At 75.2% G+C, this 113837-nt stretch carries 97 protein-coding genes, 3 tRNA genes, 1 other RNA gene, 1 pseudogene and 4 riboswitches (2 of these 106 cut by a window edge); of the genes and pseudogenes, 64 read left to right on the plus strand and 38 right to left on the minus strand.

All coding sequences use genetic code 11. The annotated features are described in order from the left end of the window. On the minus strand, window positions 1-360 hold the 5' portion of the coding sequence (locus AS188_RS00260; protein WP_058857151.1) for a DUF302 domain-containing protein. It extends 66 nt beyond the left edge of the window; only the first 360 of its 426 coding nucleotides appear in the window; it begins with the start codon at window positions 358-360; its stop codon lies beyond the left edge, outside the window. A gap of 282 nt (window positions 361-642) precedes the next feature. On the opposite strand from AS188_RS00260, the gene AS188_RS00265 reads away from it, so the two are divergent. From AS188_RS00265 to AS188_RS00280, 4 genes are all read left to right on the plus strand, one after another. Beyond that, on the plus strand, window positions 643-1506 hold the full coding sequence (locus AS188_RS00265) for a sulfite exporter TauE/SafE family protein (protein ID WP_058857152.1): 864 nt from the start codon (window positions 643-645) through the stop codon (window positions 1504-1506). Window positions 1507-1633: 127 nt separating this feature from the next. Further along, the gene (locus tag AS188_RS00270; RefSeq protein ID WP_058857153.1) at window positions 1634-2986 is read left to right on the plus strand and encodes an MBL fold metallo-hydrolase; all 1353 of its coding nucleotides are present in this window, start codon (window positions 1634-1636) and stop codon (window positions 2984-2986) included. Window positions 2987-3061: 75 nt separating this feature from the next. After that, window positions 3062-4126, plus strand: a complete 1065-nt coding sequence (locus tag AS188_RS00275; protein WP_058857154.1) for a HoxN/HupN/NixA family nickel/cobalt transporter — start codon at window positions 3062-3064, stop codon at window positions 4124-4126. A gap of 5 nt (window positions 4127-4131) precedes the next feature. Beyond that, window positions 4132-4638 (plus strand): metallophosphoesterase family protein, encoded by a 507-nt coding sequence (locus AS188_RS00280; protein ID WP_058857155.1) that lies wholly within the window; start codon window positions 4132-4134, stop codon window positions 4636-4638. 27 nt (window positions 4639-4665) lie between these two features. Here AS188_RS00280 and AS188_RS00285 read toward each other — a convergent pair whose 3' ends face one another. Next, on the minus strand, window positions 4666-5238 hold the full coding sequence (locus AS188_RS00285) for a hypothetical protein (RefSeq protein WP_058857156.1): 573 nt from the start codon (window positions 5236-5238) through the stop codon (window positions 4666-4668). A gap of 325 nt (window positions 5239-5563) precedes the next feature. Between AS188_RS00285 and AS188_RS00290 the strand changes: the two genes are divergently transcribed. From AS188_RS00290 to AS188_RS00300, 3 genes are all read left to right on the plus strand, one after another. Further along, window positions 5564-6544 carry a hypothetical protein gene (locus AS188_RS00290; RefSeq protein WP_147050843.1) on the plus strand — a complete coding sequence of 327 codons (981 nt, stop codon included), beginning with the start codon at window positions 5564-5566 and terminating at the stop codon, window positions 6542-6544. Window positions 6545-6692: 148 nt separating this feature from the next. Then, on the plus strand, window positions 6693-7487 hold the full coding sequence (locus AS188_RS00295) for a cyclase family protein (RefSeq protein ID WP_058857158.1): 795 nt from the start codon (window positions 6693-6695) through the stop codon (window positions 7485-7487). Further along, window positions 7484-9154 (plus strand): thiamine pyrophosphate-binding protein, encoded by a 1671-nt coding sequence (locus AS188_RS00300; RefSeq protein ID WP_058857159.1) that lies wholly within the window; start codon window positions 7484-7486, stop codon window positions 9152-9154. The genes AS188_RS00295 and AS188_RS00300 overlap by 4 nt, the downstream gene beginning before the upstream one ends. A gap of 171 nt (window positions 9155-9325) precedes the next feature. On the opposite strand, the gene AS188_RS00305 is transcribed toward AS188_RS00300, so the two are convergent. Continuing rightward, window positions 9326-10666 (minus strand): hemolysin family protein, encoded by a 1341-nt coding sequence (locus AS188_RS00305; RefSeq protein WP_058857160.1) that lies wholly within the window; start codon window positions 10664-10666, stop codon window positions 9326-9328. 130 nt (window positions 10667-10796) lie between these two features. On the opposite strand from AS188_RS00305, the gene AS188_RS00310 reads away from it, so the two are divergent. Further along, on the plus strand, window positions 10797-12017 hold the full coding sequence (locus AS188_RS00310) for a glycerophosphodiester phosphodiesterase family protein (protein ID WP_236945015.1): 1221 nt from the start codon (window positions 10797-10799) through the stop codon (window positions 12015-12017). 60 nt (window positions 12018-12077) lie between these two features. Here AS188_RS00310 and AS188_RS00315 read toward each other — a convergent pair whose 3' ends face one another. After that, window positions 12078-12290, minus strand: coding sequence for a hypothetical protein (locus AS188_RS00315; protein ID WP_058857161.1), 213 nt, complete (start codon window positions 12288-12290; stop codon window positions 12078-12080). A gap of 65 nt (window positions 12291-12355) precedes the next feature. After that, on the minus strand, window positions 12356-13510 hold the full coding sequence (manA, locus tag AS188_RS00320; protein WP_058857162.1) for a mannose-6-phosphate isomerase, class I: 1155 nt from the start codon (window positions 13508-13510) through the stop codon (window positions 12356-12358). A gap of 63 nt (window positions 13511-13573) precedes the next feature. On the opposite strand from manA, the gene AS188_RS00325 reads away from it, so the two are divergent. Beyond that, a complete protein-coding gene (locus tag AS188_RS00325) occupies window positions 13574-14974 on the plus strand; it encodes a phosphomannomutase/phosphoglucomutase (protein WP_058857163.1) in 1401 nt (466 codons plus the stop codon). 74 nt (window positions 14975-15048) lie between these two features. Here AS188_RS00325 and AS188_RS00330 read toward each other — a convergent pair whose 3' ends face one another. From AS188_RS00330 to AS188_RS00340, 3 genes are all read right to left on the minus strand, one after another. Then, entirely contained in the window at window positions 15049-16236 is a 1188-nt protein-coding gene (locus tag AS188_RS00330) for a globin domain-containing protein (RefSeq protein ID WP_058857164.1), read from the minus strand. 58 nt (window positions 16237-16294) lie between these two features. After that, window positions 16295-16777 carry an RrF2 family transcriptional regulator gene (locus tag AS188_RS00335; RefSeq protein WP_058857165.1) on the minus strand — a complete coding sequence of 161 codons (483 nt, stop codon included), beginning with the start codon at window positions 16775-16777 and terminating at the stop codon, window positions 16295-16297. A 188-nt stretch (window positions 16778-16965) separates the two neighbouring features. Further along, complete coding sequence (locus AS188_RS00340) at window positions 16966-18831, minus strand: phosphoenolpyruvate carboxykinase (GTP) (protein ID WP_058857166.1); 1866 nt, start codon at window positions 18829-18831, stop codon at window positions 16966-16968. Window positions 18832-19220: 389 nt separating this feature from the next. On the opposite strand from AS188_RS00340, the gene AS188_RS00345 reads away from it, so the two are divergent. From AS188_RS00345 to AS188_RS00370, 6 genes are all read left to right on the plus strand, one after another. Next, a tRNA-Arg gene (locus AS188_RS00345) sits at window positions 19221-19296 on the plus strand. A gap of 165 nt (window positions 19297-19461) precedes the next feature. After that, a riboswitch (glycine riboswitch) is annotated at window positions 19462-19562 on the plus strand. Window positions 19563-19722: 160 nt separating this feature from the next. After that, entirely contained in the window at window positions 19723-22617 is a 2895-nt protein-coding gene (gene gcvP, locus AS188_RS00350) for an aminomethyl-transferring glycine dehydrogenase (protein ID WP_058857167.1), read from the plus strand. Between the two features lie 30 nt (window positions 22618-22647). Further along, complete coding sequence (gcvT, locus tag AS188_RS00355) at window positions 22648-23769, plus strand: glycine cleavage system aminomethyltransferase GcvT (protein WP_058857168.1); 1122 nt, start codon at window positions 22648-22650, stop codon at window positions 23767-23769. A gap of 30 nt (window positions 23770-23799) precedes the next feature. Further along, window positions 23800-24180 (plus strand): glycine cleavage system protein GcvH, encoded by a 381-nt coding sequence (gcvH, locus tag AS188_RS00360; protein WP_058857169.1) that lies wholly within the window; start codon window positions 23800-23802, stop codon window positions 24178-24180. Continuing rightward, entirely contained in the window at window positions 24177-25514 is a 1338-nt protein-coding gene (gene glyA / locus AS188_RS00365) for a serine hydroxymethyltransferase (protein WP_058857170.1), read from the plus strand. Before gcvH ends, glyA begins: the two co-directional genes overlap by 4 nt. A gap of 99 nt (window positions 25515-25613) precedes the next feature. After that, window positions 25614-27047 (plus strand): L-serine ammonia-lyase, encoded by a 1434-nt coding sequence (locus AS188_RS00370; RefSeq protein WP_058857171.1) that lies wholly within the window; start codon window positions 25614-25616, stop codon window positions 27045-27047. Between the two features lie 51 nt (window positions 27048-27098). Here the strand turns inward: AS188_RS00370 and AS188_RS00375 are convergent, their stop codons facing one another. The 4 genes from AS188_RS00375 to upp all read right to left on the minus strand — a co-directional run bounded on the left by AS188_RS00375 (window position 27099) and on the right by upp (window position 30729). Beyond that, complete coding sequence (locus AS188_RS00375; protein WP_058857172.1) at window positions 27099-28082, minus strand: aldo/keto reductase; 984 nt, start codon at window positions 28080-28082, stop codon at window positions 27099-27101. A 74-nt stretch (window positions 28083-28156) separates the two neighbouring features. Continuing rightward, window positions 28157-28690: a SixA phosphatase family protein gene (locus AS188_RS00380; protein ID WP_058857173.1), complete on the minus strand. Its 534-nt coding sequence runs from the start codon at window positions 28688-28690 to the stop codon at window positions 28157-28159. An 85-nt stretch (window positions 28691-28775) separates the two neighbouring features. After that, entirely contained in the window at window positions 28776-29600 is an 825-nt protein-coding gene (locus AS188_RS00385; protein ID WP_058857174.1) for a winged helix-turn-helix domain-containing protein, read from the minus strand. A 493-nt stretch (window positions 29601-30093) separates the two neighbouring features. Beyond that, complete coding sequence (gene upp / locus AS188_RS00390) at window positions 30094-30729, minus strand: uracil phosphoribosyltransferase (RefSeq protein ID WP_058857175.1); 636 nt, start codon at window positions 30727-30729, stop codon at window positions 30094-30096. A gap of 109 nt (window positions 30730-30838) precedes the next feature. Between upp and tadA the strand changes: the two genes are divergently transcribed. Both tadA and AS188_RS00400 read left to right on the plus strand, forming a co-directional pair. Beyond that, on the plus strand, window positions 30839-31408 hold the full coding sequence (gene tadA / locus AS188_RS00395) for a tRNA adenosine(34) deaminase TadA (RefSeq protein ID WP_373865634.1): 570 nt from the start codon (window positions 30839-30841) through the stop codon (window positions 31406-31408). Window positions 31409-31437: 29 nt separating this feature from the next. Further along, a tRNA-Ser gene (locus AS188_RS00400) sits at window positions 31438-31527 on the plus strand. 49 nt (window positions 31528-31576) lie between these two features. Here AS188_RS00400 and AS188_RS00405 read toward each other — a convergent pair. Both AS188_RS00405 and AS188_RS16280 read right to left on the minus strand, forming a co-directional pair. Continuing rightward, window positions 31577-32725 carry a tyrosine-type recombinase/integrase gene (locus AS188_RS00405; protein WP_058857176.1) on the minus strand — a complete coding sequence of 383 codons (1149 nt, stop codon included), beginning with the start codon at window positions 32723-32725 and terminating at the stop codon, window positions 31577-31579. Continuing rightward, on the minus strand, window positions 32712-33467 hold the full coding sequence (locus AS188_RS16280; RefSeq protein ID WP_211268307.1) for a helix-turn-helix domain-containing protein: 756 nt from the start codon (window positions 33465-33467) through the stop codon (window positions 32712-32714). The genes AS188_RS00405 and AS188_RS16280 overlap by 14 nt, the downstream gene beginning before the upstream one ends. A gap of 95 nt (window positions 33468-33562) precedes the next feature. Between AS188_RS16280 and AS188_RS00415 the strand changes: the two genes are divergently transcribed. The 8 genes from AS188_RS00415 (at window position 33563) to AS188_RS00450 (ending at window position 38441) form a co-directional block, all read left to right on the plus strand. Further along, window positions 33563-33778, plus strand: coding sequence for a helix-turn-helix transcriptional regulator (locus AS188_RS00415; RefSeq protein WP_236945016.1), 216 nt, complete (start codon window positions 33563-33565; stop codon window positions 33776-33778). A gap of 125 nt (window positions 33779-33903) precedes the next feature. Then, complete coding sequence (locus AS188_RS00420) at window positions 33904-34512, plus strand: hypothetical protein (protein WP_058857177.1); 609 nt, start codon at window positions 33904-33906, stop codon at window positions 34510-34512. 247 nt (window positions 34513-34759) lie between these two features. Beyond that, the gene (locus tag AS188_RS00430) at window positions 34760-35449 is read left to right on the plus strand and encodes a helix-turn-helix domain-containing protein (RefSeq protein WP_083529103.1); all 690 of its coding nucleotides are present in this window, start codon (window positions 34760-34762) and stop codon (window positions 35447-35449) included. 187 nt (window positions 35450-35636) lie between these two features. Continuing rightward, the gene (locus tag AS188_RS16740; protein WP_157570903.1) at window positions 35637-35792 is read left to right on the plus strand and encodes a hypothetical protein; all 156 of its coding nucleotides are present in this window, start codon (window positions 35637-35639) and stop codon (window positions 35790-35792) included. After that, window positions 35789-36112 carry a hypothetical protein gene (locus AS188_RS00435; protein WP_058857180.1) on the plus strand — a complete coding sequence of 108 codons (324 nt, stop codon included), beginning with the start codon at window positions 35789-35791 and terminating at the stop codon, window positions 36110-36112. The genes AS188_RS16740 and AS188_RS00435 overlap by 4 nt, the downstream gene beginning before the upstream one ends. Window positions 36113-36238: 126 nt before the next feature. Continuing rightward, on the plus strand, window positions 36239-36634 hold the full coding sequence (locus tag AS188_RS17295) for a WhiB family transcriptional regulator (RefSeq protein ID WP_236945082.1): 396 nt from the start codon (window positions 36239-36241) through the stop codon (window positions 36632-36634). A 67-nt stretch (window positions 36635-36701) separates the two neighbouring features. Then, window positions 36702-36965, plus strand: a complete 264-nt coding sequence (locus tag AS188_RS00445; RefSeq protein WP_058857182.1) for a hypothetical protein — start codon at window positions 36702-36704, stop codon at window positions 36963-36965. Window positions 36966-37298: 333 nt separating this feature from the next. Next, a complete protein-coding gene (locus tag AS188_RS00450; protein WP_058857183.1) occupies window positions 37299-38441 on the plus strand; it encodes a phage major capsid protein in 1143 nt (380 codons plus the stop codon). 436 nt (window positions 38442-38877) lie between these two features. On the opposite strand, the gene AS188_RS00455 is transcribed toward AS188_RS00450, so the two are convergent. Continuing rightward, a complete protein-coding gene (locus AS188_RS00455) occupies window positions 38878-39513 on the minus strand; it encodes a hypothetical protein (protein WP_147050616.1) in 636 nt (211 codons plus the stop codon). Between the two features lie 567 nt (window positions 39514-40080). On the opposite strand from AS188_RS00455, the gene AS188_RS00460 reads away from it, so the two are divergent. The 9 genes and pseudogenes from AS188_RS00460 to AS188_RS00500 all read left to right on the plus strand — a co-directional run. Then, window positions 40081-40911 carry a thioesterase family protein gene (locus tag AS188_RS00460; RefSeq protein ID WP_058857185.1) on the plus strand — a complete coding sequence of 277 codons (831 nt, stop codon included), beginning with the start codon at window positions 40081-40083 and terminating at the stop codon, window positions 40909-40911. 126 nt (window positions 40912-41037) lie between these two features. Beyond that, on the plus strand, window positions 41038-41364 hold the full coding sequence (locus tag AS188_RS00465; RefSeq protein WP_058857186.1) for a 2Fe-2S iron-sulfur cluster-binding protein: 327 nt from the start codon (window positions 41038-41040) through the stop codon (window positions 41362-41364). 81 nt (window positions 41365-41445) lie between these two features. Next, the gene (locus AS188_RS00470; RefSeq protein ID WP_058857187.1) at window positions 41446-44355 is read left to right on the plus strand and encodes an FAD-binding and (Fe-S)-binding domain-containing protein; all 2910 of its coding nucleotides are present in this window, start codon (window positions 41446-41448) and stop codon (window positions 44353-44355) included. Between the two features lie 108 nt (window positions 44356-44463). Continuing rightward, entirely contained in the window at window positions 44464-45327 is an 864-nt protein-coding gene (locus AS188_RS17645; protein ID WP_058857188.1) for a DUF4232 domain-containing protein, read from the plus strand. Next, window positions 45320-50323 (plus strand): Lhr family ATP-dependent helicase, encoded by a 5004-nt coding sequence (locus AS188_RS00480; protein ID WP_058857189.1) that lies wholly within the window; start codon window positions 45320-45322, stop codon window positions 50321-50323. The genes AS188_RS17645 and AS188_RS00480 overlap by 8 nt, the downstream gene beginning before the upstream one ends. Window positions 50324-50362: 39 nt before the next feature. Beyond that, complete coding sequence (locus AS188_RS00485; protein ID WP_058857190.1) at window positions 50363-51202, plus strand: DNA-formamidopyrimidine glycosylase family protein; 840 nt, start codon at window positions 50363-50365, stop codon at window positions 51200-51202. A 245-nt stretch (window positions 51203-51447) separates the two neighbouring features. After that, window positions 51448-52863: a stealth family protein gene (locus tag AS188_RS00490; RefSeq protein WP_058859626.1), complete on the plus strand. Its 1416-nt coding sequence runs from the start codon at window positions 51448-51450 to the stop codon at window positions 52861-52863. 174 nt (window positions 52864-53037) lie between these two features. Beyond that, a riboswitch (SAM riboswitch) is annotated at window positions 53038-53153 on the plus strand. A gap of 33 nt (window positions 53154-53186) precedes the next feature. After that, window positions 53187-54665 carry an MFS transporter gene (locus AS188_RS00495; protein WP_058857191.1) on the plus strand — a complete coding sequence of 493 codons (1479 nt, stop codon included), beginning with the start codon at window positions 53187-53189 and terminating at the stop codon, window positions 54663-54665. A gap of 31 nt (window positions 54666-54696) precedes the next feature. Beyond that, window positions 54697-55902: pseudogene (locus tag AS188_RS00500) on the plus strand (LLM class flavin-dependent oxidoreductase); the annotation flags it as partial. Here the strand turns inward: AS188_RS00500 and AS188_RS00505 are convergent. Both AS188_RS00505 and AS188_RS00510 read right to left on the minus strand, forming a co-directional pair. Then, window positions 55898-57157 (minus strand): pyridoxal-phosphate-dependent aminotransferase family protein, encoded by a 1260-nt coding sequence (locus AS188_RS00505; RefSeq protein WP_236945017.1) that lies wholly within the window; start codon window positions 57155-57157, stop codon window positions 55898-55900. The pseudogene AS188_RS00500 and the gene AS188_RS00505 sit on opposite strands and share 5 nt — an antisense overlap. 70 nt (window positions 57158-57227) lie before the next feature. Beyond that, entirely contained in the window at window positions 57228-58619 is a 1392-nt protein-coding gene (locus AS188_RS00510) for an 8-oxoguanine deaminase (protein WP_058857193.1), read from the minus strand. Window positions 58620-58969: 350 nt separating this feature from the next. Here AS188_RS00510 and AS188_RS00515 point away from each other — a divergent pair, with 350 nt between their 5' ends. Next, window positions 58970-59464, plus strand: a complete 495-nt coding sequence (locus AS188_RS00515) for a nucleoside deaminase (RefSeq protein ID WP_058857194.1) — start codon at window positions 58970-58972, stop codon at window positions 59462-59464. A gap of 10 nt (window positions 59465-59474) precedes the next feature. Then, on the plus strand, window positions 59475-61049 hold the full coding sequence (locus AS188_RS00520) for a nucleobase:cation symporter-2 family protein (protein ID WP_083529104.1): 1575 nt from the start codon (window positions 59475-59477) through the stop codon (window positions 61047-61049). 24 nt (window positions 61050-61073) lie between these two features. Here AS188_RS00520 and xdhC read toward each other — a convergent pair whose 3' ends face one another. From xdhC to AS188_RS00540, 4 genes are all read right to left on the minus strand, one after another. Continuing rightward, window positions 61074-61877 (minus strand): xanthine dehydrogenase accessory protein XdhC, encoded by an 804-nt coding sequence (xdhC, locus tag AS188_RS00525; RefSeq protein ID WP_058857195.1) that lies wholly within the window; start codon window positions 61875-61877, stop codon window positions 61074-61076. Between the two features lies 1 nt (window position 61878). Continuing rightward, on the minus strand, window positions 61879-64251 hold the full coding sequence (gene xdhB, locus AS188_RS00530; RefSeq protein ID WP_058857196.1) for a xanthine dehydrogenase molybdopterin binding subunit: 2373 nt from the start codon (window positions 64249-64251) through the stop codon (window positions 61879-61881). Further along, window positions 64248-65765, minus strand: coding sequence for a xanthine dehydrogenase small subunit (locus AS188_RS00535; RefSeq protein ID WP_058857197.1), 1518 nt, complete (start codon window positions 65763-65765; stop codon window positions 64248-64250). The genes xdhB and AS188_RS00535 overlap by 4 nt, the downstream gene beginning before the upstream one ends. A gap of 320 nt (window positions 65766-66085) precedes the next feature. After that, the gene (locus AS188_RS00540; RefSeq protein WP_058857198.1) at window positions 66086-69580 is read right to left on the minus strand and encodes a bifunctional proline dehydrogenase/L-glutamate gamma-semialdehyde dehydrogenase; all 3495 of its coding nucleotides are present in this window, start codon (window positions 69578-69580) and stop codon (window positions 66086-66088) included. 147 nt (window positions 69581-69727) lie between these two features. Here AS188_RS00540 and AS188_RS00545 point away from each other — a divergent pair, with 147 nt between their 5' ends. Beyond that, the gene (locus AS188_RS00545) at window positions 69728-70651 is read left to right on the plus strand and encodes a LysR family transcriptional regulator (RefSeq protein WP_058857199.1); all 924 of its coding nucleotides are present in this window, start codon (window positions 69728-69730) and stop codon (window positions 70649-70651) included. A 13-nt stretch (window positions 70652-70664) separates the two neighbouring features. Here AS188_RS00545 and idi read toward each other — a convergent pair whose 3' ends face one another. Continuing rightward, window positions 70665-71222 carry an isopentenyl-diphosphate Delta-isomerase gene (gene idi, locus AS188_RS00550; protein ID WP_058857200.1) on the minus strand — a complete coding sequence of 186 codons (558 nt, stop codon included), beginning with the start codon at window positions 71220-71222 and terminating at the stop codon, window positions 70665-70667. Between the two features lie 167 nt (window positions 71223-71389). Here idi and AS188_RS00555 point away from each other — a divergent pair, with 167 nt between their 5' ends. The 4 genes from AS188_RS00555 to AS188_RS00570 all read left to right on the plus strand — a co-directional run bounded on the left by AS188_RS00555 (window position 71390) and on the right by AS188_RS00570 (window position 75364). Further along, complete coding sequence (locus tag AS188_RS00555) at window positions 71390-72277, plus strand: pseudouridine synthase (protein ID WP_058857201.1); 888 nt, start codon at window positions 71390-71392, stop codon at window positions 72275-72277. Further along, window positions 72274-73473, plus strand: a complete 1200-nt coding sequence (locus tag AS188_RS00560) for a DUF418 domain-containing protein (protein ID WP_058857202.1) — start codon at window positions 72274-72276, stop codon at window positions 73471-73473. The genes AS188_RS00555 and AS188_RS00560 overlap by 4 nt, the downstream gene beginning before the upstream one ends. Before the next feature lie 65 nt (window positions 73474-73538). After that, window positions 73539-74759, plus strand: a complete 1221-nt coding sequence (locus AS188_RS00565) for a glycoside hydrolase family 76 protein (protein WP_058857203.1) — start codon at window positions 73539-73541, stop codon at window positions 74757-74759. Between the two features lie 62 nt (window positions 74760-74821). Then, window positions 74822-75364 (plus strand): NUDIX hydrolase family protein, encoded by a 543-nt coding sequence (locus AS188_RS00570; protein WP_058857204.1) that lies wholly within the window; start codon window positions 74822-74824, stop codon window positions 75362-75364. A 25-nt stretch (window positions 75365-75389) separates the two neighbouring features. Here the strand turns inward: AS188_RS00570 and AS188_RS00575 are convergent, their stop codons facing one another. Continuing rightward, complete coding sequence (locus AS188_RS00575) at window positions 75390-76388, minus strand: FUSC family protein (protein WP_083529106.1); 999 nt, start codon at window positions 76386-76388, stop codon at window positions 75390-75392. 204 nt (window positions 76389-76592) lie between these two features. Here AS188_RS00575 and tgt point away from each other — a divergent pair, with 204 nt between their 5' ends. Further along, window positions 76593-77891 (plus strand): tRNA guanosine(34) transglycosylase Tgt, encoded by a 1299-nt coding sequence (tgt, locus tag AS188_RS00580; protein ID WP_058857205.1) that lies wholly within the window; start codon window positions 76593-76595, stop codon window positions 77889-77891. A 7-nt stretch (window positions 77892-77898) separates the two neighbouring features. On the opposite strand, the gene AS188_RS00585 is transcribed toward tgt, so the two are convergent. Further along, entirely contained in the window at window positions 77899-78681 is a 783-nt protein-coding gene (locus AS188_RS00585; RefSeq protein WP_169797976.1) for a TVP38/TMEM64 family protein, read from the minus strand. A 58-nt stretch (window positions 78682-78739) separates the two neighbouring features. On the opposite strand from AS188_RS00585, the gene AS188_RS17040 reads away from it, so the two are divergent. Both AS188_RS17040 and AS188_RS00595 read left to right on the plus strand, forming a co-directional pair. Further along, window positions 78740-79213: an SRPBCC family protein gene (locus AS188_RS17040; protein ID WP_058857207.1), complete on the plus strand. Its 474-nt coding sequence runs from the start codon at window positions 78740-78742 to the stop codon at window positions 79211-79213. 39 nt (window positions 79214-79252) lie between these two features. After that, entirely contained in the window at window positions 79253-80044 is a 792-nt protein-coding gene (locus AS188_RS00595; protein ID WP_058857208.1) for an MBL fold metallo-hydrolase, read from the plus strand. Here the strand turns inward: AS188_RS00595 and AS188_RS00600 are convergent. Both AS188_RS00600 and AS188_RS00605 read right to left on the minus strand, forming a co-directional pair. Beyond that, the gene (locus AS188_RS00600) at window positions 80029-80667 is read right to left on the minus strand and encodes a DUF4126 domain-containing protein (protein ID WP_058857209.1); all 639 of its coding nucleotides are present in this window, start codon (window positions 80665-80667) and stop codon (window positions 80029-80031) included. The genes AS188_RS00595 and AS188_RS00600 overlap by 16 nt on opposite strands. A gap of 44 nt (window positions 80668-80711) precedes the next feature. Beyond that, a complete protein-coding gene (locus AS188_RS00605) occupies window positions 80712-81428 on the minus strand; it encodes a queuosine precursor transporter (protein ID WP_058859628.1) in 717 nt (238 codons plus the stop codon). A gap of 240 nt (window positions 81429-81668) precedes the next feature. Here AS188_RS00605 and AS188_RS00610 point away from each other — a divergent pair, with 240 nt between their 5' ends. Together AS188_RS00610 and AS188_RS00615 are read left to right on the plus strand one after the other, a co-directional pair. Continuing rightward, window positions 81669-82523 carry a PfkB family carbohydrate kinase gene (locus AS188_RS00610; RefSeq protein ID WP_058857210.1) on the plus strand — a complete coding sequence of 285 codons (855 nt, stop codon included), beginning with the start codon at window positions 81669-81671 and terminating at the stop codon, window positions 82521-82523. A gap of 368 nt (window positions 82524-82891) precedes the next feature. Beyond that, entirely contained in the window at window positions 82892-83560 is a 669-nt protein-coding gene (locus AS188_RS00615) for a TetR/AcrR family transcriptional regulator (protein WP_058857211.1), read from the plus strand. 34 nt (window positions 83561-83594) lie between these two features. Here AS188_RS00615 and AS188_RS00620 read toward each other — a convergent pair whose 3' ends face one another. Further along, complete coding sequence (locus tag AS188_RS00620) at window positions 83595-83912, minus strand: type II toxin-antitoxin system VapB family antitoxin (RefSeq protein ID WP_058857212.1); 318 nt, start codon at window positions 83910-83912, stop codon at window positions 83595-83597. Between the two features lie 140 nt (window positions 83913-84052). Then, window positions 84053-84137: transfer RNA gene (locus AS188_RS00625), tRNA-Ser, on the minus strand. A gap of 164 nt (window positions 84138-84301) precedes the next feature. On the opposite strand from AS188_RS00625, the gene ffs reads away from it, so the two are divergent. The 6 genes from ffs to AS188_RS00650 all read left to right on the plus strand — a co-directional run bounded on the left by ffs (window position 84302) and on the right by AS188_RS00650 (window position 91285). Continuing rightward, an RNA gene (gene ffs / locus AS188_RS16290) (signal recognition particle sRNA small type) lies at window positions 84302-84398 on the plus strand. 74 nt (window positions 84399-84472) lie between these two features. Further along, window positions 84473-87754, plus strand: a complete 3282-nt coding sequence (locus AS188_RS00630) for a DNA polymerase III subunit gamma and tau (protein ID WP_058857213.1) — start codon at window positions 84473-84475, stop codon at window positions 87752-87754. Between the two features lie 118 nt (window positions 87755-87872). After that, window positions 87873-88469 (plus strand): recombination mediator RecR, encoded by a 597-nt coding sequence (gene recR, locus AS188_RS00635; protein ID WP_058857214.1) that lies wholly within the window; start codon window positions 87873-87875, stop codon window positions 88467-88469. A 193-nt stretch (window positions 88470-88662) separates the two neighbouring features. Further along, window positions 88663-89949 carry an aspartate kinase gene (locus AS188_RS00640; protein ID WP_058857215.1) on the plus strand — a complete coding sequence of 429 codons (1287 nt, stop codon included), beginning with the start codon at window positions 88663-88665 and terminating at the stop codon, window positions 89947-89949. Between the two features lie 38 nt (window positions 89950-89987). Continuing rightward, on the plus strand, window positions 89988-90926 hold the full coding sequence (locus AS188_RS00645; RefSeq protein ID WP_058859629.1) for a hypothetical protein: 939 nt from the start codon (window positions 89988-89990) through the stop codon (window positions 90924-90926). Beyond that, complete coding sequence (locus tag AS188_RS00650) at window positions 90923-91285, plus strand: Rieske 2Fe-2S domain-containing protein (protein WP_058857216.1); 363 nt, start codon at window positions 90923-90925, stop codon at window positions 91283-91285. The genes AS188_RS00645 and AS188_RS00650 overlap by 4 nt, the downstream gene beginning before the upstream one ends. A 4-nt stretch (window positions 91286-91289) precedes the next feature. On the opposite strand, the gene AS188_RS00655 is transcribed toward AS188_RS00650, so the two are convergent. Beyond that, window positions 91290-91742 (minus strand): helix-turn-helix domain-containing protein, encoded by a 453-nt coding sequence (locus tag AS188_RS00655; protein ID WP_058857217.1) that lies wholly within the window; start codon window positions 91740-91742, stop codon window positions 91290-91292. A 173-nt stretch (window positions 91743-91915) separates the two neighbouring features. On the opposite strand from AS188_RS00655, the gene AS188_RS00660 reads away from it, so the two are divergent. From AS188_RS00660 to cls, 6 genes are all read left to right on the plus strand, one after another. Further along, entirely contained in the window at window positions 91916-93145 is a 1230-nt protein-coding gene (locus tag AS188_RS00660) for an MFS transporter (RefSeq protein ID WP_058857218.1), read from the plus strand. A gap of 202 nt (window positions 93146-93347) precedes the next feature. Continuing rightward, entirely contained in the window at window positions 93348-93614 is a 267-nt protein-coding gene (gene purS, locus AS188_RS00665) for a phosphoribosylformylglycinamidine synthase subunit PurS (RefSeq protein ID WP_058857219.1), read from the plus strand. Window positions 93615-93616: 2 nt separating this feature from the next. Continuing rightward, window positions 93617-94411, plus strand: a complete 795-nt coding sequence (gene purQ, locus AS188_RS00670; RefSeq protein WP_058857220.1) for a phosphoribosylformylglycinamidine synthase subunit PurQ — start codon at window positions 93617-93619, stop codon at window positions 94409-94411. Between the two features lie 17 nt (window positions 94412-94428). Next, window positions 94429-96726: a phosphoribosylformylglycinamidine synthase subunit PurL gene (gene purL / locus AS188_RS00675; RefSeq protein ID WP_058857221.1), complete on the plus strand. Its 2298-nt coding sequence runs from the start codon at window positions 94429-94431 to the stop codon at window positions 96724-96726. Between the two features lie 75 nt (window positions 96727-96801). Next, window positions 96802-97320: a GNAT family N-acetyltransferase gene (locus AS188_RS00680; RefSeq protein WP_058857222.1), complete on the plus strand. Its 519-nt coding sequence runs from the start codon at window positions 96802-96804 to the stop codon at window positions 97318-97320. A 40-nt stretch (window positions 97321-97360) separates the two neighbouring features. Then, window positions 97361-98854: a cardiolipin synthase gene (gene cls, locus AS188_RS00685; RefSeq protein WP_058857223.1), complete on the plus strand. Its 1494-nt coding sequence runs from the start codon at window positions 97361-97363 to the stop codon at window positions 98852-98854. A gap of 16 nt (window positions 98855-98870) precedes the next feature. On the opposite strand, the gene AS188_RS00690 is transcribed toward cls, so the two are convergent. From AS188_RS00690 to AS188_RS00710, 5 genes are all read right to left on the minus strand, one after another. Further along, window positions 98871-99782, minus strand: a complete 912-nt coding sequence (locus tag AS188_RS00690) for an anti-sigma factor (RefSeq protein WP_058857224.1) — start codon at window positions 99780-99782, stop codon at window positions 98871-98873. Beyond that, a complete protein-coding gene (locus AS188_RS00695; RefSeq protein WP_058857225.1) occupies window positions 99766-100326 on the minus strand; it encodes an RNA polymerase sigma factor in 561 nt (186 codons plus the stop codon). The genes AS188_RS00690 and AS188_RS00695 overlap by 17 nt, the downstream gene beginning before the upstream one ends. A gap of 125 nt (window positions 100327-100451) precedes the next feature. Next, window positions 100452-101234: a class F sortase gene (locus AS188_RS00700; protein WP_058857226.1), complete on the minus strand. Its 783-nt coding sequence runs from the start codon at window positions 101232-101234 to the stop codon at window positions 100452-100454. Continuing rightward, window positions 101231-102070 carry a DUF4397 domain-containing protein gene (locus tag AS188_RS00705; RefSeq protein WP_058857227.1) on the minus strand — a complete coding sequence of 280 codons (840 nt, stop codon included), beginning with the start codon at window positions 102068-102070 and terminating at the stop codon, window positions 101231-101233. The genes AS188_RS00700 and AS188_RS00705 overlap by 4 nt, the downstream gene beginning before the upstream one ends. A gap of 192 nt (window positions 102071-102262) precedes the next feature. Continuing rightward, window positions 102263-102493, minus strand: coding sequence for a hypothetical protein (locus AS188_RS00710; RefSeq protein ID WP_058857228.1), 231 nt, complete (start codon window positions 102491-102493; stop codon window positions 102263-102265). Window positions 102494-102652: 159 nt separating this feature from the next. Here AS188_RS00710 and AS188_RS00715 point away from each other — a divergent pair, with 159 nt between their 5' ends. Then, window positions 102653-103783, plus strand: a complete 1131-nt coding sequence (locus AS188_RS00715; RefSeq protein ID WP_058857229.1) for a baeRF2 domain-containing protein — start codon at window positions 102653-102655, stop codon at window positions 103781-103783. Between the two features lie 29 nt (window positions 103784-103812). Here AS188_RS00715 and AS188_RS00720 read toward each other — a convergent pair whose 3' ends face one another. The 4 genes from AS188_RS00720 to AS188_RS00735 all read right to left on the minus strand — a co-directional run bounded on the left by AS188_RS00720 (window position 103813) and on the right by AS188_RS00735 (window position 108081). After that, window positions 103813-105195: an LLM class flavin-dependent oxidoreductase gene (locus tag AS188_RS00720; protein WP_058859630.1), complete on the minus strand. Its 1383-nt coding sequence runs from the start codon at window positions 105193-105195 to the stop codon at window positions 103813-103815. A gap of 105 nt (window positions 105196-105300) precedes the next feature. Continuing rightward, a riboswitch (SAM riboswitch) is annotated at window positions 105301-105416 on the minus strand. 93 nt (window positions 105417-105509) lie between these two features. Beyond that, the gene (locus AS188_RS00725; protein ID WP_058857230.1) at window positions 105510-105971 is read right to left on the minus strand and encodes a CoA-binding protein; all 462 of its coding nucleotides are present in this window, start codon (window positions 105969-105971) and stop codon (window positions 105510-105512) included. 58 nt (window positions 105972-106029) lie between these two features. Then, window positions 106030-106710, minus strand: a complete 681-nt coding sequence (locus AS188_RS00730; RefSeq protein ID WP_186815364.1) for a maleylpyruvate isomerase N-terminal domain-containing protein — start codon at window positions 106708-106710, stop codon at window positions 106030-106032. Window positions 106711-106857: 147 nt separating this feature from the next. Then, the gene (locus AS188_RS00735; RefSeq protein WP_058857231.1) at window positions 106858-108081 is read right to left on the minus strand and encodes an acyl-CoA dehydrogenase family protein; all 1224 of its coding nucleotides are present in this window, start codon (window positions 108079-108081) and stop codon (window positions 106858-106860) included. 227 nt (window positions 108082-108308) lie between these two features. Next, window positions 108309-108404: riboswitch (SAM riboswitch) on the plus strand. 5 nt (window positions 108405-108409) lie between these two features. On the opposite strand from AS188_RS00735, the gene AS188_RS00740 reads away from it, so the two are divergent. From AS188_RS00740 to AS188_RS00760, 5 genes are all read left to right on the plus strand, one after another. Further along, complete coding sequence (locus AS188_RS00740; RefSeq protein WP_058859632.1) at window positions 108410-109246, plus strand: ABC transporter ATP-binding protein; 837 nt, start codon at window positions 108410-108412, stop codon at window positions 109244-109246. 107 nt (window positions 109247-109353) lie between these two features. Then, window positions 109354-110400, plus strand: coding sequence for an aliphatic sulfonate ABC transporter substrate-binding protein (locus AS188_RS00745; RefSeq protein WP_058857232.1), 1047 nt, complete (start codon window positions 109354-109356; stop codon window positions 110398-110400). Then, window positions 110397-111230 (plus strand): ABC transporter permease, encoded by an 834-nt coding sequence (locus tag AS188_RS00750; protein WP_147050559.1) that lies wholly within the window; start codon window positions 110397-110399, stop codon window positions 111228-111230. Before AS188_RS00745 ends, AS188_RS00750 begins: the two co-directional genes overlap by 4 nt. Window positions 111231-111301: 71 nt before the next feature. Beyond that, window positions 111302-113428 (plus strand): AMP-binding protein, encoded by a 2127-nt coding sequence (locus AS188_RS00755; protein ID WP_058857233.1) that lies wholly within the window; start codon window positions 111302-111304, stop codon window positions 113426-113428. Window positions 113429-113581: 153 nt separating this feature from the next. Then, on the plus strand, window positions 113582-113837 hold the start of the coding sequence (locus AS188_RS00760; protein ID WP_083529110.1) for a succinate dehydrogenase/fumarate reductase transmembrane subunit. 560 nt of this gene lie beyond the right edge of the window; the window shows 256 of its 816 coding nt (coding positions 1-256); its start codon is at window positions 113582-113584; its stop codon lies beyond the right edge, outside the window.

Consider the following 113837-nt stretch of genomic DNA (forward strand, 5'->3'; position numbering starts at 1 on the left):
GTCGGCGACCTCGCGGACCGCCTCCGTGCCGCTGAGCTGCACCATGGTCTGCGGGTCGATCGCCTCGACGGTGCTGGACCCGGCCTCCGGGCCCCGGCGCACGACCACGTTGCACGGCAGCAGGGCCCCCAGCTCCGGCTCCGCGGCCAGCGCCTTGCTGGCCAGGCCGGGGTTGCAGGCGCCGAGGATCACGTAGTCGCCGACGCCCTCCGCGGCCTCGGGTCCGAGCTTCTTCTCGAACGTCGCGCGGACGTCGATCTCGGTGAGGATCCCGAAGCCCTGCTCGGACAGCGCCTCGCGGGTGCGCCGGACGGCGTCCTCGTAGGACAGGGGGACGACGACGGCGGTCGTGTAGCTCATGCTGCGCTCCTCTTCTCGGGCCGGCGGACGGCGCGGCCCGGCGGACGGACGGACACAGGACCACTGTGGGCACGACGGGCACCGAAAAGGAAGCACCCTGGGCTTCGGTTCTCGCTGGGCGATCAGACGGACCCGCCCGTCGCGGGGAGGGCATACCCCTGGGGGTAGTTGAATACCCCCTAGGGTATCTGCCATACTCGGACCGAACCGCCGGCCCACGGGCCGGCCCGCACCGTCCCCGTCGAGCCCGCGCCTGCCGCGGGCAGCAAAGGATCCGGTTCCATGACCGTCACCCTCGTCCTGACCCTCCTGCTGTCGGTGCTGATCGGGCTCTCGGTCGGCCTGCTCGGCGGCGGCGGGTCCATCCTCACCGTCCCGATCCTGACCTACGTGGCGGGCCTGGACCCGAAGGAGGCCATCGCGGCCTCGCTGTTCGTGGTGGGCGCGACCTCCGCCGTCAGCGCCGTCAACCACGCCCGCAACGGCCGGGTGAAGTGGCGCACCGGGCTCGTCTTCGGCGCCGCCGGCATGGCCGGGGCGTTCCTGGGCGGCATCCTCGGCGGGCACATCCCCGGCACCGTGCTGATGATCGCCTTCGCCCTGATGATGGTCGCGACCTCCCTCGCGATGATCCGCGGCCGGAAGGGCTCCGCCGCCACCCCCCACGACGGCGAGCTGCCGCTGCTGAAGGTCGTGCTCGAGGGCCTCGTCGTCGGCCTCGTCACCGGCCTCGTCGGCGCCGGCGGGGGCTTCCTGGTGGTGCCCGCGCTGGCGCTGCTGGGCGGGCTGTCCATGCCCGTGGCGGTCGGGACCTCCCTGGTGGTCATCGCCATGAAGTCCTTCGCCGGCCTCGCCGGCTACCTCACCACCGTCCAGCTGGACTGGGCGCTCGTGCTCTCGGTGACCGCCGCCGCGATCGCGGGCTCGGTCGTCGGCGCCCGCCTGGCCGGGATCGTCCCCGAGGCCGCCCTGCGCAAGGGCTTCGGCGTCTTCGTCCTGGTGATGGGCGTGTTCGTGCTCGTCCAGGAGCTCCCCGGCGCCGCCGGGGCCGCGGTGGGCATCGGGGCCGGCGCCCTGGCCGTCGCCGCCCTGGCGTGCTGGTTCGCCGTCCCGAAGTGCCCGCTGCGCGCCGCCCGCACCGCCTGAGCACCACCCCGCCCCACCGTCCGGCGGCGGAGCGCCTGCCCCGCCCCGCCGCGTTCTCTGGAACACTCTCGTAACACCCGCCCGATACCGTGGCCCCGCGCCGCGGCGAGACGCAGGAGGAACGACCATGGACGTCATCGTCATCGACACCCCACAGCTCGGGGACCGCAGCTACCTCGTCCACGACGGCATCACCGGCCTGCTGGTGGACGCCCAGCGCGACATCGACCGTGTCGAGGCCGCCGCCGAGCAGGCCGGGGTGCGCATCACCCACGTGGCCGAGACCAACATCCACAACGACTACCTGACCGGCGGGTGGGCCTACGCCCGCAAGCACGGGGCGACGTATCTCGTCAACGCCGCCGACGACGTCTCCTTCGAGCGCACCCCCGTCTCCGACGGCGAGACGCTGCAGGTCGGCGGGCTCACCGTGAAGGCGGTGGCCACGCCCGGGCACACCCACCACCACCTGTCCTTCGTCGTCGTCCACGACGGCGAGCAGGCCGTGTTCTCCGGCGGCAGCGTGCTCTACGGCTCCGTGGGCCGCACGGACCTGCTGGGCCGCGAGCACATGGTCGGGCTGACGCACGACCAGTACGCCTCGGCCCGCCGCCTGGCCGAGGAGGCCGCGGAGGAGGCCGCGCTGTACCCGACCCACGGGTTCGGCTCCTTCTGCTCCTCCGGGCCGGCCACCGGGGCGGACGAGTCGACGCTGGGCGAGCAGATGCGCACGAACCACGTCTACACGGACGGCGACGAGGAGCACTTCGTCTCCGAGCTGATCGCCAACCTCACCGCGTACCCGAACTACTACGTGCACATGATGCCCGGGAACACGGAGGGGCCCGCCGAACCGGACCTGTCCGTGCCCGACTCCCTGGACGCGCAGGAGCTGACCTCGCGCCTGGCCGAGGGCGAGTGGGTCGTGGACCTGCGCCACCGGGTGGCCTACTCCGCGAACCACCTCAAGGGGACCATCAGCTTCGAGTACGGCGACGGCTCGAGCTTCACCGCCTTCCTGGGCTGGATCTTCCCGTACGACCGGAAGCTGACGCTGGTGGGCTCCCGGGAGGACGTCGAGAACGCCGTGCGGGACCTGTCCCGGATCGGCATCGAGTCCCCCGACGCCGCCCTCGGCGAGGACCCGGAGCAGCTCGCCCCCGGCGCGCCCGTCTCCTCCTACCCGCGGGTCGACTGGCAGGGCATGCTCGCCGAGCGCCCCGAGGGCGAGACGGTGCTCGACGTCCGCCGCACCGACGAGTACGAGGACTCCCACATCCCCGGCGCGGTGAACATCCCGCTGCACGAGCTGCTGACGCGCCTGGACGAGGTGCCCGCCGGCCGGCTGTGGATCCACTGCGGCTCCGACTACCGCTCGGGCACCGCCGCCAGCCTGCTGGAGCGGGAGGGCCACGACGTCGTGCACGTCGACGCCCTCTTCGCCGAGGCCGAGCAGGCCGGCGTGCCGCTGGAGAGCTGACCCGGGGACCCGCGGGGCGGACCCCCGCCCCGCGGGTCCCGCCCCGTCCCCGACCTCCTCGACGAAAGGCCACCCGTGAGCTCCGCCCGCACCGCAGCCCCGCCGACCGCCGGAAGCCGGGGCCTTCCGCTGATCGGCGCCGCCGTCGTCCTGCTCCACGTCGTGGGGTGGGGGGCGCTGCCCCTGCTCGTGGCGGGCAGCGGCACCGCCGGCACCGCGGTGTTCACCGGCCTCGCGCTCAGCGCCTACGCCCTGGGCGTGCGCCACGCCTTCGACGCCGACCACATCGCGGCCATCGACAACGCCACCCGCTCGCTCATGGCCCGCGGCCGGCCCTCCGCCGCCACCGGCTTCTGGTTCGCCCTGGGCCACTCCTCCGTGGTCCTGCTCTCCGTGCTGGCCCTCGCGCTGGGCCTGGAGGTCGTCGCCGGCGGGCTCGCCGACGAGGGGTCGGGGCTGCGCCGGGCCGCCGGGATCTGGGGCGGGACCGTCTCCGGGCTGTTCCTGCTCACCGCGGGCGTGCTCAACCTCGGGGTGCTGCTGCGCCTGCGCCGGGCCCGCCGCGCCGCGCGCGCCGGGACCCTGGACGCCGCGGCGCTCGCGGCCCAGCTCGACCGCCGCGGGGTCCTCCACCGGGTGCTGCACCCCGTCACCCAGGCCGTGGACCGGCCCGCCCGGATGTACCCGGTCGGCTTCCTGTTCGGCCTGGGCCTGGACACGGCGGCCTCGATCGGGCTGTTCGTCATGGCCGGCGGGCTCGCCCCCGAGCTGCCGTGGTACGCCGTGCTCGTGCTGCCGGTGCTCTTCACCGCCGGCATGACCCTGTTCGACAGCGCCGACGGCGTGCTCATGCACCGGGTCTACGGCTGGGCCTCGACCGACGCCCGCCGGAAGCTCGACTACGACCTGACCGTCACCACGGTCTCGGTCGCGATCGCCTTCGTGATCGGCGGGACCGGCCTGCTCTCCGTGCTCGCGGAGCTGGTGGACCCCTCCGGCGGGCTGCTCGCCGCCGTCGCGGCCCTGGACCTGAACTTCCTGGGCGTCGCGGTGATCGTCTTCTTCGCCCTCGCCTGGCTCGGGGCCCGGCTGCTCGACCGGTTCCGGGGCCGGCCCCTGCGGGCGTCCGCGGGAGGCTGAGGGGCATGGTCCGTCTCCTGCTGCTCGCTGACACCCACCTGCCCAAGCGCGCCCGCGACCTGCCCGCGCAGGTCTGGGACGCCGTGGACGCGGCCGACGTCGTCCTCCACGCCGGGGACTGGGTCGATCTGGCCACCCTGGAGCGGCTCGAGTCCCGGGCGGCCCGCCTGATCGGGGTGTGGGGCAACAACGACGGCCCCGAGCTGCGGGAGCGCCTGCCCGAGGTCGCGCGGGAGACCCTCGGCGGCGTGCGCTTCGGGATGGTCCACGAGACCGGGGCCGCGGCCGGGCGCGAGGCCCGCACGGACCGGGCCCACCCCGGCCTCGACGTCCTCGTCTTCGGCCACAGCCACATCCCGTGGGACAGCACGACCCCGGCCGGGACGCGGCTGCTCAACCCCGGCTCCCCCACCGACCGGCGGCGCCAGCCCCACTGCACCTACCTCACGGCAGTGGCCGAGGAGGGCCGGCTGCACGGCGTCGAGCTCGTGCGCCTGCCGCCCCGCCGCTGAGCGCACGCCCCCGCCGGTCCGGTGCGCTCAGTCGAGGCCGCGCAGCCGGTAGTAGCGCCGGCCCACCACGGTGCCGTTGACCCGGACCACCGCCCACACCACCACGAGCGCCAGCACGACCACCACGCTGGGCAGCGGGACGAAGATCCCCCACAGCACGAGCGCCATGCCCGGCACCGCGAGCACGATCGGCCAGGCGTACTGGACCATCTCCACGGCCATGTAGTCCTGCATCTCCCGCAGCACGGGGTCCTGCGGGACGGCTGCGCGCCGGACCGAGGTGCGCAGGCCCTTGGCGGCTCGGGAGCGGGCGTCCATCAGGTCGTTGCGGGGGGCCCGGTCGGCGCGGGTCAGGGACAGCACCACCCCGCTGACCACGAGCCCGGCCCCCGCCGCGGTCAGCCCCCACTGGGCGGGGCTGAGCCCCGCCGCGTCCTCGCCCACCAGCCACGCCGCGGCGATGCCGGCGACCAGCCCCACGACCAGGCTGAGCACGGCCGCGACGACGACCCGCTTCGTCCAGATCGCATCGAGCTCCCGCAGCCGCGGGATCGGCACGTGCGGGTGGTCGGCCCCGCTGAGCCGGATCTGCTCGTCCATCGTCCTGCCGTCCTCTCGTGGTCGCTCTCCTGCACGGTCCCTCCCATTGTCCCGCGCCCGCCCACGGGAGGCCGAACCGCGAGCACCGCGAGCACCGCAGGGGGCGCGAGGGGCGGCGTTCGGCGGCTCCGGACAGGTCTGAGCCGCCGAACGCCGCCCCTCGCGGTGAGGACAGGGACCACGTTGTGCGGCACCGGGGCCGGAACCGCGGGCCACCGCGGCTCCGGCACTGCACCGGGCTCCCTCCCGCGATCGGAGCGGACGCGGGTCCACAGGGACGGCCATGGAGAACCGGGACCTGCGTCCGGTGCGCCACCGTGACCGGATGAGAACGCCCGCACCGCTGCCGGAGGAGTTCCGGGACACCGGGTTCTCCGTCCGGAGCGCCCTGGACGCCGGGATCGAGCGGGCTCGTCTGCGCACCCGGGACCTGTCCGCACCCGTGGGCCGGGGCGTGCGCGTACCCGCGCGCAGCGAGGAGCCGCTGCGGGAGGCCGCCAGGGCGCTCGCGGAGCGGTTCCCCGGCACCGTGGTCAGCAGGCGCAGCGCGGCACTGCTGTGGCGGATGAGGGTGCCCGCCGGGTGGGAGGACGATCCCGTGCTCCACCTGACCCGCGCCGACGCTGCCCGCGCGCTGGAGCGCCCCGGCGTCGTCTGCCGGCGCTCCCGCATCCCCGACGGGCACCTCGCCCTTCTGGACGGGATCCCCGTCACCAGCCCGGCCCGCACCTTCGTGGACTGCGCCGCCGAGCTGGGCCCGGACGCCCTCGTGGTGCTCGGCGACGGCATCGTCTGCGCCCACCGCCACGGCGTGCTGCGCGGCGTGCGACCGCAGGCCACCGTCGCGGAGCTGGAGCGGACCGTTGCCGCGCTGACCGGCCGCCGGGGAGTGCGGCGGGCCCGCCGAGCGCTCGAGCGGATCCGGATCGGCTCGGACTCCGCCCCGGAGACCCGCCTGCGGCTGCTGCTGGAGGACCACGGGATCGGTGGCCTCGAGACCGACCTCGCCCTGTGCGACGCAGGCGGCTTCCCGCTCGTCCAGCCGGACCTCGCGATCCCGGGGGCACGCCTGAGCATCCAGTACGAGGGTGCGCACCACGACCTGCGGGAGCAGCGGGTGCGTGACGTCCACCGCCGGCGAGCGACGGAGCGCCTCGGGTGGCGGGAGGTGCGCATCGTCGCCGCCGACCTCCGCACCCTGACGGCCACGCCGTGGGGCACGGTGCCGACCGCGGTGGCACTGGTGCGCGAGGCGCTGGACCCCACCCCGCGAGGGGCGGCGTTCGGCGGCTCCGGCCACGGCTGAACCGCCGAACGCCGCCCCTCGCGACAGTGGGCGGCGCCCCTCGCGACGCCGGGGGGGCCGGAGCGGGGCGGGAGCGGACCGGGCGGGTGCCAGAATGACCGGGAACACACACGGAGGGCCCCGGCGGGCCCGGCGAGGAGGAGGCCCCATGAGCGTGCTGGACGGACTGGGCGCGGCGCTGGCCGCCGGAGCGGTCGAGGTGGTCGACCTGACCACGCCCCTGAGCCCGCGGACCCCGGTCCTGCGGCTGCCGGAGCCCTTCGCGAACACGGTGGGGCTGAGCACCACCCCGGTCAGCCGCTACGACGAGGCCGGACCCGCCTGGGCCTGGAACGACCTGCACGTGGGCGAGCACGCCGGCACCCACCTGGACGCCCCCGTCCACTGGATCACCGGACGCGGGGGGAGGTCGGTCGACCGGATCGAGCCGGCCCGGCTGGTGGGCCCGGCCGCGGTCGTGGACGTCACCGCGCAGGCCGCCGCGGACGCCGACTTCCTCCTGGAGCCCGAGCACCTCGAGGCCTGGGAGGACGAGCACGGGCGCCTGCCGCGCAACTGCTGGGTGCTGCTGCGCACGGGGTGGGCGGCCCGCGGGGACGACCCCGAGCGCTTCCTCAACGCGGACGAGCACGGCCTGCACGCCCCCGGCCCCTCCGTGGCGGCGGCCGAGTGGCTGGCCGCCCACCCGCACGTCAGCGGCTTCGGCGTGGAGACGGTGGGCATCGACGCCGGGATCGCCGGCGGCTTCGACCCGCCCTTCCCCGCCCACCACCACCTGCTGGGCGCCGACAAGTACGGGCTGACCTCCCTGCGCGGCCTCGACCGGCTGCCGGTGCTCGGCGCGCAGCTCGTCGTCGCGCCGCTGCCCGTGGTCGGCGGCACGGGCAGCCCCGCCCGGGTCCTGGCCCTGGTGGAGCGCACCGCGCAGGAGCCGGGGGCGTGACGGGGACGGTCGCGGCGCTCGTGGCCCGCACCCTGGCCGAGCTGGGGGTGGGCCACGTCTTCGGCGTGGTCGGCAGCGGCAACTTCCACCTCGTCAACGCACTGGTCGCCTGCGGGGTGCCCTTCACCGCGGCCCGGCACGAGAACGGGGCGGCCACGATGGCCGACGCCTTCGCGCGCACCAGCGGGCAGGTCGCCGTGGTGACCACCCACCAGGGCTGCGGGCTGACCAACGCCACGACCGGGATCGGGGAGGCCGCGAAGTCGCGCACCCCGCTGGTGGTGCTCACCGCGGACACGCAGGCCGCGGCGGTGCACTCCAACTTCCGCATCGACCAGGACGGGCTCGCCCGCTCGGTCGGCGCCGTGGCCGAGCGGGTGCACTCCCCCGCCTCCGCCGCGGCGGACACGGCCCGCGCCTACCGCCGCGCCCGCAACGACCGGCGCACCGTGGTGCTCTCCGTCCCGCTCGACGTCCAGGCCGCGCCGGCGCCCGGGCACGCCCCCGTCCCCGCCCTGCCGGACCCGCCCCGCCCGCGCCCCCACGACGACGACGCCGCCCGCCTCGCCGGGCTGCTGGCCTCGGCGCGGCGGCCGGTGTTCGTGGCCGGGCGCGGGGCCCGGGGCGCCCGCGCCGAGCTGGTCGCCCTGGCCGAGCGCTCCGGGGCGCTGCTGGCGACCTCCGCGGTGGCCAAGGGCCTGTTCGCCGGGGAGGCCTTCGACCTCGGGATCTCCGGCGGCTTCTCCGCCCCGCTCACCGCCGAGCTGATCCGCAGGGCCGACCTCGTGGTGGGGTGGGGCTGCGCCCTGAACATGTGGACCACCCGCCACGGCCGGCTGCTGGGCCCGGAGGCCGCCGTGGTGCAGGTCGACCTCGAGGAGCAGGCCCTGGGCGCCCACCGGGACCCGGACCGGCCCCTGGCGATGGGGGTCGTCGGCGACTGCGCGCTCACGGCCCGCGACGTCCTGGCGCGGCTGGAGGGGACGACGGCCCCGTCGTCGTCGTGGCGCACGCCCGGGCTGGCCGCGCGGCTCGCGCGGGAGGGCCGCTGGCGGGACGTCGCCCACGAGGACCTGTCCACCCCCGAGCGGATCGACCCGCGGGCCCTGTCGCGGGCGCTGGACGAGATCCTGCCGGCGGAGCGGGTGGTGGCCGTGGACAGCGGCAACTTCATGGGCTACCCCAGCCAGTACCTGGACGTGCCGGACGAGCGGGGCTTCTGCTTCACCCAGGCGTTCCAGTCGGTCGGGCTCGGGCTGGCCACCGCGATCGGCGCGGCGCTGGCGCAGCCGCACCGGCTGCCCGTGCTCGGCACCGGGGACGGCGGGTTCCTCATGGGGGTCGCCGAGCTGGAGACGGCGGTGCGCCTGGGGCTGCCGCTGGTGTGCGTGGTCTACGACGACGCCGCGTACGGCGCCGAGGTCCACCACTTCGCCGGTCCCGGTGCGCCGGAGGTGCCGCTGGACACGGTGGTGTTCCCCGACACCGACCTCGCCGCCGTCGGCCGCGGCTTCGGCGCGGAGGGGGCCGTGGTGCGCACCCTCGGGGACCTCGAGGCGGTGCGGGCGTGGGTCGCCGGCCCGCGGGAGCGGCCCCTGGTGGTCGACGCGAAGATCGCCTCCGACGGCGGGTCGTGGTGGCTGGCGGAGGCCTTCCGGGGCCACTGAACCCCTCCCTCGCCCCCGCACCCGCCCTGCCTCCTCCGCGAGATCCCACGCCCGGCGTGGGACCTCACGAGCACCGTGGGATCTCGCGGGAGGGGACGACGCGGTAGAGCGGTCGCGGGACGAGGCAGCGGCTGCGGACCGGGCAGCGGCTGCGGACCGGGCGGGGCCGGGTCAGTCCGGCGGGGTGTCCGTGGAGGCCGTGCTGCCCGGGCGGCGCGAGATGCGCACCCGCTCCACGCGGGCGCCGTCGACCGCGAGGACCTCGAGCCGGTACTCCTCCTCGTCCACCACGTCCCCGGGGCGGGCGACCCGGCCCAGGCGCGACATCACGAACCCGCCGACGGTCTCGTAGTGGCCCTCGGGGATGACCAGCCCGGTCTCCTCGGGCACCTCCTGGATGATCAGCCCGCCGTCGACGAGCACCGCCTCGCCGCGGCGCAGCACCGTGTCCTCGTGCTCGCGCCGGCCGGCGTCGAACTCGTCGTAGATCTCGCCCACGAGCTCCTCCACGAGGTCCTCGAGCGTGACGATCCCGGCGGTCCCGCCGTACTCGTCGACCACGAGCCCGATGTGCCAGCCCTCCGCGCGCATCGTGTGCAGGGTGCGCAGCACGTGGTTGGTCTGCGGCAGGAACGGGATCGGCCGCACGACGTCGCGCAGGGTCCGCGGCGGGGTGCCGATCACGCCGTCGCCGTCGGCGTCGAGGACCACGAGGTCGCGGATGTGCACGAAGCCCAGGACGTCGTCCACGCCCCGGCCCGTCACCGGGTAGCGCGAGTGCGGCAGGGCCAGGGCCGCCCGGTAGGCCTCGGTGACCGGCAGGTCGCCGTCGAGGAAGTGCACCTCCGTGCGCGGGCGCATCACCTCCGCGAGCCGGCGCTCGCCGGCCTCGAAGACGTCGGTGAGGATCGAGCGGGAGACCGGTCCCAGCCCACGGGTGTCCACGACCATCTCCCGGATCTCCTCGGCGGAGACCTCCTCGCCGGCCGCGTGCGGATCGCCGCCGACGAGCCGGACCACGGCGTTCGTGGAGGCCGACAGCAGCCAGATCACCGGCCGCATCAGGCGGGCGAAGAGGTTCAGCGGCGGGGCCAGCACCCGGGTGAACCCCTCGGCGCGCTGCATCGCGAGCCGCTTGGGCACGAGCTCGCCGAAGACCAGGGAGAGGTAGGCGATCACGAGCGTCATCCCGATCAGCGCGGTGGTCTGCGCCGCGGCGGGGGCCAGGCCCAGCTCCTCGAGCAGCGGGGCGAGGTCCGGGGCGATCGTGGAGGCGCCGTAGGCGGAGGAGAAGAACCCGGCCACGGTCACCCCGATCTGCACCGCGGAGAGGAACATGTTGGGGTCGCGCACGAGGGCCGCGGTTCGCGCGCCCTTGCGCCCGGAGCGCTCGATCCGCTTCACCTGGCTATCGCGCAGGCTGACGATCGCCATCTCCGTCCCCGCGAACACTCCCCCGATCAGCACGAAGGCGAGCACGAGCAGGAGGTTGACGAGGGTGTCCGAGTCCATGGCGCCCACGCTACCGGGGCATCGGCCGCCGCCGGGATCTCACCCGGGCGTCACCTCGTGTTCCCCCGCCCGTCGCCGGGCCCGGCTTGCCTGGGGACCGCACCGTTGCCGTCCCCCGAGGAGTCCCCCCGTGAGCACCGTCCCCGCCCCCCGCACCGTGCGCGCCGCGACCGCCGGCGCCCTGGCCGCCGCCGCCGTCCTGGGTCCCGCCGTCCCCGCGGCCGCCGCCCCGGCCGAGACCGAGCGCCCCCTGCTGATCGGCCACCGCGGCGCCGCCGGCACCGCCCCCGAGAACACCGTGCCCGCGTTCCGCGACGCCCGCGCGGCCGGGGCCGACTACCTGGAGGTCGACGTCCAGCTCAGCGCCGACGGCGTCCCGTTCCTGTTCCACGACGACACCCCGGCCCGCACCACGGACGTCGAGGAGGTCTTCCCCGGCCGCGAGGACGACCCCGTCACCTCGTTCACCTGGGCCGAGCTGCAGCGCCTCGACGCGGGCTCGGCCTTCGGCGAGCGCTGGGCCGGGGAGCGGATCCCCCACCTCGACGACGCCGCCGAGGTGGCCACCGTCAACACCGGCGTGTACATCGAGATCAAGTCCCCCCGCAACTCCCCCGGCATCGAGCAGGTCGTGGCCGGCGCCCTGGCCGAGGACCCGCGGTGGGCCCGGCTGCTCGAGGCCGGCAAGGTGACCGTGATCGGCTTCGACGAGGCCTCCAACCGCACCTTCGCCGGGCTCGCCCCCGACGTGCCGCTGCAGCAGCTCTCCGGCACCGTCCCGGACGCCGCCACGCTGGCGCGGTGGTCGCAGGTGGTCGACTCGGTGGGCACCAACTACCGCGCCCTCGACGCCGCGGACGTCGACCGCACCCGGGCCGCCGGACTGGACCTCGGGGTCTACACCGTCAACTCCCCCGAGGCCGTCCGGCACGTGCTGGACCTGGGCGTGGACATGGTCACCGGTGACTTCCCGGTCCAGACCGACCGGCTGCTCGACGGTCTGGACCCCGTCCCGGGCGACCACGGCGTCGGGATCGCCGGGGCCGTCAACGACGCCCCCGGCGACGACCTCCGCCCGGAGGGCGGCGAGCACGTGGTGCTGGCCAACACCGGGCCGCGCAGCGTGGACGTGAGCGGTTGGACGATCCGCGACGCCGCGTACAACGTGCTGACCGTGGGCGAGGGCTACGTGCTGGCTCCCGGCGAGCAGCTGCGGGTCCACACCGGCCCCGGCACGGACGGCCCGGATGCCTGGTTCAACGACCGGACCTCGGCCGTGCTCAACAACGGCGGCGACTCCGTGGCGCTGTGGACGGACGAGGACCGGCTGCAGGACGTCTTCGCGAACTGAGCACCGGGCCCCTGCAGCGCACCGGCCGGCCGCGGGCGCCGCGGCCGGCCGGTGCGGTCCTCACCACAGGTGGCGGCAGGCGGGGTCCTGGCAGGAGAACTCGGGGGCCCGGCCGTCGGGCAGCATCATCGACGGCGAGGCGAGCTCGACGTCGCGGGCCCGGTCCCAGTCGTCGGGCATGATCTGGACGTAGACGAGCTCGAAGCCCGTGCCGCCGCAGCGGGGGCACGGCGCGGTGGTGCCGCGCAGGCCGTCGGACGAGGTGGTGACCACGGTGGACCTCCCTGCCGGGCCCGGGCCTTCCGGGACCGGTGGGCCCAGTGTAGGGGCCGGGTCCGTCAGCGGCACCCGGCCGTGAACACGGTTCCCTCGCCGCTCAGCTCCACGGGCGTGGGCCCGCCCGTGTGCAGCAGGGACTGTCCGCCGCCCAGGGGCCACTGCCGCCCGCCGGCGCGCAGCTCGGCCGTGCCGGCGGCGGTCAGCACCACGGCGGTGCCGCGCAGCTGCGCGCGGGCGGGGCGGCCGGGGACCAGCTCGTGGGCGGTGAGCTCGAGCCGGTCGTCCCACAGCGGGTAGTGCCGGGCGCCGTCGGGCCCCGTGGGCGGGTCCACGACCTCGGGGGCCGCCTGCTCGGGGGCCAGCACGGCCAGCAGCTCGGCGACGTCGACGTGCTTGCCGGTCAGCCCCGCGCGCAGCACGTTGTCCGAGGAGGCCATGACTTCCACGGCGGTCCCGGAGAGGTAGGCGTGCAGCTGCCCGGCCGGGGTGTGCAGGGACTGCCCCGGTTCCAGCACCACGTGGTGCATGCACACGGCCACGAGCAGCCCGCGGTCGCCCGGGTGGCGGTCGTGGACGTGGCGGACCAGCCGGGCGACCGGGTCCTGCGGGTCCGCGGCGCGGGCCGCGGCGAGGGTCGCCGCGACGGCGGTGCGGGCGGCGTCGTCGTCCATGCCGAGGACGGCCGGCAGCAGGGGCCGGTCCGCGTCGAGCAGCCGGCACAGCCAGTCCAGGTCCAGGCGTCGGGCCGTGGCGCGCAGCCGGTCCGCGGGCTGCAGGCCCGTGAGCACCTCGGTGCGGGAGACCGCGACGACGGTCTCGGGCTTGGCGGAGCGGTCCGTGTAGTTGCGCTCGGGCGCCTCGAGGGGGATCCCGGCGCGCTCCTCGCGCTCGAAGCCGGCCCGGGCCTGCTCGGGGGTCGGGTGGACCTGCAGGGACAGCGGGGCGTCGATCGCCAGGATCTTCAGCAGGAACGGCAGCCGGTCCCCCGCCCCCTCCGGCAGGAAGCGCCCGGGGTCCGCCCCGACCAGGGCGTCCAGCGGCTCCTCCCGCCCGTCGACGAGCACCGCGGAGGGTGCCGCGGGGTGGGCCCCGACCCACAGCTCGGCCTCCGGCTCGGGGCTCGGGACGGGCCCGCCGCGCAGCCGCGCCAGGATCTCGCGGGAGCCCCACGCGTAGTGCTGGACCGGATTGCGCATGCCGAAGATCTCACCCATGCCGCTCATCCAACCACAGGGATCCGCGTGCCCCGGGGAGCCCGTGGCATAGGATCACCCCTTGTGACTATCGATCTCTCAGCTTCGTTCAAGGCCTACGACGTCCGCGGCATCGTGGGCGAGTCCATCACCGAGGACACCGTGCGCGCCACCGGCGCCGCGTTCGTGGACGTCCTGGACCTGGCCGGTCGCACCGTGCTGGTCGGCGGGGACATGCGCCCCTCCTCCCCCGCGTTCGTGGACGCCTTCGCGGAGGGCGCGACCCGCCGCGGGGCCGACGTCGTGAAGATCGGGCTGATCTCCACCGACGAGCTCTACTTCGCCTGCGGCACCCTCGACGCGGCCGGGGTGACCTTCACCGCGAGCCACAACCCGGCCCAGTACAACGGGATGAAGATGTCCCAGGCCGGGGCCGTGCCGGTCTCCTCGGAGACCGGGCTCTACGAGATCCGCGACCTCGCCCAGCGCTACCTCGACGACGGCGCCGTCCCGGCCGCCGCCGCTGCCGGCACGGTGAGCGAGCGCGACGTGCTGGCCGACTACGCCGCCTACCTGCGCGGGCTCGTGGACCTCTCCGGGACCCGGCCGATGAAGGTCGTGGTCGACGCCGGCAACGGCATGGCCGGGCTGACCACCCCCGCGGTGCTCGGCGGGGCCGTGCTGGAGCCGCTGCCCCTGGAGATCGTGCCCCTGTACTTCGAGCTCGACGGCACCTTCCCGAACCACCCGGCGAACCCGCTCGAGCCGGAGAACCTGCGCGACCTGCAGGCGGCGGTGCGCGAGCACGGCGCCGACCTCGGGATCGCCTTCGACGGCGACGCCGACCGCTGCTTCGTAGTCGACGAGCAGGGCGGGACGGTCTCCCCCTCGGCCGTCACGGCGCTCGTGGCCGAGCGCGAGATCGACCGGGCCCGGGCCGAGGGCGTCGAGTCCCCGGTGATCATCCACAACCTCATCACCTCCCGGGCCGTCCCGGAGCTGGTCACGGCCCGCGGCGGCCGGCCGGTGCGCACCCGGGTGGGGCACTCCTTCATCAAGGCGGTGATGGCCGAGGAGGGGGCCGTGTTCGGCGGGGAGCACTCCGCGCACTACTACTTCAAGGACTTCTTCAACGCGGACACCGGCATGCTCGCGGCGATGCACCTGCTGGCCGCCCTGGGCGAGCAGGACCGCCCGCTGAGCGAGCTGATGCACCAGTACGACCCCTACGCCGCCTCGGGCGAGATCAACTCCGAGGTCGCGGACAAGGACGCCGCCGTGCGCCGGGTCGCCGAGGCCTTCGCGGACCCCGGGGTCGCGGTCGAGGACCTGGACGGGACCACGTTCACCAGCGCCGGGGAGGGCTGGTGGTTCAACCTGCGCCCGTCCAACACCGAGCCGTTCCTGCGCCTGAACGTCGAGGCCGAGGACGCCGCGACCATGGAGCGGGTGCGCGACCGGGTGCTGGGGATCGTGCGCGCCTGAGCGCCGAGCGCGCGGAGCCCCGCCGGACGGTGTCCGGCGGGGCTCCGTGCTGCCGGGGCTCCCGGCCCCCGGTGTCAGGCCGCGACGGCCTCGCGCGCCTCGTCGTGGAGCATCCACTGGTCGGGGCCCAGGATCTCGTAGGCGATGTTGCGGCCGGGCACGCCCTGGGCGATCGCGGCCGAGCGGGCCGCCCGCATGAAGGGCAGGGGACCGCACAGCACCATCCGGGCGTCGGCGGGGATCGGCACGCCGGTCAGGTCCATGAACCCGTGGTGGTCGCCCTCACCGGGGGTCTCCATCCAGGTCTCGAGGCGTGCGGCGGGCAGCTCGGCCACGAGCAGCTCGTGCAGCTCCCGCAGCGGCCAGGTGGCCAGCGAGCGGTCGGCGTGCAGCACCAGGACCTCGCGCCGGGACTCCTCGCGGACGAGCCGGTCCAGGAACGCGAGCATGGGGGTGACGCCGATGCCGGCGGAGGCCAGCACCAGGGGACCCTCCCCCTCGGGGAGCACGACGTCGCCGTAGGGGTTCGAGACCCGCAGCACGTCGCCCACCTGCACGTCGTGGTGCAGCACCGGGGTGACCTCGCCGCGCTCGTCGAGGCGGACGGCGATGCGGCGTGCCCCCTCCGGGCCGGGCACGAGCGTGAACTGCCGCGGCTGCTCCACGCCGTCGGGCATCCGGACCTGGACGGTCACGTACTGGCCCGCCACCGCGGGGGTCATCGGGGTGTCGTCGGCGGGCTCGAGGGTGATGGCCGTCGTGGTGGTCCCGGTCCGCTCCTTGGCCGCGACCCGGAACGGGGCGAACACCACGGTGTTCGCCCGGCCCGCGTAGAGGCCCTCCTCGATCTTGATGAGGGCGTCGGCCATCAGCCAGTACACCTCGTCCCAGGCGGCCGCGACCTCGGGCGTGACGGCGTCGCCGAGGTCCCGGGCGATCGCGCCGAACAGGTGCTCGTGGACGATCGGGTAGTGCTCGGGCAGCACGCCCAGGGACGCGTGCTTGTGCGCCACGCGGGACAGCAGCTCGTCCGGGTAGCTGTCCGGGTGGGAGAGCAGCCAGGAGGCGAACATCGCGATCGAGCCGGCGAGGGCCTGCGCCTGCGTCCCGTTCTTCTGGTTGGAGCGGCTGAACATCCCGTCCAGCAGATCGGGGCGCGCCTCGAACATGGAGCGGTAGAACTCCGGGGTGATGAACGGGATGCGCTCGGCGACGACGCCGATGGTCTGCTCGATGACGGGGCGGGACTTCTCGGACAGCACGGTTGCCTCCTGGGGTGCCGGTGGTGGACACCCCAAAACTAGCATCTGAGATGCTTTATTAAGGAATCGGCGCGGCGGCCGTGCTGCCGGGCTGCTCCGGGGGCCGCAGCCCGATGCTGACGAGCACCGGCCCCGCCTGGCGCCCGCTCACCAGCTCGCGCACGCGGACGTCGTCGAGCTCGCGGAAGAAGGCCTCGCGGGCATCGGCCAGCACGCGGCGCAGCCGGCAGGACCGGTCCAGGGGGCAGCTGCCGCCGGGGGCCTCGCACTCGACCATCGCGGAGCCGGCCTCGAGCTCGCGCAGCAGCGCCCCGACGGAGGCGTCCAGACCGGCGGGCGTGATCGACACCCCACCGGCGCGCCCGCGGCTGGAGGCGAGCAGCCCCAGACCGCTGAGCCGGCCCACGGTCTTGGTCACGTGGTGGTAGGGCGCGCCGACGCCCTCGGCGATGGCGCGCGTGGTGAGCTTCTCGCCCTCGGGGGCCGCGCCGGTCAGCAGCAGCACCCGCAGGGCGATGTCCGAGAACGCCGTCAGCCGCACGGTGGCACCCCTTCCTCCGGGGGATCGCTCCCCGTCCGCCCGCCCGTCCCGGGACTCGCGGGCGGACCGCCCATTCTCCCACGCGGACCCCGGGCGGGCGAGCGCCCCCGGGTCCGCGGCGGCCCGGGACGCCGCGAGGGGCCCTCCCCGTGGCGGGAAGGGCCCCTCGCGGACCGCGGAGCGGGTGCTCAGGCCTGGTTCAGGCGCTCCTCGAGCCCGGCGCGCTGCTCGAGCAGGACCTCCGGGACGGCCCCGAGCCGGCGGAACCACTCGTCGATGCCGGGCAGCTCGGCCCGCCACTCCTCGACGTCGACCTTCAGGGCGGCCTCGAGCTCGGCGTCGGTGATCTCCAGGCCCGTCAGGTCCAGGTCCTCCTTGCGGGGCAGGACGCCGATCGGGGTCTCCCGGCCGCCGGCCCGGCCCTGCAGGCGCTCGACGATCCACTTCACCACGCGGGTGTTCTCGCCGAAGCCCGGCCAGGCGAACCCGCCCTCGGGGGTGCGGCGGAACCAGTTGACGTAGAAGATCTTCGGCATGCTCTCCTCGCCGACCCGCGCCCCGGTGTCGAGCCAGTGCTCGAGGTAGTCGTTGGCGTTGTAGCCGATGAACGGGAGCATCGCCATGGGGTCGCGGCGGACCACCCCCACGGCGCCCTTGGCGGCCGCCGTGGTCTCCGAGGAGAGCGTGGCGCCCTGGAAGACGCCGTGCTCCCAGCCGAAGGACTGCGAGACCAGCGGGACGGTGGTCTTGCGCCGGCCGCCGAAGATGATCGCGGACAGCGGCACGCCGTCGGGGTCGTCGTACTCGGGGGCGAGCGTGTCGACCTGCTTGATGGGCGTGCAGAACCGGGAGTTGGGGTGCGCAGCCGGGCGCCCGGAGTCGGGGGTCCAGTCGTTGCCCTTCCAGTCGGTCAGGTGCGCCGGGGTCTCCTCGGTCATCCCCTCCCACCACACGCCGCCGTCGTCGGTGAGCGCCACGTTGGTGAAGATGGTGTTGCCCTTGGCGATCGCGTGCATCGCGTTGGGGTTGGTCGGCCACCCGGTGCCGGGGGCGACGCCGAAGAGGCCGGCCTCGGGGTTGACCACCCGCGCCTGGCCGTCCTTGCCGAAGCGGATCCAGGAGATGTCGTCACCGACCATCTCGGCCTTCCAGCCCTCCAGCGTGGAGTCCAGCATCGCGAAGTTCGTCTTGCCGCACGCGGACGGGAAGGCCGCGGAGATGAAGTGCGTCCCGCCCTGCGGGTCGGTGATCTTCAGGATGAGCATGTGCTCGGCCAGCCAGCCCTCGTCGTGGGCGATCGCGGAGGCGATGCGCAGGGCGTAGCACTTCTTGCCCAGCAGCGCGTTGCCGCCGTAGCCGGAGCCGAAGGACCAGATCGCGCGGTCCTCGGGGAACTGCACGATGTACTTGGTGGGGTTGCACGGCCAGGGCACGTCCTCCTGTCCCGGCTCCAGCGGGGCGCCCAGGGAGTGCAGGCACTCGACGAAGAACGCGTTCTGCGCCGTCATCTTCTCCAGCACGGGCGTGCCGATCGTGGCCATGATCCGCATGGAGCACACCACGTAGGCGGAGTCGGAGATCTCCACGCCGTAGCTGGGGTGCTCGGCCTCGAGGTGGCCCATGACGAAGGGGATGACGTACATGGTGCGCCCGCGCATCGAGCCCGCGAACTTCTTGCGCAGGGTCGCCTTCATCACCTCCGGGTCCTCCCAGTTGTTGGTGGGACCCGCGCCCTTCTCGGTCTTGGTGCAGATGAAGGTGCGCTCCTCGACGCGGGCGACGTCGTCCGGGTCGGAGAAGGCGGCGAAGGAGTTCGGGAACTTGTCCTCGGCCAGGCGCACGAACGTGCCGGCCTCCACCAGCTCGCCGGTGAGCCGGTCCCACTCCTCCTCGGAGCCGTCCACCCAGTGGATGCGCTCGGGCTGCGTGAGCTCCGCCATCTCCCGCACCCACCCGAGCAGGTGCGCGTGGGTGGTGGGCGGGTTCTCCAGCGCGTCCTTCACAGCCTCGTTCAGCCCGGTGGTCTCCGTCGTTGCAGTGGGGTTGTCAGCCATTGACATGTCTCCTCGTTGAGGCCGTCCGCCGACCGCCCGGCCCTCGTCGTGCGCGCTCGCCGTCGAGCGCTCCGGCCCGGGGGGCACCGGGCCCACAGCGAGCGGCGTGCGTGGAAGCAGGGGCGGCCGGTCTCTACTGTGATGTGCGGCCCATCCTAGCCCCCAGGGCCCGCGCCGGGGCGCAGGGTTACGCCCCGCGGGCCGAGCCCTCGCGGACCCAGGGCCCGCGGGCGTCCCGGCGAGGGCCCGGCCCGGGCGCACCCTCGCTCCTGCCGTGCCGGCCGCGCGCTCCTCCGGCCGCCCGCACCCCTCGGCCCGTTTTGCAGAACCGCAGGCCGCATGTAAGGTTGTACCCGGCTCGAGCGGCGGAGACGCCGGGCGGAGCCGATGCGCCTGTAGCTCAACGGATAGAGCATCTGACTACGGATCAGAAGGTTGGGGGTTCGAATCCCTCCAGGCGCACCACCCGAAGGCCCCGGACCGCACGGTCCGGGGCCTTCTCGCGTTCCCCGCCGGACGCGGACCGGTGCTTCTCCCGGCGTCACAGCACCCGCGGCACCGGGCGACCCTGTTGCACCTGGCGCAACACCTCGGCTACGGTGTGGGAACAGTCACACCGACTGCAGTCGACGACGTGCGGCGGGAGAGTCCCGCTCAGCAGTTGTGGAGCGGGCGCCGTAGGAGCAATTCCTCCCCGGGAAACTCTCAGGCCCCCGTACCGCCGCACCGAGGCGCATCTGGAAAGTGGCGCGGAGCTCCTCCGCGCACGCCGAAGGAGCAAGCCCCACCCCCAGTCCGGGAGGGCGGAAACTCTCAGGCAGAGCAACAGATCGGGGAGGACCCACGGACCGCGCGGCAGGACCGCGCCGAGCACTGGAGTTCTCCCGAGACATGACGATCACCGCTCCCCACCCCACGACCACCCGCCCGGCCGGCGACGCCTTCGCCGACCGCCACATCGGCCCCGACGCCGGGGCGGCCGCCACGATGCTCGCGGCCGTCGGCCTGACCGGCCTCGACGAGCTCGTCGACACCGCCGTGCCCGCGGACATCCGCCAGCAGGCGCCGCTGGAGCTGCCTGCGCCGCGCTCCGAGGCGGAGGCCCTCGCCGAGCTGCGCCGGATGGCCTCGCGCAACGTCCTGCGCACGCAGATGATCGGCCAGGGCTTCTCCGGCACCCTCACCCCGCCGGTGATCCTGCGCAACGTGCTGGAGAACCCCGCCTGGTACACCGCCTACACCCCCTACCAGCCCGAGATCTCGCAGGGCCGGCTGGAGGCGCTGCTGAACTACCAGACGATGATCGCGGACCTGACCGGGCTGCCCGTGGCCAACGCCTCCCTGCTCGACGAGGCCTCCGCCGTGGCGGAGGCGGTGCTGCTGATGCGCCGGACCAACAAGGCCCGCGCCGAGGCCCGCACCGTCCTCGACGCCAACCTCTTCCCGCAGACCCTCGCCGTGGTGCAGGGCCGGGCCCGCGCGCTCGGCTTCGAGGTCGAGGTCGCCGACCTCTCGGCGGGCCTGCCCGAGGGCGAGATCTCCGGGATCGTGCTCCAGCAGCCGGGCGACGACGGCGCCGTCGTCGACCACGCCGCGGTCGTCGCCGCGGCCAAGGAGCGCGGGGCCATGGTGACCGTCGCCGCCGACGTCCTCGCCCTGACCCTGATCGTCCCCCCGGGCGAGCAGGGCGCGGACATCGCCGTCGGCAGCACCCAGCGCTTCGGCGTCCCCCTGTTCTTCGGCGGCCCGCACGCCGCCTACATGGCCGTGCGCAAGGGCCTGGAGCGCTCCCTGCCCGGCCGTCTCGTGGGGGTCTCCACCGACGACGCCGGGGCCCAGGCCTACCGGCTCGCGCTGCAGACGCGCGAGCAGCACATCCGCCGGGAGAAGGCGACCTCCAACATCTGCACCGCCCAGGCGCTGCTCGCGGTGGTGGCCTCCATGTACGCCGTCTACCACGGCCCCTCCGGGCTGCGCGCCATCGCCGAGCGCGTGCACGCCCACGCCCGCACCCTGGCCGGCGCGCTCGCCGGCGCCGGCGTCGAGCTCGCCGCCGAGCAGTTCTTCGACACCGTCCGCGCCCGGGTGCCCGGCCGCGCCGAGGCCGTGGTCGAGGCCGCCGAGGCCCTGGGCGTGAACCTGCGCCTCGTCGACGCGGACAGCGTCGGCGTCTCGGCCGACGAGGTCACGACGACCGAGCACCTCGTCGCCGTGGTCACCGCCTTCGGGATCCGCGACGCCGAAGCCGCCGTGACCGCCGCCGCGGCGGCGGCCCGGGACGGCGCCCACGCCCTGTCCCCGGCCGTGACCCGCAGCTCCGAGTACCTGACGCACCCGATCTTCCACACGGTCCGCTCCGAGACCCAGATGATGCGCTACCTGCGCCGGCTCTCCGACCGGGACCTGGCGCTGGACCGCACGATGATCCCGCTGGGCTCGTGCACCATGAAGCTCAACGCCACCGCCGAGATGGAGGCGATCTCCTGGCCGGAGTTCGCCGGGATCCACCCGTTCGCCCCGGGCCACCAGACCGCGGGGTGGCGGGAGCTCATCGACGACCTCGAGGCGCGCCTGTGCGCGATCACCGGCTACGCCGGGGTGTCCATCGCCCCGAACGCCGGCTCGCAGGGCGAGTACGCGGGGCTGCTGGCGATCCGCCAGTACCACCTGGCCAACGGCGCCGGCGAGCGGACCGTGTGCCTCATCCCCGCCTCCGCCCACGGCACCAACGCCGCCTCGGCCGTGCTCGCCGGACTGCAGGTCGTCGTGGTGAAGACGGCCGCCGACGGCACCATCGACGCCGCCGACCTGGACGCGAAGCTCGAGACCCACCGGGACCGGCTGGCGGCCATCATGATCACCTACCCCTCCACGCACGGGGTCTACGACGCCGACGTGCGCGAGGTCTGCGACAAGGTCCACGCCGCCGGCGGGCAGGTCTACATCGACGGGGCGAACCTCAACGCCCTGGTCGGCCTGGCCCAGCCCGGGCGCTTCGGCGGGGACGTCTCGCACCTGAACCTGCACAAGACCTTCTGCATCCCCCACGGCGGCGGCGGGCCCGGCGTCGGACCCGTGGCCGTGGCCGAGCACCTCGTGCCGTTCCTGCCCGGGGCCGCCGCGGGCGAGTCCAACGGCCGCACGGGCACGCCCGTCACCTCGGCCCCCTACGGCTCGGCCGGGGTGCTGCCCATCTCGTGGGCCTATGTCGCGATGATGGGTGGTGAGGGCCTGACCGAGGCCACGAAGCACGCCCTGCTCTCCGCCAACTACGTCGCGGCGCGGCTGGACGAGCACTTCCCGGTGCTCTACACCGGCAACCGCGGGCTCGTGGCCCACGAGTGCATCCTCGACCTGCGCGAGCTGACGGCCCGCAGCGGGGTCACCGCCGAGGACGTCGCCAAGCGCCTGATCGACTACGGCTTCCACGCCCCCACGCTGTCCTTCCCGGTGGCGGGCACCCTGATGGTCGAGCCGACCGAGTCCGAGGACCTCGCGGAGCTGGACCGGTTCGTCGAGGCGATGATCGCGATCCGCGCCGAGATCGACCAGGTCGTCGCCGGGGACTTCCCGGTGGAGGACTCGCCGCTGCGCCGGGCCCCGCACACCGCCGTCGCCGTCGCCGGCACGCAGTGGGACCGGCCCTACTCCCGCGAGCAGGCGGCCTTCCCCGTCCCCTCACTGCGGCAGGACAAGTACTTCCCGCCCGTGGGCCGCATCGACGGCGCGGCCGGGGACCGGACCCTGATCTGCTCCTGCCCGGCCCCCGAGGCCTTCGAGAACTGACCCGGCGCAGCCACGAAAGGCACCGAGACCATGACTGCCAGCACCACCTCCCGGCACACCGCCCTGCACGACCGGCACGCCGCCCTCGGCGCGTCCTTCACCGACTTCGGCGGCTGGGACATGCCCCTGAAGTACACCTCCGAGCTCACCGAGCACCGCGCGGTGCGCGAGGCGGCCGGGCTCTTCGACCTCTCCCACATGGGCGAGGTCCGGGTCTCCGGCCCCGACGCGGGCACGTTCCTGAACACCGCGCTCGTCGGCAACCTCGCCGTGATCGCCGTGGGCCGGGCCAAGTACTCCCTCCTGTGCACCCCCGAGGGCGGGATCGTCGACGACCTGATCACCTACCGGCTCGCCGAGGACGAGTTCCTCGTCGTGCCCAACGCCGGCAACGCGGCCACGGTCGCCGCCGCCCTCCGGGAGCGGGCGGCCGGCTTCGACGTCGTCGTCGCCGACGAGTCCGCCGGGACCTCCCTGGTCGCGGTCCAGGGCCCGGCCGCCGAGGCGATCCTGCTGGGCCTGGTCCCGGACGGGCAGCACGAGGCCGTGACCGGGATGAAGTACTACGCCGCCGGGACTGTCACGGTCGCCGGGACCCCCGTGCTGCTGGCCCGCACCGGCTACACCGGCGAGGACGGCTTCGAGCTCTACGTCCCGAACGCGCAGGCCGTTCCGCTGTGGGACGCCCTGCTGGCGGCCGGCCGGGAGCACGGGCTCGTCCCCTGCGGGCTGGCCAGCCGCGACTCCCTCCGGCTCGAGGCCGGCATGCCGCTCTACGGCCAGGAGCTCGGCCTCGAGGTCACGCCCTTCGAGGCGGGCCTGGGCCCCGTCGTGTCCTTCAAGAAGGAGGAGGACTTCGTCGGCCGCGCCGCCCTCGAGGCCCGCCGCGACGAGGGCGTCGCCCGCACCCTGGTCGGCCTGCGCGGCCGCGGCCGGCGCTCCGCCCGCAGCCACTACCCCGTGCTCGCCGAGGGCCGCCGCGTCGGGGAGGTCACCTCCGGGGCGCCGAGCCCCACCCTCGGCCACCCCGTCGCCCTCGCCTACGTGGAGACCGCGTTCGCCGAGCCCGGCACCGTCCTCGAGGTGGACCTGCGGGGCAAGCCCGAGACCTTCGACGTCGTCCCCCTGCCGTTCTACCGGCGCCAGAAGTAGACCCCGAGCCCTGACCGAAAGGACCCCACCATGAGCACCGTCCTGCCCGACCTGCGCTACTCCGCGGAGCACGAGTGGATCGACTCCGCCTCCCCCGCCCGCATCGGCATCAGTCAGGTCGCCGTCGACGCCCTGGGCGATGTCGTCTACCTCGACCTGCCCGAGGCCGGCTCCACCGTCACCGCGGGCGAGGTCTGCGGCGAGGTCGAGTCCACCAAGTCCGTCTCCGAGCTGTTCTCCCCCGTCACGGGCACCGTGGTCGAGGTCAACGCCGAGGCCGTGGACAACCCCGCCGTCCTCAACGAGGACCCCTACGGCGCCGGCTGGCTGTTCACCGTCGAGGTCTCCGAGGAGGGTCCGCTGCTCTCCGCCCAGGAGTACGCCGACGCCAACGGGGGTGAGCTCGGATGAGCGCGGACGCCACCGCCCTGACCTCCGCCCTCGACCAGGACCTCGCCCTGCTCGACCCCGAGGTCGCCGAGCGCATCGACGCCGAGCTGCGCCGCCAGCAGGACGGGCTGGAGATGATCGCCTCGGAGAACCACACCGCCCGCGCCGTGATGCAGGCCCAGGGCTCCGTGCTGACCAACAAGTACGCCGAGGGCTACCCCGGCCGCCGCTACTACGGCGGCTGCGAGCACGTCGACGTGATCGAGCAGCTGGCCGTCGACCGGGTCAAGGACCTGTTCGGCGCCGCCTTCGCCAACGTCCAGCCTCACTCCGGGGCCCAGGCCAACGCCGCGGTGATGCACGCGCTGCTCACCCCCGGGGACACCGTCCTCGGGCTCGACCTCGCCCACGGCGGGCACCTGACCCACGGGATGAAGCTGAACTTCTCCGGCAGGCTCTACCAGGTCGTGCCCTACGGCGTGGACGAGGCCACCTGCACGGTGGACATGGACGAGGTCGCCCGCCTGGCCCGGGAGCACCGCCCCCGGCTCATCGTCGCCGGCTGGTCGGCGTACCCGCGCCAGCTGGACTTCGCCGCATTCCGCCGCATCGCCGACGAGGTGGGCGCCTGGCTCATGGTCGACATGGCCCACTTCGCCGGGCTCGTCGCCGCCGGGCTGCACCCCAGCCCCGTGCCCCACGCCCACGTGGTCACCTCGACCACGCACAAGACCCTGGCCGGCCCCCGGGGCGGGATCATCCTGTCGAACGAGGCCGAGGTCGCCAAGAAGATCAACTCGGCGGTCTTCCCCGGCCAGCAGGGCGGCCCCCTGGAGCACGTGATCGCGGGCAAAGCGGTCGCCTTCGGCATCGCCGCCGGGGAGGAGTTCCGCGACCGCCAGCGGCGCACCCTCGAGGGCGCCCGCCTGCTCGCCGAGCGCCTGCTCGCCCCGGACGTCGCCGAGGCCGGGATCTCCGTGGTCAGCGGCGGCACCGACGTGCACCTGGTCCTCGTGGACCTGCGCGACTCCGAGCTGGACGGCAAGCAGGCCGAGGACCTCCTCGCCCGGGTCGACATCACGGTCAACCGCAACGCGGTGCCCTTCGACCCCCGCCCGCCGATGGTCACCTCCGGGCTGCGCATCGGCACCCCGGCCCTGGCCACCCGCGGCTTCGGGACGGAGGCCTTCACCGAGGTGGCCGATATCATCGCCGAGACCCTCGTGGCCGGCGCCCGCGCGGGCGCCGGGGGCGTGGACCCAGCGGTGCTGGCCGCCCTCGAGTCCCGCGTCCGGGCGCTGGCCTCGGCGCACCCGCTCTACCCCGGCCTGGCCCCGCTGACCGCGGGCCGCTGAGGACCGGGCCACCGGTTCCCCACCGGGCGGCGCCGGGTGCGGAGGGAGACCCCCTCCGCACCCGGCGCCGCCCCGCACCCCTCTCGTCTGGAGCACATCATGGCCATCAGCGTCTTCGACCTCTTCTCCGTGGGCATCGGCCCCTCGAGCTCCCACACCGTCGGCCCCATGCGCGCCGCCCGACGCTTCGCGCAGACCCTCGTCGAGCAGGAGCTCCACGAGCGGACCGCCGGCCTGCGCGTGGACGTCTACGGCTCCCTGGCCGCCACCGGCCGCGGGCACGGCACGTTCACCGCCATCCTCCTCGGTCTCGAGGGCTACGACCCCGAGACCGTCCTGCCCGACCAGGTCGAGGAGCGCCTGGCGGACATCGCCGCCGGCGGCACCCTGCGGCTGTGCGCCGCCCTCGGCCGGCGCAAGGACCTCCCGTACGCCGTGGAGGACATGGTCCAGCACCCGCTGACCGTGCTCGAGCGGCACACCAACGGCATGCGCTTCCAGGCCCTCGACGCGGACGGGGCCGTGCTGGCCGACGAGACCTGGTTCTCGGTCGGCGGCGGGTTCATCGTCCAGGAGGGCGAGGAGGACGCGGCGGCGGCCGAGCTCGACGAGGCCAGCAAGCAGGTCCCGCACCCGTTCCGCACCGCGCGGGAGCTGCTGGCGCACTGCCGGGCCACGGGCCTGTCCATCAGCGACGTGATGCTGGCCGACGAGCGCACCTGGCGCACCGAGGAGGAGATCCGGGCGGGGCTGCTGCACATCTGGGACGTCATGGAGCAGTGCAAGGACTCCAGCCTGCGCCGCACCGGCACCCTGCCGGGCGGGCTCAAGGTCGCCCGCCGGGCCCCGGCCTGGCACGACCGGCTGCGCCGGGAGGACCCGGACCGGGACCCGTCCTACTGGCAGGAGTGGGTGAACCTCGTGGCCCTGGCCGTCAACGAGGAGAACGCCTCCGGCGGGCGGGTCGTCACCGCCCCGACCAACGGGGCGGCCGGGATCATCCCCGCCGTGCTGTTCTACGCCACCCACTACGTCCCCGAGGTCCGGCGGGCGATGGCCGGCGGGGACGCCGAGGAGCTGCGGCGGGTCCGCGAGTCCGTCGTGGTCCGCTTCCTGCTGGCCGCCGGCGCCGTGGGCGTCCTGTACAAGGAGCAGGCCTCCATCTCCGGGGCCGAGGTCGGCTGCCAGGGCGAGGTCGGCTCCGCCTCCTCGATGGCCGCCGGCGGTCTGGCCGAGGTCCTCGGCGGGACCCCGGAGCAGGTGGAGAACGCCGCGGAGATCGCCATGGAGCACAACCTCGGCCTGACCTGCGACCCCATCGGCGGGCTCGTGCAGGTGCCCTGCATCGAGCGCAACGCGATCGCCGCCGCCAAGGCCATCAACGCCGCGAAGATGGCGCTGTGGGGCGACGGCACCCACCGGGTCAGCCTCGACGAGGTCATCGTCACCATGCGCGAGACCGGCAAGGACATGAGCCACAAGTACAAGGAGACCGCGCTCGGCGGGCTGGCCGTCAACGTCGTCGAGTGCTGAGCCGCCTGCCGGGCGGCACCTCCCGCCCGGCAGGCCTGGTCCCACCCTGTGTCAGTACCGCGGGGCGGGGGCCGCCACGCGGTCGAGCACCGCGAGGTCCTCGGCCGTGAGCCGCAGCTCCGCCGCGGCCGCGTCCTCGCGCAGGTGGCCGAGGTCGCTCGTGCCCGGGATGGGAACGACGTGCTCGCCGGCCACCGTGGTCCACGCGATCGCGACCGCCGCCGGTGTGGTCCCGTGGCGCTCGGCGACCTCCCGGAGCGGGGCGAGCACCGTCTCCTGGGCGGCCATCGCCTCGGGCGCGAAGCGGGGGTTGCGGGAGCGGAAGTCGTCCGTGGAGAAGGTGCGCCCGCCGAGCGTGCCGGCGAGGTAGCCGCGGCCCAGCGGGGAGAAGGGCACGAACGCGGCGCCGTGCTCGGCGCACCAGCCGATCACGTCCCCGGCGGGCTCGCCGTCGGCGGTGACCCCGGAGCCGTCCGGGTCGCGCGTCCACAGGGAGTACTCGGACTGGACCGCCGCGACGGGGTGGACGGCGTGCGCGCGGTCGGCCTGGGCGGTGCTCACCTCGGAGAGCCCGAGGTGGCGGACCTTGCCCTCCGCGACCAGCTCGGCCAGTGCGCCCCAGGTCTCCTCGAGGGGCACCTCCGGGTCCACGCGGTGGAGGTAGTAGAGGTCGAGCACGTCGGTGCGCAGCCGGCGCAGGCTGTCCTCCGCGCTGCGGCGCACCTCGTCCGGGTGCCCGCAGCGCTCGGTGCGCGGGGGCTCCAGGGACCGGGCCCGCAGGCCGGTCTTGGAGCACAGGAGGATCTCGTCGCGCCGGTGGGCGAGCGCGGCGCCGACGAGCTCCTCGTTGGCCCCGCCGCCGTAGAGGACGGCGGTGTCCACGACGGTCATGCCGAGGTCGACCGCCGTCTCGAGCACCGCCCGCTTCTGCCGCTCCCCCAGGCCCCGCCGGTCGTAGGCCCAGCTCAGGCCCATGGCCCCGTAGCCGATCGCCCCCACGGGCCGCCCCGTCGGGGGGAACACCACCTGCCGCATCCTCGCTCCTGTCCGCTCGTCGTCCGTGCCGGGCCCTCGGGGCCGCGATCTGCGGCCCCGGGCGCGGCGCCGCGTCAGCGGCGACCGGGCCCCGGCACCGAGAAGTCCACCAGGCGGGCGTCGGCCCCGTCCAGTGCGGCCCACGGGCCGGGGACCTCCAGCACGGCGTAGGCGCCGGTGGGGCAGCCGTCGGCGAGGGCCATCACGGCGTCGTAGTCGGAGTCGGGCGTGGCCAGGCGCAGCGCAGCCTCCCGCAGGCCGGGCAGGTGGCCGATCACGAGCAGCGCCTCCACGGTCTCCGGGACGTGGTTGACCACGGCCAGGATCCGGGCCTCGGCCGCCGCGTAGAGGCCCTCCTCGAGCTTGGCCGTCGGGGCGGCCTCGCCCAGCGCGCTGCACACCCACGTGCAGGTCTGCCGGGCGCGCAGGGCGCTCGAGCACAGGATCATGTCCGGGGCGTGGCCGCCCGCCAGCAGCCGCCGGCCCGCGTCCTCGGCCTCGGCGGCCCCGCGGCGGGTCAGCGGGCGGTCGTGGTCGGCCGTGCCGAGGGGGTGCTCCGCCTCGGCGTGGCGCATGAGGACGAGCTTCTTCACGTCGTGGCGGCTCATCGTCCCATCGTGCCACGGCGCCCGCACACGGCACGGCTCCGGACCCGCAGGGGCGGGGCCGGAGCCGGACGGGGAGCGGGCGGACTCAGATGGAGTACTCCGGGGCCGCCCAGACGACGACCTCGGGGTGCTCGTAGAAGCGGTAGCCCTGGCCTCGGACGGTGCGCACCGTGTTGGCCAGGCGCCCGAGCTTGGAGCGCAGCCGGCGGATGTGGACGTCGATGGTGCGCTCGTTGGGCACCTCCTCGGCGTCGCGCCAGAGGCTGGAGAGCAGCTCGTGACGGCCGACGGTGCGGCTGCCGTTCTCCACGAGGTAGTTCAGCAGCTCGAACTCCTTGAACGTGAGGTTCAGGACGCTGCCGTCCAGGAACACCTCGCGGCGGGAGAGGTCGATCAGCACGCCCGTGGACTGGCTGGTCCGGGTCTCGGAGGCCTGCGCCGGGGCCGCGGTGGCCGCGGGCCGGACCGTGCCGGTCGTCGGGTCGCCCAGGGCGTTGCGCACGACCTCGAGGTCGGTGCCCGGGGTCTCGGCCGGGGCCAGGGCCACGGCCGCGTAGGAGTCGGCCTGCGGGACGAGCTGCTGGGCGTAGGCGCGGATGCTCTGCACCATCTTCACCAGCGAGGTCCCGTGGGCGGCGGCGGTCTCCTCGTCGAGGCCCACGTAGATCACGAAGCCGCGGGCCTCGTGCTCCTGGGCGGGCGGCCGCGGCGGGGCCTCGCGCCGGAGCCGGTTGGGCAGCGGCTGCTCGCCGGGGGCGGTGGGCACGGCCCCGAGCGGGCCGCGCAGGCTGCGGTAGTCGGCCGGCGCCGCCGGCCCGCGGTCGTGGCCCGGCTGGGGGCGACGGACCCCGCGGGCCTCCCCCGCACGCGTGCGCTGGGAGATGTGGACGTATCCCGGTGTACCTGGCATCTGGCAGTCCCTCGTTCCTGCGTCGATCGGCGGACGGGTGCCCCGTCCGGATGCCCCGGAGGGCGACCGTGCCACCGGCGCCACGGTTCCGCCGATCCGTGGTCGAGGAGCTCACGATGAAGCTGCGAGCTTCCTGACAAGTGGCACGTTCTTCATCCTCCACCAGGCAGGACGGGCGCGCAAGAAACATTTTCGTCATTATCTCGCGATGTGAGACAACAGCGACGCCCCGTCGGCCGGAACGCCAAAATGAACCTCCTTCGTCAGCCCACTGCTCATGCCGTGTTCCGCATTTCACCGAGAATTCAACAGAACGGTCGGTCCGCGCGGTCGAATTGGACGTCATGCACGTATTGATCACCGTGTCAAGGGTGGAGTTTGGGAGACAGCGCTGTCTCAGCATCCGGACTGCTGTCCGGGACGACGAGGACCCGCCGAGCACCGTCGTGCTCGGCGGGCCCTCGCCCTCCGACCCGCTCCGGGCCGGGGTCGCTCAGTCCACGACGCCGTAGAGACGGTCGCCGGCGTCCCCCAGGCCGGGGACGATGTAGGCGTTCTCGTCGAGCTTCTCGTCGCGCGCGGCGAGGACGATGTTCACCTCCGAGTCCCCCAGCTCCTCCTCGAGGGCGGCGAGGCCCTCGGGGGCGGCGAGCAGGCACACGCACGTGATCTGCTCCGCGCCGCGGCGGTAGAGGAACTTGATCGCCTCGCGCAGCGTGCCGCCGGTGGCGAGCATCGGGTCGAGCACGAAGACCTGGCGCCCGGTGAGGTCGTCGGGCAGGCGCTCGGCGTAGGTGATGATGTCCAGCGTGTCCTCGTGGCGGGCCATCCCGAGGAAGCCCACCTCCGCGGTCGGGATCAGCCGGGTCATGCCCTCGAGCATGCCCAGACCCGCGCGCAGGATGGGCACGACCAGGGGCCGGGGCTTGGACAGCCCCACCCCGGCGGTCCGGGTGACGGGGGTGTCGATCTCCACGGGCTCGACGCGCACCTCGCGCGTGGCCTCGTAGGCGAGCAGCGTCACGAGCTCCTCGACGAGCAGGCGGAACACCGGGGACGTGGTGTTCCTGTCCCGGAGCACGGTCAGTTTGTGGGCCACCAGGGGGTGGTCGAGAACGGTCACTCGCATGGGCCAGAATTTACCACCGGGGTCCCGCGGTCCCCGACGGACCGGGGCCCCGGATCCGGCGCCCGCACGCGGGTCCCGAGCCCGCCCCGCCGACCGGAAGGAGCGCCCCGTGGCCCTGCCCCCGCGCACCCGGGACCAGGTCCGCGCCGAGCGGTGGATGCGCCTGGCCCTCGACGAGGCCGCGGCGGCCCCCGCCACCGGGGACGTGCCGATCGGCGCCGTCGTCGTCGGCCCGGACGGCACGGTGCTCGGGCGCGGGCGCAACCGCCGCGAGGCCGACGCCGACCCCACCGCCCACGCCGAGGTGCTGGCCCTGCGCGAGGCCGCGCGCACCCTGGGGTCGTGGCGGCTGGACGGCTGCACCCTCGTGGTGACGCTCGAGCCCTGCGCGATGTGCGCCGGGGCGATCGTGCTGGCCCGGGTGCCGCGGGTGGTGCTCGGCGCATGGGACGAGAAGGCCGGGGCGGCCGGCTCCGTGCTCGACGTCCTGCGCGAGCGCCGGCTCAACCACTGGGTGGAGGTCACCGGCGGGATCCTCGGGGAGGAGTGCGCCCGCCTGCTCCTGGACTTCTTCGCGGGCCACCGCCGGTCCCCGCGCGCCCCCGGGGCAGGACCGGGGGACGACGACGGCGCCCCGCCGCGCTGCTCCCCCGGCCCGCCCCCGGGTTTTGGCGCTTGAGCGCTCCGGCCGGTACAGTACTGCGAGCTGGTGACGTGTCCGAGCGGCCGAAGGTGCATCACTCGAAATGATGTTTGGTGTGAAAGCCAACGAGGGTTCAAATCCCTCCGTCACCGCCAGTCGGGAAGGCCCGTTATCCCTTGTCAGACAGGGGATAGCGGGCCTTTCTCATGCCTGACGGGCGTCTCGTGGACGCATTCTGGACACAACGGCACCAGACACTGCGTGATCCAGAGCGTCCGCAACAGCGTTCAGGTCCTCATCGAACAGGTCCGCGTAGACGTCCAGGGTCATCGCCGCCGAGGAGTGCCCGAGCATCCGCTGCACTGCCTTCACGTTCGCGCCGGCCGACACAGCGAAGGCCGCGGCCGTGTGCCGCAGATCGTGCGGCGTGATCCGCGGGGCACCGGCGGCCTCGAGCGCGGCCGCGAACCAGCTGTGATTGTCCTTATGCACCCGCGCTGAGCGCATGTGCGCACCGTCGGGACCCGGGAACAGCAGATCGTCCGGGCCCTTCCCCGCCACCTGATCCCTGAGCAGCTCCCCGAGGAACCGTGGGAACGGCACCGAGCGGGCCTTGTGTCCCTTGGGGGTGCCCTCATGGATGCGCCCGCCGAGCTCCACGGCGTTGCGGTGCACATGGAGGCGCCGCGCCAGCATGTCTACGTCACCCACCCGCAGCGCCACGGCCTCGCCCCAGCGCAGCCCGCAGTAGGCCAGCACGAGCACCAGCGCCGGATGCTTCGACGCATCGGCCACCGCGTGCACGAGCTCGTGCGAGAGGTAGACGTGCGGCTTGCGCCGCTTCCGCGGCAGATCGGATACCCCGCGGGCCGGATTCACCGACAGCCGGCGATCCTTCACCGCGTCATCAAGGATGCCGGCCAGCACCCCGTAAGCGCGCACGACCGTCGTGGCCGACTTCGGCCTCAACGGGGGCACCGCGCGCTCATCTCCCGTGGACAGTCTCGTGACCCATGCCTGCACCTCTGTGGTGCGGATCGACGCCACCGGCCGCCGCCCCCACTCCGGCTCCACATGGTTGCGCCAGGCCGCCTCCAGCGGGCGGAACGATGACGGCTTCAGCACGCGCTTGCGCTCCACCCACTCCGGCCCCAGCTCCCCTACCGTGACCCGACCGGCGCTCGCATCGACGTACTCGCCCCGATTCTTCGACGTCTCAAGAGCAGACGCGTAGGCCTGGGCGTCCCGTCGCGTCTTGAAGCCTCGCTTCGACCCTTCCGAGTGATCCGGCTTGCGGAAGCGGACACGGTAGCGTCGGCCGGCCTTCGTCTCATACGACTCAATTGAGGCCATCGATCCCCCCTCGTTCGACCACTCCCTGCAAGTGCTGCACCGACTCCATCAGCCGCTTAATCTCCCGCACCACATGGCCCCGCCACAGGTTCGGGTCCTCATCCGCGTCGACGTCCGGCGCCCAGAAGGGCTCAGGCGCTTCGAGGGGCTCCTTCATCACGGTTTCACCAGTCGCATCACAGACGTACACCGGGCCGTCTGCCTGTCGCAGCACATCGTGGAAGGTGCTCAGAGGCCCCCAGGAACCGACTTCGTCCCTGAACACCAAGCGAGCTACGTAGTCATCAACCTCTTCCGGCGTCTTGGTCCGGCCCGGATCGGCCTGAGACCGCACCAAGGACAACGGCGCCTCGCCCATCGACGCTGCCCGCTCAAGCAGCACCTGCCGCTGCTCGGGCAACGGCTCCAATCCGTTGAGCCAAGCGCCGAGGACCTCGAGCGGCGCCTCCTCCGTACCTGTCAGCCGGCCCTCGCGTTCATCCGGAGGTAACAGGAGTCGATTGGGATGCACGCCGAGAACGACGGCGAGCGCGGAGAGGTCATCAACGTCGACGCGCCGCTCCCCTGACTCGATTCGTTGCAGGGCGCTCGCTGACATCGGATGTCCGAGCGCATCCAACTGCGCAGACAGCGTTCGCAGCGGCATCGACCCGCGCAGGGCCCGGAGGTTTGTTGCCACGTTCGCGGCCGTGGACCCCATTGGGTTCCCCCGCTGACGCTGACCGTCCTGTTTCGATCCCATATAAGCAACGGTACATGCCTTATTGACAACAACAAAGATGCACAGTTATCTTCGCAGAACAAGGGACACAAGTCCCGAAACAGGCAACAGGAGGAATGATGCTCAACGACACCAGTCAGCTCCTCACCCCCGCAGAGCTGGCCAAGCACCTGCACTCGGCCCCGGCGACACTCGCCCAGTGGCGCTACCGCGGGAAGGGCCCCAAGTTCGTGAAGGTCGGACGGAAGGTCCTGTACCGCGCCAGCGACGTGAACGACTGGATCGCCGCGCAGACCGTTCAGGGAACAGCGGAGGGAGGCGCCGCAGCGTGAGCGCCCTCGCCGTCCTACCTCACCCCCGATACGACGAACGGCCCGGAATCCCCTGCCAAGAGAACGTCCGAGCCGCAGTCGTGACCCAGCGACACCCCCGATTCGCTCAGGAAGGCTGCCAAGTCATGTCCGAGAATACCCCCGCCCCCGACACCCGCCCGGCCCGCAAGTTCTTCGTCCCGGCGGCCTGGACCCCCGTCCTGGACCCGGACGCCGGCCCCGACGCATCGCCGGCCTACTTCCACGCGGCCGCGCACGGCTCCGTGTCCTCGACATGGGCCCACGATGAGGGCTTCCGCTACTGCATCGAGGGCGGTCCCGTTGAGCTCACGACCACCGAGGCCGAGGCACTCCTCGGCAACATCATGCGAGCGCTGCACACGGCCCGCACCACGGCCGCGCTCATCGCCGAGGGCCTGGCCGCCGCCATCGTCGGCCGGCCTGAATCCCTCGGCCTGCACAGCCTCACGGCCCCCGAGCGCGACGAGAGCGATGGTTCTCTGCTGAGCTTCCAGCTGCCCGCCCACGGGCCCGTGGTGACCCTCTGGGACCCGGAAGACGGCTTCACCTACTTCGTCGCGGACTGCCTTGAACTGGACGGCTTCGGCGCTCGCCGCCTCGCCGGCGCTCTCCAGGAGGCCATGAAGGCCAACGCCGCCGCCCGGTTCGCCATGGAGGACATTGCCGCCCGGTACGCGGCCGGCGAGAACCTCGAGGGGGTCGAGTGGCGATGACGACGATGTACACCCCCGCGTGCAACTACCGGGGCCGCGGTGCGGACCGTGCCGAGGACCTCGAGTTCCTCGTGGCGATGGGGACTCCCGTGTGCGAAATCCTCGCCCGCCTGGGCTTCTCCTCCGCCGAGGCGGCCCGTCAGGTGGCAATCCGTCACGGGAAGCGGGAAGCGGAGCTGTACCTCAACCCCCACACCGCATCCGAGCGAGCAGCCCGGGCGCAGAAGCGGAAGGAGGCCGGGCGAGCATGTCAGCAATGGACTCAGAGCACGTCTGGGACGTCCCCGGACTGAACCTTCAGGAGAAGGGACTGCTGGTCTTCATCACGACCAAGGCCAATCGCCGGGACGGAATGCGCATGTGGTGGTCACAGGCGCAGATAGCCGAACAGACCGGCTGCTCCCGCGAAACCGTGAAGCGCGTCCTGCGCACTCTGGAGCGGCGAGGCTTCATCAGTCGGGAACCGCGCTACTTCGAAGCGGACGGCGGAGGAACATACCGCGGCGCCGACTTCATCACCGTGCACCTGCATCGGATGCTCGAGGCCACCGCCCAGGCTGACTCTGAGCCCAAGGGGGGTGGGGTCCCACAGACCGGGGGTGGGGTCCCACAGACCCCGCCCCCGGGTCTGTCAGACCCCACCCCCGGGTCTCACAGACCCGAGGGGTGGGGTCTGACAGACCTAGCAGAACCCGGGAACTTAACCCAGGAAGGAACCCAGGAAGAGAACCCTGGAATCGAACCCGCTTCAGCGTCACCAGGGCCGGCGGGCGCCTCGCGCGACGGTGGAGAAGATCAGCAGCTCCCGGGACAGACGGACGTGCTCGATGAGGTCGACTACGAGGGCCAAGACGATCCGGGGCCGATGACCCTCGAGGACGAACGGAAGCGGCAGATGGATGCACTGGCCGCGCTGATGGGAGGTCGAGCAGCATGAACCCCCACATCGACCGTGACCGCACCGACCTCGGCTTGGCCCGTCTGCCCGAGGAGCCGGCCCCGGCGGGCCACGCCTGCCGGGACGGCTGGCTCGGGGATGACGATGCTCCCCGCCCGTGCCCGGTCTGCCGCCCGCACCTGATCCGCCGCCCGGACGGCTGGCGCATCCGCCGAGACGAACGCCGATGACCCCCGCCCGGAGAGACCGCACCCCGCCGGCGCTCGCCGCCGTGGAAGCCGAGGACCGCGACACGGCGGTGCGCGTGCAAGCGCTGGCCCTGGAGCAGCTGCTGCACCCCGAGCTCACCGACCACGACCCCAACCACGAGGAGCCCCGATGACCTACACCGATCCCGCGCACACCACCGGCCAGGACCGCGCCGAGCAGCTGCTGGCCGACCCGCTCGCGCACCTGTTCGCCCTCGAGGACCTGGAAGCCGCCGCCGAGCTGCTCGAGCGCCTGGCCGCCGTCCGGAACGCCGAACACCAGGAGACCGGCATCGGTGCCCCGGACGCCGCCGGCGGCCTCGCGGCCAACGCCGCCCTGCACACGGCCGCCGAGCAACTGCGCGCCGCCGGCCGCTTCCGCGGCGTCCCCGCCGCCGGCCTCGCCCACCTGCGCACGCTCACCGCCCGCGAGCGCGGTGAGCGTGACGCGTGAGCGCCATCGTCTTCCCCGCCCTGGACGTCGCGCACGCGCTCGCGGCCCTCCTCGCCGGCCTGATCGGCTGAGCCTCCTCACCCCCGGAGTTCCCGCCCCTCACGCCCCTGGAAGGACCCGCCCGTGATGTTCGACCCGGACGACCTGGACCCCGCACCGTTCGAGGAGGACCAGGAGCCGCAGGAGCCTGCTCTGCCGCAGATGCTCCCCGCCCCACAGCCCGTCCCGGCCCCGCCGGACGCGGCCGCCCACGAGGAGTTCCTGGCCCTGCTCGAGGTGCTCATGGCCGCCGGGTGCCTGATCCCGTGCCTGGCCGCCGAGGACCGCACCCCGTGGCTTGCCGACGGCCGCCACGCCTCAGCCGCAGCCGCCCGCGCCTGCCAGGACTGCCCCGCCCTCACCGAGTGCGCCGCCTACGCGCTCGCCGCCCAGGAGCCCTCCGGGGTGTGGGGCGGCATGACCCTCACCGACCGCACCGCCACCCGATCCCGATCCATCACCCGAAAGGTTGCCGCAGCATGAGAACCACACCCCAACCCACCCACCGAGCCAAGGCCCGAGCCCGTCGACGGAACAGGAAGATGACCCGATGACCACCAACGCCTCCACCCCCGAGCAGCTCAACGCCGCTCTGCGCGCCGTGCGCCTGATCCGCGCCCACCTCGGCAACGACACCACCGCCGCCCGCCACGTCCTCGACGAGCTCGCCGCCGACCCGGCCCCCGGGGCGGCCGCCGGCCTGATCCTCGCGCTGACCGCTGACGCCGCGGACATGGCCACCGCCCTCGCCGGCGGAGACCGACAGCTCGCCTCCGATCACCTGGCCATCGCCGCCGCCGAACTGGACTTCTGAACCGTGAGCGCGCGACAACACGTCCGCACCCGCCAGTAGACTGAACCCCGAGATCACCGATCTCGTCTCTGATGGTGAGGAGACGTTCCCCCGGGCAACCGGGGGAACACCCCACCACCAACCCCAGCGCCACACCGGCGACCGAGGAACCCCACCAAAGGGTCAAGGCCACCAGGAGACGCCGAGACGGCCAGACCCGCCAGCCCCGCGGCCAACGAGGAGCCCCCACCGGGCCAAGTCCGCCAGCACCAACAGGGCCCGCGCAGCGTCCCGCCAGTCCAATCCCCAGCACACCGCCGGCGCTCGCCGGCATACCGATTGGACCTGCACACCATGAAGACTCTCAAGGAGCTCGAGGACGAGGCCAAGGGCCTGCTCGCCCAGCACCGCGCCGGCACCCTCACCTCGGAGCAGCTGCCCCGCCTGAAGGCGCTGCCGAACGAGATCGCCGCGGCCAAGGCCCACGCGGCCAAGGCCGCCGAGGCCGAGCAGATGCTCGCGGCCCTGGACGGCGGGCACGATCCCCGCCCCGGGGCGGCCGGTGTGAAGACCGGCCCCCGCCTCTCCCGGGCCGTGTTCGCCAAGGCGGCACTGGACGTGGCCAAGAAGATGACCACCACCGGCGCCGGACAGATCGAGGCGAAGTCCCCGCTGGGCACCACCTACACCGCGCCGCTGGCCGGTCTGGCCGTGGTGGCCGCGACCGAGGACCTCACCGCCCGCAACGTCGTCGGCCGCCTCACCCTCGTGGAGCGGGCCGAGCGGCACTACTCGTACGTGCGCCAGACCGCGGTGGAGAACAACGCCGCGGTCGTCCCCGAGGGCCAGCTCAAGCCGACCTCCACGTTCCGCGTGGAGCAGGTGCCGGCGCAGCTGCACGTCGTCGCCCACCTGTCCGAGCCCGTCGACCAGATGGTCCTCGAAGACCTGCCCACCGTGGCGCAGCTGGTCCAGGACACCATGCTCCGCGGGGTGCTCAACGCCGTGGACGACCAGCTGATCACCGGCACCGGCGTGGCCCAGCTGACCGGCCTGGACAACACCAGCGGGGTCCTCGTGGTCCCGCACACCGGCACCCCGCTGAACACCATCCGCCGGGCCATCACCGCCCTGCGCGTGAACGGCACCGTGCCCGACACCCTCGTGCTGCACCCCAGCGACTACGAGGCGATCGAGACCACCACCCTCACCACCGGCGCCTACCTCCTCGAGTCCGGCCCGGTGAACCTCGGGGCCGGGACCCTGTGGGGTGTGCCCGTGGTGCAGTCGACCTCGGTCGCCGTCGGCCAGGCCTACGCGCTCGACTCGAAGCAGCTCACGCTCTCGACCGACACGCAGGGCATCCGCGTGGCCGCGAGCAACACCAGTGGTGATGACTTCGAGCGCAACCGCGTGCGGTTCCGCGTCGAGGGACGCTTCAACCTCGACGTGCTCCAGCCCTCCGCGGTCGCCCGCGTGGACCTCACCGCCGCCTGAGCGCACCAGCACCACACGAGAGCCCCAGCGCCCCGCTCCCGGGGTGCTGGGGCTCTCCTCGTGCCCGCTACAGGCAGTGCCGGCGGTGCTGCCGGTGTCTCCGGCGCCGGTGCACGACGATGCCGGCGGTGTGCGGGTGCGGTGCCGACAAGGGGTCCCTGTTGGGGTGGGGGGTGCAAAATCTCAGGAATCGAGAGTGCGGCTGACTTCCCACCGGTAGTGGGCCCACAAACACACGACCCCCTACCCCCATCGCGCGCTTACGCGCGTGCGCGCGCGCGAGGCGCACCCCACCCGCCAGAACCTGCCCACCACACACGCCCGTTGCCGCCTCTCGCGCCCGAACAGCCACCGGATGCACCCCGGGAGGTCCGACCCCCTCCCAGGCCCGCACAGAGGCGCACAGCGCCGCGCCCCCTCCGCGCTTCATGCCTGCCTACTTCCTGGGGAACCGCCAGCGGGCACGCGGCTTACGACCCCAAGGCAGTGTCGCCGGCGTCCTGCCCTCCCGGAGCAAGGAACGGTGCAACCGTTCAGCGCGGCGCAATGCCCGAGCCCGCGACCAGGGGAACGCAACCGGGTCCATCGCTTCGATGAGTCGAGCGGTGAGGTCGATCAGCTGGCCGGCGGACCGCTCGAGTGCGGAGTCACCTCCGCCCCTCCGGTTGTGCGCGGTGATCACCTCCGCGGCCCACTTGGCTAGATCGGTGAAGATCGGGTACAGCCGATTGGCCCGCATGTTGGCAGGCAAAGAGACCTCACCGCTCGTGAGCTTGCGCGCCGCTGTCGGATCAGGCATCGGCTGGAACCCTGACGATCCGAGCTTCAGAGGCTGCTCGACCATGCGCAGCGTGGCGCCGCAGTTGGCCAGTCGGCCCTTGAGGTCCCTGGCGAGTTCGTACTGCTGCTTCAGCCAGTCCTTGCGGGCCTCCAGCCATGGGGCGCACAGGTAGTTGAAGATCACCGTGGTGAAGAGCGCGACCACGATGGAGACGGCGCCGCTGAACAGCGCCGCGGAGCCGATACCGGCGGTGATGGACTGGACGGTGAGCTCGGGGGGAGGTGTAGCCACAAGTCGACTCTGGACCAGCACAGCCTCCCACGGGGAGAGCGGGTGCCGTGTCGCAGAGCACCCGAGAGTTCCGGCTCCGGGGAAGCGGTGCCCGCAGTCTCCTCGGCCGGCCCTTTCGAACCGGCCCGTGAAGAAGGTTCCCATCGCCGGGAGACTCCCGGACAGCAGCGCGTAAGCATCTCATGGCCGCGATTTGGACACAGAATGGACACACTGAGCGCGAACAACGGTGATCTACAGCGTTCTAGATCGTTGCTATTTCGGCCCTGAGGCTCACCACGTCTCGGTTAGGGAGGTTTCAAATCCCTCCGTCACCGCCGATTGAGAAGGCCCCTGCTCCTCGAGGAGCAGGGGCCTTCCGCGTGCCCGCCCCACGGGGCCCTACCCCGGCGCCGAGTGACCACGGAACAGGCGAGTGACCACGGCACGGCGTGGTCACTCGCCTGTTCCGTGGTCACTCGGGCGGGGAGCGGCGAGCGCCGGGGGCGGCCCGGGGGCCGGGCGGCTACCGTGGGGGCGGTCACAGGACCCGCACCGCGGCGGGCCGGACGGGAAGGAGCACGGAGCATGACGCAGACGGCACGGACGGCGGGCCACCTCGGGCTGGACGGCGAGGAGGTCCCCGACGCGTACTTCGTGCGCCTGGACGCGACGCGCTTCCGCTCGACCCTGCACTCCCAGGGCGCCTGGAACGACCACGAGCAGCACATGGGTGCGGCCTCCGGCCTGCTCGCCCACGCCCTCGAGGCGAACCACCCCCGCGAGGACATGGTGGCGGTGCGCTTCTCCTACGACATCCTCGGCCTGATCCCCGGCGGGGAGATCGAGGTGACCACCCGGGTGGTGCGCCCCGGCCGGACCATCGAGCTGCTCGAGGCCGTGATGAGCCACGGCGGGCGCTCCTGCATCCGGCTGAGCACGTGGCGGCTGGCCCGCGGGGAGACCGCCGCGCTGGCGGGCACGCACCGCGAGCCGCTGCCCCCGGTCGCCCAGGCCCCCGCGGCGGACATGCGCTCCCGGTGGCCGGGCGGCTACATCGCCTCCCTCGAGGGCCGCAGCGTGGTCGGGCACCGGCCCGGCCGGGCGGCGATGTGGCTGCGGGCCCCCCACGCCGTCGTCGCCGGGGAGGAGTCCTCGGCCACGGCGCGGTTCCTCACCGCGGTCGACGCCGCCAACGGCATCGCGGTGCGGGTGGCCCCGCACGAGGCGGCGTTCCCCAACGTCGACCTGGGCGTGCACCTGCTGCGCGAGCCCGTCTCCGGCTGGGTGGGCCTGGACACCGACGTCAGCTTCACCGCGCAGGGGACGGGCCTGACCTCCTCCGCGCTGCACGACGAGGCCGGCTACCTCGGCCAGGTCGCCCAGGCCCTGACGGTCCGCCCCTTCCCCGCGACCTGACCCCGCGGCCTCGCCCATGGCCCGCCCCGGTGCCGTGCCCGTCCGGGGCCGCGGGCGGGCGACCGTACAATGGGGCGGGATTTCCGACGTCGAGACCGGGCGCCAGCGCGCCCCAGGAGGCCAGCAGTGAGCAGCATCACCGTCACCGTGATCGACCGCGAGGGCAACCGCACCGAGGGCGTGGACTGGAAGAGCCACGAGAGCCTCATGGAGGCCCTCACCCGGCACAAGTACCCCATCCTGGCCACGTGCGGCGGCAACGCCTCCTGCTCGACGTGCCACTCCTACCTGGACCCGGCCTCCTTCGCGAAGTCCGGGGAGATCGGCGACGAGGAGGAGGACCTGCTCGACATGCTCGACGACACCCGGCACGAGACCTCCCGGCTGAGCTGCCAGGTCGAGTGGGCCGAGGATCTCGACGGCGCCGAGGTCACCATCGCCCCCGAGTGGTGAGCCGGAGCCCCTGACCCGGGGACCCCGCCCACCGACCCGCCCCACCGGAGCCCGGCCGCCGCGCCGCGCAGGAGATGGACCATGACCGAGATCCGTGACGACCTGACCACGCGCGCCGCCTACGTCTCCGACGCGTCCCTCTACCGCCGCCTGCCCGAGGCCGTGGCCGAGCCCCGCGACGCCGGGGAGGTGCGCGAGCTGCTGGCGCTGGCGCGGGAGCGCGGCTGGTCGGTCGTCCCGCGCGGCGGGGGCACCTCCGTGGCGGGCAACGCGATCGGCGAGGGCCTCGTCATCGACACCTCGCGGCACTTCAACCGGATCCTCTCGATCGACCCCGAGGCCATGACGGCCGTCATCGAGCCCGGGGTCGTGTGCGACCAGCTGCGGGCGGCGGCCGCCGAGTTCGGCCTCACCTACGGTCCCGACCCCTCGACGCACTCGCGGTGCACGATCGGCGGGATGGTCGCCAACAACGCGTGCGGCTCCCACTCCGTGGCGTGGGGCACCTCCGCGGACAACCTCGTGGCGCTGACCGTGATGCTCGCCGACGGCCGGGAGGTCGAGCTGCGCGCGGGCGGGACCTCAGACCCGCAGCTGGACCGGGCGCTGACGGAGCTGCGCGACCGGCACCTGGCGATGCTGCGCACGGAGCTGGGCCAGTTCCCCCGGCAGGTCTCGGGCTACGGGCTGCACTACCTGCTCGGGGAGAGGGGCTTCGACACCGCCAAGGCCTTCGCCGGCTCCGAGGGCACGTGCGGGATCATCACCCGGCTCACGGTGCGCCTGGTCCGCAGGCCCGCGCACACCGCCCTGGCCGTGCTGGGCTTCGAGGACGCCTTCGAGGCCGCGACCGCCGCCCCGAAGCTGCGCGTGCCGGGGGTGCACACGATCGAGGGCATGGGCGCGGACCTGCTCGAGGCCCTGCGCACCCGCCCGGGCCAGGAGCACGCCGGCGGCGAGCTGCCCCGCGGCGGCGGCTGGCTCTACTGCGAGATCGGCGCGGACACCCTCGAGGAGGCCGAGGCCGCGGCCCGGGCCCTGCCGGGGCTCGTGCCGGAGAACGTCGTGGACGCCGTGATCGTCACCGACGCCGACCGGGCCCGCGGGCTGTGGCGGATCCGCGAGGCCGGGGCCGGCATCGTCACCCGCCTGCCCGACGGCGGGGAGGCCTGGCCCGGGTGGGAGGACTCCGCGGTCCCGCCCGAACGGCTGGGGGAGTACCTGCGCGACCTCTACGCCCTGCTGCACGAGCTGGGCCTGACCGGCATCCCGTTCGGGCACTTCGGGGAGGGCTGCGTGCACATCCGCATCTCCTTCGACTTCACCGACGACGCCGGGGTCGCGGCCTACCGCACGTTCATCGAGCGCGCCGCGGCCCTCGTGCACCGCTACGGCGGGTCGGTCTCCGGCGAGCACGGCGACGGCCGCGCCCGCTCCGAGCTGCTGGGCACCATCTACTCCCCCGAGGCGCTGTCGGCCTTCGCCGCGTTCAAGGCCGCCTTCGACCCCGACGGGCTGTTCAACCCCGGGGTGCTGGTGGACCCCGAGCCGATCGACCGGGGCATCCGCCCCGGTCCCGGGGCCCGCACCTTCGACCTCACACCCGTGCACGCGTTCTCCCGCGACGGCGGCTCCTTCGCCGGGGCCGTCAACCGGTGCGTGGGCGTGGGCGCCTGCCGCTCCGACGCCGGGGCGATGTGCCCGTCCTTCCAGGCCACCCGCGACGAGGTGCACTCGACCCGCGGCCGCGCCCGCGCCCTGGCCGAGATGCTGCGCGGGGAGTCCGTCACGGACGGGTGGAGGTCGAAGGAGACCCTCGAGGCCCTCGACCTGTGCCTGTCCTGCAAGGCCTGCGCCACCGAGTGCCCTGTCAACGTGGACATGGCCACCTACAAGGCGGAGTTCCTGCACCACCACTACGGCCAGGGCCTGCGCTCCTTCCTGGGGCGCAACCGCCGGCCCATGGCCCAGTTCACGATGGGCTGGATGCCGCTGCTGATGCGGGTCGTGGAGAAGGTCCCCTTCGCGTTCCGGGCGATCAACGTGGCCGAGTCCTTCCGTCCCGTCGAGGAGCTGACCAAGCGCCTGGGCGGGATCGAGCGGAAGCGGCGGATGATCTCGTTCGTCGACCGTCCGCTGACCCGCTGGTTCCGGGACCGCCGGGCGGAGGGGCACCGCCCCGGCGACGACGCGGCGGGCCGGCCGACCGTCGTGCTGTGGCCCGACACCTTCACGAACTTCGCCGCCGACGCCCCCGGCAGGGCCGCCGTGGAGGTCCTCGAGGCGATGGGCTACCGCGTGCTGCTGCCCATGGACAACGTGTGCTGCGGGCTGACCTGGCACTCCACCGGCCAGCTGGACATGACGCAGAAGGTCCTGCGCGACACCCTCGACGTCATGGCGCCCCTGCTCGAGGCCGGCTACCCGGTGATCGGCCTGGAGCCCTCCTGCACCGTGATGCTGCAGGACGAGATCACCGAGCTGCTGCCCGGGGACCCGCGGGCGGCCCGGGTCGCCGAGCTCACCACCACGCTGGGCGCCTTCACCGCCCGCCACCTCGCCGAGGGCGGCCCCTGGCCGTTCCGGGAGCTGGCCACCGAGGCAGGCCCGGCCGCGGCCGTGTGCCAGGTGCACTGCCACCAGCAGTCGATGCTGGGCTACGGCCCCGAGCTCGAGGTGCTGGCGAAGCTCGGCGTGGACACCGCCGTGGTCGGCGGGGGCTGCTGCGGCCTCGCCGGCAACTGGGGCTTCGAGCCCGGCCACTACGAGGTCTCCCAGCGCCTCGGGGAGCGGGAGCTGTTCCCCGCGATCCGCGCCGCCGCGGACGGGACCATCGTGCTGGCCGACGGCTTCTCCTGCCGCACCCAGATCGCCCAGGGCACCGGCGCCGAGGGGGTCCACCTCGCCCAGGTGCTGCGCGCGGCCCTGCCGCCGGATCCCGCCCCGGGGACCCCGCCGGGAGCCGCTGCGGGGACCGCCCCCGCGCCGTAGCCGCTCCCGGGGCGTGTCGGTGCCCGGACCTACACTGGGAGCCCCGGGCAGGGCAGGCCTCCTCGGGGCGTGGTCGCCCACGACGTCCCCCGAGGAGGAGCTCCCCCCATGACCCCGGCCGTCCCCCCGCCCCCGCCCGCCCCCGCGGCCTCCGCCCGCCGTCCCGTGCTGGGCGCGCTCGCGCTCGCCTCCCTGCTGGCCCTCACCGCCTGTGCCGGCGGCGCCGAGGAGCCGGCCCCCGCCCCGGACGGCACCGCCGCGACCGCCTCCGGGGAGGACGCCTCGGGCCCCGCCCCCGCCGGGGCGGCGCCCGGGACCTCCCCGACGGCCGGCGGGGGGACGTCCGCCCCCGGCGAGGAGCCCGCGGACGGGACCGCGGGCCGGACCGGGGCGCCGGAGCCCGGCGACGGGAGCACCGGCGCCGCGACGGACCGGGACGGCGGCCCGGACGGCCCGGCGGGCGGGGACGGCCCGGCGGAGGAGGACGCCCCCGCCGGGAACGCCGCCGACCGCCCGGAGGGCTCGGCCGCCGCGATCCCGCCCGCCGGGGCCCACCGGGCGGACGGCGTGTGCCGGCTGCCCGACCTCGACGTCGCGGCCGCACCGGCCGGCGGGGCCGCCGGGTCCGTGTGGGTCGAGCTGACCGTGACCAACACCGGGCAGGACCCGTGCCGGGTCGCCGGCTACCCCGGCGTGTCCTTCGTGGACGGCACCGGCGCGCAGATCGGTGCGGCCGCCGAGCGGGACACCGGCGTGCCGGGCACCGGGGGGACCCTGGCCCCCGGCGGCTCCGCGACCGCCGCCCTGCGGATCGGCCAGGCCGCCGTGCACCCCGGCTGCGGGGCCCGCCCCGCGGCGGGCCTGCGCGTCTACCCGCCCGAGAACACCTCCTCGGTCGTGGTGCCCCTGCCGGTGCAGGCGTGCGCCGCCCCGGGCGTCCAGCAGCTCGAGGTCCAGGGGTTCGGTGGCTGAGCCCGCGCTCCGGCTGTTCACCGAGCCCACCCGGACCTGGTTCGAGGGGGCCTTCAGCGCCCCCACCGCCGCCCAGGAGGGGGCGTGGCGGGCGGTCGCGGCCGGGCACCACGCCCTCGTCGTCGCCCCCACGGGCTCGGGCAAGACCCTGGCCGCGTTCCTGTGGGCCCTCGACCGGTTCGTCGCCGACGCCCCCGCCGGCGGGTCCGCGCCGGATCCGGCCGCGGAGACGCCGCCGGCCGGGACGGGCAGCCTGCGGCAGCGGGCCCGCGCCGCCGCGGAGGGACCCCGGCCGGGCACCCGCGTCCTCTACGTCTCCCCCCTGAAGGCCCTCGGCGTGGACGTGGAGCGCAACCTGCGGGCCCCGCTGATCGGCATCGCCCAGACCGCCCGCCACCAGGGCCGCCCGGCGCCGGAGGTCAGCGTGGGCGTGCGCTCCGGGGACACCCCGCAGGCGGTGCGCCGGGCCCTGCTGAGCAGCCCCCCGGACATCCTCATCACCACCCCCGAGTCGCTGTACCTCATGCTCACCTCCAAGGCGCGGGAGACGCTGACGGGCGTGGAGACCGTGATCGTCGACGAGGTCCACGCGGTGGCCGGCACCAAGCGCGGGGCCCACCTGGCCGTGACCCTGGAGCGGCTGGACGCCCTGCTGGAGCGGCCCGCCCAGCGCATCGGGCTCTCCGCGACCGTCGAGCCGATCGAGACCGTGGCCCGGTTCCTCGGCGGCCGGGAGCCGGTCGCGGTCGTGGCCCCGGAGGCGGAGAAGCGCTGGGACCTCACCGTCTCGGTCCCCATCCCGGACATGACCGTGCTCGGCGGGCCGGCCGCGTCCCCGTCCCTGGCGGGCTCGGCCTTCGGCGACGACGACCTCGACTCCCTCGGCCCGCAGGCGAGCGCCTCGATCTGGCCCCACGTCGAGGAGCGGGTCGTGGACCTGGTCCTGGCCAACCGGGCCACGATCGTCTTCGCCAACTCCCGCAGCCTGGCCGAGAAGCTCACCGCCCGGCTCAACGAGATCCACGCCTTCCGCCTCGAGCACGCCGCCGGGGGGACCGCCGCGGACCCGGGCGCGGACGCCGGTCCCGGAGCGGAGGCCGCGGACCCGGGCACGAGGTCCTCCGGCGGCGCCCCGCGCCCGGTCGGCGAGGTCCTGCGCGAGACGCTCGCGGACGGTGCCGGCGGTCCCCGGGGCGGACCCGCTCCGGGGACCGCCCCGGCGGGCCCGGCCGCGGGGCCGGCCCGCCAGCACGGCCGCTACGAGGGCGCCGACCCCGTGCTGGCCCGCGCCCACCACGGGTCGGTGTCCAAGGACCAGCGCGCCCTGATCGAGGACGACCTCAAGACCGGGCGGCTGCGCTGCGTCGTGGCGACCTCCTCCCTGGAGCTGGGCATCGACATGGGCGCCGTGGACCTCGTGGTGCAGATCGAGGCCCCGCCCTCGGCGGCCTCGGGCCTGCAGCGGGTCGGGCGCGCCGGCCACCAGGTCGGGGAGGTCTCGCGGGGCTGGCTCTACCCCAAGCACCGCGGGGACCTGCTCGACGCCGCCGTGACGGTCGAGCGGATGCTGCAGGGCCGGATCGAGCCGCTGGCGATCCCCGCCAACCCCCTCGACGTCCTCGCCCAGCACACGGTCGCCGCGAGCGCCCTGGGCCCCCTGGACGTCGAGGAATGGCTCGACGTCGTGCGCCGCTCCGCGCCGTTCCTGTCCCTGCCCCGCTCGGCGTTCGACGCCGTCCTGGACCTGCTCTCGGGCCGCTACCCCTCGGACGAGTTCGCCGAGCTGCGCCCCCGCATCGTCTGGGACCGCGAGACCGGCACGATCGAGGGCCGCCCCGGCGCGCAGCGCCTGGCCGTGACCTCCGGCGGCACCATCCCCGACCGCGGCCTGTTCGCCGTCTACCTCGTGGGCGAGCAGGACGGGAAGAACTCCCGGCGGGTGGGCGAGCTCGACGAGGAGATGGTCTACGAGTCGCGCGTGGGCGACGTCATCGCCCTGGGCGCCTCCAGCTGGCGGATCGAGGAGATCACCCACGACCGGGTGATCGTCTCCCCCGCCCCCGGCGTGCCCGGCAAGCTGCCGTTCTGGCACGGCGACGGCCCCGGCCGGCCCGTGGAGCTGGGCCGGGCGGTGGGCCGGTTCGTGCGCGAGGTCGCCGGGGCCGCCCCGGAGCAGGCCCGGGCCCGGCTGAGCGCGGCCGGGCTCGACGAGTGGGCCGCCGACAACCTGCTCGCCTACCTCGCCGAGCAGCAGGAGGCCGTGGGGCAGATGCCCTCCGACCGGCTCTTCGTCGTCGAGCGCTTCCACGACGAGCTCGGCGACTGGCGGGTCGTGCTCCACTCCCCCTTCGGGATGCCCGTGCACGCCCCGTGGGCGCTGGCGGTGGGCGCCCGGCTGCAGGAGCGCTACGGCCTCGACGGCGCCGCCCAGGCCGCCGACGACGGGATCGTGCTGCGCGTGCCGGCCATGGAGGACGAGCCCCCCGGCGCGGAGCTGTTCCTGTTCGACCCCGACGAGCTCGAGCTTCTCGTCACCGAGCAGGTGGGCGGCTCGGCGCTGTTCGCCTCCCGGTTCCGGGAGTGCGCCGCCCGTGCGCTGCTGCTGCCCCGGCGCGACCCCGGCCGCCGCACCCCGCTGTGGCAGCAGCGCCAGCGCTCCGCCCAGCTGCTCGACGTCGCCCGGAAGTACCCGCAGTTCCCGATCATCCTGGAGACGGTGCGCGAGTGCCTCCAGGACGTCTACGACCTGCCGGCGCTGCAGGAGCTGCACCGGGCCGTGGAGCGCCGGGCGATCCGGGTCGTGGAGACGACCACGGAGCAGCCCTCACCCTTCGCCCGGACCCTGCTGTTCGGCTACGTCTCCCAGTTCCTCTACGAGGGGGACTCGCCGCTGGCCGAGCGCAAGGCCGCGGTGCTGTCCCTGGACACCGCCCTGCTCAACGAGCTGCTGGGCCGGGCCGAGCTGCGGGAGCTGCTCGACCCGGAGGTCATCGAGCGCACGGGCGCGGAGCTGCAGCGGCTGGCCCCGGACCGGCGGCTGCGCGGGGCCGAGGGCGCGGCGGACCTGCTGCGCCTGCTCGGGCCGCTGAGCGCCGCCGAGGCCGCCCGCCGCCTCCAGGACCCGGAGGACCCGGAGCGTGCCTGCCCCGAGGAGATCGCCCGGGCCTGGCTGGAGCAGCTCGTGGCCGCCAACCGGGCGCTGCGGGTGCAGCTGCGCGGGGTCGAGTCCTGGGCGGCGATCGAGGACGCCGCCCGCCTGCGCGACGCCCTGGGGGTGCCCCTGCCCATGGGCGTGCCGCTGGCGTTCGTCGAACCGGTCGAGGACCCCCTGGCCGACCTCGTGGCCCGCTACGCCCGCACGCACGGGCCCTTCACCGCCGAGGAGGCCGCCGGGGCCCTGGGCCTGGGCGTGGCGGTCGTGCGCACCACCCTCGAGCGCCTCGGCGCCGAGCGGCGCGTGGTGGAGGGCGAGTTCCGCCCCGCCGAGCTGCTGGCCGGGCGCGGGCTGCGCGCGGGCGCCGAGTGGTGCGAGGCCGAGGTGCTGCGCCGGATCCGGCGCCGGTCACTGGCCGCGCTGCGCCGCGAAGTCGAGCCCGTCGCGGGCCGGGTCTACGCCCGCTTCCTGCCCGCCTGGCAGCACGTGGGCCGCGGCAACCAGCTGCGCGGCGAGGACGGGGTGCTCACGGTCGTCGACCAGCTCGCGGGCACGGCCGTGCCCGCCTCGGCGTGGGAGCCGCTCGTGCTCGCCGCCCGCGTGGCCGACTACCGGCCCGAGCTGCTGGACGAGCTCACCGCCTCCGGCGAGGTCCTGTGGGCCGGGGCCGGGTCCCTCGCCGGCGACGACGGGTGGGTGTCGCTGCACCTGAGCGAGGCCGCCGCCCTCACCCTGCCGCCGGCCGAGGTCCTCGCCGAGCGCGCCGCGTTCCTCGGCTCCGCCCTCGAGCGGCGGGTCCTGGAGGCCCTGGGCACCGGCGGCGCCTGGTTCTTCCCCCAGCTGCTGGCCCGCCTCGACGCGACCGGGGAGCCCGTGCCCGCCGGGGAGCTGACCACGGCCCTGTGGAACCTCGTGTGGGCCGGGCTCGTCACCAACGACACGTTCCTGCCGGTGCGCTCGCTGCTCGCCGGCGGCCGGGCCGCCCACCGGCACGGACCGCGCACCCCGCGGGGCCGCTCCACCGTCCGGCGCGGGGCGGCCCGGCTGCGCTCCGGCACCGGCCCGCGCCCCGGCGGCCCTGCCGCGGGCCGGGCGGGGGCCGGCGTGCTCGAGCGCCACGACGCCCCCCTCGTGGCCGGGCGCTGGTCCCGCCTGGACCCCGAGCCGCTGGAGCCCACGCTGCGCGCCTCGGCCACCGCCGAGCTGCTGCTGGACCGCTACGGGGTCGTGACCAGGGGCCCGGTCGCGGTCGAGGAGGTCCCCGGCGGCTTCGCCACGATGTACAAGGTGCTCTCCACCCTGGAGGACACCGGCCGGGCCCGGCGCGGCTACTTCGTCGAGGGCCTCGGCGCCGCCCAGTTCGCCCAGCCGGCCACGGTCGACCACCTGCGCGGGTTCAGCACCGACGACCAGGTCCGCCCGGAGGAGCCGGTGGTCCTCGCCCTGGCCGCGACCGACCCCGCCAACCCGTACGGGGCTGCCCTGGAGTGGCCGCAGCCGGTGGCCGCCCCCGCCCCGGACGGGGGTGCGGCGGCCCCGGGGCGGCACCGGCCCGGGCGCAAGGCCGGCGCCGTCGTCGTGCTCGTCGACGGGACGCTGGTCCTCTACGTCGAGCGCGGCGGGCGCACGGTGCTCGTCTTCGACGACGACGCCGCGGCCGTGGCCGCCGCCGGTCCCGCGGTGGCCGAGACGGTCCGGCGCGGGGCCGTGGACAAGCTCACCGTGGAGAAGGTCAACGGCGCGGAGGTCCTCGGCCCCGGCCCCCTCGAGACCGCCGTGCGCGAGGCCCTGCTGGCCGGCGGGTTCTACTCGACCCCGCGCGGGCTGCGGATGCGCCGGTGAGCGCGCCGCGGCCCGGGCCCCGCCCCGGAGGAGGACCCCGTGCCCGAGGGTGACACCGTCTACCGCCAGGCCGCGCTGCTGCGCCGCGCCCTCGCCGGGCAGGTGCTCGTGCGCAGCGACCTGCGCTTCCCGTCGATCGCGACCGCCGACCTCTCCGGCCGGACCGTCACCGAGGTCGTGCCCCGCGGCAAGCACCTGCTGGTGCGCACCGACGGCGGCCCGGAGGGGCTGACCCCGCTGAGCCTGCACTCGCACCTGCTCATGGAGGGCATGTGGCACGTCTACCCGCGCGGGGCGCGGTGGCGGCGGCCCGGCCACCAGGCCCGGGCGGTCCTGGAGACGGCCCGGGCCCAGGCGGTCGGCTTCGACCTCGGGATGCTCGACCTCGTCCCCACCGCCGGGGAGGACGAGGTCGTGGGCCACCTCGGCCCGGACCTGCTGGGCCCCGACTGGGACCGGGCCGCGGCCCTCGGCCGGCTGGCGGCGGTGCCGGGGCGGCGCATCGGGGCGGCGCTGATGGACCAGCGCAACCTCGCTGGGATCGGCAACGTCTACCGCAACGAGGTGCTCTTCCTCGGCCGGGTCCACCCCTTCACCGCGGTCGCCGACGTCCCGGACCCCGGGGCGCTCGTGGACCTCGCGCACCGGCTGCTGCACGTCAACCGCGACCGCTCCCAGCGCTCCACCGTGGGCGGCCCGGCCCGGCGCGGGGAGCAGTTCTGGGTCTACGGCCGGGGCCGGCAGCCCTGCCGCCGCTGCGGGGCGAGGATCACGGAGGCCCGCATCGACGACGCCGAGCTCGGACCCGGCCGCCCCGGCCCCGGCCCGCCCCGCGACCGGGCCGTGTGGTTCTGCGAGCGCTGCCAGCCCCGGGCCTGACCGCCGGGGCGGGCGAGGTCTTATCCTGGGAGCGCCGCAGCCGCGGCACCGACCACGAGGAGACCACCATCGACACCACTGTGCTCGACACCGCCTACTTCCCGGCCCCCGAGGACGGGACGGACGGCGACGAGTTCCGCAGCGCCTCGCGCGCGTCCGCGGCGGCGCTGGAGCAGCGCGAGGACGTCGTGCGCTACAAGGGCCGCTTCGCCCTGCGGATCACCGACCGGACCCCGTACGAGGTCATGGTCGAGAACCTGCTGTTCCTGCGCGGCGTGCTCGACGCCGCCGGGATCGACCACCTGCTGGTGCGCGGCAACGACGAGCGGCCCGTGGTCGCCGTCGACCTGCGCGAGCGCACCCGCCTGCGGGAGGCGCTGGTCGCCGCGGCGGAGGGCGAGCCGTACTACGTCAAGCCCATGGACACCAAGAAGAAGACCTCCGAGCTGCTCGCCGACGGGGAGCTCTCCCACCGCCGCAACGCCCGGGTCTTCCGCCTCTACCGGCCGCACTACGCCAAGCGCTCCCGCCTCTACTACGGGGCGGCGACCGGCGTGCAGATCGAGCTGTGGGAGTTCGGCCGGGACGAGATCCGCCTGCCCGTGGAGAACTCCCTGACCCGCCGCAGCGTCTCCCGCGCCGAGGCCGTGCGCGGGACCGTGGAGCGCTTCGGGCTGCAGTGGGCCACGATCGAGAACATGTTCGCCGACCACGCGAGCGACATCGACTTCGAGATCGACATGGTCTTCTCGTGGGTCGACGGCTCCGACCCCGAGTACCGGCGGGTGCGGGCCTCCTACATGGAGGACGCGGTCGTGGGCGAGGGCGACGACCACGAGGCCCGCTTCCGGCAGGTCGACGAGCTGAAGTACGCGCTGCGCTCGGTGCACATGTTCGCCCCCTGGGTGCGGACCATCTGGATCGCCACCGACTCGGCGCCCCCGGCCTGGCTGGCCGAGCACCCGCGGGTGCGGATCGTGCGCAGCGAGGAGTTCTTCGAGGACACCTCCGTGCTGCCGATCTACAACTCGCAGGCGGTGGAGGCGCAGCTGCACCGGATCGAGGGGCTCGCCGAGCACTTCCTGTACTCCAACGACGACATGTTCTTCGGCCGCCAGATCGGCCCGTCGCTGTTCTTCTCCCCGGGCGGGGTCACGAAGTTCGTGGAGGCCTCCACCCGCATCGGCCTGGGCGAGGGCCACCCCGAGCGCTCCGGGTTCGAGAACGCGGCCCGGGTCAACCGGAAGCTGCTGTGGGAGCGCTTCGGGCGGATCACCACCCGCCACCTCGAGCACTGCGCCGCGCCGCTGCGCCGCAGCGTGGTCACCGAGCTCGAGCAGGAGTTCCCGGAGGAGTTCCGGCGCACGGCCGCCAGCCGGTTCCGCGCCGCGGGCAACATCTCCGTGACGAACTCGCTCTACCACTACTACGCGCTGCTCGCCGGGCGGGCCGTGACCCAGGACACCGCCCGCACCGCGTACGTGGACACCACGACCGAGGCCGGCCTGCAGCGGATGGAACGGCTGCTGGCCAAGCGCGGGCTCGACATGTTCTGCCTCAACGACGGCAGCTTCCCCGAGGTCCCCGCCGCCGAGCGCGCCGAGCGGATGCGCGAGTTCCTGGAGCGCTACTTCCCCGTGCCCGCGCCCTGGGAGAAGTAGCCCGGCTCCCCGCCGCGGCAGGGCGCCGGTGCCCCGCGGGGGCAGGAGCGGGCCTCCCGGCCGGGGACCGGTGCGGGCTCCGGACGCAAGTGTGACGTCATGACGGGCCGGGCCGTGACACGTCGTCGCACGGCTGGGCGCGGGGCGGGCCCGGCCCCTAGCGTCGTCCCCGAGAATCATGAGCTCCGGTGCGAAGCCCTGGCTGGCCGGACGGCAACCCTCGACGCTGTAGCGGGGTGCCCCAGGTGAGGATTCGGCCCGTGTCACCACCGCGCGGGTAAGTACGGCGTCTCGTGCGAGCCGCCCGCCCCCAGGGAGATCCCATGACCGTGCCGCGCCCCGTCGCGCCGTCCCCGCCCGCGCCCCACGGCTCCACCTCGGTGGGCCGGTCGCTGCTGCGCAAGAAGCGGGTGCTGTCCTCCGCCTTCGTCGGCACCACCATCGAGTGGTACGACTTCTACCTCTACGGCACCGCCGCCGCGCTGGTGTTCAACAAGCAGTTCTTCCCCTCCGACTCGGAGCTGGGCTCGCTGCTGGCCTCGTTCGCGACCTTCGCCATCGCGTTCTTCGTCCGGCCCCTCGGCGGGATCGTCGCCGGCCACCTGGGCGACCGGATCGGGCGCAAGGCGCTGCTAGTGGCCTCGCTGCTGACCATGGGCGTGGCCTCGACCCTGATCGGCGCCCTGCCCACGTTCGCGACCGCCGGCTGGTTCGCCGTGGCCGCCCTCGTGACCCTGCGCCTGCTGCAGGGGCTCTCCGCCGGCGCCGAGTGGGGCGGGTCCGCCCTGCTGTCGGTCGAGCACGCCCCCGCGTCCCGCCGGGGCCTGTTCGGCAGCTTCACCCAGATCGGCTCGGCCGCCGGGATGCTGCTGGCCACCGGCGCCTTCGCCCTGGTGCAGCTGCTGCTGACGGACGAGCAGTTCCAGGCCTTCGGCTGGCGGCTGCCCTTCCTCGCCAGCGCCCTGCTCGTGGCGATCGGGCTGCTCATCCGCCTCGGGGTGGACGACGCCGAGGAGTTCCGCGAGCTGCGCGCCCGCGACGAGGTGGCCACCTCGCCCGTGCGCCAGGTGCTGCGCGAGGGCCGCCGCGGGGTGCTCGTGACCATCGGGCTGCGCACCGTCCAGCCCGCCCTGTACTCCGTGCTCACCGTCTACACCCTCACCTACCTCGCCGACCGGCGCGGGGACTCCTCCGCGGGGCTGATCGCGATCCTCGTCGCCTCGGCCGTGGGCCTGGCCTCGGGACCGTTCTGGGGCTGGCTCTCGGACCGGTGGGGCCGGCGCCGGCTCGCGGTGGTCTCCGCCGCGGCGACCGCCGTGCTGATCTGGCCCTACTTCCTGTTCCTGGACCTCGGCCCGCTCGTGCTGCTGCCCCTGGTGTACCTGGTGGTCATGAACTGGCTGCACGACTCGATCTACGGCCCGCAGGCGGCGTGGTTCGCCGAGCAGTTCCCGGTGCACCTGCGCTACAGCGGGGTCTCCCTGGGCTACCAGGTCGGCACGATCGTCTCCGGCGGGATGACCCCGTTCATCGCCGCGGCCCTGCTGGCCCTCGGCGGCGGCAGCCCGTGGCTGATCTGCGCCTACGTGGGCGTGCTCGCCGCGCTGAGCGTCGTCGCGGCCCTGGCCGCGGCCGACCCGGTGACGGACCCGGCGTCCGCGCCGGGGCCCGAGCCGGTGTCCGCGACGGGGTCGGGCCCCGCCCCCGACGCCCCCGCGGCCGGGACCCCCGCCGGCCGCACCGCCCCCGGGGCCGCCGGCGGTCCCGGACGACCCGAGGAGGCCGCCGATGCCCTCGTCTGAGCCCCGCCCCCTGCTCCTGAACGCCTTCGAGATGGCCGTGCCCGTGCACCAGTCCCCCGGGCTGTGGCGCCACCCCGAGGACCGCTCCCGGGACTACACCTCCCTCGCGCACTGGACCCGGCTCGCGCGCACGCTCGAGGACGGCGGGTTCCACGGGATCTTCTTCGCCGACGTCCTGGGCCAGTACGACGTCCACGGCGGCAGCGGGGACGCCGCGGCCCGCGGCGGGGTGCAGTTCCCGATGCTCGACCCCCTCCTGCTCGTGCCGGCCCTCGCGGCCGTCACCGAGCGGATCGGCTTCGGCGTGACCGCCTCGGTCAGCTACGAGCACCCGTACGCCCTCGCCCGGCGGCTGAGCACCCTGGACCACCTCACCGGCGGGCGGGTGGCGTGGAACATCGTCACCTCCTACCAGGACTCCGCCGCCCGCAACCTCGGCCAGGACCGCCAGGTGCCCCACGACGAGCGCTACGACCGGGCCGAGGAGTACCTCGACGTGGTCTACCGGCTGTGGGAGTCCTCCTTCGACGACGACGCCGTGGTCGCCGACCCCGCCGCCGGCGTCTACGTGGACCCCTCCCGGGTGCGGGGCATCGGCCACGAGGGCGAGCGCTTCAGCGTCCCGGGCCCCGCCCTCGTGGAGCCCTCGCCGCAGCGCACCCCGCTGCTCTTCCAGGCGGGGGCCTCGACCCGGGGCCGGGCCTTCGCCGCCAAGCACGCCGAGGCCGTGTTCTTCAGCGGCCCCACCGCCGAGCAGACGGCCGGGTGGGTGCGGGCCGTGCGGGCGGAGGCCGCCGGCCGGGGCCGGGACCCGCGGCGGGTGAAGGTCTTCTCCAACGTCAACGTCGTCGTCGCGGACACCGACGCCGAGGCCCTGTCCCGGCTCGAGGACTACCGCCGCCACGTGGACGTCGAGGCGGCCCTGGCGCTGTTCGCCGGCTGGACGGGGGTGGACCTCTCCGGGGCCGACCCGGACGCGCCGCTGGAGTACGTGACCACGGACGGCAACCGGTCGGCCCTGGCCTCGTTCACCACGCTGGACCCGGACCGGGTGTGGACCCCGCGGCTGCTGGCCGAGTTCGTGAGCATCGGCGGGCGCGGGCCCGTGCTGGCCGGCTCCCCCGCCACGGTCGCCGACGGGCTGGAGCGGTGGGCGCGGGTGGCCGACGTCGACGGCTTCAACGTCAACGCCGCCGTGCGGCCGGGCGACTTCGAGCGCTTCGCCCGCCTGGTCAGCCCGGAGCTGCGCCGCCGCGGCCTGCTGGAGGAGCCCGCCCCGGGGGCCACGCTGCGCGAGACGGTGCTGGGCGAGGGGCCGCGGCTGGCCCCCGACCACTACGGCGCCGGGTTCCGCCCGGTGCCCGCGGCGCGCTAGCGCACCCGCAACGGGCCCGGCCGAGCGCGTCCAGCACGAACGCCGCCGACTCCTCGGTGGCGTTGGGGCCCATGAGCCCGATCCGCCACACGCTCGAGGCGTGCTCCTTGACCCCGGCGCCGATCTCGAGGGAGAAGTGCTCGAGCAGGTGGGCGCGCACGCGCGCGGAGTCCACGCCCTCGGGCACCTTCACCGTGGTCAGCTGCGGCAGCCGGGCGCCCTCGGCGGCGAAGAGCTCCAGGCCCATCTCCTGAAGCCCGGCCTGGAGGGTCTCGCCCGCGCGCCGGTGGCGGTCCCGGACCGCCTCGAGGCCCTCGTCGAGGATCCGCTCGAGGGCGGCGTCGAGGGAGGCGATCATCGCGGTCGGGGCGGTGTGGTGGTAGGTCCGGGCCCGGCCCTGGGCCTCCCCCACGTAGCCGCCGAGCATCCCCAGGTCCAGGTACCAGGAGCGGGGGTGCGGCACGCGCCGGTCGAAGGCCTCGTCCGAGATCGTGAACGGCGCCAGGCCGGGGGCCACGCCCAGGCACTTCTGGGTGCCGGCGTAGCCGATGTCCACGCCCCAGTCGTCGGCGCGCAGCTCGCTGCCGCCGATCGAGGTGACGGCGTCCACGAGCAGCAGCGCGTCCCCCTTGAGCTCGCCCAGGGCGGCGATGTCCGAGCGGACGCCGGTGGAGGTCTCGGCGTGGACGGCGGCGATGACCTTGGGGGCGGGGTGGGCCTCGGCGACCCGCTGCGGGTCCACCGGCTGCCCGTAGGGGAAGTCCACGCGCACGACCTCGGCGCCGCAGCGGGCCGCGACGTCGCACATGCGCTCGCCGAAGAGGCCGTTGACGGCCACGACGACGACGTCGCCCTCCGCCACGGTGTTGACGAAGGCGGCCTCCATCCCGGCCGAGCCGGTGGCGCTCAGCGGCAGCGTCCGCCGGTTGGCGGTGCCCCAGACCTGGCGCAGGCCCTCGCAGGCGCGGTCCATGATCTCCAGGAACGCCGGGTCGAGGTGGCCCAGCAGGGGCCGGGCCAGGGCCTCGGTGGCCTCGGGGTAGGGGTTGGACGGGCCGGGGCCGAACAGGCGGCGCTCGAGCACGCCGGTGGTCCGCTCCGCACGGGTCAGGGTCACGCTGGTCTCCTCGGGTCGGTGGATCGGTCGTCCCGCCAGCCTAGCCGGGGCGGGAGGCGGGGAGCCGGTCTCAGCCCACGAGCCGGCGGGCGGCCGCGGTGTGGGCGGCGATCAGCTCCTCGAGGTCCAGGCCCTCGATCCGCCCGTCCGTCACGAGCCACCGCCCGCCGACCATGACCCGGTCGGCCCGGTCGGCCCCGCACAGCAGCAGCGCCGAGAGGGGGTCGTGGGCGCCGGAGAAGCGCAGCCCGTCGAGGCGGAACATCGCGAGGTCGGCCTGCGCGCCCGGGCGAAGGACCCCGAGGTCCTCCCGGCCCAGCAGCCGGGCGGACCCGCGCGTCGCCCACCCCAGGGCCTGCCGCACCCCGACCTGGGCGCCGTAGCGCAGCCGCTGCACGTAGAGCGCCTGGCGGGCCTCGAGGAGGAGGTTGGAGGCGTCGTTGGAGGCGGAGCCGTCCACGCCCAGGCCCACGGGCGCGCCGGCGTCCTCGAGCTCGAGCGCCCGGCACGTCCCGGAGGCCAGGCGCATGTTGGAGCTGGGGCAGTGGGCCACGCCGACGCCGGCGGCGCCGAGCCGGGCCACCTCGTCGTCGTCGAAGTGGATGCCGTGGGCCAGCCACGTACGGTCCGTGAGCCAGCCGGTGGACTCGAGGTAGTCGACGGTGCGCAGCCCGAAGCGCTCCCGGCAGAACTGCTCCTCGTCGACGGTCTCGGCGAGGTGGGTGTGCAGGCGCACGTCCAGCTCCTGCGCGAGCACGGCCGTGTCCCGCATGATCTCGCGGGTCACGGAGAACGGCGAGCACGGGGCGAGAGCGATCTGGATCCGCGCCCCGGGGCCGCGCTCGTGGTGGGCGGCCACGAGCCGGGCGCTGTCGGCGAGGATCGTCCCCGCCTCCTGCACGGTCTCCTGCGGGGGCAGCCCGCCGTCGCGGCGCCCGAGGCTCATCGAGCCGCGGGTGAGCACGGCGCGCATCCCCAGGGCGCGGGCCGCCTCGACCTGCACGTCCACCGAGTGCTCCATGCCGTCGGGGAACAGGTAGTGGTGGTCGGCGGCGGTGGTGCACCCCGACAGCAGCAGCTCGGCCATCGCGGCGGTCGTGGCCAGGCGCAGGTCCTCGGGGGTGAGCCGGGCCCACACGGGGTAGAGCCGGGTCAGCCAGGGGAACAGGGGGACGTCCACCACCGGGGCCCAGGCGCGGGTGAGGGTCTGGAAGAAGTGGTGGTGGGTGTTGATCAGCCCGGGCAGCAGCACGTGCTCGCGCGCGTCGAGGACGGTGCACGGGCCGGCGGCGGGCGTGCCGCCGGCGGGCACGAGCTCCACGACCGTGCCGGCGGCCGGGTCGACGACGACGCCGCCCGCGGCGGCGGCGTCCCGGTCGGCGGTGTCGTCGCCGGTGAGCACGGCGAGGGGCTCGCGCAGCCACAGCAGGGCGCGGCGGGCGGGGGCGGGGTCGGTCGGCACGGGGTCTCCTCGGGTCGCGGGCGTCGTGCGCCGGCGCCGCCCGCCCCGGGCCTCGCCGCGGGCGGCGCGCAGCGCCGCCAGCTCAGTGAGGTCCTGTCTGCTGATCCAGGAGACCGCTCACGCGGTCGCCAGGACCGTAGCACGCGCCCCGGGCGGCGTCCACGCCCCAGATCTCCGGGCGCGGCGGTCGTTGTGAGCCGGATCACGGCACGGTAGCCTCGATCTCGCCAACGGCGGGTCCGCGACGGACTATCTACCAGGCAACCGCACCAGCCACCACGCAGCGGCCGCCACCGGCGCACGACCCCGGGTCCCCGGACGCGGCGCTGCCCCCACCCCGGGAGCTGCCCATGAGCACCGACCAGATCTCCGTCCCGCCCGGAACCACCGAGCACCTGCGCGAGGCCGTCGCCCTCGCCGTCGACAACGCCGTGGCCGACGGCGGGCCGTTCGGGGCCGTCGTCGTGACCGCCGACGGGCGCCGCTTCACGGGCGTCAACCGCGTCACCGCCGACAACGACCCGACCGCCCACGCGGAGGTCCAGGCGATCCGCGCCGCCTGCCGTGCGCTCGGCACCTTCGACCTCTCGGGCGCGGCCCTCTACTCGAGCTGCGAGCCGTGCCCCATGTGCCTGGCCGCCTCCCTGTGGGCGCGTCTGGAGACGGTGTACTTCGCGGCCGACCGCCACGACGCGGCCGCCGGCGGCTTCGACGACGCCGCGTTCTACGACTACTTCGCCACGCCGGTGGAGGAGCGCTCCCTGCCCGTGCGCGCCGTGGACCTCGAGGAGCGCACCGCGCCGTTCGAGGCGTGGAGCGCGAACACCACCCGGACCGACTACTGAGGACCCCGTCGTGCGCGACTCGACGAGACGACCCGCCGCGGCGCCTGCCCGTCCCGAGGACGAGCGGCTGGGCCTCGGCCGGTCCCTGGCCTACGGCCTGCAGCACGTGCTCACCATGTACGGCGGGATCATCGCCGTCCCCCTGATCGTCGGCGGGGCCGCCGGCCTCGACGCCACGGACACCGGCCTGCTGATCGCCTCCTGCCTGTTCATCGGCGGGCTCGCCACGATGCTGCAGAGCTGGGGGCTGCCGCTCTTCGGCTCCCAGCTGCCGCTCGTGCAGGGCGTGTCCTTCGCCGGTGTGGCGACCATGCTCGCGATCCTCCAGGACGGCGGGGACCTGCGGGAGGTCTTCGGCGCCGTCCTGGTCGCCTCGCTGATCGGCCTGGTCCTCGCCCCGTTCTTCTCCCGGGTGGTCCGGTTCTTCCCGCCGGTGGTCACCGGGGTGGTCATCACGACCATCGGGCTCACGCTCATCCCGGTGGCCGCGAACTGGGCGATGGGCGGCAACGCGCAGGCGGAGGACCACGGCAGCCTCGGCAACATCGGGCTGGCCGCCCTGACCCTGGCCCTGGTGCTGCTGCTGTCGAAGGTCGGCAGCGCCGCCCTGTCGCGGCTGTCGATCCTGCTGGCGATCGTGGGAGGCACCCTCGTCGCCGTGCTGCTGGGCGCGGCCGACTTCTCGGCCGTGGGCGAGGGCCCCGTCCTCGCCGTGCCCGAGCCGTTCGCGTTCGGCCTGCCGACCTTCGGGATCGCGGCGATCGTCTCCATGACCATCGTGGTGCTCGTGACCATGACGGAGACGACGGCGGACATCCTGGCCGTCGGCGAGATCGCGGGGACCCGCGTGGACTCCCGGCGCATCGCGGACGGACTGCGCGCGGACATGCTCTCCTCGGCCGTGGCACCGGTGTTCAACTCCTTCACCCAGACGGCCTTCGCCCAGAACGTGGGGCTCGTGGCGATCACCGGGATCAAGAGCCGGTTCGTGGTCACCGCCGGCGGGGCGATCATGCTGGTGCTCGGGCTGCTGCCCGTGCTGGGGCGGGTCGTCGCGGCCGTGCCCACGCCCGTGCTGGGCGGGGCGGGGGTGGTGCTCTTCGGGACCGTGGCCGCCTCCGGGATCCGCACCCTCGCCCGCGTGGACTACCGCTCGGGGATGAACCTCGTCGTCGTCGCCGTGTCCCTGGCCTTCGGGCTGATCCCGGTGGTCGCCCCCACGTTCTACGACGCGTTCCCCTCGTGGTTCGGGATCATCTTCCACTCGGGCATCAGCTCCGCGGCGGTGATGGCCGTGCTGCTCAACCTCGTGTTCAACGAGCTGCGCGCCGGCAACCGGGCCGGTGCCTCGGTGCTCGCCGCGACGCCGCCGCGGATGGTGCGCTCCGCGCAGCTGAGCGCGCTGCAGGACGGCGACCACTTCCAGGACGGGGAGCTCTTCGACGCGGAGGGCCGGCCGGTGCCGGCGGTCACCGACGACGAATACGAGCACGTGCGGGCGCGGATCGAGGCCGGCGAGATCACCGACACCACCCAGATCCCGCGCATCCTGCGCCGGGACGGGCAGGACCGCCCGGGCGGGTGAGCGGCGGGCCCCGCGCCGGCCGGCTCAGCCGGTGCGGGGCCCGAGCCGGCCCAGCAGCTCGGCGGCGACGCCGATCGCGATGACGGCCGGGGCCTTGCCGGGCACCCCGGGCAGGCCGATGGGGCACCGGATCGCGTCGACCGCGGCCTCGTCGTGGCCCTCCGCCCGCAGCCGGACGCGGAAGCGGGCCCACTTCGCGGACGAGCCGATCAACCCGACCGAGGCGAGGTCCCCGCGGCGCAGCGCGGCGTCGCACAGCAGGAAGTCCTCGGCGTGGTCGTGGGTCATGATCAGCACGTGGGCCCCGGCCGGCAGCTCCCGCAGGGCGGTCTCCGGGGCGGGGCCGCCGTGGCGGAGCACCTGGGCGGGGCCGTCGAGGACGCCGTCGAGGCGCTCCGGGGCCAGCTGCCCCTCGCGGCTGTCGACCAGGTGCAGGCGCACGGGCAGCCGGGAGAGCACCCGGGCCAGCTCCCGGCCCACGTGGCCGACCCCGAAGACGGCGACCGCCGGGCGGGCGGGGACCGGCTCCAGCAGGACGTCCACCACCCCGCCGCAGCACTGCCGGCCGTGCTCGACGGGCGCGTGCTCGTTGAGGGCGAACTGCAGGGTCTGCGGGGCGGTGGCCCCCGCCGCGAGCAGCGCCCGCGCCCGGTCGACCACGGTCGCCTCGAGATTGCCCCCGCCGATGCTGTCCCACTCGCCCGCGGCGCCGACGACCATCTTCGCCCCGGCCTCGCGCGGGGCGTGGCCGCGCACGGCGAGCACCGTGGCCAGCACCGCGGGAGCCCCCTCCGCGCGCAGGCGCTGGAGGGCCTCGAGCCAGTCCACCTCAGACGGTCGCGACGCGCGCCGGGGCGGGCGTGCCCGCCTCCGCGCCGGCGCGGGCCGCCTGCACGGCCCAGAACACGGCCTCCGGGGTGGCGGGGCTGGCCAGGTCCACGGACCGGCCCGCGGGCCCGAAGGAGGCGACCGCCTCGCGCAGGGCCTCGCGGACGCTGAAGGCGAGCATCAGCGGCGGCTCCCCCACGGCCTTGGAGCCGTAGACGACCCCGCTCTCGGTGGCCCGCTCGAAGAGGTGGACGTGGAACTCCTCAGGCATCTCCGAGAAACTGGGCAGCTTGTAGGTGCTCGCCGCCTGGGTGGTCAGCCGGCCCCGGGCGGGCCCGTCCGACTCGTCCCAGCGCAGGTCCTCGAGGGTCAGCCAGCCCAGGCCCTGCACGAAGCCGCCCTCGATCTGCCCGACGTCGATCAGCGGGGAGAGGCTGTCACCGACGTCGTGGACGATGTCGGTGCGCAGCACCCGGTAGGCGCCCGTGAACCCGTCGACCTCCACCTCGGAGACGGAGGCCCCGTAGGAGAAGTACTTGAAGGGCTCGCCCTGCATCCGGGAGCTGTCCCAGTGCAGCCCCTCGGTGCGGTAGTAGCCGGCGGCCCACAGGGACACGCGCTGGAAGTAGGCGTCCCGCACGAGGTCGGCGAAGGGGATCCCGGCGTCGTGGAAACCGATGCCGGTGACCGTGCCGCCGGCGAAGCGGACGTCGTCGGGGTGGATGTTCAGCTTCCGCGCCGCGACCTCGGCGAGCCGGTCGCGGATCTGCTCGCAGGCGTTCTTCACGGCCCCGCCGTTGAGGTCGGCCCCGGAGCTGGCGGCCGTGGCGGAGGTGTTGGGGACCTTGTCGGTGCGGGTGGGGGCCAGGCGCACGACCTCCAGGGGCACCCCGAGGGCCGTGGCGGCGACCTGGCGCATCTTGGTGTGCAGGCCCTGGCCCATCTCCGTGCCGCCGTGGTTGATCAGCACCGAGCCGTCCTTGTAGACGTGCACGAGCGCGCCCGCCTGGTTGAACGCGGTGAAGTTGAAGGAGATGCCGAACTTCACCGGGGTCACCGCGAGCGCCCGGCGGGTGTCCGGGTGGGCCGCGTTGAACGCGTCGATCCCGGCGCGGCGCCGGTCCACGTCCGCGCGGTCGAGCACCTGCTGCCAGACCGCCCGCAGCCGCTCGGCGTGGCGCACCGGCTGGCCGTAGGGCGTGGTCTGGCCGGGGGCGTAGAAGTTGCGCTGCCGCAGCTCCGCGGGGTCCAGTCCGAGCAGGGGGGCGCAGCGGCCGAGGACGTCCTCGATGATCAGCATCCCCTGGGGTCCGCCGAAGCCGCGGAAGGCGGTCTGGGAGGTCTTGTGGGTGCGGGCGATCCGGCCGTGGACCTCGACGTTGGGGATCCAGTAGGCGTTGTCGATGTGGCACAGCGTCCGGGCGAGCACGGGCTCGGACAGGTCCAGGCTCCAGCCGCCGTCGCTGGTGACGGTGGCGCGCAGGGCCTGCAGCCGCCCGCCGTCGTCGAAGGCCGCCTCCCACCGGGCGTGGTAGGGGTGGCGCTTGCCGGAGAGGGTGATGTCCTGGGTGCGGGTGAGCCGCACCCGCACGGGGCGCCCGGTGAGCACGGCGCCCAGGGCGGCGACCGCCGCCCAGCCGTGGGGCTGCATCTCCTTGCCGCCGAAGCCCCCGCCCATGCGCAGGCACTGGACGGTGACCTCGTGGCTGTGCAGGCCCAGCACGTGGGCGACGATCTCCTGGGTCTCGGTGGGGTGCTGGGTGCTGCACTGGACGAAGACCTGCCCGCCCTCGTCCACGGTGGCCAGGGAGGCGTGGGTCTCGAGGTAGAAGTGCTCCTGGCCGCCGAAGGAGAACTCCCCCTCGAAGCGGTGGGCTGCCGCGGCCAGGGCGGCCTCCGCGTCCCCGCGGCGGACGGTGGGCGCCATCCCCTGGAAGCTGCCGGCCTCGACGGCCTCCGCGAGGGTGACCAGGGCGGGCAGGGGCTCGTAGGCGACCTCGACGGCCTCCGCGCCCAGGCGCGCCGCCTCGAGGCTCTCGCCGAGCACCCAGCACACCGCGTGGCCGTGGAACATGACCTCGCGGGGGAACAGGGGCTCGTCGTGCTTGGTGCCGGCGTCGTTGACCCCCGGCACGTCCTCGGCGGTGAGCACGCGCACCACGCCGGGCACGCGCAGGGCCGGGGCGGGGTCCAGGGCGGTGACCAGGGCGTGGGCGTGGGGGGCCTGCACCGGCCAGGCGTGGAGCACGTCCTGGCTGCGCACCAGGAGGTCGTCGGTGTAGAGCGCGGTGCCGGTCACGTGCAGGGCGGCGTGCTCGTGGGCGACGGGGACGCCGACGGCGGGGTCGACGGGGCGGTCGGCGAGGGACTTCATCGGGAGACCTCCGGGACGGGGGCGGGCTGCGTCTGCGCCCAGAACTTGAGCAGGGCCTGCTCGAGCATGGCCGAGCGGTAGCGGGCGGAGGCCCGCATGTCGTCGATCGGGGTGCCCTCGCCGGCCATCGTGGCCGCCGCGGCGGCGACCGTCTCCCGCGTCCACGGGCGGCCGGCGAGGGCCTGCTCGGTGCGCGAGGCCCGGATCGGGGTGGCGGCCACCCCGCCCAGGCCGATCCTGGCGGAGGCGACCGTCCCGCCGTCGAGCTGCACGGCGACGGCCACGGCGACGCTGGAGATGTCGTCGAAGCGGCGCTTGGCGATCTTGTGGAAGGCGACCTGCTCGGCCAGCGGGCGCGGGATGCGCACGGCGCGGATGATCTCGTCGGGGCGGCGGACGCTCTGCCGGTAGCCCGTGTAGTACTCGTCGAGCGGGACCTCCCGCTCGCCCTCCGCCGAGGCGAGGACCACGGAGGCGCCCAGGGCCAGCAGCACCGGGGCCGAGTCCCCGATGGGCGAGCCCGTGCCGAGGTTGCCGCCGAGGGTCGCGGCGTTGCGGATCAGGCGGGAGGCGAACTGCGGGAAGAGCCGGTCCAGCAGCGGCACCCGTCCGGCGAGGCCGCGCTCGACCTCGGACAGGCTCAGCGCCGCCCCGATCTCGATCCGCTCCTCCCCCACCTCGAGCGCGCGCAGCGGCTCGAGCCGGGCCACGGCGAGCACCAGGGGCGGGCGGGCGTGGCGGATGTTGACCTCCACGCCGAGGTCGGTGGCGCCGGCCACGAGCCGGGCCCGCGGCTCCCGGGCCAGGTGGCCGAAGAGCTCCTCGAGGTCGGCGGGCCGGACGAAGGCGGCGCCCTCCGCCGCGGCCCGGGTGGGGCGCGGGGCCGGCGCGGGCTCCTCCTGGCGCCGCAGCAGCTCGTCCCCGGCCTCCGGGGCGCCGAGGGCGTAGGCGGCGTCGCGGATGGGCCGGTACCCGGTGCAGCGGCACAGGTTGCCGCTGAGGGCGTGCAGGTCGAAGCCGTTGGGACCGCACTCGTGGTCGGCGGCGTGCTCCTCGCCCGCGGCGGCGGTGCCCGGCCGCGGCGGTCCGGCCGGGTCCGGCCCGGCGGCGGCGCGGTCGGGGCGGTAGTACTCGGCGGCCATCGCGCACACGAAGCCGGGGGTGCAGTAGCCGCACTGGGACCCGCCACGGGCGGCCATCTCCTGCTGGACGGGGTGGAGGCGGCCGGGGCCGCGGGGGCCGGGGGCGCTGCCCAGGCCCTCGGCGGTGACGATCTCCTGGCCGTCGAAGGCGGCGGCGGGCGGCAGGCACGCGTTGACCGCGGTCCAGCGGCTGCGCCCGGGCCCGTCCGGCCGGGCGACCAGCACGGCGCACGCGCCGCACTCGCCCTCGGCGCAGCCCTCCTTGGCCCCGGTCAGCCCGCCCTCCCGCAGCCAGTCGAGCAGCCGGGTGTGCGGACCGCTGCCCGCGCAGCTGCGCTCCTGGCCGTTGACCGTCACGCGGATCTCGTCCATGCCTCGTTGCTCCTCGACGTGCGCCGCCCGCGGGGCGGAGCCCGGGACTGCCGGGTGCGTGCCGGGGTGCGCCGGTCGGACCGGGCACGTGACGTACACCACAGGGTTGCTGGTGGACGCGACTATACCGAGCGGGAGGCCTCAGCGCACCGGGACACGGAACAGATCTTCCACGATGCGGATCATGGCGGGGGTGCGCGGACGGACCGTCACGGCGGTCCCCGTCCGCGGCCGGACCGTCCACGGCCCCGGCCGCGGGCACGGGTGCGGGCACGGGTGCGCCCCGGCCCCCGCGGGGACCGGGGCGCGCGGCCGCCGGCTCAGATCAGCCCGTCGGTGAGGTGGTCGGGGGTGCCGAACCGGTGGGCGGTGATGCTCACGGCCTGCTCGCGCAGGAAGGGCAGCAACTCCACGCGGGGGGCCGCCGTGACGGGGTCGGCGTACACGGCCACGTCCGGGCGCCCGCCCGTGGCGGCGATCAGGTCCGCACGGTCCCCGCCGACCAGGCGCACCCGCCCGGCGCCGGCCGCGGCGGCGCTCGCCGACCACGCGTGCTCGTCCTCGACCCGCAGGTCCGCGCCGTGGGCCGCGAGGACGGCGGCCACCGGCGCGGGCAGCTCCTCCGCCGTGGAGACCGTCAGCGGGGAGCCGGCGCGCAGCCCGGCGCCGAGCACGCGCAGCAGCTCGCCCACCGGTACGTCCCCGCCGTGGCGCACGGTCACGGGCACCGGCAGGTAGCGGAAGACGTTGCGCTCGGCGTAGAGCTGCGAGACGTCGCGGGCCGCGCCGAACTCCTCCGCCCAGGCGGCGGCGTCCAGGCGCAGGGCCTGCTCGAGGCGCTCGGCCTCCGCGGCGTGGAGGAGCCGCCGGGCGGCCGCGAGCAGCTCGGCGGCGGGACCGTCCCCGAGGTCGCCGCCCGTCCCGCGCGGGGCGGCGGGCACCCACCCGCCGAGGCCGGTGAGGTAGTTGGGCCCGCCGGCCTTGGTGCCGGGGCCGACGGCGGACTTCTTCCACCCGCCGAAGGGCTGGCGTCGGACGATCGCCCCGGTGATGCCGCGGTTGACGTAGACGTTGCCGGCCTCGACGTGCTCGAGCCAGTAGCCGATCTCGGCGGGGTCCAGGGAGTGCAGGCCGGCGGTCAGCCCGTACTCGACCTCGTTCTGGATCGCGACGGCCTCTTCGAGGGTCTCGGCCGTCATCACGCCCAGGACGGGGCCGAAGTACTCGACCTGGTGGAACTCCGAGCCGCGGCGCACCCCGGTGCGGACGCCGGGGGTCCACAGCCGGCCCTCGTCGTCGAGCCGGCGCGGCTCGACCAGCCAGGACTGGCCCTCCTCGAGGGTGGTCAGCGCCCGGAGCAGCTTGCCGGAGGCGGGCTCGGTGAGCGGGCCCATCTGCGCGGCGGGGTTCGTGGCACGGTCCACGGTCAGGGAGGTGACCGCGTCGAGCAGCTGGTCGCGGAACCGGCGCGAGCGCGCCACCGAGCCGACGAGGACCACCAGCGAGGCGGCCGAGCACTTCTGGCCGGCGTGGCCGAAGGCGGAGTGGGCCACGTCCTTGGCCGCCAGGTCGAGGTCCGCGCTGGGGGTGACGACCAGGGCGTTCTTCCCGGAGGTCTCCGCCAGCAGGGGCAGGTCGGGGCGGAAGGAGCGGAACAGCTCGGCGGTCTCGTAGGCGCCCGTGAGGACGACCCGCTCCACCGCCGGGTGGGCGATCAGCTGCCGGCCGAGGGCCCGCTCCTCGAGGTCGACCAGGGACAGCACGGCGCGGTCGATCCCGGCGGCGTCGAGGGCCTCCCAGATCGCCTCGGCGACCACGGCCCCGCAGCGGCGGGTGGGGCCGGCGGGCTTGAAGACCACCGGGGAGCCCGCGGCGAGGGCGGACAGGGCGGAGCCGGCGGGGATCGCCACCGGGAAGTTCCACGGCGGGGTCACCACGGTCAGCCGCGACGGGACGAAGCGGGCGCCGTCGACGTCGTCGAGCTCGCGGGCGCGCTCGGCGTAGTAGTGGGCGAAGTCGATCGCCTCGCTGACCTCGGGGTCGGACTGGTCCAGGGTCTTGCCCGCCTCGGCGGCGGCGACCTCGAGCAGCTCGGCCCGGCGGGCGGCGAGGGCGTCGCCGGCCCGGTGGAGCACCGCGGCCCGCTGCGCGCCGGAGAGCCCGGCCCAGCCGCGCCCGGCATCCAGGGCGGCGGTCACGACCTCCTCGAGCTCGTCCTCCGTGCGCAGCCGGGCGGCGGCGACGGTGGCGGCCCCGGCGCGGGAGCCGGGCACCCGGGCGAGGATCTCCCGACCCCAGGCGCGGTTGACGGCCACGGCGGGGTCGGTGTCGGGCGTGCTCGCGAAGTCCTCGGCGGGGACCGGGGGCTCGGGGCGGGTGCGGTCCTGGACCCGGTGGGGGGCCGGCACGGTGTCGTCGAGCGCGGCCAGGGAGGCGAGGAAGCGCTGCCGCTCGCGCTCGAAGGCGTGCTCGTTGCCGGCGAGCTCGAAGACGGCGGACATGAAGTTCTCGGGGCTGGAGCCCTCCTCGAGGCGGCGGACGAGGTAGGCGATGGCGACGTCGAACTCCGCGGCGTGCACCACGGGGGTGTAGAGCAGCAGGGAGCCGACCTCGCGCCGGACGGCCTCGGCCTGGCCGGTGGCCATGCCCAGGAGCATCTCGAACTCCACGGCCCCGCGCACCCCGCGCCGGCCGGCGAGCAGCCAGGCGAAGGCGACGTCGAAGAGGTTGTGCCCGGCCACGCCGATGCGCACGGCGTCCGTGTGCTCCGGGCGCAGGGCGTAGTCGAGGACCCGCTTGTAGTGGGTGTCGGAGTCCTGCTTGGTGGACCAGGTGGCCAGGGGCCAGTCGTGCAGGGAGGCCTCCACGCGCTCCATCGGCAGGTTGGCGCCCTTGACCACGCGCACCTTCACCGGCGCGCCGCCGGCGGCGCGGCGGGCGGCGGCCCACTCCTGGAGGCGGATCATCGCGGCCAGGGAGTCGGGCAGGTAGGCCTGCAGGACGATCCCGGCCTCGAGGTGCTTGAAGCGGGGCTGCTCGAGCAGGCGGGTGAAGACCGCGACCGTCAGGTCGAGGTCCTTGTACTCCTCCATGTCGAGGTTGACGAACTTCGGCTCGGGGGACGCCGCGGCCTGCTCGTAGAGCGGGGCGAGCTTGTCGACCACCTCGGCCACGGCCTCGTCGAAGGCCCACGGGGAGTGCGGGCCGACCACGGAGGAGACCTTCACGGAGACGTAGTCGACGTCCGGGCGGGCCAGCAGCGCGCGGGTGCCCTCCAGCCGGCGGTCGGCCTCGCGGGTGCCGAGCACGGCCTCGCCGAGCAGGTTGAGGTTGAGCCGGACCCCCTCGGTGCGGATCGCCGCGATCGAGCGCCCGAGCCGGCGCGGGTCGGCGTCCACGATCAGGTGCCCGACCATCTCGCGCAGCGCCCGGCGCGCGGCGGGGACGACGAGGCGGGGGGCCGCCGGGGCGAGGGCGCCGCCGGCGCGGACGGCCCCGCGCAGGTACCAGGGCAGGAACGCCGGGACGCGCGGGGCGAGCCGGGCCAGGTTGCGGGCGGCCACGGCGTCGTCCTCGGGGCGGACCACGCCGTCGACGAAGCCGACCGTGAAGTCCAGGCCGTGCGGGTCCTTCAGGACCCCGGCGAGGTGGCGGGCGGCGGCGTCGGCCGGGTACTGCTCGGCCTCGGCCAGCCAGCGGCGCACGAGGGCGACGGCCTCCTCGGCCAGCCCCTCGGGCAGGAACGCGTGGGCGGCGGGATCCGGCGCGGGGCACTCGTGCAGGACGGGGGCGGCCGGGGCGGGGACGGTGGTCATGTGGCTGCTCCGCTCGTGGAGGGGGACGTGTGGTCCATCCCACTATGGGGCCGCAGTGCGTTCGGATACAGTGAATGTTCTCGACGGGTGTTCGTCGGCGGAGCCGATGGATCGTGGGGCCGGGCATCCCGGCGGACGGGAGGGGCCGTGCTCGACGTCCGGCGGCTGCGGCTGCTGCGGGAGCTGGCGCTGCGCGGCACGCTCGCGGAGGTGGCCGAGGCCCTGAGCTTCAGCCCGTCCTCGGTCTCCCAGCAGCTGTCCGTGCTCGAGAAGGAGGCCGGGGTCGAGCTGCTGCGCAAGGTGGGGCGGCGCGTGCAGCTGACCCCGCAGGCGGAGATCCTCGTGGCGCGCACCGCGGAGCTGCTCGACGTCCTCGAGCGGGCGGAGGCCGACCTCGCGGCGTCGCTGAGCACGGTCACCGGCACCGTGCGGGTGGCCGTGTTCCAGTCGGCCGCGCTGGCGCTGCTGCCCGGGGCGCTGAGCGGGATGCGCCTGCGCTACCCCGAGGTGCGGGTCGAGATGGCCCAGACCGAGCCGGAGCGGGCCCTGTACGAGACGTGGATCCGCGAGTTCGACCTCGTGGTGGCCGAGCAGTACCCGGGCCACGCCGCGGCCCACCACCCCGACCTGGACCGGCGGGAGCTGGTCGCGGACGCGATCCGCCTGGCCGTCCCTCCCGAGGGGCCGTGGTCGGGGATCACCGCCCTCGAGCAGGCGCGGGAGCTGCCCTGGGTGATGGAGCCCCGCGGGGCGGCCTCCCGGCACTGGGACGAGCAGCTGTGCCGGCGGGCCGGCTTCGAGCCGGACGTGCGCTACGAGACCGCGGACCTGCAGGCCCAGACCCGGCTGGTGGCCTCGGGGCACGCCGTGGCGCTGATGCCGGACCTGATGTGGACGGCCGCGCCCAGCCCCTGCCGGCTGATCGCCCTGCCCGGCGGCCCGCGGCGCACCGTCTTCACGTCCGTGCGCGGGTCGAGCGCGCGCCGGCCGGCGATCCTGGCGGTGCGCCAGGCCCTCGAGGAGGTCGCGGCGGAGCTGAGCGCCCGGATGGAGCCCGGGGCGCCCGCCTGAGCGCAGCGGCCGGTCAGTCCCGGGCCCGACCCGGGGCGCCGGCCGCCAGGGCCGCGCGCAGCCGCTCGTCGGCGAGCTGCTCGCGCAGCCAGGGGCTGAGCAGGAACGGGGCGGCCTCGACGGCGGCGAGCAGCTCGCCGGGGCGGATCCAGGCGGTCTCCGCGACCTCCTCCGGCAGCGGGTGCGGGGTGCCCGAGGCGCGGGCGAGGTAGACGGGGCAGAACTCGTTCTCCACGATCCCGGAGGCGTCCACGGCCCGGTAGCGGAACTCGGGCAGCACGGGGACGACGTCCGTGACGGCGAAGCCGAGCTCCTGGCCCGCCCGGCGGGCGATGCCCTCCTCGAACGGCTCGCCGGGGCCGGGATGGCCGCAGAAGCTGTTGGTCCACACCCCCGGCCAGGTGCGCTTGGACAGCGCGCGGCGGGTCAGCAGCAGCCGCCCGTCGTCGTCGAGGACGTAGCAGGAGAAGGCCAGGTGCAGCGGGGTGTCCTCGGTGTGCACCTCCGCCTTGGGCGCGGTGCCGACGGGTCGGTGGGCGTCGTCCAGCAGGACGACCTCTTCGCGGGCCATGGCTCTCGTCCTTCTCGGGTTCGGCGGCGCGGGGCCGCGCCCGCCGTCCCCCATTGTGGCAGGCCCCGCGACGGGCGCGGCGGAGTGGACAACCCGGCCGCGGCCGACGACGATCGGGCCATGCCGCGCCGCCGCTCCCCCGCTCCCCCCTGCCCCTGCGCAACGGCGTGGACCCGGTGCGGGTGCGCCTGCCCGAGGCGGACGCCTCCGGCACGGGCACGGTCCGCGGGTGGCTGCTGGCCCGGTTCCCGGCCTCGGCCGCGGAGCTCGCGGACCTGTTCGCCACCGGCGGGATCGTCGACGACGGCGGGCGGCCCCTGCCGCCGGGGGCGCCCTTCGTGCCGGGTGCCGCGGTCTGGTACCACCGGGCCCTGCCGGAGGAGCCCGAGCTGCCCGGGGACCTGCCGGTGCTGCACGAGGACGAGTGGCTGCTCGCGGTGGACAAGCCGCACGGGCTGCCCACGACCCCGCGCGGGGGCTTCGTGGCGCAGAGCGCGCTGGTGAAGCTGCGCCGGGCCCGCGGCGAGGACCGGCTCTCCCCCCTGCACCGGCTGGACCGCGGCACGGCCGGGGTGCTGCTGCTCTCCCGCGACCCCGCCACGCGCGGGCGCTTCCAGACCCTGTTCCAGGACCGGGCGGTGGCCAAGGAGTACGAGGCGCTCGCCCCGCACGACCCGGACCTGGTGCTGCCGCGGGTGGTGGCCTCCCGGATCGTCAAGGACCGCACGTGCCTGCAGGCCCGGGAGGTCCCCGGGCCGGTGAACGCGCGCACGGCGGTCGAGCGCGCCGGGGCGCCCTTCGCGGACGACGACGGGTGCTGGGTGCGCTACCGGCTGCGGCCGGAGACGGGCCGCACCCACCAGATCCGGGTGCACCTGGCCTCCCTGGGCGTCCCCGTCCGCCACGACCCGCTCTACCCGCGGGTCCTGCCCGCGGGCGCCGCGGGGCCGCCGCTGCAGCTGCTGGCCCGCCGGGTCTCGTTCGTCCACCCGGTCACGGGGGTGCCGCTGAGCCTGGCCTCCGGCCGCCGGCTGGCCTGCGGGGACGGCCGGTGAGCGGCACCGGGGCACCGGGCTCCCGGCGGGTGCCGGCCCCCGACGTGGCCCGGGGGCTGATGCTGTGGGTCATCGCCGTCGCCAACGTCACCGTGTGGCTGTGGGACGCCGGGCCCCTGGGCGGGCTGCGCGACCGGCCCCTGGGCACGGGTGCGTCCACGGGAGCGTGGACGGCCGACGACGCCGTGAACCTCGCCCTGTCCGCCCTCGTGGACGGGCGCGGCTTCCCGCTGTTCTCGTTCCTCGTCGGCTACGGGGTCGGCCAGCTCGCCGCCCGGGAGGCGGCACGGGGCGCCGACCCGCCCGCCGTGCGCTCCGTGCTGCTGCGCCGCTACGCGTGGCTCGCGCCGATCGGGGCGGCGCACGCGGTGCTGCTGTTCCCGGGGGACATCGTCACCGCCTACGCCGTGGGCGGGGTGCTCCTGGCCCTGCTCGTCCACGACAGCACGCGCCTGCTGCTGGCCCTGGCCGGGGCGGGCACGGTGCTGACCGCCCTCTACGGCGCCGCCTCCGCGGTCGCGGTCGACGGGCGCACCGCCTTCCCCGGCCTGCACGCCCCGACGGCCGCCGAGCACCTGGCCGCCACGGTCGCCGAGGGGCTCGGGGTCGTGGCCTACGCCCCGCTCCAGCTGCTCGGGCTGCTGCCCATGATGCTGCTCGGCCTCGCGCTCAGCCGCACCCGCGTCCTCGAGCGGCCCGCCCCGCACCGGCGGACGGTCCTGCTCGTCGCCGCGGCCTCGGTCGGGGCCGGGCTGCTCACCGGGACGGGCACGGGGCTGTTCACCACCGGGCGGATCGACCCGGCCCCCGGCCCCCTGGCGCTGCTGACGGCCGCCGACGCCGTGACCGGTGCCGCCCAGGGGATCGCCTACGCCCTGCTGATCGCGGTGGTCTGCGACCGGGTGCTGCACGGGGCCCCGGCCGGCCCGGCGCACCCCGTGCTGTGGGCGCTGCAGGCCCTCGGGCGGCGCTCCCTCAGCGGCTACCTCGCCCAGTCCGTGCTGTTCACCGTGCTCATGCCGCCCTGGGCCCTCGGCCTCGGCGAGGACCTCGGCCCCGTGGACGCGCTGCTGGCCGGCACGTGCGTGTGGCTGCTCACCCTGCTCGCGGCCGTGCTGCTGGAGCACCGGGGCCGGCCCGGGCCCGCCGAGACCCTGCACCGGCGCCTGCACCTGGCCCGGCGCGTAGGCTCGTAGCCGGGATCCGCCCGGGCACCCCGGCCGGGCCCCGACCCCTCCCGTCCCCCTGTCCAGGAGCCGCCATGACCCCCGTCCCCGGTCCCGTCCCCCTCCTCCCGGCCGCCGGCGCCCCCGCCGCCGCCCGCGCGGAGACCGCCGCCCGCTCGGTCCGGCGACTGTTCGGCGGGCGGGCCCTCGGGGTGCCGGGGACCCTGCTGGGCGCCCCCGCGCTGCCGCGCCCGGCCTCCCGGCGGGCGCCGTGGCACTACTGGTGGCAGGCGCACCTGCTCGACGCCCTCGTCGACGCCGGCCGGCGCGCCCTCGCCGCCGGGGACCGCCCGGCCGCCCGGGCGGCGGCCCGCGACGGCCACCGGCTGCTGCGCGGGATCACCCTGCGCAGCGGCGGGCGCGTGGACCGCAACTCCTACTACGACGACATGGCGTGGCTGCTGCTGGCCGTGGGCCGCCTCGCCGGCCTGGACCGGGAGCTCGGGGACCGCCCCGGCCTGGACTGCCTCGACGCCGGGGCGGCGCTGCTGGCCCGGCTCGAGCGCGGCCACACCGGCGACCTCGGCGGCGGGGTGTTCTGGAACGACGCCCACGACTACAAGAACACCGCCTCCTCGGCCCCTGCCGCGCTCGCCTTCGTGCGCACCCACCGCCCGGAGCGGGCCGACGCCGTGCTGACGTGGCTCGACGCCGTGCTGTGGGACCCGGAGCGCCGGGTCTACCTGGACGGGGTGCGGCTGGTCGCGGCGGGCTCCGGCACCGAGGTGACGCGCCTGGACCGCGGCCTGCACAGCTACAACGCGGGTCCCGTGCTGGGCGCGATGCTCGAGCTCGCCGACGCCCCCGGGACGGGCCCCGCGCGGCGGCGGGAGCTGCTCGAGCGGGCGGGCGCCGTCGTCGAGGGCGCGGCCGGCGCGTTCGCCCGCGAGCACGCGGGCGCCCCGGTGCTGGCCACCCACGGCGGCGGCGACGGCGGGCTGTTCACGGGCATCCTGGCCCGCTACCTCGCGGACGCCGCGGGCCACCCGGGACTCGACGGGCGGGCCCGGACCGCGGCGGCCGGGCTCGTGGCCGCGACCGCCGAGGCCCTGTGGGCGGGGCGGCGGGAGTTCGACCCGGCCGTGGACTTCGCCGACCCCGGGGCCGGCGGGTCCGGGGAGACGGTGGCGATCTTCTCCCCCGACCCGTTCCGCCCCGCCGACGAGGCGCAGCGGCCCGGGGTCCCGGTGGAGCTGTCCACCCAGGTCCAGGCCTGGACGGTGCTCGAGGCCGCCGCCCGCTCCGCTGAGCGCTGAACCGGCGGGTCGGCGCCCCCGCGCCCGTGGCCGCGGCGGGGCCCGTGGGATAGAACAGGGTCATGAACTTCCTCCGCACCCCCGACCCGAACCCCGGCTGGCTCAACGAGGACGACCTGCGGGAGGCCCGGCGGCGCCTGCCCATGGTCTACGTGCAGGCCCTGCCGGTGCGGCTCGACCCGCTGGGCTACCTCTCGGAGATCGGCCTGCTCCTGCAGGCGACCCCCGAGGGCGAGATGATGTACACCTTCGTGTCGGGACGGGTGATGTACCGGGAGACGATCCGGGCGGCGCTGCTGCGCCACCTCGAGAAGGACCTGGGGGCGATGGCGTTCCCGCAGCTGCCCGTCTCGACCACCCCCTTCGCCGTCGCGGAGTTCTTCCCCTCCCCCTCGGAGACGGGGCTCACCGACGACCGCCAGCACGCCGTGGCGCTGAGCTACCTGGTGCCGGTGCGCGGGGAGTGCAGCCCCCGCCAGGACGCCCTGCAGCTGTCGTGGCTGACCCCCGAGGAGGCGCTGAGCCCCGAGGTCCAGGCCGAGTTCGCCGGGGGCCGCGGGGACCTGGTGCGCCAGGCCGTCGCCCACGCCGGCTGGGGCCGCTGACGGCCCTGCCCGGTCCGGGCCCCGGTCAACCGCGGGCCCGGCCGCGGGTCAGCCACACGACCGCGAGCCCGGTCAGCGCCCCGATCACCGTCTCCACCGCCCGCGCCTGGAGCAGGTCGCCCGCGGCCGCCGGGGCGGCGGGCTGCGTCATCAGCAGCGCCAGCGGGGTGATGAACAGCAGGGCCACCGCGTAGTTGCGGCCCACGAACAGCTCCGCGAGGAACTGCAGCACCACGACCAGTGCCACGGTGTGCCACGGCTGCAGGGGTACCGACAGCAGCGCCGCCGCGACGCCCACCCCGCCGAGGGTGCCCACCACGCGGTGGACCGCCCGCTCCACCCGGGCCCCGAGGTCCGGGGCGGCGATCGGGGCGGCGGCCGCGACCATGGCCCAGTAGCTGTGGGACAGGCCGCTGGCCGCGCCGAGGGCCCCGGCCGCGGCGGTCGCCGCGAGGAACCGCCCGCCGTGGGCCCACAGCTGCCGGGGGTCCGCCTCCCGGTGGGCCGGCACGGCGGCCACCGGACCCGTCACGCCCTCCCCCGCCCAGCGCGAGGCGGCGCCCAGGGCCACGGAGAACGCGGCGGAGGCGGCGGCCAGGGCCGCGGCGGTCCCCACCGGCGCCGCCTGCCCGAGGGAGCCGATCGCCCCGACCGCGAAGATCAGGAACACCGACCCCGCCGGGCGCAGCGCCCAGTGCGCGGCGGCCACCGCGCCGAGCGCGGCCACGACCGCGGTGACCGCCAGCACCACGGCCTCCGGGGCGCCGGCGAGCGCGGCGCCCAGGGCCACGCACAGGGTCAGGAGCAGCCCCGCCTGCGCCTGGTGGCGGAGGCGGTCGCGCGGCGGCTCGTGGCGGGCGTAGATCGAGGTGAACGCCCCGAAGGCGGCGTAGATCGTCAGGTCCGGGCGCCCGGCGGCCAGCAGGAGCACGAGCGGAACGGCCACCGAGACCGCGATGCGGGCGGCGGGCAGGTGGTCCTGCCGCGCGGGGTGCAGGGCGAACAGGCGCCGGAGCGGGCTCACGGAGGGGCGGCCGCCTTCCTGGTCGGGCCCGGTGGGGAGGCGCGGGCGGGGCGTGCGGGGCGGCGGGGCACCGCCCACCGGTGCGAACCCCGGCAGCGGGCGGGCGCTTCCGGGCCCGGGCGATGAGCTCTCTCACAGGGCCCGGACCGGGGCCGGGCCCCGGGCCCGTCCGGGGGCGGGTCCGGGGTGGGCCACAATGGTCCGATGAGCTCCTCCCCGCAGACCGCCCCCGCCCTCCCGTCCGCCCGCTCGGCCTTCGGCTTCGAGGTCGGCCACCGGCTCGAGGACACCGCGGCGGTCCCCGGGGAGCGCGCGGCCGCGAACGGGGGCCGGTTCGGGGGCCGGACGGGCACGATCACGACCCCGCACGGGACGATCGCGACCCCCGCCTTCGTGCCCGTGGGCACCCAGGCCACGGTCAAGGCCGTGCTGCCGGAGGCCATGAAGGAGCTCGGGGCGCAGGCGCTGCTGGCCAACGCCTACCACCTCTACCTCCAGCCCGGGGCCGAGGTCCTGGACGCCGCGGGCGGGCTGGGCGCCTTCATGAACTGGGACGGGCCCACGTTCACGGACTCCGGCGGGTTCCAGGTGATGTCCCTGGGGGCGGGGTTCAAGAAGGTCATCGACATGTCGGGGGCCGGGGCGGCGGGCGACGACGACGTCGCGGCCGGCAAGGAGCGCCTGGCCCACGTCGACGACGACGGGGTGACGTTCAAGTCCCACCTCAACGGCGACCTGCACCGCTTCACCCCGGAGATCTCGATGCAGGTCCAGCACCGCCTGGGGGCGGACGTGATGTTCGCCTTCGACGAGCTGACCACCCTGCACAACTCCCGCGGCTACCAGGAGGCCTCCCTCGAGCGGACCCGGCGGTGGGCGCTGCGCTGCGTGGCCGAGCACGCCCGGCTGACCGGGGAGCGCGCCGGGAAGCCGTACCAGGCGCTGTTCGGGGTGGTCCAGGGCGCCCAGTACGAGGACCTGCGCCGGCGGGCGTGCCGGGACCTCGCCGCGATGGACTTCGACGGCTACGGGATCGGCGGGGCGCTCGAGAAGGAGAACCTCGGCACGATCGTGCGCTGGTGCACGGAGGAGCTGCCCGAGGACCGGCCCCGGCACCTGCTGGGCATCTCCGAGCCGGACGACATCTTCACGGCCCTGGAGAACGGCGTGGACACCTTCGACTGCGTCTCCCCCACCCGGGTGGGGCGCACGGGGGCCGTGTACACCCCGGACGGGCGGTTCAACGTCAACACCGCCCGCTTCCGCACCGACTTCTCCCCGGTCTTCGAGGGCTGCGACTGCTACACGTGCACGCACTACACCCGGGCCTACCTGCACCACCTGTTCAAGGCCAAGGAGCGGCTGTCCGCGACGCTGACCTCGATCCACAACGAGCGCTTCATCGTGCGGATGGTCGACGGCGCCCGCGCGGCGATGGCCGACGGCACGTACTTCGACTACCGGGACGAGGTGCTGGGCCGCTACTACGCGGGCCGGGCCTGACCGGGGCTCACCCGGCCCGGGGCCGCCCCTCGTCTCCCGGGCCCTCCGGGTCCCCCGCCCCGCCGGGGCCGTTGTGGCCCGCGGGGTCCTCCCCGCCCTCCGGATCCGCCCGGTGCTCGGCCCGGCGGGCGTGCCGCCAGGCGATCACCCCCACCACGACCACGGCCGCCCACGAGGCGGCGACGACCGCGAGCGCCGGCCAGGACGGGCGGGAGGTGAAGGCCCCCACCGCGGCGAAGCTCAGCTGCCCGGGGGTCCCGCCCAGCAGCGTGGCCCCGAGGTAGTCCCGCTGCGGGATCCGCACCAGCCCGGACCCGTAGCTGAGCGTCCAGTTGGGCAGCACGGGGCGCAGCACCAGCACCGTGAGGAAGCCCTTGCCCCGCAGCCGCGCCTCGACGGCCTCCACCCGGGGGCCGGCCAGCCGGTAGAGGGCGTCGCGGCCCAGGAAGCGGGCCAGCCAGTAGCCCAGCCACGCCCCGGTGGTGGTCGCGACCACCCCCAGCACGCTGCCCTGGGCCATGCCGAAGAGGAACCCGCCGGAGACGGCCATGATCGTCACCGGCACGGGGGTCGCGGCGACCAGCGCGAACACGAGCCCGAAGACGAGCGGGCCCCACACGCCGAAGCGGGCCACGAACGCGTGGATCTGCTCCACGGTGGGCGGGGTCCAGCCGATGAGGTACCAGACGGCGAGACCGATCAGCAGCAGCAGCGCCCCGCCCTTGAGCGCGGGCACCCACGCCGGCCGCGCGCCGGGGCGCTCCGGGCCCCGGCCAGGTTCGGTGCTCACGGTCGTCACTGTACCCAGTGCCCTCCTGCGGGCCGCGCGGAGCGGGGAGAATGGGGCCATGGACGTCACCGACCTGGACCCCGCGGAGGTCTTCTCCGTCTCCCACGACCTGCCCCACCCGCCGGCCGCGGTCTTCGCCGCCTTCACCGACCCGGACCGGCTCGCGGCGTGGTTCGGCCCGCAGGGCTGGAGCGTGCCCCGGGAGTCGGTCGTGCTCGAGCCCCGCCCGGGCGGGCGCCGCGACTTCCTCATGGTCTCCGACGCGGACCCCCGGCAGGTCGTGCCCGTGCGCTCGACCTGCCTGCGCCTCGAGCAGGACGCCCTGCTCGAGGCCCGCGAGGTGCTGCCGGGCCCCGACGGCGAGCCCTCCGGGCCGCACGTGCTCCAGCGCGTCGAGCTGCTGGCCACCGGCGACGGCGGCACCCTGCTCGTCGTCTCCCAGGGCCCCCTGCCGGCCGCGGTGCACGAGGGCGCGGCCGCGGGCTGGCGCAGCTCCTTCGCCCGCCTCGAGGCGCTGCTCGCCGCCGGCTGACCGGGCCCGCGCCGGCGCGGGCTGGGCTAGTCTGCCCGCATGAGCGAGCCCGTCCGCACGACCGCCCTGACCCGCCGGCTGACCGCCCCGAACCCCGGCCCCATGACCCTCGACGGCACGAACTCGTGGCTGCTCGGGGCGCCGGGGCAGGGCGACGTCGTCGTCGTGGACCCCGGCCCCGAGGACGCCGGCCACCTGGAGGCGCTCGCCGCCGCGGGCCGCACGGCCCTCGTGCTGGTCACCCACCGGCACGGCGACCACACGGCCGGGCTCGACCGCTTCGCCGCGCTCACCGGCGCGCCCGTGCGCGCCGTCTCCCCCGCCTTCTGCCGCGGCGCGGACCCGCTGGGCGAGGGCGAGGTGCTGGAGGCGGCCGGGGTGCGGATCGAGGTGCTGCACACCCCGGGGCACACCTCCGACTCGGTGTGCCTGCACCTGCCCGCGGACGCCCCGCCCGGGCAGGAGCCGGGCACGGGCGCGGGCAGCGTGCTGACCGGGGACACGGTCCTGGGCCGCGGGACCACGGTCCTGGACCACCCGGACGGCACGCTCGCGGACTACCTGCGCAGCCTGCACCGGCTGGCGGTGCTGGGCCCGGCCACGGTCCTGCCGGGCCACGCGCAGGTGCTGGCGGACCTCGGCGCCGCGTGCGAGCGGCTGCTCGAGCACCGGGGGCAGCGGCTGGCCGAGGTCCGTGAGGCGCTGCGGGCGCTCGGGCCCGGCGCGGGGACGGAGGCGGTGACCGCCCGGATCTACGCGGACGTGCCGGAGTCGGTGCTGCCCGCCGCGCGGCTGTCCGTGCGGGCCCAGCTGGCCTATCTGGGGCGCTGAGCGGCTCCGCCGCGCGGGCGTCCCGGCGCGGGCCCCGGACGGCGGCCGCGGCGCAGCCGCCGGTAGAGCAGGAACAGCAGCACGGCCACCGCGGCGAGCACCACGACCACGAGCAGCGGCAGGAACACCGCCACGAGGGACAGGGTCACGGCCGAGACGTCCTCGACCGTGGACGCCACCGGCGCGGCCGCGCCCGCGGTGAGCGTGTTGGCGGCCGGGCGGGAGACGGTCTTCGTCACGTGCACCACGAGGGCGACGACGACGCCCACGGCCACGGGCACCCACGCCGGGGAGGAGAGCAGCGCGCCCGGGTCGGCCGCCGTGCCCCCGCCGGCGGTCTGGGCGGTGGTGGCGGAGCCGAAGACGATCCCTCCGGAGGTGGGGCGCACGAAGGTCTGGAGCAGGTCGTTGAGCGAGTCCACGACGGGGACCTTGTCCGCCACGACCTCCACGGCCAGCAGCACGGCGAGCAGGACCAGCACCCAGGTCTCGGACAGCCACGCGGAGCCCGGGCCGAGGTCCACGGCCTGCGTGAAGCGGTCCAGCAGCCCGAGCACGAGCAGCGGGACGTAGGCGTTCAGGCCCGCCGAGGCCGCGAGCCCGGTGCCGGTGAGGACGTCCATGGGCTCATCCTAGACAGCGGCCCCGGGCCGGGGACCCGCGGGGCTCAGCCCACCGGCGCGCCCTGCGGGGGCGCGGCCACGGCCTCGCGCCGCTTCAGGGTCCCGACGGCGGCGTAGGTCACCGGCAGGACCAGCACCTCGACCAGGACCTTGTAGACGTAGCCGACCAGCACGTAGTTCAGGAAGTCCCCGGCCGTGCTGATGCCGATGATCGGGGCGGCCACGGTGCAGAAGATCACGGTGTCCACGAGCTCGCCCACCAGGGTCGAGCCGAGCAGGCGTGCCCACAGGTGCCGCCCGCCCGTGCGGGCCTTGAGCCGGACCATCACGAAGGCGTTGAGCAGCTGGCCCGCGAGGTAGCCCAGCAGGGACCCGGCCACGATCAGCGGCACCGGCCCCAGCACGGCCTCGAACGCCTCCTGGCCCTCGTAGAACGCGGCCGGGGGCAGCGCGATGACCAGCCAGAACACGACCGAGGCGAACAGGCCCGCCGCGAAGGAGGTCACGATCGCCCGCCGCGCGGGGCGGAAGCCGTAGACCTCGGCCACGACGTCGCCCAGCACGTAGGCCAGGGGGAAGAGGAAGAAGCCGCCGTCGGTGAGCACCGGGCCGAAGGCCACGCCCTTGGTCGCCGCGATGTTGGAGAGCACGAGGATCACGCAGTAGGCGGCCACGAGCAGGTCGTAGGCGCTGCGGGGGCGGCGGGCGAGGCCCGTGGGCTCGGGGCCCGCCGGCGAGGAGGGAGCAGGGGATGCGGTCACGTGGGTCACCAATCTGTATTGACGCGGCGGGCCCGCGCGGGACCCGCCGTGGTTCGATCCGGTATGCGGCCCGGCCCCCGCCTGCCACCCGGGGGCTCCTCCGCCGGCGCCGCGCACCCGGGACGGGCCCGGGGCGGCCGGAGGCCGTCGGACAGTCTAGCGCCGGGGCCGGCGGCCCCTCCGGGCCGGCGCGGGGCGCCGGTTGGCCCCGGGCGCGGGCCCGGGCGCAGAATGGTCCCCATGACCGACACCACCACCGCTCCCGCCGCCGGCCGCCCCGCGGCGGCCCAGCCCCCCGTGGCCCTGACCGTCGCCGGGTCCGAGGCCACCGGCGGCGCCGGCGCGCAGGCGGACCTCAAGACCTTCCAGGAGCTCGGCGTCTTCGGCTCGCTGGCCCTGACCTGCATCGTCTCCTTCGATCCCGCCGAGGACTGGGGCCACCGCCTCTTCCCCGTGCCGCAGGACGTGCTGCGCGAGCAGCTCGAGGCGATCACGGCGGCCCACGAGCTCGGCGCCGTGAAGATCGGCATGCTCGGCAGCCCCGCCACCATCGCGACCACCGCCGAGGTCCTGGGCCGGCTGGCCCCGCGCCACCTCGTGCTCGACCCGGTGCTGATCTGCAAGGGCCAGGAGCCCGGCGCCGCGCTGGACACCGACGAGGCGCTCAAGGCCGAGATCCTGCCCCTGGCCACCTTCGTGACCCCCAACCACTTCGAGGCGCTGTCCCTGTCCGGGCTCGAGGAGATCAGCACGGTCGAGCACCTCGCCGAGGCCGCCCGCCGGATCCACGAGCGCTCCGGCGCCGTGGTGCTCGCCAAGGGCGGGGTCCGGCTGGCCGGCCCGGACGCCGTGGACGTCTACTACGACGGGGAGACCCTCGAGGTGCTCTCCGAGCCCAAGGTCGGCGAGGTCCCCGTGGCCGGGGCCGGCTGCACCCTGGCCGCGGCGGTCGCCGCCGAGCTGGCCAAGGGCGCCGAGCCGCTCGCGGCCGCGCGCACGGCGAAGGCGTTCGTCTCGGCCGGGATCCGGCAGCGGCTGGTCTCCCGCGCGCCCTTCGACTCCCTGTGGCAGGGCGGGTCCGCCGCCGAGCGCTGAACCACCCCTCCCCCGTGCGGCCGCGCCGCCCGCTCCCTTCCCGGAGCGGGCGGCGCGGCCGTTGACGGCGGAAGGCGGGGCGTCCCGCGCCCGGGCCATGAGGCTCGGGCCGGCACGGGTGCGGCAGCGGCCGGAGCAGGTCCGGGCCGAGCCCCACCCCCTCGTGGACCTCGGCGGCGAGACCCCGGCGCGCGACCCCGAGGGGTGCACCGCCTGAGCCCCCGGGGGAAGCTTCCTGGACGTTCTCCGTGGAGTTGCCCGATCCGGCGCCGAAGCGGGCCGAAAGGTGGTGTCATAGTCGGACACACCGTCACCAAGACTCATTGAAGTGTGCATACTTTGATGACAGATAGAAATCAGGTGTCATCATGCCCCGCATCTCAGCCGCCACCAACGCCGCGCAGCGCGAGAACACCAAGCGAGCGATCCTCGACTCCTTCGGCCAGCTGCTCTACCGGCAGGGCCTCACCGGCCTGACCATGACGCACGTGGCGAAGAACGCGGGGGTGGGCCGCACCGCCGTCTACAACTACTTCGCCGACATGGGCGAGCTGCTGGTGGCCTACGCGCTCGACGAGACCGAGCGGTTCATGGCCGACCTGCGCCGCGACCTCGAGGGCGTGGAGAACCCGGTGGACCGGCTGGCGGTCTACATCCGGGCCCAGATCGAGGACCTCACCCGCCGGCACCTGCCGCCGGGGCCGACCATGCGCACCGTCCTCTCCCCCGAGGACTACCAGAAGCTCGGCGAGCACGTGGGCGAGCTGCAGGGACTGCTCGCGGCGATCCTGCGCGCGGCCATCGAGGAGCGGTGGCTGCCCGGGGGCGACATCGCCGAGCTGGCCTCCCTGGTGCACGGCTCGCTCACCGCGGCCGCCGACCGCGGGCAGAGCGCGGACCGGGACCGCGCCGAGCGCGAGCGCCACATCCGCACCACGGTCCGGTTCATCCAGCAGGGCCTCGGGGCCCAGTTCGACGCCGAGGGCAGACCGGTGCGCCTGGCCCCCGAGCGGCCCCCGCTCAGCGCCGCCTCCTGAGGGGCGCCGCCGCGGGCGGCGCACGGGTCCGCGGCTACGCCGTGCGTGCCGGGGACCGGTCGAGGTCCAGGACGCGGGCGTGGACCACGGCCCGGTGGTGCAGGGCGGTGCGCAGCGCCCGGTGCAGACCGTCCTCGAGGTAGAGCTCCCCGCGCCAGCGGACCACGTGCGGGAAGAGGTCCCCGTAGAAGGTGGAGTCCGCGTCGAGCAGCGTGGACAGGTCCAGGGTGGTCTTGGTGGTGACGAGCTGGTCCAGCCGCACCTGGCGCGGGGCGACGCCGGACCAGTCCGCGGGGGTGACCAGGCCGTGGTCGGGGTACGGGCGGGTGTCGCCCACGGCCTTGAAGATCATGGGCCTCATCCTAGGGGCGGGGCGGGGCCGACCCCAGCCGGGCCTGCGCGGACACCCCGCGGGCCGCTGCGGCCGGGCGGGAACGAGGAACGCCCCGGACCGAGGGTCCGGGGCGTTCCGACGTCCGGGGACGTCCTGCGCGGAGGATGGGGGATTTGAACCCCCGAGGGCGTGAACCCAACACGCGTTCCAGGCGTGCGCCATAGGCCGCTAGGCGAATCCTCCAGGCGTGCGTGCCGGCAGGCCTTCCGGCGCCGAACATGCGGGATCCAGCATAGCCGAATCCCGGCGCTGTGCCGAATCGGCCCCTCCCGCCCCGTCGGCGGGGCCCGTCCGGCCGGGGCGGACGGGCCGGTTTCGGGGCCCGCGCAGGATCCGCTAGAGTAGGGGCCAGCCCCTCGCGTGGCGTCATCCTGCTGAACTCCCCCAGGACCGGAAGGTAGCAAGGGTAGGTGGGCTCTGGCGGGTGCGCGAGGGGTCTTCTCGTCCCCCCGGAGCGGCCCCTCCCCAGGCTCGACCGGCCGCGCCGGCTGTCGGATTCCGTCGCTAAGGTGGCTCCTGTGACTACCGCCCTGTACCGCCGCTACCGCCCGGAGACCTTCGAGGACGTCATCGGCCAGGAGCACGTGACCGAGCCGCTGATGACGGCGCTGCGCAAGGACAGGGTCAGCCACGCGTACCTCTTCTCCGGCCCCCGCGGCTGCGGCAAGACGACCTCCGCGCGCATCCTCGCCCGCTGCCTGAACTGCGCCGAGGGCCCCACGGCCACCCCGTGCGGGCGCTGCGAGAGCTGCCGCGACCTGGCCCGGGACGGCGCGGGCTCCCTCGACGTCATCGAGATGGACGCCGCGAGCCACGGCGGCGTGGACCACGCCCGCGACCTGCGCGAGCGCGCCACGTTCGCCCCCGTGCGCGACCGGTACAAGATCTTCATCATCGACGAGGCCCACATGGTCACGCGCGAGGGCTTCAACGCGCTGCTGAAGATCGTCGAGGAGCCGCCGGAGCACATCAAGTTCATCTTCGCGACCACGGAGCCGAGCAAGGTCCTCACGACCATCCGCTCGCGCACCCACCACTACCCCTTCCGGCTGGTCCCGCCGGAGCCGCTCGTGCACTACCTCGAGCAGCTGTGCGCCGAGGAGCACGTGCAGGTGGCCCCCGGCGTGCTCTCGCTCGTGGTGCGCGCCGGCGGCGGGTCCGTGCGCGACACCCTCTCCGTGCTCGACCAGCTCATGGCGGGCTCCGACGAGCAGGGCATCACCTACGACCTCGCGGTCGCCCTGCTCGGCTACACCCACGGCGCGCTGCTCGACGACGTCGTGGACGCGTTCGCCTCCGGGGACGCCGCCACGGTCTTCCGCGCGGTCGACCGCGTGGTGCAGACCGGCCAGGACCCCCGGCGCTTCGTGGAGGACCTGCTCCAGCGCTTCCGGGACCTCGTGATCGTCAACGCCGTGCCGGACTCCGCGGGCAACATCCTGCACGGGATGCCCCAGGACCAGGTCGCCCGGCTGCGCAACCAGGCCTCCCAGCTCGGGGCCGCCGAGCTCTCCCGCGCCGCGGACATCACGAACACCGCGCTCACCGAGATGACGGGGGCCACCTCCCCGCAGCTGCACCTCGAGCTGCTGTGCGCCCGGATCCTGCTGCCCTCCTCCGAGGACACCACCCGCGGCGTGACCGCCCGCGTGGACCGGATCGAGCGCCGGCTCGGCATCGGCCGGGGCGCCGCCCCCGCCGACCAGCACGCCCCGGCGGCACCGGCCGCCGAGCCCGCGCCCGCGCCGTCCGCCGTGCCTCCCGCGCCGCGGCCGGACGGCGAGGACCGCGGGCCCGCGGGCGCCGCGCCGGCGGCCCCTCCGGCCGGGGAGGCCGCCCCGCCTGAGCCCACCCCGCGGCAGCCCGCGCCGGCGCACGCCGCGGCCGGCGACCGGTCCGGCGACGACGCACGGCACCGCGCCGGCGGCGCGCAGGGCGACGACGGCGCACCCCGGGCCCCGGAGCCGCACGGGGCGCCGGCCGGCGGACCGGACCCGCGGTCGCGCCCCGACCCCGGACCCTCCGGGCCCGTCCGGCCCGGAGCCGCCGCCCCGGAGCCGCAGGAGGACACCCCGCGCGCCGCCGACGGCGCGGGCACCGAGATCGACCTGCTGCGGGCGTCGTGGCCGGAGATCGTCAACGCCCTGGCCGAGATCCGCCGGGTCGCGTGGTTCACCGTCCAGCGCGGCACCCCGCAGTCCTTCGACGGCAAGGTCCTGCGGATCATGTTCGACGCCGAGGGCGACCTCATGAACTTCCCCCGCTTCGAGGACGACCTGCGCCGGGCCGTGCACCAGGTGCTGGGCATCGACTGCCGCGCCGAGGCCGTGCCCCCGGGCGGGGGCCACGGACGCGGCGGCGGGTCCCGGCGACCGGGACCGCCCGCTCCCCCGCGCGGCGGCCAGGACGGGCCGGCGCCCGAGCGCCGGCCGGAGCAGCGCGGCGGCCGGGGTCCGGAGCAGGACGCCGCGCCGCGGCAGGACCCGGGCGCGGCGCAGCAGCACGACCGGGGCACGGCCCATCGGGCGGAGCGCAGCCCCGCACCGCGGGGAGAGCAGCGTGCCGTGCAGCGGCCTGAGCCCGGTGCGGCGCAGCCCGGCCGGGCGGGCGCGCCCGGCCGGCGGGACGACGGGCCGGCAGGGTCGGGGACGTCCGCGGGACAGGAGCCGCCGCGGGGCGACCGGGACGCCCGGGGCGCCCCCGGGCGTCCCGCCACGGACGAGGCACCGGAGTGGAGCGACCCCTCCTGGGCCGAGGAGCCCGTGCACAGCTGGTCCGTCGCCCCCATCCCCGGCGGCGCGGCCGCCGACGGGAGCGTCCCCGTGGAGGACGGGGCCCCCGGCCCGGTGCCCGCGGACCCCGGGCCCGGCCGCTCCGCCCGTCCCGGCGCGCCGGCGGCGCCCGAGGCCGGGCGTCCGGCCGGCGACCACGGCACGACCGCAGCGGCCGGGCCCGGGGTCCGGGCGCCGGACGCGCCGGAGCCCGGTCACCGGGGCCCGGACACCCCCGGGACCGCAGCCCGTCCGGCGGACGAGCACCGTGCGGACGACCGGCAGCCGGCCCACCGGCGTGCCGACGACCGGGGCCCCGGCGCCCAGGGCCCCGCGGGCGGGGAGCCCACGGAGCAGGATGCCGCGGGCCCGGACCCCGCAGGACGGGCTCCCGCGCGGCAGCGCCCCACCGGCGGGGGGACGGAGGTCACCGCCCCGGCGCCCGCCCCGGCCGGCGGCGGACCCGAGGCCTGGCGGCCCGGTCCCTCCGACGACGACGTCCCGCCCCCGGAGGAGCCCCCGTACCCGGACGACCTCCCCTATCCCGATGCTCCCTACCCCGACGAGCCACCGCCCCCCGAGGACGAGGCGCCGCCGGAGCAGTGGCGGCCCTCCCGCCCGGCGCCCGCGGGTCCGGCCGGGCCGGGCCGGACGGCACCGCCCGCCCCGGCGCACCGTGAGCGGCCGGCCCCCGGGGCGGCATCGGTGGCCACGGCTCCCGCCCCCGAGCGGGCCGCCCCGCCGGCCCCCGGCGGGCCGGCCGCGGCCCCGGCCCAGGAGCCGGCGTCCCGGCGGCGGCTGAGCTTCCGGGAGCGGCACGCGGCCGCGATCGCCGCCGGCCGGCAGGCCCCCGAGCGGCCCGGGACCGCGGGGGGCGAGGGCCCCGAGGGCGTAGAATGGGACGACTCCTTCGTCCCCAGCGCGGACGACGAGGCCCTCGAGGACTCCACGCTCTACGGCCGGGCCGCCATCGAGCGGATCCTCGGCGGCATGCTGATCGAGGAGCGGGACCTCTCCACCGGGGAGTGAACCCCGCGGACGCGGTCCACCGGGGCGCGACCCGCCCCGCACGGCCCGGCCCCGGGCGGGCAGCAGCCCCCGGGCGAGGAGCACAGGGGCCTGCACCGGCCCGGGAAACGAGGAGAACGTGTACGAAGGCGCCGTCCAGGAACTGATCGACGAGCTGGGGCGGCTGCCCGGCGTGGGGCCGAAGTCCGCGCAGCGGATCGCGTTCCACCTCCTCGACGCGGACAAGGAGGACGTCCGCCGGCTGGCCGAGGCCATGACCGCCGTCAAGGAGAAGGTGCGGTTCTGCCGGATCTGCGGCAACGTCGCCGAGCTCGAGGAGTGCGCGATCTGCCGCGACGCCCGCCGGGACGCGAGCGTGATCTGCGTGGTCGAGGAGTCCAAGGACGTCATGGCCATCGAGCGCACCCGCAGCTACCGCGGCCGCTACCACGTGCTGGGCGGGGCGATCAGCCCCATCCAGGGCATCGGCCCCGATCAGCTGCGCATCCGCGAGCTGATGACCCGGCTCTCGGACGACACCGTCCAGGAGGTCGTCCTCGCCACCGACCCCAACCTGGAGGGCGAGGCCACCGCGACCTACCTGTCGAGGATGCTCAAGACCCTGGGGGTGCGCGTGACCCGTCTCGCCTCGGGGCTGCCCGTGGGCGGGGACCTCGAGTACGCCGACGAGGTCACCCTCGGCCGGGCCTTCGAGGGCCGCACCGTGGTCGCCTGAGCGGGACCGCCCCGCCCGCCCGTCCCCCGAAGAGCGCTCGCCCGCGCCGACCTGCGGCGACGCCGCCCGCGAGGACGTCCCGGGAGGCCGGCCGCGACCGCCCCGGGGCCCGGACGGTAGGATGTCGTGGGGCCGGCCGCGGGGAGGACCGCCGCTCCTGCCCCTGCCATCACCCACCACAGGAGTTGAACCCATGAGCCTGATCGTGCAGAAGTTCGGTGGCTCCTCCGTCGCGGACGCCGACGGCGTCCGCCGCGTCGCACGGAGGATCGTCGAGACCCACAACCGCGGCCACGACGTCGTCGTGGTCGTCTCCGCCATGGGCGACACCACCGACGAGCTGCTCGACCTCGCCCACGAGGTCACCCGCAAGCCCCCGGCCCGCGAGCTCGACATGCTCCTCACCGCCGGCGAGCGCATCTCGATGGCGCTGCTGGCCATGGCCGTCTCCGGGATGGGCGTGCCCGCCCAGTCCTTCACCGGGTCCCAGGCCGGGATGGTCACCGACGGCGCCCACGGCGCCGCCCTGCTCGTGGAGGTCAACCCCGAGCGGGTGCGCGAGTCCCTGGACCAGGGCAACATCGCGATCATCGCCGGCTTCCAGGGCGTCCACCGCCAGACCAAGGACATCACCACCCTGGGCCGCGGCGGCTCGGACACCACGGCCGTGGCGCTGGCCGCCGCCCTGGACGCCGACGTCTGCGAGATCTACTCCGACGTCGACGGCGTGTTCACCGCCGACCCCCGCATCGCCCCGAAGGCGCGCAAGCTCGAGCAGGTCAGCAGCGAGGAGATGCTCGAGCTGGCCGCCAACGGCGCCAAGATCCTGCACCTGCGCTGCGTGGAGTACGCCCGCCGCTTCGGCGTGAAGCTGCACGTGCGCTCGTCCTTCTCGCACAGCGAGGGCACCTGGGTCATCCCGAGCCCCGAAGACGTCGCCGACTCACCGAAGGAGATCCCGTTGGAACAGCCGCTCATCTCCGGCATCGCCCACGACCGCACCCAGGCCAAGATCACGGTCGTCGGCGTCCCCGACCGCCCGGGCATCGCCTCCCGGATCTTCCGCCTGCTCGCCGAGGCGAAGGTCAACGTGGACATGATCGTCCAGAACGTCTCCACCGGCGACGACCCCCTGACCGACCTGTCCTTCACCGTGGACGAGTCCCAGGGCGATCTCGCCATGAGCCTGCTGCGCGCGGCCGAGGAGAAGATCGGCTACGCGGGCCTGGAGTACGACGACCAGGTCGGCAAGCTCTCCCTCGTGGGCGCTGGCATGAAGTCGAACCCCGGGGTGACCTTCACGTTCTTCGAGGCGCTGGCCTCGGCGAACATCAACATCGACATGATCTCCACCTCGGAGGTGCGGATCTCGGTGATCACCTCCGCCGACCGCCTCGACGAGGCCGTGCGCGTGGTCCACACCGCCTTCGGCCTCGACGCCCAGGACGAGGCGACGGTCTACGCGGGCACCGGCCGCTGAGGCCCGTGCCGCGCCGGAGCACCGGCGGGACCGGCCCCGTGGCCGGTCCCGCCGCCGTCGTCCTGGACCGGGCGCAGTGGCAGCCGCGGGCGCGTGCCCACGAGGCGCGGGCCGCGCGCTGGGCCGACCCGTTCGTGGCCCGCCGCCACCGCGGGGAGGAGCACCCGGTCGAGGACTTCCTGTTCACCTACTACACGCTCAAGCCGGCGCAGCTGAAGCGGTGGCACCCCGGGGCGGGCACCGTGCTGCTGGACGCCGCCGGGCGGGCCGGCGAGAGGTTCTACCGGCCGCTGCGCCCCGGGGAGCTCGACGCCCTCGGGCTGGGCCCCGGGGACGGGGCCGTGACGGTCGACGACGACGCCTTCCGGGACCGGCGCGGCGCCGCCGTGGACTTCGCCCGGGCGGTGCTGGGCGCCCACGAGCGCAACCCCGGGTTCTTCGGCTGCTTCGGGCTGCACGAGTGGGCGATGGCCTACCGCTCCGAGGAGAACGCGCTGCGCCACGAGCGGCTGCCGCTGCGCCTGGGCGCCGCCGGCACGGACGCCGTGGTCGAGTCCGCCCGGATCCGCTGCACCCACTTCGACGCGTTCCGCTTCTTCCAGCCGCAGGCCGTGCCCCTCAACGAGGTGCAGCCCACGCGGGAGGCCCAGCGCCGGCTCGAGCAGCCGGGCTGCCTGCACGCGACCATGGACCTGTACAAGTGGGCGTACAAGCTCGTGCCCGCGATCCCCTCCGAGCTGGTCCTGGACTGCTTCGAGCTCGCCCGCGACGTGCGGGAGACCGACATGCAGGCCGCCCCCTACGACCTCACCGGCTGGGGCTACGAGCCGGTGCGGATCGAGACCCCGGAGGGCAAGGCCGAGTACGTGCGCCGCCAGCGGGACTTCGCCCGCCGGGCCGCGCCGCTGCGGCGGCGGCTGGGCGCGGCCCTGGAGGTCCTGGACCCGCACCGGGCCACGGCGGGCGCGGCCGCGTGAGCGCGCCGGGCCCCTGGGAGCGCGTGGTCGAGGCCGCCGCCGTCGCCCGGCCGCTGGACTTCGCCACGGCGCTCACGAGCACCGGGCCGGTGCTGGTGACCCGGGACGCCGCGGGCGGGCTGCACGTGCTGCGCAACACCTGTCCGCACCAGCAGGCCACGGTGTGCCGGGAGGCCGCCGGGCGCGCGGAGTCCTTCGAGTGCCCCAACCACTACTGGGTCTTCGCCCCGGACGGCCGGTTCACGGGCTCCCGCCTCGCCCTGGCCGCGGGACGCACGGCACCGCCGGACCCGGCCAAGGACCTGCCGGCGCTGGAGGCCGCGGTGGCCGGCGGCTGGGTCGTGGTCCGGCGCGGCTGACCCGTCAGCGCCCCCGGGCGCCCTGGGCGGCCACCCAGGCGCGCACGTCGGCCGCGCGGAACCGGCGGTGGGTGCCCCGGTACTGGACCGGGATCGTGCCCTGCGTCGCGAGGTTGCGCAGGTAGGTGTGGGAGATCCCCGCGAGCGCGGCCGCCTGCGCCGTGGTCAGCAGCTCCTCCCCCGGCCCGGCGTCCCCGTCGCCCCCGCCCGGCGCGGTCCTGCTGCCGGGGCCTCCCGGGCCGGTCGCGGCGTCCCCGGGGCCGGAGGCGACGGTGACCTCCTCGCCGCGGGCCAGCCGGGCGAGCAGGTCCAGGACGGCCTCGCGCGCCGCTCCGGGCAGGCGCAGGGCGGTGCCGTCGACGAAGACAGTGACGTCGCGGGCGGCCAGGGCCTCGGCGAGGCGCTCGGCCTCGCGCCCGTGCAGGCCGGCGGTGGTCGTGGGCGGGTGCTGGCTCATGCGCTCATTGTCCCCCGTGCGCCCCGGGCGCGCGCCACGGGAACGGAGGTTCGCCCGGGCCCGCCCGGGTCGGAGCCGCCGTCGCCGGCGGGCGGGGAGCACGCGGACCGGGGCCGCCGCCGGGGACGGCCGCCGATGGCCGCCGGGCCGGCGGCGCGTGGTAGAACAGGCCGGTGACCCGCCCGCAGCCCTCCCGCCCCCTGCCCGTCCCGCTCGTCCTGGCGGCGGTGCTGCTCGTGGCGGTCAACCTCCGCCCGGGGGCGACCTCCGTGGGCCCGGTGCTGGCCGAGCTGCAGGCCGGCCTGGGCCTGGACGCGACCCTGGCCGGGGTCCTGACGTCCCTGCCGGGGCTGACCTTCGCCGTGGCCGGCACCTGCGCCGTGGCGCTCTCGCGGCGCACCGGGATCAGCGGGGCCGTGGCGTGGGGGCTGCTGCTGGTCGCCCTGGCGCTCACGGCGCGCGCCCTGGTGGGCTCGGCGCCCGTCTTCCTGGTGCTGAGCGTGCTGGCGCTGCTCGGGATGGGCATCGGCAACATCCTGGTGCCGGCCTTCGTCAAGCGCCACGGCGGGCGGCGCACGGCGCTGCTCAACAGCGTCTACACGACCGGTCTGGCCGTGGGCGCGACCCTGTCCCTGCTGGCGGCCGGGCCGCTGACCGCCGCCGGCGGGTGGCCGTGGACCCTCGGGCTGTGGGGGCTGACCGCCCTGCTGGCACTGGTGCCGTGGCTCGCCGTCGCGGCGCGGGACCGGCGGGAGGCCGCCGCCGCGCCCCGGGTGCTGCTGCGCACCCCGCGGGCCCGCATCACCGGCTCCCGCACGGCCGTGGCGCTGAGCCTGTACTTCGGGGTGCAGTCGATGCACGCCTACGTGCAGTTCGGCTGGGTCGCCCAGATCCTGCGCGACGGCGGCCTGGACCGGGCCGGGGCCGGGCTGGCGATGGCGCTGCTGGCGGCCATGGGCATCCCGGGCGGGCTGCTGATGCCCTCCGTCGTCGCCCGCTCCGCGCGCCTGCGCACGTGGGTCGTGGTCCTGGGCGCGTGCATGGCCGCGGGCTACACCGGCCTGCTGCTCGCCCCGGCCGCCCTGCCGTGGCTGTGGGCGCTGCTGCTGGGCGTCGGCTGCTTCTCCTTCCCGACCGCCCTGGCCCTGATCGTGGCCCGGTCCCGGGAGGCGCACGTGACCGCGCAGCTGTCCGGGTTCACCCAGTCGGTGGGCTACTCGCTCGCCGCCGCCGGGCCCTTCCTCGTGGGCGCCCTGCACGACCTCACCGGCGGCTGGACCGCGCCGCTCGTGCTGCTCATCGCCTCGTGCGCGGTGCTGGCCGGCGCCGGGCTGCTGGCCTCGGCCCCGCGCTTCGTCGACGACGAGCTCGCCGGCCCCGCGGGCCCCGACCGGACCGGCTGACCAGGGTCCCTCGGGGCCTCGCGGGCACCGGGTGCCCGCGAGGCCCCGCCGGCGCCGGACGGGCGGCGGGCCGACGTGGGCTGTACCACACCGGCGGGGGCGGGCTCCAGCGCGGCACCCGGGCCGTGGCCGAACCGATAGACTGGCCCCTGTTCGCCGGATCCCGGCACCGCCTGCTGCTCGACCCCTCAGGAGTTCCCCGATGGCCCGCATCGTTGTCGACGTCATGCCCAAGCCCGAGATCCTCGACCCGCAGGGGAAGGCGATCGCCAACGAGCTGCCCCGGATCGGCCTCGACGGCTTCGCCGGCGTGCGCCAGGGCAAGCGCTTCGAGCTGACGGTCGAGGGCGAGGCCGGCGAGGACGTCCTCGCCCAGGCCCGCGAGGCCGCCGAGAAGCTGCTGTCCAACCCGGTCATCGAGGACGTCGTGCGCGTGGCCGTGCTCGACGAGACCGACGGGGAGAACTGAGCATGGCGGCCCCCGAGACCCCGCTGATCGCGGACCTCTCCGCCCCCGGGCCCGACCCCGCGCTCGCGGGCGCCCGGATCGGCGTGGTGACCTTCCCCGGCACCCTCGACGACCGCGACGCCGCGCGCGCCGTGGAGCTGGCCGGTGGGACCCCCGTCCCCCTCTGGTACGCCGAGCGGGACCTGCAGGGCGTCGACGCCGTGATCCTGCCCGGAGGCTTCTCCTACGGCGACTACCTGCGCGCCGGGGCCATCGCCCGCTTCGCGCCGATCATGGACCGGGTGATCGACGGTGCCGGCGCCGCGGGCACCTCCGGGTCGTCCCCGCTGCCGGTGCTCGGGATCTGCAACGGCTTCCAGGTGCTCACCGAGTCCCACCTGCTGCCGGGCTCCATGATCAAGAACGACCACCTGAAGTTCCTCTGCCGCGACCAGCGCCTGCGGGTCGAGAACAACCGGACCGCCTGGACCGCCGAGTACGCCGAGGGCCAGGAGATCGTGGTCCCGCTGAAGAACCAGGACGGTCAGTACGTGGCCGACGAGCGCACCCTCGACGCCCTCGAGGCCGAGGGCCGCGTGGTCTTCCGCTACGTGGGCGCCAGCCCGAACGGCTCCCGCCGGGACATCGCCGGGATCTGCAACGCCGCCGGCAACGTGGTCGGCCTCATGCCCCACCCCGAGCACGCGGTGGAGCCCGGCTTCGGCGCCGACTCCTCCGCCTCCGGGGAGGTCGGCATGCGCGACGGCACGGACGGGCTCGGCCTGTTCGTCTCCGTCCTCAAGGCACTGGTCAAGTAAGGAGCACGGCACCCGCGATGAGCGAGAAGCACTTCAACCTGGACACCGTCGAGCACGCGGCGGCCACCCCCGACACCGATCTGCCCTGGGCAGAGCTGGGCCTGAAGGCCGACGAGTTCGCGGAGATCAAGAAGATCCTCGGCCGCCGCCCCACCGCCGCGGAGCTCGCGATGTACTCGGTCATGTGGTCCGAGCACTGCTCCTACAAGTCCTCGAAGGTCCACCTGCGCCAGTTCGGCGAGAAGGTCACCGAGGAGATGACGAAGGACCTGATGGTCGGCATCGGCGAGAACGCCGGGGTGACCGACATCGGGGACGGCTGGGCCGTGACCTTCAAGATCGAGTCCCACAACCACCCCTCCTACGTGGAGCCCTACCAGGGCGCCGCGACCGGGGTCGGCGGGATCGTGCGCGACATCATCTCGATGGGCGCCCGCCCCGTGGCCGTCATGGACCCGCTGCGCTTCGGGGCGATCGACCACCCGGACACCGCGCGCGTGGTGCACGGCGTCGTCGCCGGCGTGGGCGGCTACGGCAACTCGCTGGGCCTGCCCAACATCGGCGGGGAGGTCGTCTTCGACCCCTGCTACCAGGGCAACCCGCTCGTCAACGCCCTGGCCGTGGGCGTGATGCGCCACGAGGACATCCGCCTGGCCAACGCCTCGGGCGTGGGCAACCGGGTCGTGCTCTTCGGCGCCCGCACCGGCGGCGACGGCATCGGCGGGGCCTCCGTGCTGGCCTCGGAGTCCTTCGACGACGCCAAGCCCTCCAAGCGCCCGGCCGTGCAGGTCGGCGACCCGTTCGCCGAGAAGGTGCTCATCGAGTGCTGCCTCGAGCTGTTCAAGAACTCCCTCGTGGAGGGCATCCAGGACCTCGGCGCCGCCGGGATCTCCTGCGCCACCTCGGAGCTGGCCTCCAACGGCGAGGGCGGGATGCACGTGGACCTCACGAAGGTCCTGCTGCGCGACCCCACGCTGACCCCCGGCGAGATCCTGATGTCGGAGTCCCAGGAGCGCATGATGGCGGTCGTGGCCCCCGAGCAGGCCGAGGCCTTCGAGGCCGTCATGGCCAAGTGGGACGTCGAGTACTCGTGGCTGGGCGAGGTCACCGGCACCGGCCGGCTCGTGATCGAGTGGGACGGCGAGGTCATCGTCGACGTCGACCCCCGCACGGTCGCCCACGAGGGCCCCGTCTACGAGCGCCCCTACGAGCGCCCGGCCGGCCAGGACCGCCTGCAGCAGGAGCGCTTCACCGGCTCCCCCGCCGACTCCTCCCGCCCCTCCGGGGCGCAGCTGGGGCCCGCGGTGCTGGAGCTGATGGCCTCCCCGAACCTGTGCGCCAAGAACTGGGTCACCGACCAGTACGACCGCTACGTCCAGGGCAACACCGCCATGGCCGTGCCCGACGACGCCGGGGTGGTGCGCGTCGACGAGCGGACCGGCCTGGGCGTGGCCCTGTCCACCGACTGCAACGGCCGCTACGCCGTGCTGGACCCCTACGCCGGGGCGCAGCTGGCGCTCGCCCAGGCCTACCGCAACGTGGCCACCGCCGGGGCGCGGCCCGTGGCCGTCTCCGACTGCCTGAACTTCGGCTCCCCCGAGGACCCGGGGACGATGTGGCAGTTCGCGGAGGCCGTGCGCGGGCTCGCCGACGGCTGCATGGAGCTGGGCGTGCCCGTGACCGGCGGCAACGTCTCCCTGTACAACCAGACGGGCGGGGTGGGCATCCACCCGACCCCGGTGGTCGCGATGATGGGCGTGCTCGACGACGTCCGCCGCCGCACCCCCTCGGGCTGGCGCGAGGACGGGCAGGCGGTCTACCTGCTCGGCACCACCGCCGACGAGCTGGACGGCTCCGAGTGGGCGAACCTGCGCGGGCACCTGGGCGGGCTGCCCCCGGCCGTGGACCTGGCCCGGGAGCGGCTGCTCGGGGACCTGCTGATCAACATGTCCCGCGACGGCATGATCGACGCCGCCCACGACGTCGCCGAGGGCGGGCTGGCCGCGACCCTGGCCGAGATGGCGCTGCGCTTCGACACCGGCGCCCGGATCGGCCTCGGCGAGGTGTGCGAGCGGGACGGGGTGGACCTGTTCACCATGCTCTTCTCGGAGACCCAGGGCCGGGCCGTGGTGGCCGTCCCGCGCACCGAGGAGGTGCGGTTCTCCGACATGTGCACCGCCCGCGGCTACCCGTTCGCGCGCATCGGCGTCGTGGACGCCGTCGAGCGCTCCCTCGACGTCCAGGGCGAGTTCGCCCTCGGCCTCGACGAGCTGCGGGCCGCCCACGAGGCGACCCTGCCCCGTCACTTCGGCTGACGTCCCGGGGCGCCGCCTCCCGGCGGCGCCCTCCGCACCACCCGCGCACCCCGCGCCCGCAGAAAGCAGCACAGCATGATCGAGGACCTCGACACCCTCCCCCCGGCTCCCGTCCTGGAGACCGACCGGCTCCTCCTGCGGCCCTTCACGGCCGAGGAGCTCGACGCCGTGGCGGCCGGCGAGCCCCAGGAGCAGTTCGCCCCGGGCTTCCCGACCCCCGAGGACGTCGACTTCGCCCGGGAGTCCCTCGTGGCCGGCGGCTACTTCTTCACGGAGACCGTCTACGCCCGCATGGCCGTCGTGGAGAAGTCCTCCGGCCAGGTGGTCGGCACCGCCGGCTTCGTGGGTCCGCCCATCGACGACGAGCTCGAGGTCGTGGGCTCGCTGTCCGCGCAGCGCCGCGGCCTCGGCTACGCGGCGGAGGGGCTCGAGGCGCTGCTGCGGGTCGCCTTCGCGGACCCGCAGGTGCGCGGGGTGCGGGCCAGCGTGCCGGCGGACAACGCCCCGGCCGAGCAGACGCTGCGCGCGGCCGGGTTCGTCCACCGCCCGACGCCCGGGCTGGAGACCGACTACGTCCTGCCCCGCCCGGACTGAGCGGGGCGGGGGCGGGCCCGGCGGTCCTTAGACTGGCCGGGTGACGCCGGCGCCGTTCCCCCTGAACCAGATCCCGCTCGAGCACCTGCCCGAGGCGGTGACCGTGGGCGGACTGGTGCTCGGCTTCCTCATCAACCTGGTGGCCGCGGGCTGGATCTCGCACAACCGCCGGCCCTCGGTGGCCCTGGCGTGGCTGCTGGCGATCTTCCTCCTGCCCTACCTGGGGCTGCTGCTGTTCCTGGCCATCGGCTCGGCGAAGCTGCCCCGGAAGCGGATGGCGATGCAGGCCCGGATGAACGAGATCATCCGGGAGAACACCCCGGACGGGCACATCCTCGGCAACGTGGAGGAGCAGCTGCCGGCGTGGATCGAGTCCACCGCCCGGCTCAACTACAACCTGGGGGCGCTGCCCATGGTGGGCGGCAACTCCTTCGACCTGCTCACCGACAACCACGAGTCGATGCGCGTGATGGCCGAGGCCGTGGACGGGGCCCGGGACTACGTCCACTTCGAGTTCTACATCGTGGCGATCGACGACGCCTCCCGGCCCCTGCTCGAGGCGCTGCTGCGGGCCCACGAGCGCGGGGTGCGGGTGCGGGTGCTCATCGACCACCTGGGTTCCCTCGGCTACCCCGGCTACTCGGAGCTGGTCGAGCGCTTCGACGCGGCCGGCTTCCCCTGGCGGCGCATGCTGCCGCTGCGGCCGTGGAAGGGCGAGTGGCAGCGCCCGGACCTGCGCAACCACCGCAAGATCCTCGTGGTGGACGGCGAGCTGGGCTTCACCGGGTCGCAGAACATCATCCACCGCTCCTACAACAAGCGGAAGAACCTGCGGCGGGGCTACGAGTGGAAGGACCTGATGATCCGGTGCACGGGCCCGGTGGTCGCCGAGCTCAACGCCCTGTTCACCAGCGACTGGTACTCCGAGACCGGCGACCTCCTCCTCGACGAGGCCTCGCGCGAGCTGCCCGACATCCAGGGTCCCGTCTTCGCCCAGGTGCTGCCCTCCGGGCCGGGCTTCGAGACGGAGAACAACCTGCGGCTGTTCAACCACCTGATCTACAACGCCAACGACCGCATCGTCGTCTCCAGCCCGTACTTCGTGCCGGACGAGTCCCTGATGCACGCGCTGACCACGGAGGCGCAGTCGGGGGTGGACGTCCAGCTGTTCGTCGGCGAGACCTCGGACCAGTTCCTCCCCCACCACGCGCAGAACTCCTACTACGAGGAGCTCGCCGCCGCCGGGGTGAAGATCTACCGGTACCGGGCGCCCACCGTGCTGCACGCGAAGTTCGTGCTCGTCGACGACTACGTGTCGGTGATCGGCTCCTCCAACATGGACGAGCGATCGTTCGCCCTGGACCTGGAGGTCTCCGTCTACATCGTGGACCGGGACTTCCGCCGCCGGATGGACGCCGTGGTCGCGGAGTTCGAGGCGGCGAGCACCCTGCTCGACATCGAGGAGTGGAACCGGCGCCCGCTGTGGCAGAAGTACCTCGACAACATGGCGCGGCTGACCTCGGCCCTGCTGTGAGCGCCCCGGGGCCGGCTCAGGTCGCCAGGACCCCGCGCACGATCGAGTCCCCGGAATGCGTCGGGTCGCCGTCGACCGGCTCGTCGGAGACGTCGACGACGGGGAACCGCTCCACGTCGAGGTTCTCGGGCAGCACGAACACGGCCTCGTCGCCGGCCATCACGCCCAGGCTGACCATCCGCTGCGCGTCCGGGGCCAGCAGCCAGACCTCCTTGAAGCCGTCGACGTCGGCGGGATCGGTGCGCACGACCAGCTGACGGGTCCCGTCCGCGCGCTCGTCCACCTCCGCCGAGCCGCGGGCGGTGTAGCCGGCGAGGGGCTCGAGCTCGGCGGTGGCCAGCACCGTGGGATCCGGCTCCCGGTCCAGGCGCTGGGCGCCCCACACGGAGACCCCGCCCACGACCAGGGCGGCGGCCGCCGCGGCGGCGGCCAGCGGCCACGGCACCCCGCGGCGGGCCCGGCGGGCGGCGAGGTCCACGACCCCGCCCGACCCGGCGCCGTCGACCCGGGCGGCCGTCCCGGGCCGCTGTCCGGCATCCTGCTCGGCCCCGTCCTGCTCGGCCCCGTCCTGCTCGGTCCCGTCCCGCCCGGTCCCGTCCGGACCGGAGGGGGCCGCGGATGTCCCGGCGGCGGCCGGGCCGGACGCCCCCGGCGCGGAGGGCGCCCGGTCCGTGCCGGGGTCCCCGGCGGCGAGCGGGTCGGCGGCGAGCTCGGGGGCGAGGCCCAGCTCGGCGTGGACCGCGGTCCACACGCGCGGGTCCGGGGCGGGGACCGGCGCGGGCTCGGCGCGGCCGGCGCGCACCACGTGCCCGAGGGCGGCGAGCTCGGCGGCGCAGTGCCCGCAGCCGTCCAGGTGCGCGCGCTCCTCGGGCTCCGGGGACTCACCCAGGGCCAGGAGCGCCAGCGTCTCCTCACTCAGGTGTGCCATGGTCGTCCTCGAGTCGGGTGCGGAGGTGGGTCAGGCCGCGCCTCAGGTGGCTCTTGACCGTGCCCAGGGGCAGGTCGAGGCGGTGGGCGATCTGCTGGTGCGTGAGCTCCCCGTAGACGGCCAGCGCCACGATCGTGGAGCGGGGCGGGCCCAGCCGGCGGATCTCCGAGCGCACCAGCATCCGGTCCACCAGCAGGTCGGCCTCCTCGTGGGTGCCGCCGTGCTCGCCGGCGACGGCGGCCTGGCGCTGCGCGGCCTCCCGCCCGGCGGTGCGCGCGGCGTCGGCGATGCAGTTGCGGGCGATGCCCACGAGCCAGGCGGGGGCCGAGGAGCGCTCGGGGCTGTACCCGGACCGGTACTTCCACGCGCGCACGAACACCTCCTGGACCACGTCGTCTGCCGCCGCGTCGTCGCGCAGGGCCCGGACGGCCAGGGCGCGCACGAGTCCGGCGCAGTGCCGGAACGCGGCCGCCAGCGCGTGCTCGTCCCCCGCGGCGAACGCGGCGTCGAGCTCGGGTCCCCACTCGGGGGGCGGCGTCGGCATCGGGGAGGGGCTCCTCGCGGGATTCGGCGGCGCGGGGCGCGCCCGGCAGGTGCTGCCCAGCCTAGTGGACGTGGTGGTCGCGGTCATCGCAGGGCCCGTCGTCGTGTCCGGGGTCGTGTCCTGAGTCAGTCCACCGGGACCGCCCGGAGCACGACGTTGTCCTCGTAGTCGCCGATCTCCTCGAGCCACTCGCCCCCGCAGGTGACGAGGTGCAGCGCGGGTGCACCGTCGCGGCGGAAGAGGTCGGCGTCCTCGAGGCTGCGCTTGTGCACGTGCTCGACGGCCTCGGTGCGGTAGCGCTGCGCGGAGCCGTCGGCGCGCTCCACGACGACCTCCGTGCCGGGGCGCACGCCCTGCAGCCGGGCCATGGGGGTCACCTCCGTCAGGGTGTCGACGTGGCCGGCGATCACGGCCGCGCCCTCGCCGGCGCCGGGGGCCGGGCCGTGGCGGTACCAGCCGAGCTCCACGTGGTTGTCGGGCAGGGTCATCGCCCCGTCGTCCTCGATCCCCACCGGCAGCACGGGCATGTCGATGGGGGTGCCCGCCACCACGACCCGCACGGGGGCGGGCACGCGCTCCGCCGGCCGCGGGGTCGCCGGGGCGACCGGGACGTCGGCGGGGCCGGGGACCCGATCGGCCGGGACCGCCGGGGACGGGGCGGGGGCGGCGGGCGGCGCGGACGACGGCGGGGCGAGGGACCCCCTGGCCGCCGCCGCGCCGCCCGCTCCGTCGTCGTCCCCGGCGGACGGGACGACGGCGGCCGCGGCGGCGAGCAGCACCGCCGCGGCGAGGAGCCCGGCCCCCGCCGCCGCCCCGTGGCGGCGAGGGGGGCCGGGGGTCTGCTCCCCCGGGGGGCGCGGGCCGGGCGCGCGGTGCGCCCCCGGCCCGCGCCGTCGGCGGTCCGTCACCGCAGGCGGTCCTGCGCGAACCGCCGGCGGGAGGAGACCGCGCGCTGGGCCGCGAGCGCGGCGCCGATCAGCGCGAGCCCGCCCGCGGCGGCCAGCCCGGTGCTCAGCATCGTGCCGCTCTCCTGGGCGGCCAGGCCGGACTGCCCGCCGGGCACCGCGCCCGGCGCCTGCTCCATGCCCTCCAGGGTCTGGACGGCGAGCTGGAGGTTGCCGGCCTCGAGGGAGCCCCACGCGTAGACGATGTTGTGGGTGCCCTCGGCCAGGGTCAGGTCGGCCGGGCCGATCACCGGGTCGGTCGTGCCGGCCGCGGCGACGGCGGCGGAGACCGTCCCGGCGTCGACGGGCAGCGTCTGCTCGTCCGGGTTCTCCAGGCCCTGGATGATCGGCCGGCCGCCGGCGAGCACGTCCACCGCCGGGGCGGCGGCCACGTGGCGGACGGTCAGGTGGGACTTCCCGGCCTCGATCTCGGACATGTCGTTGGTGAACAGGGCGGCGGTCGGGCTGCCCTCCGCGTCGAGGTGGGCGGCGGCGGTGTAGTTCGTGCCGGGCTCGAGCTCGGCGGTGACCGGGCCGATGATCGGCGCCGAGGCGTCGGGGGCGTCGGGGGCGGTGATCGCCAGGTCGTAGCTGCCGGCCGGGAGCTCGAGCGGGCCGGCGAGGGTGCCGGGCTCGAAGTCGTCCAGGGTCAGCTCGCCGTTGACCCAGACGTCGACGACCGTGTCTGGAACGCCGTGGAGCACGGAGAGCTCGGCGTGCTCGGCGGCGGCCGCCGGCGACATCGAGAGGGCACCGGCCCCGAGACCGAGGACGGCGGCGGCGGAGAGGGTCTTGCGCATGACGGTGGCTCCTTCAACGGGCTCCCGGGCGGGAGCGGGATCGACCTTGCACCCCTACTACCGCCGGGGACGCGCCCCCGGATGCACTGGATCACATTTTTCTGCGGATCGTCTTCCCGCGCACCCTCCCGGAGTCCGTCCGCGGCCCTGCCGGAGTTCCGGTCCGCGGTGGACGCGGCGGCGCCCCGCGGGTCAGGCCTGCTCGTCCTCGGGCTCCCGCAGGTCCACCTCGAGCTCCTGCTCCTCGAGGTCGGTGGGGTCGGCCTCCAGCGAGGACTCCGCCGAGCGGTCCCGCAGGTGCGCAGGCGTCTCCTCGTCGTGCTCGGCGACCTCGGGCCGCTCCGCCTCGAGGGTCTGCTCGAGGCGGTCCGCCTCGTCCGCCTCGAAGCTCGCGTCGAAGGGGGTGCCGGGTGCGTCGGTCATGACTTCCTCCTGCGTGGTGGGGCCTGCGTCCGACCGGTGCGGGCACCGGTCCTGTGCCCCCGACCCTACTCGTCCGGGCGCCGGTTCCCAGCGCCCAGGCGGTCGGATAACGTGGTCTGCACCACAGGAGAACCGCTGGACAGCTAGGGAGTTGCCACCATGACGAGCCGATTCCACCGCTACGCCGAACTGTTCAAGAGCAAGGGTCCCTGGTGCACCGTGTACACGGACATCAGCACGGGCACGGTCGACTCCCTCCACTCGATCGACGTGCTGCCCGAGAACGTCTGCCGCCGGCTCGCCGAGCAGGGGGCGAGCAAGGCCGATCTCGCCGCGGTCGAGCGGGCCGTGCGGCCGGCCGAGGGCGTGCCCGACCCCGTCTGCCGCTACCTGCTGGTGCGCGACGGCACGGTGGAGATCGACGAGGTCCTCCCCGGTCCCCTGGCCGGGCAGGGCGTGGTGCGGGTGGAGGAGGTCCCCGACCTCACCCCGCTGTTCCGCCACCGCCCGGACGACTTCCCCTACGTGGTGGCCGAGGTCGGCCGCGACGGCGGCGAGATCTGCCTCCACTGGGCCAGCCGCGTGCCCTCCACCGACGAGCAGCAGATCGAGGGCGAGACGGAGCACCTGAAGAAGTTCCCGGGCGGGGGCTGGTCCCAGGGCCGCTGGCAGCGCCACACCGAGGACGTGTGGCGGCGCAACACCGAGCAGGTCGCCGAGCAGATCGACAAGGTCGTGGCCGAGTCCGGCGCCCAGCTCGTGGTACTGGCCGGGGACCTGCGGGCCCGCGGGCTCGTGGAGGACCAGCTCTCCAAGGCCAGCCGGGCGATGCTCAGCACGATCGACGCGAACACCCGCGCCGAGGGCAGCCGTTCCGCGGACCTGGAGCACCAGGTCGAGGAGCGGGTCGCCGAGGTGATCGCCCACCGCCAGCAGGAGCTGCTCGAGCGGCTGGCCCAGCAGCAGAACCGCCCCGAGCCCACGGCGGTCTCCGGGGTCGCCCCGGTGGTGCGGGCCCTGCAGCAGGCGCAGGCCGAGACCGTCCTGCTGGACGACACGCACCTGGACACCGAGCAGGAGCTGCTGGCCCTGGACGCCGAGCCGTGGATCGCGCTCGAGGCCTCGGAGGCCGTGGGCGCCGGGGTGCTCGGGCCCGTGCCGGCCGACGCCGCGCTGGTGCGCGCGGCGGTGCTCACCGACGGACGGCCCGTGTTCGTGCCCCCGGGCGCGCTGCCGCACGGGACCGACGTCGCCGCGCTGCTGCGCTGGGGCGCCGCCCCCACGGGCTGAGGCCGGTGCCCGCGGACGCGGCCTGCGCTTCAGACGAGCTCGCGGGCGGGGGTGTCGGCCGCGGAGGGCTGCCCGGCGTAGGCGCCGCGGTAGCGGGCGGCGGGGTGGGTGTCGAGGACCTTGGTCTGCCCGGCGCCGTAGAGGTTCTCCCGCAGCGTGGTGCCCTCGTAGGCGGTGCGGTAGCGCCCGCGCTTCTGCAGCTCGGGGACCACCCACTCGACGAAGTCCTCGAAGGAGCCCGGGGAGACGTGGTAGGCGAGGTTGATCCCGTCCAGCCCGCCCTCGTCGATCCACCGCTCGAGCTCGTCGGCGACCGTCTGCGGGGACCCGACGACCGGCACGCCCATCCCGCCCATGGAGATGTGCTTGGCGACCTCCCGGACGGTCCACTTCTTGTTCGGGTCCGCGGTGGTGAACGGGGTGAGGAAGGACTGGATGGACTCCGTCCGGACGTACTCCAGGACGTCGTCCTCGTCGAAGCGGCCCAGGTCCACCCCGGACCAGCCGCCCACCAGGCCCAGCGCGCCGTCGGTGTCCGCGTAGCGCTCGTAGTCCCGGCGCTTCTGCTCGGCCTTGGCGTCCGTCTCGTCGACGATCACGTGCAGCATCGCGAAGATCTTCAGGTCCTCCCGGCGCCGGCCGTGGGCCTCGGCCTCGTCGCGCAGCCGGTCGGTGACCGCGCGGGTGAGGTCCGGGCGGATGCCGCCGACGAACACGGCCTCGGCGTGGCGGCCCGCGAAGGCGCGCCCGCGGGAGGAGGCCCCGGCCTGGAAGATCAGCGGGGTGCGCTGGGGGGAGGGCTCGGTGAGGCCGATGCCCGGGACGTCGAAGTACTTGCCGTGGTGCCGGATGGGGTGCACGAGGGCGGGGTCGGCGAAGACGCCGCCGGCGCGGTCGCGCTTGACCGCGCCGTCCTCCCAGGAGCCCTCCCACAGCTTGTAGCAGACGTCCATGAACTCCTCGGCGATCTCGTAGCGCTCGTCGTGGGAGATCTGGTCCGTCAGCCCGTGGTTCTCCGCCGCGGACTTCAGGTACGAGGTGACCACGTTGAAGCCGACCCGGCCCCGGGTCAGGTGGTCGAGGGTCGCGAACCTCCGGGCCAGGGGGTAGGGCTGCTCGTAGGTGATCGCGCTGGTGATGCCGAAGCCCAGGTGCTTCGTGACGGCCGCCATCGCGGAGACGTGCATGAACGGGTCGTTGACCGGGATCTGCGTGGCGTCCTTGATCACCGGCGCCGCCGAGTTCCGGTAGACGTCGTAGTAGCCGACGACGTCCGCGAGGAACATCGCGTCGAACAGGCCCCGCTCGAGCAGCTGGGCGACGTCCGTCCAGTACTCGAGGGTGTTGTACTCGTCCGCCCGCGACCGCGGGTGCTTCCACAGGCCGGGGGCCTGGTGGCCGACGCAGGACATGTCGAAGGCGTTCAGGGCGATGCGCTTGCTCACGGAGATCCTCCAGCTCGGTGCTTCCCCGCGCCCGTGCGTCCTGGGACCTGCTCGCGGGTCTGACGCCCGCGGGCGCCGTACTTGCCGGGGCGCACCTGACGCCACGGCCCGATGTTCATCTGGGGCACCCCGCTACGGGAGAGGGTTGCCGCCCGACCAGCCAGAGCTTCGCGTCGGGTCTCATCATCGTTCGTGCTGCGGGCCAGCCTAGCGGCCCCGACCGGGGGGTGCGCAACCATCGGGGTCCCCCGGCCGCCGCGGGCGGGTCCTCGGCGGCGTGCTCAGGGGCGGGCCAGCGGGGGCGTGCGGGCGGGGTCGAGGGTCCACCCGGCGTCCAGCCGGGCGCGCAGCTCGATGAGCGGGCAGGTGTCCATCACGACGTCCAGGCCCGCCTCCTCGGCCCGGGCCGCGGCGGCGCGGTCCACGACGCCGAGCTGCAGCCACACCGCCCGCGCCCCGGCGGCGAGCGCCTGGTCCACGACCGCGCCGACGCGGCGGGAGTTCACGAAGCAGTCGACGACGTCGAGGGGCGGCGGGACCTCCGCGAGCGTGCGGAAGCCGGGCTCGCCGTGGACGTCCTCGCCGCGGGGGTTGACGGGCACCACGGTCATCCCGAGCTCGTCGCGGATCCGCCGCGCCACCGAGTGGGCGGGCCGGGTGCGGTTGCGGCTCAGGCCCACGACGGCCCAGCGGGCCGGCTCGGTGAGGAGGCGGTCGATGACGGCGGGGTCGTTGATCGTCATGGCCCCATCCTCCTCCTCCGGGCCCGGGCGGGCGAGGACCCCGGGACCGGAAGGCGGGTCAGCGCAGCAGCGGCAGGTCCCGGGCGCGCTCGCCCAGCAGGGCGCGCTCCTCGTCGGTGGGCTCGGCGCGGCCGGTGCCGATGCGGGCGAAGTGCTCGTCGCTCCAGTGCTCGAGCGGCTCGCGGCCCCACAGCTCGGTGAGCACGCGGCGCACCTCGGCGAGCCCGTCCGCCGAGGGCCCGGGGGTGCCGTCGAGGTGGCGGATGAGGTCCAGGTGGCGCACGGTCGTGGCGACGGCGAGGGTGCTCAGGAGGTCCTCGACCCGCAGCACGTGGCCCTCGGTGCGCACCGCGGCGCCGGCGCCGGCGTGCCCGGCCGCGTGGGCGGCGGCCCGCACGGTCGCGGCGTGCAGCTCGCGCAGCCGCTCCCAGTCGCGCACCAGCGCGGCCGCGACGCGGTCGGCGCGCCGGTCCTCGGCGTCCCGGACGGGGTCGTGCTCGCGCTCGGCCCAGTAGCTCACGGCGTCGCGGTCCGGCCGGGCCGTGGTGGGGGTGTGCAGGGCGACCAGCGCCCGGCGGGCGTCCTCGAGGCCGTGGTGGACGAGGTCGCGCACCGCCCAGCCGGTGCGGCCGGTGGCCGCCCAGGAGTCGTCGTCGCCGAGGCCGTCCAGGGCGGCCCCGAAGGCCGCCCAGCTCTCCCGCACCAGGTCCGCCCGCACCGGGCCGCTCCGGGTCGTCATGGGTCCATGGTGACAGGGCGGGCGGACCGGGTCCATGCACGGACCGGGTCGTTGCGCGCCCGCCGCGTCGTCGCCCCCGGGGACGGAACGTCCCGGGCCGGTCCGCGGGCACGCTCCGCCGCCCCGGGCCGGTCCCCGGGGGAGGCCTCAGGCGCCCGCCGCGGCGATCTCCCCGATGGCGGTGAGCCCGGCCATGGGCGTGCCGTTGACGCGGTGGTCGCCCACGATCCGGGCCTTGAAGACGGTGGGGTTGTGGGTGGCCACCGTGCGGGCGTTGCGCCAGTACCGGTCCAGCAGCCGGGAGCGGGAGACGGCCGAGGCGCCCAGGACGTCGAACATCCCGCCCGTGACGGCCTCGACGAGCGGGGGCACCACGACCTGGGCCTGCTGCACCGCCAGCTCGCAGCGGTCGGTCACCGCGACCGCGTCCTCGTCGGGGGCCGCCCGGCCCACGGGCCCGAGCGCGGCGTCGAGCTCCCGGGCCGCCTCGAGCACGGTCGCCCGCGCGGCGAAGGCCTTGGCCGAGAGCTGCCCGACCAGCTGCAGGATCAGGGGGTCCTCCCGGAACAGCACGCCCGAACCGGTGCTGAACCCGCGCGTGCGGGCCGCGACCAGCTCCCCGGTGCGCTCGACGGCGGCCAGGGCGATGCCGGCCTGCACGGCCAGCAGCACCAGCTGGAACACCGCGGTCTCCTGGGTCGCGCTGCCGTCGCGGAACCGGACGTGGTCGGCGGGCACCACGACGTCCGTGAACACGGACGTGCCCGTGCCGGTGAGGCGCTGGCCGAAGCCGTCCCAGTCGTCGCGCAGCTCCACGCCCGGTGCGCCGGCGCGCACGAACGCGTGGGAGCGCCGGTCCTCCCCCGGCACCTGGGCGGTGACCTGGATCCAGTCGGCGAAGATCGAGCCCGTGCTGTAGAACTTCTCCCCGGTCAGCGACCAGCTCCCGTCCGGGCGCGGCACCAGGGTCGTCTCCGCGGTGCCGACGACGGCGCGCCCGCGCTCGGTCGCGGCGTTGCCGACGATCTCGCCCGCGGCGACCCGCGGGTACCACAGCGCCTGCTGGGCGGGCTCCCGGTCGATGCTGGCCACGAAGCCGAAGTGGGAGCGGTAGACGTGGGCCACGTTGGAGTCCGCGGCCGCCAGCTCGATCAGCAGCCGGGTCAGCTGCGCCCACGAGGCCCCGCGGCCGCCGGCCTCGACCGGCAGCAGCAGCGCGCCGAAGCGCAGCTCGTTGAGCCGGGCCACGGGCTCGAAGGGCAGGACGCGCTCGGCCTCCCGCTGCTCGGCCCCGGCCGCGATCTGCGCGAGGACCGGGCGGAACTGCTCCAGGAGGGCGTCGGTGGTGGGCTGCGGGGCGGCTGCGGCCATGGCGGGGCTCCTCGGGACGTCGGCGCGGGCGGGCCTCCAGCCAAGGCCGCGGGCCGGACCGGGGCCAAGACCGTGACGCGCCGCGGCGGGCGCCGGCCCGCCCGCCGCCACACGGCGTCACACGGGCCCTCCCGTGGTATCGCGCGCGCCGCTCCGAGGTGCGCCGCGGGGCCGGCCGGGGCCGGCCCGATTTGCGCCAGGCGCCCCGGCGTCGTTCAATGACGCCGTAACCATCCGGAGCGGCTGAGAGACCTGGCTCGTCGACGTCGCAGCAACCGGCACGGGATCCCCGTGCGAGGTGCTAATGCCAGGACCGATGGAGCTGATCATGAGCACTTCGCTGCTGTCCCGCGCCGGAGCCCCGGCGCCCGCCGCCACCGCGGGCCCCGCCGTCCCGGTCGCCTTCGAGCACGTCGGGAAGGCCTTCGGCACCGGCGCCGCCGCCCAGCACGTGCTCCACGACGTCGACTTCACGGCCCGCGCCGGCGAGGTCGTCGCGGTCCTCGGCCCCTCCGGCTGCGGCAAGTCCACGCTGCTGCGCGCCGCCGCGGGCCTCGACACCGCCACCGCCGGGCGCGTGCTCATCGACGGCACGCCCGTGGCCGGGACCGACCCGCGGTGCGCGGTCGCGTTCCAGGAGCCGCGGCTGCTGCCGTGGCGCTCCGTGCGCGAGAACGTCCGGCTGGGCCTGCCCCGCGGGCTGCCCCGGGACGAGGGCGACGCGGTCGTCGACGACCTGATCGGCCTGGTGGGTCTCTCCGCCCACGCCGGCCACCGGCCCCGGGAGATCTCCGGGGGCATGGCCCAGCGCGCCTCCCTGGCCCGGGCCCTGGCCCGCACCCCGGGCGTGCTGCTGCTCGACGAGCCCTTCGGCGCGCTCGACGCCCTCACCCGGCTGCGGATGCAGGACCTGCTGCTGACGGTCCACGCCGCCCGCCCCACCACCGTCCTGCTCGTCACCCACGACGTCGACGAGGCCCTGCAGCTCGCCGACCGCGTGCTGGTGCTCGGCCGCACCGGCCCGGCCGCCCCGGCCGGGGTGCGCACCGTCCTCGAGGTCCCCGGCGAGCGCCCCCGCGACCGCGGCTCCGAGGTCCTCGCCGAGCTGCGCGTCCGGCTGCTCGGCGACCTGGGCGTCGACGCCCACTCCGCGCCCGGCCGCTGAGCCCGCCCGCACCCCGTTCCGCCCCGCACTCCCGTTCCCGCGCCGGGCGCGGACGGGCGCCGCCGCGCCCGCTCCGTGCCCGCCCGCACCGCACGAAAGGTCCTCCCATGCCCCAGCGCCCCGCCCTGAAGCTGCCCGCCCTCGCCGCGGTCCTGGCCCTCGGCCTCACCGGCTGCATGGCCGGTGAGGGCTCCGGCGAGCCGGCCGCCCAGGCCGCCGGCGAGGACACCGTCGTCGTCGACTGGGCCACCTACAACCCGCTGTCCGTGGTGGTCAAGGAGAAGGGCTGGCTCGAGGCCGCACTCGCCGAGGACGGCACGGAGGTCGAGTGGGTGCAGTCTGCCGGGTCCAACAAGGCCAACGAGGCGCTGCGCGCGGGCGCGGTCGACGTCGGCTCCACCGCCGGCTCCGCCGCCCTGCTGGCCCGCAGCAACGGCTCGCCCATCAAGGTCGTCGACCTCTACTCCCAGCCCGAGTGGTCCGCGCTGGTCACGACCCCGGGAACGGGCGTGGACGACGTCGCGGACCTCGCGGGCCGCACCGTGGCCGCGACCAAGGGCACCGACCCGTACTTCTTCCTCCTCCAGGCGCTGGAGGGGGCCGGGGTGGACCCGGCCGAGGTGACCGTCCAGAACCTCCAGCACGCCGACGGCCGGGCCGCCCTCGAGAACGGGCAGGTCGACGCGTGGGCGGGACTGGACCCGATCATGGCCGCGGCGGAGCAGGACGGCGCGCAGCTGTTCCACCGCGACGTCGACCTCAACACCTACGGCTTCCTCAACGCCCGCGAGGACTTCCTCGAGGAGCAGCCCGAGACCGCGCAGACCGTGGTGGACGTCTACGCCTACGCCCGCGACTGGGCGCTGGCCCACCCCGAGGAGACGGCGCGGCTGCTCGCCGACGCCGCCGGCATCGAGCTGCCCGTGGCCGAGACGGTCCTCGGGCGCACCTCCCTGGACATCGACCACGTCCCCGGCGAGCAGCAGCTGGCCGTGCTGGAGCGGGTCGGGCCGATCTTCGTGGCCTCCGACGACGTGGCCGACCAGGCGAGCATCGACGAGGCGCTGGCCTCGATCGTGGAGCCCTCCCTCGCCGAGGACGCCGACGCCTCCCGCGTGGCCGGGGCGATCGAGGCCGCGGAGCAGCAGCGGTGAGCCGCGACCTCGCCGCCCCGCAGGGGCCCTCCCCCACGGCCGACGACGACGCCCCCGCGGCCCCCGCCGCGGCGCGGACCCGTCCGCTGCTGCGGGCCGGGCTGGGGCTGGTGCTGCCGGCGGCGCTGCTGGTGCTGTGGCACGTGCTGTCCACCGCCGGGGTGTTCAGCCCCGTGCAGCTGCCCCCGCCCCTGGCCGTGCTCGAGGCCGGGGCGGCGCTGCTGGCGAGCGGCGACCTGTGGACCCACGTGGGCATCTCGACCCAGCGCGTGCTCCTGGGCTTCCTCATCGGCGCCGGGCTCGGCCTGGCCGCGGGCTCGTTCATCGGCCTCTCCCGGTGGGGCGCCGTCCTGGTCGGCCCGACCGTCGGGGCCTTCCGCGCCGTGCCGTCCCTGGCCTGGGTGCCGCTGCTGCTGCTGTGGATCGGACTCGGCGAGGACTCGAAGGTCGTGCTCGTGGCCATCGGCGCGTTCTTCCCCGTGTACACGACGGTCGCGGCGGCGCTGCGCCACGTGGACCGCACCCTGGTCGAGGCCGCCCGCGCGTTCGGCCTGCACGGGCTGCGGCTGCTGACCACCGTGCAGCTGCCGGCGGTGCTGCCCTCGGTCGTCTCGGGCCTGCGCCTGGCCCTGGCCCAGGCGTGGCTGTTCCTCGTGGCCGCCGAGCTGCTGGGGGCGTCCATGGGCCTGGGCTTCCTGCTCACCGACTCCCAGAACAACGGCCGCACCGACCGGCTGCTGCTGGCCATCGTGCTGCTCGCCGTGCTCGGCAAGGCCTCGGACGCGCTGCTGGGCGTGTTCGAGCGCTGGGCCGGCCGGCGCTGGACGTGAGGACACGTCCCGGACATCCGCACCTGCGAGGGTGGGAACTCCCCCGCACGACCGACGAAGGACCGCACACCGTGAGCTTCAGCTGGAGCGACCCGCACGCCCCCACCCCCAACCCCGCGCTCGTCTCGGACGAGGCCCGGGTCGCCTTCTGGGAGACCCAGGCCTCCCGCCTGGACTGGGCCGAGCCCTGGCGCACCGCGCACCGCTTCGAGCGGCCGCGGCGGATCGGCGAGGACGAGGACGGCAGCCCGACGTGGTCGGTGCCCGAGATCGCCTGGTTCGAGGGCGGGAAGCTCAACGTGGCCCACAACTGCGTGGACCGCCACGTCGAGGCCGGCCGCGGCGCCCACGTGGCCCTGTACTTCGAGGGCGAGCCCGGCGACCGCCTCGTCTACACCTACGCCGACCTGCAGCGGGAGGTCGCCCGGGCCGCCCACGCCCTCACCGCCCTGGGGGTGGAGCAGGGCGACCGCGTGGTGATCTACCTGCCCGTGATCCCCGAGACCGTGATCATCACCCTGGCCTGCGCCCGGATCGGCGCCGTGCACTCGCTGGTCTTCGGCGGCTTCTCCGCCGAGGCCCTGCGCTTCCGGGTGGAGGACACCGGGGCGAAGGTCCTGGTCACCACGGACGGCCAGCACCGGCGCGGGGCCGTGGTGCCGGTCAAGGCCGTCGCCGACGAGGCCTGCAGCGGCGAGAACGCGATCGAGCACGTCGTCGTCGTCCGCCGCACCTCCCGGCCCGGCCGCGCGGACCTGCCGCGGGGCACCCGCGGGGTGCGCTCCAAGGAGGAGGACGCCGTCCCGTGGACGCCCGGGCGGGACGTGTGGTGGCACCAGCTGATCGCCGACCGGCCGGAGGTCCACGAGGCGCAGGCCTTCGACGCCGAGACGCCGCTGTTCATCATCTACACCTCCGGGACCACGGGGAAGCCCAAGGGCCTGGTGCACACGATGGGCGGCTACCTCGTGCAGGCCGCCTACACCCACGCGCTGCTGTTCGACCTGCTGCCCGACGTCGAGGACGAGGACGGCGTGCCGCGCCCGGACGAGCTCTCCGCGGTCAACGACCCCGCGAAGGTGGACGCGACCGTCCACTGGTGCACCGCCGACCTCGCGTGGGTCACCGCGCACACCTACGAGATCTACGGCCCGCTGGTCAACGGCGTCACCGAGGTGATCTACGAGGGCACCCCGAACACCCCGCACTGGGGCCGGCACTTCGAGGTCATCGAGCGCTACGGCGTGACCGCCTACTACACGGCCCCCACGCTGATCCGTTCCCTCATGGGCGCGTTCCCCAAGGGCGTGCCCCCGCTGTACAACCTGAACTCGATCCGGCTGCTGGGCTCGGTGGGCGAGTCGATCAACCCGGAGGCCTGGCGCTGGCTGCGGGCCCAGGTGGGACGGGACGAGGTTCCGTTCGTGGACACGTGGTGGCAGTCCGAGACCGGCGCCACCGTGATGTCCCCCCGCCCGCACGACCCGCAGTTCGCCCCGCCCGGCACCTTCCCCCCCGGCACCCCGCGCACCGCGCCCAAGCCGGGCTGCGCCACCCGGGCGGTCCCGGGGATCTCCACGCGCGTGGTCGACGAGGACGGGGCCCCCGTGCCCCCCGGGGTGCAGGGCTTCGTGGTGGTCGACGCGATCGGCCCCTCGATGGCGCGCACCGTGTGGGGCGACCCGCAGCGCTACCTCTCCTCCTACTGGCAGGCCTACGCCGAGCAGGGCTGGTTCCTCGCCGGGGACGGCGCCCGCTGCGACGAGGAGGGGGACATCTACATCCTGGGCCGGGTCGACGACGTCATCAACGTCTCCGGGCACCGGCTGTCCACGATCGAGATCGAGTCGGCGCTGGTCACCCACCCGTGGGTGGTCGAGGCCGGGGCGGCGCCGGTGCGCGACGAGCTGACCGGCCACGCCGTGCTCGCCTTCGTCGTGCCCACCCGGGAGGGGGCGCAGGCCCCGGCCGAGGAGCTGACCCGGGTCCTGCGGGAGCACGTGGCCCGGGAGATCGGCCCGATCGCCAAGCCCAGGGCGGTCGTGGCGGTCCCCGACCTGCCCAAGACCCGCTCCGGGAAGATCACCCGCCGCCTGCTCGCCCAGCTGTGGGACGGGCAGGAGCTGGGCGACCGCTCCTCCCTCCAGAACGAGGAGGCCCTCGAGCACATCGCGGGGATCCTCGCCGCCCGGCCCTAGCCCGCACCCGCACCGCCCCACCCCGGACGCCGAGGGGCGGCGTTCGGCGGCTCCGCGCACCCCGGAGCCGCCGATAGCCGCTCCTCGGCGCCGGGGGAAGCGGATGTGACCCCACATTGAGACGTGTGACGTCCTTCCGGGGCGGCTCCTAGGATGAATGCCGTGACCGACTCCCCCGCCCCCGCGACCGACCGCGCCCGCCCGCCGGCGCCGCCGGCCGCCCCCGCGCGCCCGCGGCTGCCGGAGCTGCCCGCGCTGCGCGCGCTGCCCGGCCTGTCCGCGGTGCCGACCCCCGACGTGAAGCTGGCGATGGCCGGCTCCGGTGCCGTGTTCTCCGGCTACGTGCTGGTCCACATGCTCGGGAACCTGAAGGTCTACCAGGGCCCGGAGAAGTTCGACGCCTACGCCG

Origin of the sequence: Kocuria flava (assembly GCF_001482365.1) — a bacterium.
Classification (GTDB): Bacteria; Actinomycetota; Actinomycetes; order Actinomycetales; family Micrococcaceae; genus Kocuria; species Kocuria flava.

Excerpts from the sequence above, each read along its gene's own strand:
- AS188_RS17645 (WP_058857188.1), top strand. The coding sequence starts at position 44,464 with ATGACCCCGGCCGTCCCCCCGCCCCCGCCCGCCCCCGCGGCCTCCGCC.
- AS188_RS00415 (WP_236945016.1), top strand. The coding sequence starts at position 33,563 with ATGATGCTCAACGACACCAGTCAGCTCCTCACCCCCGCAGAGCTGGCC.
- AS188_RS00490 (WP_058859626.1), top strand. The coding sequence starts at position 51,448 with ATGGTCGAGAACCTGCTGTTCCTGCGCGGCGTGCTCGACGCCGCCGGG.
- AS188_RS00405 (WP_058857176.1), bottom strand. The coding sequence starts at position 32,725 with ATGGCCTCAATTGAGTCGTATGAGACGAAGGCCGGCCGACGCTACCGT.
- purS (WP_058857219.1), top strand. The coding sequence starts at position 93,348 with ATGGCCCGCATCGTTGTCGACGTCATGCCCAAGCCCGAGATCCTCGAC.
- AS188_RS00385 (WP_058857174.1), bottom strand. The coding sequence starts at position 29,600 with ATGCCAGGTACACCGGGATACGTCCACATCTCCCAGCGCACGCGTGCG.
- AS188_RS00725 (WP_058857230.1), bottom strand. The coding sequence starts at position 105,971 with ATGACGATCAACGACCCCGCCGTCATCGACCGCCTCCTCACCGAGCCG.
- AS188_RS00420 (WP_058857177.1), top strand. The coding sequence starts at position 33,904 with ATGTCCGAGAATACCCCCGCCCCCGACACCCGCCCGGCCCGCAAGTTC.
- AS188_RS00705 (WP_058857227.1), bottom strand. The coding sequence starts at position 102,070 with ATGCGCAAGACCCTCTCCGCCGCCGCCGTCCTCGGTCTCGGGGCCGGT.
- idi (WP_058857200.1), bottom strand. The coding sequence starts at position 71,222 with ATGGCCCGCGAAGAGGTCGTCCTGCTGGACGACGCCCACCGACCCGTC.
- AS188_RS00430 (WP_083529103.1), top strand. The coding sequence starts at position 34,760 with ATGTCAGCAATGGACTCAGAGCACGTCTGGGACGTCCCCGGACTGAAC.
- AS188_RS00515 (WP_058857194.1), top strand. The coding sequence starts at position 58,970 with ATGAGCACCGACCAGATCTCCGTCCCGCCCGGAACCACCGAGCACCTG.
- upp (WP_058857175.1), bottom strand. The coding sequence starts at position 30,729 with ATGCGAGTGACCGTTCTCGACCACCCCCTGGTGGCCCACAAACTGACC.
- AS188_RS00270 (WP_058857153.1), top strand. The coding sequence starts at position 1,634 with ATGGACGTCATCGTCATCGACACCCCACAGCTCGGGGACCGCAGCTAC.
- AS188_RS00680 (WP_058857222.1), top strand. The coding sequence starts at position 96,802 with ATGATCGAGGACCTCGACACCCTCCCCCCGGCTCCCGTCCTGGAGACC.
- purQ (WP_058857220.1), top strand. The coding sequence starts at position 93,617 with ATGGCGGCCCCCGAGACCCCGCTGATCGCGGACCTCTCCGCCCCCGGG.
- AS188_RS00735 (WP_058857231.1), bottom strand. The coding sequence starts at position 108,081 with ATGGCCGCAGCCGCCCCGCAGCCCACCACCGACGCCCTCCTGGAGCAG.
- AS188_RS00740 (WP_058859632.1), top strand. The coding sequence starts at position 108,410 with ATGAGCACTTCGCTGCTGTCCCGCGCCGGAGCCCCGGCGCCCGCCGCC.
- AS188_RS00460 (WP_058857185.1), top strand. The coding sequence starts at position 40,081 with ATGACGCAGACGGCACGGACGGCGGGCCACCTCGGGCTGGACGGCGAG.
- AS188_RS00435 (WP_058857180.1), top strand. The coding sequence starts at position 35,789 with ATGACCTACACCGATCCCGCGCACACCACCGGCCAGGACCGCGCCGAG.
- AS188_RS00445 (WP_058857182.1), top strand. The coding sequence starts at position 36,702 with ATGACCACCAACGCCTCCACCCCCGAGCAGCTCAACGCCGCTCTGCGC.
- AS188_RS00285 (WP_058857156.1), bottom strand. The coding sequence starts at position 5,238 with ATGGACGAGCAGATCCGGCTCAGCGGGGCCGACCACCCGCACGTGCCG.
- glyA (WP_058857170.1), top strand. The coding sequence starts at position 24,177 with ATGAGCGCGGACGCCACCGCCCTGACCTCCGCCCTCGACCAGGACCTC.
- AS188_RS00370 (WP_058857171.1), top strand. The coding sequence starts at position 25,614 with ATGGCCATCAGCGTCTTCGACCTCTTCTCCGTGGGCATCGGCCCCTCG.
- AS188_RS00610 (WP_058857210.1), top strand. The coding sequence starts at position 81,669 with ATGACCGACACCACCACCGCTCCCGCCGCCGGCCGCCCCGCGGCGGCC.
- AS188_RS17040 (WP_058857207.1), top strand. The coding sequence starts at position 78,740 with ATGGACGTCACCGACCTGGACCCCGCGGAGGTCTTCTCCGTCTCCCAC.
- AS188_RS17295 (WP_236945082.1), top strand. The coding sequence starts at position 36,239 with ATGTTCGACCCGGACGACCTGGACCCCGCACCGTTCGAGGAGGACCAG.
- AS188_RS00450 (WP_058857183.1), top strand. The coding sequence starts at position 37,299 with ATGAAGACTCTCAAGGAGCTCGAGGACGAGGCCAAGGGCCTGCTCGCC.
- AS188_RS00595 (WP_058857208.1), top strand. The coding sequence starts at position 79,253 with ATGAGCGAGCCCGTCCGCACGACCGCCCTGACCCGCCGGCTGACCGCC.
- AS188_RS00720 (WP_058859630.1), bottom strand. The coding sequence starts at position 105,195 with ATGTCCTGCGTCGGCCACCAGGCCCCCGGCCTGTGGAAGCACCCGCGG.
- AS188_RS00380 (WP_058857173.1), bottom strand. The coding sequence starts at position 28,690 with ATGAGCCGCCACGACGTGAAGAAGCTCGTCCTCATGCGCCACGCCGAG.
- AS188_RS00470 (WP_058857187.1), top strand. The coding sequence starts at position 41,446 with ATGACCGAGATCCGTGACGACCTGACCACGCGCGCCGCCTACGTCTCC.
- AS188_RS00535 (WP_058857197.1), bottom strand. The coding sequence starts at position 65,765 with ATGGACGAGATCCGCGTGACGGTCAACGGCCAGGAGCGCAGCTGCGCG.
- AS188_RS00540 (WP_058857198.1), bottom strand. The coding sequence starts at position 69,580 with ATGACCACCGTCCCCGCCCCGGCCGCCCCCGTCCTGCACGAGTGCCCC.
- tgt (WP_058857205.1), top strand. The coding sequence starts at position 76,593 with ATGAGCTCCTCCCCGCAGACCGCCCCCGCCCTCCCGTCCGCCCGCTCG.
- AS188_RS00695 (WP_058857225.1), bottom strand. The coding sequence starts at position 100,326 with ATGCCGACGCCGCCCCCCGAGTGGGGACCCGAGCTCGACGCCGCGTTC.
- AS188_RS00295 (WP_058857158.1), top strand. The coding sequence starts at position 6,693 with ATGAGCGTGCTGGACGGACTGGGCGCGGCGCTGGCCGCCGGAGCGGTC.
- AS188_RS00495 (WP_058857191.1), top strand. The coding sequence starts at position 53,187 with ATGACCGTGCCGCGCCCCGTCGCGCCGTCCCCGCCCGCGCCCCACGGC.
- AS188_RS16740 (WP_157570903.1), top strand. The coding sequence starts at position 35,637 with ATGACCCCCGCCCGGAGAGACCGCACCCCGCCGGCGCTCGCCGCCGTG.
- AS188_RS16280 (WP_211268307.1), bottom strand. The coding sequence starts at position 33,467 with ATGGGATCGAAACAGGACGGTCAGCGTCAGCGGGGGAACCCAATGGGG.
- AS188_RS00305 (WP_058857160.1), bottom strand. The coding sequence starts at position 10,666 with ATGGACTCGGACACCCTCGTCAACCTCCTGCTCGTGCTCGCCTTCGTG.
- AS188_RS00265 (WP_058857152.1), top strand. The coding sequence starts at position 643 with ATGACCGTCACCCTCGTCCTGACCCTCCTGCTGTCGGTGCTGATCGGG.
- manA (WP_058857162.1), bottom strand. The coding sequence starts at position 13,510 with ATGGGTGAGATCTTCGGCATGCGCAATCCGGTCCAGCACTACGCGTGG.
- AS188_RS00655 (WP_058857217.1), bottom strand. The coding sequence starts at position 91,742 with ATGAGCCAGCACCCGCCCACGACCACCGCCGGCCTGCACGGGCGCGAG.
- AS188_RS00375 (WP_058857172.1), bottom strand. The coding sequence starts at position 28,082 with ATGCGGCAGGTGGTGTTCCCCCCGACGGGGCGGCCCGTGGGGGCGATC.
- AS188_RS00715 (WP_058857229.1), top strand. The coding sequence starts at position 102,653 with ATGACGAGCCGATTCCACCGCTACGCCGAACTGTTCAAGAGCAAGGGT.
- AS188_RS00340 (WP_058857166.1), bottom strand. The coding sequence starts at position 18,831 with ATGGCTGACAACCCCACTGCAACGACGGAGACCACCGGGCTGAACGAG.
- AS188_RS00570 (WP_058857204.1), top strand. The coding sequence starts at position 74,822 with ATGAACTTCCTCCGCACCCCCGACCCGAACCCCGGCTGGCTCAACGAG.
- AS188_RS00565 (WP_058857203.1), top strand. The coding sequence starts at position 73,539 with ATGACCCCCGTCCCCGGTCCCGTCCCCCTCCTCCCGGCCGCCGGCGCC.
- purL (WP_058857221.1), top strand. The coding sequence starts at position 94,429 with ATGAGCGAGAAGCACTTCAACCTGGACACCGTCGAGCACGCGGCGGCC.
- AS188_RS00600 (WP_058857209.1), bottom strand. The coding sequence starts at position 80,667 with ATGGACGTCCTCACCGGCACCGGGCTCGCGGCCTCGGCGGGCCTGAAC.
- AS188_RS00280 (WP_058857155.1), top strand. The coding sequence starts at position 4,132 with ATGGTCCGTCTCCTGCTGCTCGCTGACACCCACCTGCCCAAGCGCGCC.
- gcvT (WP_058857168.1), top strand. The coding sequence starts at position 22,648 with ATGACTGCCAGCACCACCTCCCGGCACACCGCCCTGCACGACCGGCAC.
- AS188_RS00730 (WP_186815364.1), bottom strand. The coding sequence starts at position 106,710 with ATGACGACCCGGAGCGGCCCGGTGCGGGCGGACCTGGTGCGGGAGAGC.
- AS188_RS00690 (WP_058857224.1), bottom strand. The coding sequence starts at position 99,782 with ATGGCACACCTGAGTGAGGAGACGCTGGCGCTCCTGGCCCTGGGTGAG.
- AS188_RS00620 (WP_058857212.1), bottom strand. The coding sequence starts at position 83,912 with ATGATCTTCAAGGCCGTGGGCGACACCCGCCCGTACCCCGACCACGGC.
- AS188_RS00710 (WP_058857228.1), bottom strand. The coding sequence starts at position 102,493 with ATGACCGACGCACCCGGCACCCCCTTCGACGCGAGCTTCGAGGCGGAC.
- AS188_RS00290 (WP_147050843.1), top strand. The coding sequence starts at position 5,564 with ATGAGAACGCCCGCACCGCTGCCGGAGGAGTTCCGGGACACCGGGTTC.
- xdhB (WP_058857196.1), bottom strand. The coding sequence starts at position 64,251 with ATGAAGTCCCTCGCCGACCGCCCCGTCGACCCCGCCGTCGGCGTCCCC.
- AS188_RS00745 (WP_058857232.1), top strand. The coding sequence starts at position 109,354 with ATGCCCCAGCGCCCCGCCCTGAAGCTGCCCGCCCTCGCCGCGGTCCTG.
- gcvH (WP_058857169.1), top strand. The coding sequence starts at position 23,800 with ATGAGCACCGTCCTGCCCGACCTGCGCTACTCCGCGGAGCACGAGTGG.
- gcvP (WP_058857167.1), top strand. The coding sequence starts at position 19,723 with ATGACGATCACCGCTCCCCACCCCACGACCACCCGCCCGGCCGGCGAC.
- AS188_RS00615 (WP_058857211.1), top strand. The coding sequence starts at position 82,892 with ATGCCCCGCATCTCAGCCGCCACCAACGCCGCGCAGCGCGAGAACACC.
- AS188_RS00640 (WP_058857215.1), top strand. The coding sequence starts at position 88,663 with ATGAGCCTGATCGTGCAGAAGTTCGGTGGCTCCTCCGTCGCGGACGCC.